Origin of the sequence: Polynucleobacter sp. UK-Gri1-W3 (assembly GCF_018881595.1) — a bacterium.
In the GTDB taxonomy this organism is placed as follows: domain Bacteria; phylum Pseudomonadota; class Gammaproteobacteria; order Burkholderiales; family Burkholderiaceae; genus Polynucleobacter.
In genome coordinates this window covers 176,301-287,540 of the sequence record NZ_JACVQA010000001.1, presented here as the reverse complement: position 1 = coordinate 287,540, position 111,240 = coordinate 176,301, and the positions used below count along the sequence as shown (strand labels likewise).

Below are 111,240 nucleotides of genomic sequence, written 5' to 3'. Positions count from 1 at the left end.
TTAAATAGAATTTCTACAGGTAATGTTTTGAATGGAACCTGTTTTTGTAGAGTCATTAACTCACGCAGGTTTTGATTTTCCACCATCAAAAATTCAGATTGATTTGCGAGTAAAGAAAGCTCTGCTTGCCGCACTTTCATCACTTGGTTTTCTTGGTCGAGAGTGGATCTCGTTGTGAAATATTCAGATGTTGCTTCGAATGCATTTCGTGGCGCCATCATCACATATTCCAATGGGCGCAAAATCCAATTGACGTTATTACGGATTGGATCTAGTGCTTTAAAACGAAAATCGATCAGCATCAGAGCGATGCTGATCGACAGACAGACAATCAGTTTAAGTAAGGCCGGAATGCCCTGTCTGAAAAGTGGTGGAGCGCTATGTTGCAATTCCCTATTCGACGTGTATGTCGCTTACTCGTGCGAAAACACTCCGCCTAACTTATCCATGCGCTCAAGTGCGATACCGCAACCGCGGGCCACGCAAGTCAATGGATCTTCTGCTACATGAATTGGTAAACCAGTTTCTTCAAGTAAAAGACGATCAAGGTCACGCAATAACGCGCCGCCGCCGGTGAGCATCATGCCGCGCTCAGCAATATCGGACGCCAACTCAGGTGGAATCTGCTCGAGAGCCGCTTTTACTGCAGTCACGATTTGATTCAGTGGATCAGTCAATGCTTCCAAAATCTCATTGCTCGTAACAGTGAAGCTACGTGGAATACCTTCAGAAAGATTGCGGCCCTTTACTTCCATCTCACGTACTTCAGCGCCAGGAAAAGCAGAGCCAATTGTTTTCTTGATCAACTCAGCAGTTTGTTCGCCAATCAACATGCCATAGTTACGACGAATGTAATTGGTAATGGCTTCATCAAACTTGTCGCCACCAACGCGAACAGATCCTTTGTAAACCATGCCACCTAATGACATCACGCCAACTTCAGTCGTGCCACCACCGATGTCGACAACCATTGATCCGGCGGCCTCTGAAACTGGTAAGCCAGAACCAATTGCAGCTGCCATCGGCTCTTCAATCAAAAATACTTGTGATGCACCAGCGCCTAATGCAGATTCGCGAATCGCGCGACGCTCAACTTGAGTGGATCCACAAGGAACGCAAATGATGATGCGTGGGCTAGGCTTTAATAATTTGCTTTCATGCACAAGCTTAATAAATTGCTTGAGCATTTGTTCTGTAATGGTGAAGTCGGCAATAACGCCGTCTTTCATTGGGCGAATAGCCTCAATATTCCCTGGAACACGACCCAGCATCGCTTTTGCCTCTTTGCCGACGGCCAAAATGGTCTTTTTGCCGTTTGGGCCACCTTCTTGGCGAATTGCCACAACAGAAGGTTCATCAAGGACAATGCCCCGCTCACGCATATAAATTAAGGTGTTGGCGGTTCCTAGGTCGATGGCTAGGTCATTGGAAAAGTAGCTGCGGAAAAAACCAAACATGATGTAGTGGGAAAATAGAAAGTGTTAATGAAAATATATAGGAATGATACTCTCGTCCCATGAAACTTGATGATGTCCAGCGCATTGCGCACCTATCTAGGCTTGAATTAAATCAGGCAGAAGCTGAGGCAGTTTTGCCTCAATTGCAGGCTATTTTTTCCTTGGTTGAGGAAATGCAGGCCGTTGATACAACTGGTCTTGAGCCTTTGGCACACCCAATCCTCTTTTTGCGTGATTTGGCACAACCCATGCGTGTTGACCAGGTAACTGAGTCAGACCACCGCTCTGAAAACATGCAATCAGCTCCTGCGCAGCATGAGGGCTACTTCTTAGTACCAAGGGTGATCGAATGAGTTGGCACAACACTCCTATCGCCTTAATGGCAAAAGCGCTTGCCGCTAAAGAGGTCTCCAGTACCGAATTAACCCAGTACTTTTTGGATCGTATTGAGGCAGGAAAACAGTGGAATGCCTACCTTGATGTGAATACTCACTTAAGCTTGGAGCAAGCAAATAAAGCAGATCAGCTCATTTCTTTAGGAAAAGCTGGCAAGCTAACTGGTATCCCTGTAGCCCATAAAGATGTCTTTGTGACGCGCGGCTGGAAGTCAACTGCAGCCTCTAAAATTTTGTCTGGCTACCAGAGTCCTTTTGATGCCACTGTGGTGGCTAATTTGGGGATTCCGGATGAAAACAATCCCCATGGCGCTGGCATGGTTTGTTTGGGTAAAACCAATATGGACGAGTTCGCGATGGGCTCCTCCAACGAAAATTCTGCCTTTGGACCAGTCTTAAATCCATGGAATGCTGCTCACGTAGCTGGCGGCTCCTCAGGAGGTTCGGCTGCAGCTGTTGCTGCAGGCTTGGCACCGATTGCGACCGGCACTGATACAGGTGGCTCGATTCGTCAGCCAGCAGCGTTTTGCGGCTTAACTGGAATTAAGCCTAGTTATGGGCGCGTGTCACGCTACGGCATGATTGCCTATGCTTCTTCACTGGATCAAGCAGGCCCTATGGGCAAGACTGCCGAAGACTGCGCCTTGTTGCTATCCGCTATGTCTTCACATGATTCGCGTGATTCCACCTCATTGGCCGATTCAGGCGAAGACTATGGTCGCTACCTCAATCAGAATTGGAAAGAAGGTAATGCAAACCCTGCAAAACCATTAGAAGGTTTACGCGTTGGCTTGCCAAAAGAATTTTTTGCTGAGGGTTTGGCGGTGGATGTTGCGAAGTCTGTGAATGAAGCAGCGAAGCTTTTAGAAAATCTAGGCGCAACTTTGGTTGAGGTGAGCTTGCCAAAAACCAAATTATCCATTCCGGTGTACTACGTTTTAGCTCCAGCAGAAGCATCGAGCAATTTGAGTCGCTTTGATGGTGTGCGTTATGGATATCGCGCTAATGAATATCGCGATCTTAATGATATGTATGCCAAGTCACGCACTGAAGGCTTTGGCTCAGAAGTGAAGCGTCGCATCATGATTGGTACTTATGTTCTGTGCCATGGTTACTACGACGCTTACTATCTTCAAGCACAAAAAATTCGTCGCATTATTGCAGCGGATTTTCAGGCGGCATTTAATCAATGTGATGTCATCCTAGGGCCTGTAGCCCCTGATGTGGCATGGCGCTTAGGCGAGAAGTCAAAAGATCCGGTGCAAATGTATTTAGAAGATATTTATACGCTTTCAACGAACTTGGCAGGCTTGCCAGCTATGAGTGTTCCGTGTGGCTTTAATACAAACAATTTACCTATTGGTATGCAATTGATTGGCAACTATTTTTCTGAGGCACGCTTGTTACAAGTGGCCCATCAATATCAGCAAGCCAGCGATTGGCATTTGCGTCCAGCAAGCGAGGTGGCATGATGCAATGGGAAGTCGTCATTGGTCTAGAGACTCACGCACAGTTGCAAACGCAATCCAAAATTTTTAGTGGCGCAAGCACTCGCTTTGGTGCGGCACCAAACACGCAAGCGTGCGCAGTGGATTTAGCATTGCCTGGTGTGTTGCCAGTGCTGAACCGTCAAGCTGTTGAGCATGCAATTCGTTTTGGATTGGCTGTCAATGCGAAGATTTCGCCAGCAAGTATCTTTGCGCGCAAGAACTATTTTTATCCTGACCTGCCTAAAGGCTACCAAATTAGCCAGATGGAGATTCCAGTCGTCGTTGGTGGGCATCTCGAGATCTTGGTAGGTGATGAAGTGAAGGTAGTTGAACTCACACGCGCCCATATGGAAGAAGATGCTGGTAAGTCAGTCCATGAAGAAGGCTTTACAGGCCCCCATGGCGAGCCTTCCAGTGGAATCGATTTAAACCGTGCAGGCACGCCACTCCTTGAGATCGTGACTGAGCCGGTAATGCGCAGTGCAGCTGAGGCCGTTGCCTATGCCAAGGCTTTACATGGCTTGGTGGTCTGGCTGGGAGTTTGTGACGGCAACATGCAAGAGGGATCTTTCCGTTGTGATGCAAACGTTTCGGTTCGTCCTAAGGGCCAGGCCGAATTTGGCACCCGTTGCGAAATCAAAAACTTGAACTCTTTCCGCTTTTTAGAAGAAGCCATTCAATATGAAGTGCGTCGTCAAATCGAGCTCATTGAAGATGGTGGCACTGTTGTTCAGGAGACGCGCTTATATGACCCTGATCGCGGCGAAACACGCAGCATGCGTAGCAAAGAAGATGCTAATGACTATCGCTACTTCCCGGACCCCGATTTATTGCCAGTAGTAATTGATGACGCATGGATTGCAGATGTACGTAGCAAGATGCCTACACTGCCGGCCCAGTTGCGCGAGCAGTGGCAGAGCGAATTTGGTTTAAGCGCATACGATACGCAGTTACTTACTCAAGACCGTGATACTGCAAAAGTATTTGAAGACTTATTGGCGATCGTAGGCAAGCCATTGGCTAAGGCCGCAGCCAACTTAATTGCGGGTGAATTTGCCTCCTCTATAAACCGTGCTGGCATTACTACAGCAGATGCGCCATTAAAGGCTGACCATTTGGCGCCGTTGCTGACGCGTGTAGCAGATGGCACCATCTCCAATAAGATCGCAAAAGATATTTTTGCGATTCTTTGGGAAGAGGCTATAGCAGGCAAGACTATCAGCACAGTTGATCAAGTCATTGACGCTAAAGGATTAAAGCAAATTAGTGATAGTGGAGCAATTGAGGCCATCATCGATCAAGTCCTAACGGCCAACCAGAAATCAGTCGAAGAATTCCGCTCAGGCAAAGAGAAGGCATTTAATGCGCTCGTTGGCCAGATCATGAAGGCCTCTCAAGGCAAAGCAAATCCTGGTCAGGTAAACGAGCTTTTGCGTAAAAAACTTAGCTAACTAAATTTATAAAATTAGTAAATAAAAAAAGTAATTAGAGAAAGAAATACATGAGTGCAATTGATCCAAAGCAAGCCGAGCAAGAAGAGTTGGTTGCAGAGTGGTTACGTGTAACCCCAGGCTTCTTTGAGCGCTACGCCGATCTTTTTAATGAGATTCGGATTAAGCATCCCCATGAAGACCGTGCGATTTCTTTGCAAGAACGTCAGATGACGGTATTGCGAACACAAAACCAAGAACTTAATCGTCGCTTAAGTGAGATGTTGCACTTTGGTAGTCGTAACGATAAAACTCAGCAAAGTTTAGTTGCTTGGTTATTGCGCTTAATGAAAGCCAACAATAAAGCTGACGTAGAAGCTGCAATTACAGCTGGCTTGGCCGAAGTGTTTGAGGTGGAGTCTGCGCAATTACTATCGCCTAACTCTGCATTTGGTTCTTGGGTGGATACACCTCTATGCGGCTCTGCTAAAGAGTTAGCTGCTGCCAGCGTAGATTTGCTAGCAAGCCAAACAGCTATTAATCCTGAGTGGCAAAGCATGGTGGCTATTGGCTTGCCCTTAGGTAAGGGCATTGGTGCTACTCAATCGCCAGCTGTATTGCTATTGGCCAGCAAGGATGAGTCACGCTTTACAGCCGATATGGGTGCTTTCTACTTGCGTCAGATTGCCGAATTAACTGCTGCAGCTTTGGATCGTATCCAGGCTTATGAAATTAAAGGCGACTGATCTCGATCCACTCATGCAAGAGTATTTGCATGAGTTACATGTATTGCGTCAACTCTCGCCGCATACGCTCAAAGCATATGCCATGGATTTGAGCGATCTCCAAAATTTTGCCCTTGAAGATTCAATTGAGCTATTAAAAGTTAGCAATGGTCATGTACGTCGTTGGGCTGGGCGTCTGCATTCCAAAGGCCAATCCTCAAGAAGTATTGCGAGAGCACTTTCTGCATGGCGTGGTTGGTATGACTGGCTTACTGAAAAAGATGCAAGGCGCGATGCGCGTGCTGGCAAAGTGACTAGTAACTTAGTGGCTAACCCAGTTGATGACGTTAAGGCACCAAAGCGTTTGAAGTCTTTGCCTAAAGCGCTGTCGGTTGAACAGGCTCTTGCCCTGGTAAATCAGGCCGTGAAAGAAGCGGAAGAAAAAAAGGATTTGGAATCGATCCGAGATGCAGCGATTATTGATTTGCTGTATTCCTCGGGTTTGCGCCTTTCAGAGCTCTTGGGGATCGATGTGATGCAAAGCAAAGATCGCCAGCATGAGTCTGCTGGCTGGTTAGATTGGGATGCTGCAGAAGTAACAGTTTTAGGTAAGGGCGGTAAACGCCGCTCTGTCCCAGTTGGCATACCGGCCATGAAATCACTGGCCGCATGGCGAGAGTTGCGTGATGCTGGAAGTTATGCGGAAGAATCCATGGCCTTATTTTTATCAGCAACAGGAAAGCGCTTATCGCCGCGCACCGTGCAAGCAAGATTGCGGACTTTAGCAATGCGCGCTTGTCTGCCCACCCATGTTCACCCTCATATGATGCGCCACAGCTTTGCGAGCCATGTGCTGCAATCTTCTCAAGATTTACGTGCCGTCCAGGAGATGTTGGGGCATGCCAGCATCGCTAGCACCCAGATTTACACCTCCTTGGATTTTCAACACCTAGCTCAGGCATACGATAAAGCGCATCCACGCGCAAAGGCTGGCAAAGGCTGAGGAACTCGGTAATATAGAAGGTTTCCCGCTTTGGGAATTGTTGGCTTTTAGATTTTGATTGGATCATCCATGGCATTAATTCCGGTAACGATTTTGACGGGCTTCTTAGGAAGCGGCAAAACCACTTTGCTTAAACACATTCTGACTGAGGAGCACGGTAAAAAAATTGCTGTGATCGAGAATGAATTCGGCGAAGAAAATATTGATAACGACATCTTGGTACAAGACAACCAAGAGAATATTGTGCAAATGAGTAATGGCTGCATTTGCTGCACCATTCGCGGCGACCTTGTAGATGCCTTAAATGAGCTCTGGGAGCAGCGTAAAGATAAAAAGATTAGCTTTGATCGCGTCGTCATTGAAACTACAGGCGTTGCCAATCCTGGGCCTGTTGCCCAGACATTCTTTATGGATGATGACGTTGCTGACCATTATGTTTTGGACGCAGTAGTTACTTTAGTCGATGCCAAGCATGGCCAGCACCAGCTTAATGAGCATGAAGAGGCTCAGCGCCAAGTTGGCTTTGCAGACCAAATTTTTATTACTAAGACTGATTTAGTGACGCCTGCTGAAGTAGATGCTTTGAGCAGTCGCCTCATGCATATGAACCCGAGAGCCCCAATTACAGGCATTTCTAAGGGCGTTGTGCCTTTGAATGCCGTTTTGGACCTCAAGGGCTTTAACCTCAATGCCAAGTTAGACATTGACCCTCACTTCTTGGAGCAGGATGACCACGATCATGCTGATTGCGGTCATGACCATAGCCATGATCATGATCACAGTGCCTGCGGGCACGACCACAGTCATGATCACGAACACCATCACCATGGTCATGCCGGCCATACAGACCGCATCCAATCCTTTGTTTTTCGTAGTGATAAACCCTTTGATCACAAAAAACTGGAAGACTTTCTGGGGGGCATTCTGGAGGTCTTTGGGGAGAAGATGCTGCGCTACAAAGGCGTACTCTATGTGAAGGGAAGCAACCGAAAAGTGGTGTTCCAGGGCGTTCATCAGATGATGGGCAGCGATTTGGCTGGTCCATGGGGTGCTGAGCACAAGCAAACCCGGATGGTCTTCATAGGTATCGATTTGCCCAAGGACACCCTATTGGCTGGGCTTGAGGGATGTTTGGCCTAGCTAGATTCGGGTACAATCCGCCGCCACGGCCCAGATTGATGAATATTAATAAAAGGGCCGCAAAAGTTTGGCAGAATGAGGCAATAATGCTTTAAACCAGGAAAGAATGAGATGACGGTAAAAACAGCAACAAAACCAGCAACCGCTGCAAAAGCTAGTAGTAAAGCTGCGAGCACTAAGGTTGCAAAAGGTGCTCCACTTACTGAAGCGGAATTACTCAAGATGTCCGACAAGGACTACATGAATGCTGCCCAGCTAGATTTTTTCCGTCAAAAATTACTCACTCTTAAAAATGACATTCTGAAGAATGCATCTGAGACGACAGAGCATCTGCGTGAAAATATTTTGGTACCCGATCCCGCTGATCGTGCAACGATTGAAGAAGAGCATGCATTGGAATTACGTACTCGTGATCGTGAGCGCAAGTTGCTCAAAAAAGTAGAGCAAGCATTGACTCGCATCGAATCTGGTGATTACGGTTGGTGTGAAGAAACTGGTGAGCCAATTGGCTTGAACCGTTTGATTGCAAGGCCTACAGCCAATTTATCTCTTGAGGCTCAAGAGCGTCGCGAACTCCGTCAAAAATTATTTGGCGAATAAATTTTAAGTAGCAATGACCAAGCATTTACCGACAATTAGTGATATCTCTCCTTTATTAAAGGCAGAGATTCTGGCTGAGGCTTTACCTTACATCCGTGCATATCACGGCAAAACAATCGTGATTAAGTACGGCGGAAACGCAATGGTTGAAGAGCGCTTGAAAGAGTCCTTTGCGCGCGATGTTATTTTGTTGAAGTTGGTTGGCATGAACCCAGTAGTAGTTCATGGCGGCGGTCCTCAGATTGACGAAGCCCTCAAGAAAATTGGTAAGACCGGCACCTTTATTCAAGGTATGCGCGTAACCGATGAAGAAACCATGGAAGTAGTCGAGTGGGTTCTGGGTGGTGAAGTTCAGCAAGATATTGTGATGTTGATCAACCACTTTGGTGGCCAAGCTGTTGGCTTGACTGGTAAAGACGGTGGGCTGATTCATGCCAAGAAAATGAAGATTCCTAGCGACACAGAGCCGGGCAAGATGGTTGATATCGGTTTTGTTGGTGAGATCGAGGCAATTAATCCTGCAGTGGTTAAAGCTTTGCAGGATGATGCCTTTATTCCGGTGATTTCTCCAATTGGCTTTAGTGAAGAAGGTCAGGCTTACAACATTAATGCGGACTTAGTAGCTGGCAAGATGGCTGAAATCCTCCACGCAGAGAAGTTAGTCATGATGACTAATATTCCGGGTGTGATGGATAAAGACGGCAAGTTGCTCACAGATTTAACTGCGCGAGAAATTGACGCGCTCTTTGCTGATGGCACTATTTCTGGTGGCATGTTGCCTAAGATTTCTTCAGCATTAGATGCGGCCAAGAGCGGCGTGAATTCAGTACACATCATTGACGGCCGTATTGAGCATTCTTTGTTGTTAGAAATTCTGACTGAGCAAGCGTTCGGTACGATGATCCGTTCTAGATAATTAAGTAAATAAATAAGCATGCGTGAATCCTTAGAGCCAGCAGACATCATTGACAGCAATGCTGATGCTGGCAAGGCTCGTAAGCGTCCACGCCCCGGTGAGCGTCGTTTGCAGATTCTGCAAGTGCTTGCCGAGATGCTGCAAAACCCTAAGGCTGAGCGCGTCACTACAGCGGCATTGGCTGCCAAGATTGAAGTTTCAGAGGCGGCGCTCTATCGTCATTTTGCTAGTAAAGCGCAGATGTTCGAAGGCCTCATTTCTTTTATTGAACAAACTGTTTTCGGATTGATTAACCAAATTAATCAAAAGGAAGAGTCTGGCCTAGCTCAAGCTCGTGGCATTTTGCAAATGCTTTTGTTCTTTGCTGAGAAGAATCCTGGCATGACTCGCGTTTTACTAGGCGACGCTTTATTGCAAGAAGATGATCGCTTGCAAGAGCGTATTACTCAAGTGCTAGATCGTGTTGAAGCATCTCTAAAGCAAGCTCTGCGTATTGCCCAAACTCAGGGTGGCAACTGGGGGCAGCTGGGTCAAGAAGAGGTCAGTATCCGTGCTGCCATGTTGATGAGTTTTGTTTTGGGTCGTTGGCATCGCTTTGCCCGTAGCGGCTTTAGGAAATTGCCAACCGAAGCCTCTGATGTTAGTTTGCGCCTTCTCTTGTCAGAATGAGCGAGCTACACCTCTCTAGAAACACCATCCATTTTGCCGAGCCCCTGCCTTTGCAGAGTGGTGCTATGTTGTCTGGCTATGATTTAGTGATTGAAACTTACGGCAAGCTTAATACCGATAAAAGTAATGCTGTGCTTGTTTGCCATGCTCTGAACGCATCTCATCACGTAGCAGGCCCAAGCCCAGACAATGCAGAAGATATCGGCTGGTGGGACAACATGATTGGCCCAGGCAAGCCGGTAGATACAAATCACTTTTTTGTCATTGGCGTAAATAATTTGGGCTCTTGTTTTGGTTCAACTGGGCCGATGAGTATTAATCCAGCAACCGGCAAGCCATATGGTGCGGACTTTCCTGTTATCACGGTCGAGGACTGGGTTAATACTCAAGCCCGTTTGGCCGATAAGTTAGGTATACGAAAGTTTGCTGCAGTTATGGGTGGTAGCCTAGGCGGAATGCAGGCCATGGCTTGGGCCATTCAGTTTCCAAAGCGCATTGATCATTGCGTTGTAGTGGCATCCACCCCAAGATTGAGTGCACAAAATATTGCTTTTAACGAAGTGGCGCGTAACGCTATTTTGTCTGATCCTGATTTTTATGGCGGCAACTACTACGAGCATGGTGTTGTACCAAAACGCGGTTTGCGTTTAGCTCGTATGGTTGGGCACATTACCTACCTGTCTGATGATGACATGGCAGAAAAATTTGGCCGTGAATTACAGCGTCCTAACGGTGAATCTAATGACTATCGTTTTAGTTTTGATGTCGAGTTTGAGGTTGAGAGTTATTTACGTCATCAAGGCGATAAATTTTCAACCTACTTTGACGCCAATACCTACCTACTCATTACACGTGCACTAGATTATTTTGATCCTGCGCGTCGTTACGATGGCAGCCTGAATCGTGCGCTAGCAGAGGTTCAGGCTAAGTTTTTAGTTGTGAGCTTTTCAACCGATTGGCGTTTTCCGCCTGACCGTAGTCGCGAAATTGTGCAGTCTTTGCTGAGCAATAAGAGTGAGGTGACGTATGCAGAGATTGATGCGCCACATGGGCATGATGCATTCTTGTTAGATGATGAGCGTTACCATAACCTCGTTAGAGCTTACTTTAAGCAAATGCGTGAGGCTCAAGCATGAGTAATTTCACTAAGCGCGCTGACTTTGCCTCCATAGCCAATTGGATTGCACCAAATACCCAGGTATTAGATTTGGGGTGTGGCGATGGTAGTTTTTTGGAGTTCTTGCAGAAATTAAAACCTGTTCATGCTTATGGCGTTGAGATTGATGATTCTCGCGTACTCTCTTGCGTACAAAAAGGCTTGAATGTCATTCAGCAAGATTTAGAGGGCGGCTTAGCGCTCTTTGAGGATAGTAGCTTTGATACGGTCGTGTTGTCACAAACTTTGCAAACTATTCATCAGACGGAAAAGATTTTGCGTGAAGTGGTTCGTGTGGGCAAGGAGTCAGTCATCTCCTTTCCAAACTTTGGACATTGGTCGCATCGCTTGGCTGTGGGTCTTGGACGCATGCCAGTATCTAAGAGCCTGCCTTACCAGTGGTACAACACGCCAAACGTACGCGTACTCACTGTCGCTGACTTTGAGAAGTTGGCATCAAGTCTTGGTCTGAAGGTAATCGATCAATGCATCTTGCATGAGGGTCGACAAGTAACTTTGATGCCAAATCTATTTGGCAGTCTCGCATTGTTCCGCATTCGTCGTGCCTAACAAACAACTCAATGTAGTGAAGTCCTGGCTTCAAGACTTTCGGGTTTATCTCGAATGGCCCTGCTTACGCATGCTGTTCTTGGGTTTCTCAGCAGGCCTTCCCTTATTGCTTATTCTTGGCACTCTCAGTTTTTGGTTGCGTGAGGCTGGCATTGATCGCAGCACCATTGGTTACTTAACTTGGGTAGGTCTGATATATGCCTTTAAGTGGGTTTGGGCTCCACTCGTAGATCGATTACAAATTCCTTTATTGACTAAGTTATTTGGCCGCCGTCGCAGCTGGTTACTTTTTGCCCAAGCCCTCATCATTCTAGGTCTTGTTGGCATGTCGACTTTAGACCCTAAGCTTGCACTTAATTCGATTGTTTGGTGTGCGCTGGTAGTGGCTTTTGGATCTGCGACTCAAGATATCGCCTTAGATGCTTTTCGTATTGAGTCGGCCAATAGCGACCATCAAGCAGCCCTGGCAGCCACTTATCAAACGGGATATCGATTGGCTTTGATATGGGCTGGTGCCGGAGTTCTCTGGCTTGCTGCTAGGGCAGAAACAGGCAGCGGCTACGACGCAAGTGCATGGCAATTTGCCTATCTGTGTATGGCAGCCTCTATTGGTGTGGGCGTCATTACCACTCTCTTGAGCAAGGAGCCGGCAAGATATGAATTAGCAAAAGTTCGCACTGCTAAAGCATGGCTTTACCAAACCCTAGTTGAGCCATTTGCTGAATTTATTACGCGCTATCGCTGGCACGCCGTATTGATTCTGTCTTTAATTGCCATCTACCGTATAAGCGATGTCGTGATGGGCATCATGGCTAACCCGTTTTATGTCGATATGGGTTACACCAAAGATGAAGTCGCAGCTGTAAGCAAAGTATTTGGTGTGGTGATGACTTTAGTGGGCGCCTTTGTAGGCGGTGTGCTCACACTGCGCTTTGGTGTTTTACGAATTCTATTTGTGGGCGCGGTTCTCTCAGCTGTTAGTAATGTATTGTTTGCATGGCTAGCAACCCAAGGCCATGATTTGCATGGTTTGGTTTGGGTGATATCTGCAGACAACTTAAGCTCGGGTATTGCCAGTGCAGCCTTTATTGCTTTCTTATCTTCATTAACCAATATCCGCTACTCCGCAACTCAGTACGCCTTATTTAGCTCTATGATGCTCCTCTTGCCTAAATGGCTAGCGGGCTTTTCCGGAGTATTTGTAGATAACTTTGGATACCAAGCATTCTTCTATGGCACGGCCATCATTGGCGCGCCAGTCCTACTGCTTATTTGGGCAACGATTCATTTTAAGATCGTCCAGATCAAAAAAGAAGGGGAATAATTCCCCCACCCTTTTTTACGGTGCGCTTAAAGTTTCCAGTCGTAATCCACTGTGAGTGGCGCATGGTCTGAGAATTTCTCCTCTTTGTATACGGCGGTTTTCTTGGCGGTGCCAGCAATGCCAGGCGTAGTGATGTGATAGTCAATGCGCCAGCCAACATTCTTTGCATACGCCTGGCCTCGATTACTCCACCAGGTGTAGCAAGTCTCAGTTGCTTCTGTTTCGAGCTGTCGATAGACGTCTACGTAACCCACTTTGCTAAAGAGATTAGTAAGCCATGCACGCTCTTCAGGTAAGAAGCCAGAATTTTTGAGATTGCCTTTCCAATTCTTCAGATCAATTTCCTGGTGAGCAATATTGACGTCACCACAAAGAACAATTTCACGACCAGACTTTTTTAAGGAAACGAGATGTGGCAGAAAACTATCGAGATAGCGGTATTTAGCCTCTTGACGCTCTGGTGAGCTTGAGCCCGAGGGCATATAGACAGAAATGACAGAAAGCCCTTTAAAGCGTGCCTCTACATAGCGCCCTTCTGCATCAAACTCTTCATTGCCATAGCCGTACAAGACCTGATCTGGCTTATGGGGCGTATAAATACCGCAACCGCTGTAACCCTTTTTTTCGGCATGATGGAAAAAGCCATGCATACCATCAGGATTGAGGATGGCATCCTCCAGATCATCGCGTTGAGCTTTGAGCTCTTGCATACAAATGAAGTCTGCTTTTTGCTTAACGGCCCATGGCAGAAAGCCCTTTTTGACTGCGGAACGGATACCGTTGAGGTTCGCGGAAATGATGCGTAACATATAGGCCTATGAGCTCAAATAATTCAAATCAAGATAACTTTATTCGTTTTGCCTTAGAGGCAAAGGTTTTGTCCTTCGGGGAGTTTAAAACCAAAGCAGGAAGACTCTCTCCTTATTTCTTTAATGCTGGCGAATTTAATGACGGCGCACGTTTGAGCGCATTAGGCCGTTACTATGCCAAAGCCTTGCAAGAGTCAGGTATTAATTTCGATATGCTTTATGGCCCAGCATACAAGGGCATTACATTGGCGGCTGCTACAGCTATTGCCTTGGCAGATAACGGTATCAATGTGCCTTATGCCTACAACCGAAAAGAAGCAAAAGACCATGGTGAAGGCGGCATGCTGGTTGGCGCACCCGTCAAAGGCCGAGTAGTCATCATTGATGATGTGATTTCAGCGGGTACTTCAGTAAGAGAATCAGTTGATCTGATTCGTGGTGCTGGCGCAGAGCCGGCAGCCGTCCTTATTGCTCTAGATCGTATGGAGCGCTCAGGTAATGCGATTGATATTGGAGATAAGTCTGCAGTGCAAGCTGTAGAGCAAGAGTTTGGTTTGCCAGTCATTGCGATTGCTAACTTAGCTGGTTTGATGTCATTTTTGATGGCGTCAAGCGATACCCAACTAACAAATTATTTACCCGCAGTAAAAGCCTATCGCGATACATACGGCATTTAAGAGCAACAGCTTTTAGATTGTTGTTTCGCCTTCGAAGACGGTAACTGCTGGGCCAGTCATGATGACGGGTTGAGCAATATCATTGATGAAGCCGCCCCACGCAATCTGAAGGTCACCACCTCGCGTATGTACTTTCACGGGGGAATCTAACAGGCCTCTGCGTATGCCGGAAACAACTGCTGCACAAGCGCCAGTACCGCAGGCTAAGGTTTCCCCAGCACCGCGTTCGAAGACGCGTAACTTGATTTCATGGCGATTGATCGCTTGCAGGTAACCCACGTTTACTTTTTTAGGAAACGCTTCAAACTTTTCAATCTCAGGTCCTTCTTCTAGAACGGGCGCACTATCGACATCTCCAACCACCTGCACAGCGTGTGGATTGCCCATGGAAAGAACACCAACCAAACTGTCATGGGTTGCTGGGTAATTGAGGGGAAGTTCGTACAGCGTTTCTTGAAACTCTTGTACGGTTGCCAAGCCATTGGCATTAAATGGAATATGACTGTGCTCAAAAATTGGTGCGCCCATATCCACCTCAACCTGGCCATCCGGATGGGACTTGAGAGTCAGAACGGTGTGTGCCACTTCCACGCGTAATGGATTCTTATTGGAAAGACCTTGATCTAATACAAAGCGTACAAAGCAGCGCGAGCCATTGCCGCATTGCTCTACCTCACCGCCGTCAGCATTAAAAATGCGGTATCTAAAATCAGCATCAGGACGCGTGGCTTTTTCAACCAGGAGAATTTGATCTGCACCAATTCCAAATTGACGATGGGCTAATGCTTGCCATTGCTCGCGGGTAATGTTGCTGAGATCTTGGTCGATGCCATTGAGCACAATAAAATCATTACCAGCACCATGCATTTTGGTGAAGCGAATTTTGCGTACGGGATTGCTGGTATTGATGCTCAAAATGATTCCGTTTAATCGTAAAGACTAGGTTCGCCTTCGGGTCTATGTTTAAAGCGCTTATGAACCCAATAGTACTCTGCTGGTCTTTCGCGAACAAGCTCCTCAATGTATTGATTTAAGCGAGCGGTATCTTTTTCAACATCATCACTAGGAAAGTTCGGCAATGGCTCGCTGATATGGCAGGTATAGCCTTTACGATCTTTATTTAAGGTAGTTGTCATAAGGCACACCTCAGCCCCGCTCAGCCTTGCTAGGCGGGAGACGGAAGTAATGGTATTGGTCTGTATGCCAAAGAAAGGCACAAAGACGGAGTCACGAGGGCCCAAGTCAATGTCGGGGGCAATAAAAATAAAGTTACCCGTTTGAATTTCTCGGATGAGATCACGTAAGCGACTTTGTCTCTCGATCGATTTGCCGCCAAAGCGATTTCTCCACTCAATCATTTTTTGATTGAAGAAAGGATTCTTCATGTTTTGGTACAGCCCTGCGCCGCTTGGCCAGTCGTGTTGGTTAGCCAATACTGAAAGTGCCATGAAGCCGCCTTCAAGCCCAACAAAGTGTGGGTTAATCAGCAGGCGTGGCTTGCGATCTCCCAGCGTAATTGCCGATTCGATTGTGACAATGTCGGTAATTTGTTTGCCACTACCAAGCCAAATGCGGCTTCTCTCTAGTACGCTACGACCGAATAATTTCCAGTGCTCTATTGCAAGATCGTCAATTTCTTTTTCGCTGAGATTGGGAAAGCACAAGCGCAAATTGGTTTTTACAACATGGGTACGACTATTTGGAGTATGGGCTGCAAGCCAGCCTAGGCCGTAGCCTACATGGACGGTAATGGTGTAAGGGAGGAAGGCAAAAAGGCGCAAGAGATTGAGCGCCAAGAAATTAAAGAGGTTTTGTAACCAGGTCATTTCAAAAAATGATAACGAATTGATTTAATTGCTTGGAGGTAATTCTGCGCCAGCAGGATGCTTGTAGCGGTTATATGACCAAATAAATTGTTCTGGTGCGATGAGAACGGCGTTTTCAATCGCCATATTGAGTTCTGCCGCAGCGATGTTGGCATCTTCAGACAAAGGAGTAAGGCGAGTTGCCTGCATAAGCCATCCCTGGCCAATGCCTTTGCGTTTGGCAGAAAACATGACTACCGGTGTGTTGTTGCGATTGGCAAGTCGAGCGGGTAATGGTGTTGTGTAGGCGGGGCGTCCAAAAAATGGTACCCAAACACCTTCGCCACCACTAGGCACTTGATCTGGAAGAATGCCAATTGCTTCACCTCGAGTGAGTGCTCTAGTCATTTGGCGCACACCATTGAGGTTGGTCGGCACGAAATGCATATTTGGGTAAGCGCGACCTTCTTCCACTACTTGATTGAGCCATTCTTGGCGCGATGGTCTATAGAGAATCGTTGCTGGAAAATGTTGGGCAAGTACGCGCGGGATGATTTCAAAGCCACCAAGGTGAGGTGTAAGCATGACCAAGCCATGGCCTTCACCGATCGCCGCTTCAACTACATCCCAGTTTTGCACTTCAACCAACTTCAGCGCTTTTGCGGGGTTACGCCAAATCCATAAGCTGTCTGAAAACAACATTCCGGAGGCTCTCACCGCTCCCCACAGCTTGAATGGCAAGCCATGCGTATTCACTACAGCTTCGTATTGGGGTCGAAAGAGTGAGCGGTATTGCTCGGAGCCAATATATGCCAGCATGCCTAAAAAGGCCCCTATGACCTGCACTAGCGCTAGGGGGAGCACGGCAATCGTATTCAGGCAGAGCTTTAGAAGGAGTTTTTGCACCCCCCAATGATATTCAATGCCGCTCTCGGTGTGTGGATTTCAGTTCGATTTGCTGAATTAAGTGCTTTTCAGATAAAATTGCTTCATCGCTGAGTTAAGGCAACTTGCAGGGCGATTCATAAATTCTGCTAAAGCGTCGCCGTTGTAGTTCCTGGCACGTCGAGTTGTCCCTATGATCGTGTTAATTATTAAAGGAATATGCAATGGCAAATGATTACTTCTTCACCTCAGAATCTGTTTCTGAAGGTCATCCCGATAAAGTAGCAGACCAAATCTCTGATTCGATCTTAGACGCCATCCTGGCTCAAGATCCTACTGCACGCGTTGCAGCAGAAACTTTGTGCAACACCGGCTTAGTAGTTTTAGCTGGTGAAATTACTACTAACGCTAACGTTGATTACATCCAAGTTGCGCGCAATACCTTGCGTGAAATCGGTTACGACAATACTGACTACGGTATCGACTACAAAGGTTGCGCAGTCTTAGTTGCTTATGACAAGCAAAGTCCTGACATTGCTCAAGGCGTTGATAAAGCCCATGATGACGGCTTAGATCAAGGTGCTGGCGACCAAGGCCTTATGTTTGGTTACGCTTGCGATGAAACTGCAGAGCTCATGCCTTTGCCAATTCACTTGTCACACCGTTTAGTTGAACGTCAATCCCAATTGCGTCGCGATGGCCGTTTGAACTGGTTGCGCCCTGATGCGAAGTCACAAGTGACCTTGCGTTATGTGGATGGCAAGCCTGACTCTATTGACACCGTTGTGTTGTCCACTCAGCATGATGAAAATATTTCTCTCGAAAAATTGCGCGAAGCGGTTATTGAAGAAATCATCAAACCAGTATTGCCTAAGCATTTGATCAAAGGTGCAATTAACTTCTTAGTTAACCCAACAGGTCGTTTCGTTATCGGCGGCCCACAAGGCGATTGCGGTCTAACTGGTCGCAAAATTATTGTGGATACCTACGGTGGTGCAGCCCCTCACGGTGGTGGCGCTTTCTCCGGTAAAGATCCCTCTAAGGTTGACCGCTCTGCTGCATACGCTGGACGTTATGTTGCGAAGAACGTAGTGGCTGCTGGTTTAGCTAGCAAGTGCTTGATTCAGATCTCTTATGCGATTGGTGTTGCTAAGCCAACTTCAGTAATGGTGAGCACATTTGGTACTGGCAAGATTTCTGATGAGAAGATTGCTCAATTGGTTTCTGAGCACTTTGATTTGCGTCCAAAAGGTATCGTGAAGATGCTTAATCTCTTGCGCCCAATTTATAAGAAGACTGCTGCTTATGGCCACTTTGGTCGCGAAGAGCCAGAATTTACTTGGGAGCAAACAGATAAAGCAGCTGTATTACGTGCGGCAGCAGGCCTATAAGCAGGAAATAAGCAGTTTGTAGTTGTATTAAGGCGAAATATGCCGTAATTGTTTACAATTGCGGCATACCTTCAAGGAGCGTTGCAAGGAATGCTGAGACCCAGCACTTCCCCAGGCTTGAAGGGAGTGGACTCTAAGGTAACCCCCGGAGTTTGCTAATTGCAACCGCGCTCGCTAACCCATGATTCAATGGCTAGCGAGTTTCTACTCCAGCGTTGGATCGTATTTAGCTGGAGCATTAATGAATACCGTTTCTGATTTAAATAACTTTGTTGCAACACGTTGCGCAATTGCTGACATCTCTTTGGCTGACTTTGGCCGTAAAGAAATCGCCATTGCTGAAACTGAGATGCCTGGCTTAGTTGCCATTCGTGATGAATTTGCTGCACAACAGCCATTGCGTGGCGCACGCATTACTGGTTCATTGCACATGACTATTCAAACGGCAGTCTTGATCGAGACACTTGAGGCGCTCGGCGCTGAAGTTCAGTGGGCCTCTTGCAATATTTTCTCTACACAAGACCATGCTGCTGCTGCAATTGCTGCAAATGGCACACCAGTGTTTGCCATCAAAGGCGAAACGCTTGAGCAGTACTGGGACTTTACCCACCGTATTTTTGAGTGGGCTGATGGCGGCTACACCAATATGATTTTGGATGATGGCGGCGATGCAACTTTGTTATTGCACCTTGGTGCACGTGCTGAAAAAGATCAAGCTTGTTTAAGCAATCCAACTAGTGAAGAAGAAACTATTTTGTTTGCAGCCATTAAGAAAAAATTGGTACAAGACCCAACTTGGTATTCAACGCGCTTAGAAAAAGTTAAAGGCGTTACAGAAGAGACTACTACTGGCGTACATCGCTTGTATCAAATGTTTGCTAAGGGCGAGTTGAAGTTCCCTGCAATTAACGTAAATGACTCTGTCACTAAGAGCAAGTTCGACAACCTTTACGGTTGCCGTGAGTCTTTAGTAGATGCGATCAAGCGTGCTACTGACGTTATGGTTGCCGGTAAGGTAGCAGTAGTTTGTGGCTACGGCGATGTGGGTAAAGGTTCAGCTCAAGCATTACGCGCTTTATCCGCTCAAGTCTGGGTTACTGAAGTAGATCCAATTTGTGCATTGCAAGCTGCAATGGAAGGCTATCGTGTTGTAACAATGGATTACGCTGCTGACAAGGCAGACATTTTTGTTTCTGCAACAGGTAACTACCACGTGATTACACATGACCACATGGCAAAGATGAAGAATCAGGCCATCGTTTGTAACATCGGCCACTTTGATAATGAGATCGATGTTGCTGGTATTGAGAAATACAAGTGGGAAGAAATCAAGCCACAAGTTGACCATGTCATTTTCCCCGCAGCCAATGGCAAGCCTGAAAAGCGCATCATCATTTTGGCTAAAGGTCGTTTGGTTAACCTAGGTTGCGGTACAGGACATCCTTCATACGTCATGAGCTCTTCATTTGCAAACCAAGTGATTGCTCAAATCGAATTGTGGAATGCAGTAGGTACAGATAAATACCCAGTCGGTGTTTACACCCTGCCTAAGCATTTGGATGAGAAAGTTGCTCGTTTACAGCTCAAGACTCTGAATGCAGAGTTAACTGTGTTGTCAGATCAGCAAGCTTCTTATATTGGTGTAACGAAGCAAGGCCCATACAAGGCTGACCACTACCGTTATTAATCCATTCATTCTTCAATAGATACCTAGGCCCAAAATCATGGAATTAAGCGTTGAATTCTTTCCTCCAAAAACACCTGAAGGTGAGAGTAAGTTGCATCTTGTACGTGAGCGTTTTTCTGAAACACTCAAGCCCGCTTTTTATTCCGTGACATTTGGTGCCGGTGGTTCTACTCAGTCCGGCACGTTAAAGGTAGTGGGCGACATTCATGCTGCTGGTGCAGCAGTTGCTCCCCACCTATCTTGTGTTGGTAGTTCACGTGAGAGCGTGCGCGAAATGCTCAAGCAATATCAAGCCTTAGGCGTGAAGCGTATTGTGGCTTTGCGCGGTGACTTGCCATCTGGCATGGGTCAGTATGGCGAGTTTCATCATGCCAATGAATTAGTAGAATTTATTCGTACAGAGACAGGCGATTGGTTTCATATCGATGTAGCCGCTTATCCAGAAACACATCCGCAGGCAAAGTCGCCTGCTAGCGATATCGATTTCTTTGTGCAAAAAATGAAGGCGGGTGCAAACTCTGCTGTTACTCAGTATTTTTATAATAGCGATGCTTATTTTCGCTTTGTTGATGAAGCATATGACTTAGGTGTTACACAGCCGATCATTGCTGGCATTATGCCGATCACAAACAGTAGTCAGTTATTGAGATTTTCTGATGCATGTGGTGCAGAGATTCCACGTTGGATTCGTTTGCGTCTCCAGTCTTATGGCGACGACATTGCTTCTATCCGTGCATTTGGTGAAGAAGTTGTCACAGACCTGTGTGACCAGCTACTAGCTGTTGGTGCACCAGGTATTCATTTCTACTCGCTAAATCAAGCTGATGCAGTTTTATCGATTGCCGATAACTTAGGATTAACAAAGAAAAACTAAGGCATTCATTTAGCGAAGTAAACCAGACTCCGTCAAGAGTAAATCTAAAGGCTCATCATGAGTTTGGGCCGCCCACTGAGAGTCATCTAATTTTTGCCAATTAAACCCAACCCCCATGCAAATGAGGTTTGGGTTATCTTTTCGTAGCTGTGCCAAAGTCCGGTCGAAATAGCCCCCGCCATAGCCCAAGCGCCAGTAGCGTGACTTGCCATTCAAAACCGAGCTAGACCAGCCAACGCAGGGAATAAGAATGCAGTCTGGAATCAGTTGTTGTCTATTCTCGTTTTCTGGGTCGGGCTCTGGAACGCCGTGTGCGCTTGGAATTAAGGCGTCTCCTTCTTGCCACTCGAAAAAATCAAGATGTTTATCGGGCCGCGCATAGGGTAGCGCAAGTCGATTCTGAGCACCATTCTTCATCCAACTTAATAAGGTTGGACGTAAATCAACTTCATTCTGAATTGGCCAATAAAGCGCTATAGAACGAATGAAATTGCCCTCATTTGCCAAAAAATGATTGATGCCCGCAATCAAGCCCGCCTCTGCAGCACCATAGCCATTCCCAGAAGCAAATTCTTTGCGTTGTTTTAATAAATCTTGGCGAAGAGATTTTGGTGAATTACCGTGCATATCAACCATTATCAGGCGAAAATTAAAGGATATAGTAATCAATAACTACAGGGCCTATGCCTTGTAAATAAAGATGGGGTTAGATCGCAATAATGAAGTCTGTAATAGTGAACGGCAAATACCTCCAATTGGCCAAAATCCTAGTTTTGGGCCTAGCTCTAAGCATGTCAAATTCTTTTGCAGAAAAGCTGAAAAAGCCAAGTCTGCCCAAGTCCTATGAGAGTAAGGCTGCGCCAGCTGAAATTACCGATACTGATCGGATGTTTGTTGATTTACGTGAAGCTGCTAAAAAGAATGATGTATTTCGTACTCAGCAGCTTTCATCTAATTTGGCTAACTACCCATTTGATGACTATGTAGCCTACTTCCGCATCAAACCACAATTATTTGATAGTGCTGGTGGCCCACGTAATGATTACGGTGCAGATGCTCAGGTAGTTGCATTCTTGAATCAATATCAAGGCACTGCATTGGCTGACCGTATGCGCAATGATTGGTTGTTAGTTTTGGGTAAGCGTAAAGACTGGGCGCGTTTTGATGTGGAGTATGCCAAGTTTGTATTGGATGACGATACGCAAGTGAAGTGCTACTCCCTGTTATCTAAATTGTCGCAAGGCGAGAACCCAACGAAGTTAGCTCTTGATTCACGAGCAATCTTGCTGGATCCAAGTTATTTTGGACAAGCATGCCAAGAATTAGTGCCTTCATTGGTTGCTGCTGGCGGCATGTCTCCGAGTGAAGCCAAGGCTCTTGGTCGTGCAGCAAGCGAGAAGGGCTTTGACACAATGGCACGCCGCCTTGGTGGCGAAGATCCAATTGGGGATATTGTGAAAGCCGCAAAGGCTGATCCATCTAAAGCCTATCGTGATTTTTCTCAAAACGCATCTCGTTACAGCAAAGAGAATCAAGCTGTTGCATGGGGTGTGATCGGGCAATTTTTAGCCAAGAAATTAGATCCTAACGCAGATGACGCATATCGTTTGCAGCAAGAGCTTGGCTACAACGAACTCCTTTCGGTTGAGTCGCAAGAGTGGAAGGTGCGTGCAGGCTTGCGTGCTAAAGATTGGACCCTAGTTAAAAATGCGATTGATGGCATGAACCCAGCAGTCCGAACCAAAGATCCTGCATGGGCTTATTGGTATGGTCGTGCACTCAAGGTTGAAGGTCAAGATGCAAAAGCTAAAGACAGCTTTGAAATGATTGCCGATCAATATAACTTTTATGGCCAGCTTGCACGCGAAGAGTTGGGTAAATCCAATAATGCACCTGCTAAAACTAAGGTTACTGAGCAAGAGATTGATGCCATGGCGAGCCGCAAGGGCTTTATTCGTGGCGAGCGCTTGTATGCCATGAATCTTCGCTTTGAAGGCAATCGCGAGTGGAATTGGGAATTGCGTAATATGACCGATAAGCAATTGTTGGCTGCCGCAGAGTATGCAAAGCGAATCAATTTATATGATCGTGTTGTCAATACTGCTGATCGGACTAAGCAAGAGCATGATTTTAGTTTACGCTACCCAACTCCGTACAAAGAAGAGTTATCTCCGATTGCAAGACAGATTGATTTAAATCTTGCTTGGGCGTATGGCTTGATTCGTCAAGAGTCGCGCTTCATTATGAGTGCCGCTTCTTCTGTGGGCGCATCTGGACTAATGCAGGTGATGCCGAACACAGCAAAGTACGTGGCTAAGAAAATTGGTATGACAAATTACACCAATGACAAGTTGAGCGATACCGGTACGAACCTGACATTGGGCAGTAATTATTTAAATATGGTCCTCGTCGATCTGGATGGTTCTTGGGTATTAGCTTCTGCGGCCTATAACGCAGGGCCTTCTCGCTCAAAGGCTTGGCGTGAAAAACTACCTGGTCCTACTGAGGGAGCCATTTTTGCTGAAACCATTCCATTTACTGAGACACGCGTCTATGTAAAAAATGTGCTCTCTAATGCTACTTACTATTCCTCGGTAATGAATGGTCAGACCCAATCTTTAAAGCAGCGCTTAGGCGTTATTACGCCCAAAGCCGCTACTCAATCCGAGCTTCCTTAAACTATTTATCGCTACATAAAGCAAAGAAAGTTTTCTATGAAATATGACACTCTTCTGATCGGCGGCAATGGATTTGTGGGACGAGGCATTGCTGCGCAACTTCAGCTAGCGGGTTATTCAGTATTGGTACCTACTGGTCATTTATTTGCTGCGCGTGAATTACGCATGTTGCCTAAAGTGCATGTAGAAGAAGCCGATATTCATGAGTTTGATGAACTTCAGAGTCTTTGTGGGCGCATTAAGCCAAACGGCGCTGTGATTAATTTGGTTGGTGTATTACACGATAAGCCGGCCATGCCTTATGGGAAGGTATTTAAAGCCGCCCACGTGGAGCTTCCTAAAAATATTATTACTGCGATGCAGTTGCATGGCCTAAAACGCTATTTACATATGAGCGCATTGGGTGCTGACTCTCATGGCCCGTCAATGTATCAGCGCAGCAAAGGTGATGGCGAAGCTGCAGTCAAAGCTAGTAATATAGCTTGGACTATCTTTAGGCCTTCAGTCATCTTTGGTGCCCAGGATCAGTTCATTAATTTGTTCTCTAAATTGACTAAGCTGCTTCCGGCAATGCCATTAGCAAATTATCAAGCGCAGTTCCAGCCCGTGAGCGTGGATGATGTTGCATCTGCATTTGTTAAGTCCTTATCGATGCCTCAAACGATTCATCAGTCTTATGATTTGGTGGGACCAACGGTTTACACCATGAAGGAAATTGTTGAGTTTGCTGCACGTAAGGCCAAAACCTCTTGCGTCATTATTCCTGTGCCGGCCTTTGTGGGCTATTTACAAGCATTGGCATTTGAATTTTTGCCAGGCCCAACATTGATGTCGCGTGACAATATTGCCTCAATGCAATTACCTAATACTTTGCCAGTAAACGGTATCGATGCATTGCCGGATGTATTCAAAATGAGTCGTCGCAGCCTCGAGGGCATGCAGTAATGAAAATCTACGCAGTAGGGGGAGCCATTAGGGATACCCTCATGGGTCTGCCTGTACACGATATTGATTATGTTGTGGTGGGGTCCAGCGCAGAAGAAATGGTAGCTAAAGGCTTTCGGCCTGTTGGTAAAGATTTCCCAGTGTTTTTGCATCCAGAGACGCAGGCGGAATATGCCCTTGCACGTACCGAGCGTAAGACTGGTCAGGGCTATAAAGGCTTTCATTTTTATGCCGATCCTTCCGTCACTCTAGAGCAAGACTTAGAACGCCGTGATTTAACAATCAATGCAATGGCGCAAGAAGTGGGCGCTGATGACAAACAATTTGGTCCCATTATTGATCCTTATAACGGCCAAGAAGATCTGGCTAGTAAAGTCTTTCGACATGTATCAGATGCATTTGCAGAAGACCCATTGCGCTTGCTGCGCATAGCTCGCTTTGCTGCGCGCTTCCCTGAATTTAGTGTTGCTGATGAAACACTTGTCGCCTTAAAAGCGATTGTTCAATCAGGCGAGTTAAATGCTTTATCAGCAGAACGTATTTGGCAGGAGTTGGCTAGAGGCTTAGTTGCCTCAAAGCCGATGCACCTGTTTCAAGTCCTTTTAAATACTGGCGCTGCGAAAACTATATTGCCACCTACATTGGCTGCCAGCCTATCTGAGGAGCCATTTAGGGAGGAGTTGATTTCACACTTTGCTTTGGCTGGAAATGGCATCGAAGAACGCTGCGCGATTGCTTTAATGGGCTTATCTGCAAGTGAAATTCGTTCATGGTCTGAATGCATTCGCATACCAATTGACGTGCGAGATTTCAGTGAGATATTTAGTGACCTTACCGCTTTAGTAAACAAGCATCTCAATAATTCTTATCAGCCAATAGATGTTCTGGCTTGGTTTAATCGAGCAGATGTTTGGCGTAAACCAGATCGAGCACAAGCAATTTTGAATTTAGCAGAAAAATTGCGCATGAATGTTTTTCCTTTGATTAATGCAATGCGCACCACGCAAGCCATTAACACCGCAGAAATTATCGCCGGTGTAGCTGCAGAAGACAGATCCAACGGTGAGCGCATTGGCATCGCATTTGAGGTTGCCAGGTTAGCTGCGATCACACAAGCCCTAGAAGCTTAAACAGCCAAGAGCTATAGCCTATTTCTACCGCGTAATCCAGGCAGATCTTCCAATACATGACCTGGTAGTAAGTCATCTAATTTTTTCGAGAATGCAAAAGCTTTAAAGAGCTCACCCATTTCCGCCTCAGACAATAACTTTTGTAAAGAATTGGAAATCGGTAGGAAGGTTTCTGGATTACTTGGGTCGCCAATTTCTAGCGCAATATCACCAATGCCTGCATCCAGCAAGTAAGCCGCTTGATTGGTGAGATAAGCATCATCTGCGTTTTGGGTTAATGCACTACGAGCAATTTGGGACCACTCAACATGAGTAGTTAAGTCGCAAAGACCGGGTAGATAAAATGGGTCTTGAATTGCGTGATGGCGATGATGGGCCATTAACGTACCTTCAAGTCTTTGCGGATGGTAGTACTCACTCTCAGGAAACCCATAGTCAAATGTGAGGAATAGCCCGACATCTAAATGCTTAGCAACTTGCTGCATCCATGCGTTTGCTGGCGTGTGCAGTTCGGTGACATAACCTTCTGACAAGTTGCCGTTGAGAAGGCTTTCGGGAAGTAATTGTTGTTCGACGGGTGCGCCGACTTTCCAGATTAGATTGTCGTTTTCAAAAGTAACGCCATACCAATACCAAAATCCATTTTGATAAGTAATCGCATCGCAAGGAATGGCATCAATCACTTCATTTGCCAAAATAACGCCTTTGAAATTTTCTGGCAATTGATTAAGCCAACTGCATTGCGTGTCAAGATTGAGTAGCTTGAGCGTGTCACCAATTCTTTCTTGCTGACGTTGGGCTAAGTCTGGAGAGATTTCAATAATGTCGTAACGGTCTACATGAAAGTCGAGATCATTGAGGCGGGTCAGAATGGAGGTGGCGAGTTTCCCAGTCCCCGCACCAAACTCTAAAATTTGAGTTGGTAGACCTTTTGCCTTTAGCCCCTTAAGTACTGGCAGAAGGGTAGAGCAAATAGCTGCGCCAAAAAGAGGGCTTAATTCTGGGGCAGTAGTGAAATCGCCGCCAGTACCAAGTTTGTGGGCACCAGCGCTGTAATAACCCATTCCAGGCTCATATAAGGCCATCTCCATATAGCGAGAAAATGGGAGCCAGCCGCCCTTTGAGCTGATTTGAGAGGCTATTTTGGCCTTTAAAAGAGCGCTATGCTCCGCTTCAAGGCTGGTCAAGGTAATATCCATAGCTCGCTAGTCTAAGAGAATTTAATTGAACCCTAGTTCAACATCCCCATCCCAGCAAGTGAAAGCCGTTTTAGTGACTGGCGCTGCAAAGCGTCTGGGTCGAGAAATTGCCTTGCAGTTTGCCCGTCAGGGCTGGGATGTTGCCGTTCATTATGGGCGATCGGACCAAGAGGCTGCGCAAACCGTTGAAGAAATTCAGGGCTTAGGGGTTAAGGCTCAGGCCTTTCAGGCGGATTTGGCTGTTGAAGGGGGAGCAAAAGCCCTTTTCTTAGCCGCAATCAAGAGCTTTCCTAATTTGGATTGCCTAGTAAATAGCGCATCGATATTTGAATATGACCGTGCCAATTCAAATACCCCATTGAGCGCGAAACTTTTGCAAGAGCATATGCAGGTCAATTTGACGGCGCCAATTTTGTTATCTCAACTGATGTTTGAGTATCAAAAAAATAAACCTAATAAATCCGATGTGATCCCTGCGGTGATTCAATTGCTGGACCAAAAATTAATTAACCCCAATCCAGATTACTTGTCTTACACATTATCTAAGGCAGCATTACTATCTTCGGTTGAATTGTTAGCTATGGATTTTGCGCCACATCTGCGAGTAGTCGGATTGGCACCAGGAATCTCTTTGCCATCAGGCGATCAAACGATTGATGGCTTTTCTAAAGCGCATCAAATGACGCCACTAGGAAGATCCTCAACGCCCCTAGACATTGCAAAAGCAGCAGTATTTTTAGCTGAGTCTGGCGCCATTACTGGAACCACTTTGTATGTAGATGGCGGACAACATTTATTGCCTTCATCACGTGATGTGATGTTTAAAACCAATTAAGTATTTTTAAAAAGTAAATATACATGCACGCCATTCTTTCTCATCCTGCTCTTCTTGACTGTCGCCGTTTATTTCTTCAGGACTATGAGATTTATATCAATATTGGTGTTCATGACTTTGAGAAAAAAGCAGAGCAACGCGTCATCCTCAATGTGGATTTGTATATTCCCTTGGGAGTGAATACCCCTACCAATGATCAATTAGATGAAGTGGTGGATTACGACTTTATGCGTGAAACCATTAAAGCAAGAGCCTCTAAGGGCCATATTCATTTGCAGGAGACCTTTTGTGATGACATTGTGACCGCAATGCTGCTTCACCCAAAGGTATTAGCAGCGCGTGTGAGCACAGCTAAGCCTGATGTGTATCCAGATTGTCACTCGGTTGGTGTTGAAGTATTTCGTATAAAGACTTCTTAAAAAAGAATTAGAAAAAACTCTTATGGGCGATATTCGTAAAGTTGTCTTCGAAGAAAACAAGCTAGAGAAAAAACTTTGTCGCTTGGTAGGTCAGGCTATTGGTGACTTTGGCATGATTGAAGATGGCGACAAGGTGATGGTGTGTGTATCGGGCGGAAAAGACAGTTATGCCATGCTCGATATTCTGATGAAGTTGCGTGAACGTGCACCGATTCATTTTGAAATCATTGCGGTGAACTTAGATCAGAAGCAGCCTAATTTTCCTGCTGAAATATTACCCAACTATTTGAAGGGCTTAGGTGTTCAGTATCATATCGAAGAGCAAGATACTTACAGCATTGTGAAGCGTGTGATTCCTGAGGGTAAAACTACCTGTGGATTGTGCTCACGTTTACGTCGCGGAATTTTGTATCGCGTAGCCGATGAATTAGGCGCTACTAAGATTGCCTTAGGTCATCATCGTGATGACATTCTAGAAACGCTGATGCTCAATATGTTTTATGCGGGAAAGCTCAAGGGTATGCCGCCAAAGTTACGCTCTGATGATGGCAAGCATATTGTGATTCGCCCCTTGGCTTATGTTCCCGAGAAATTACTTGAGCGTTATGCGACGGATATGAATTTCCCCATTATTCCGTGTGATTTATGTGGGAGTCAGCCTAATCTTCAGCGCCAGGTTATGAAAGAAATGTTGCGCGACTGGGAAAAGAAGCATCCAGGCAGGGTGGAGAACGTATTCCGCTCCATGCATCACATCGTGCCATCCCATTTAATGGATAGTGAAGCCTTTGATTTCAAAAATCTGGAGATTTCCACTGAGTTATCAGGTATTGCCGCTAGGTCTTCTGGAGATAAGGCAATTGATGAGGCTGAATTGGATGAATTAGCCTGCGGAACCATGATTCAGGGGATTTATAATCCCCCTTTATGAATATCGTCATTTTGGCTGCTGGGCAAGGAAAGCGGATGAAATCCGCCCTGCCCAAGGTCCTGCAAACCCTTGCAGGAAAACCTCTGCTTCAGCATGTTCTTGCTACTGCGCTCTCGCTGCAAGGTAAGCAGGCTAAAAGTGGGCCAGTTGTGGTAGTTGGCCATGGCGCGGCAGATGTAAAACTATTCTTAGCAAGCGCTAGCAAGGATCATCCAAGCTTTAGCAAGGTGACGACTGCGCTTCAGGCGGAACAAAAAGGAACGGGCCATGCGTTATTGCAAGCCCTGCCTAAATTAGATTTGCAAGAACCAACATTGGTTTTGTATGGTGATGTTCCCCTCACTACTAAAAAGACATTAGCTAAATTAGTTAAATTAGCTGATGGTGTCAGAGGACAAGATTCTGCTTTGGCTTTGTTGACACAGAACCTAAGCAACCCAACTGGTTACGGCCGTATCGTGCGTGATGCAGACGGCTCTGTAAAAGCAATTGTTGAAGAGAAAGACGCTACACCAGTACAAAAAGCCATTCAAGAAATTAACACCGGCATCATGGTGCTGCCAACAAATTCATTAAAGAAGTGGCTCAAAGCCTTACGTGCCAGCAATGCACAAGGCGAGTACTACTTAACTGATGTGATTGCTATGGCGGTCAAAGATGGCGTGCCTATTCGTACAACTCAAGCCGATGACGAGTTTGAGACTGTGGGCGTTAACAGCCGCGATCAATTGGCTGCTCTCGAGCGCGTATATCAACTTAATATTGCCAATCAACTAATGGATGCAGGAGCATCTCTTGCCGATCCAGCGCGCATAGATGTGCGGGGCACCCTAGATTGCGGTGCTGACGTGTCAATTGATGTTGGTTGCGTATTCGAAGGCCGTGTCACTTTGGACGCTGGTACGAAGATTGGTCCTTATTGCATTATTCGTAATAGCATGATCGGTAAAGGCGTAACTATTCATGCATACAGTCATGTAGATGGCGCGAAAGTGGGCAATCAATCGTTAATTGGCCCTTATGCTCGATTACGTCCTGGTGCAGACTTGGCAAATGATGTGCATATCGGTAATTTTGTAGAAGTAAAGAACAGCAAAATTGCAGCTAACAGTAAAGCCAATCATTTAGCTTATGTCGGGGACTCGATTGTTGGCGCAAGAGTCAATATTGGTGCTGGCACTATTACCTGTAACTACGACGGTGTTAATAAACACCAGACCATTATTGAAGATGATGTTTTCATTGGGTCTGATACGCAGCTAGTTGCTCCGGTGCGCGTTGGGCGTGGCGCTACATTAGGCGCTGGCACAACTTTGACTAAAGATGCACCACCTAATCAGCTCACAGTATCTAGAGCAAAGCAAATTTCATTGCAATGGCAGCGTCCTGTGAAGCAGGAAAAAAAGATTTCCGCTAAAAAAGTTACCACCAAAAAAGTGGCAACAAAGAAAACTGTGAAGAAAGTAGTCAAGAAAACTACAAGGGGTAAAAAATAATGTGCGGCATTGTTGGCGCTGCCTCCCATAAAAACATTGTTGATGTTCTGGTTGAGGGCTTACGCCGCCTAGAGTACCGCGGGTATGACTCTTGTGGTTTTGCGGTAATTAATGGTGATGACACAAATCATCCTATTGAAAGAGCGCGAACTACTGCACGTGTTTCTGAGTTGGGAGAACAAGGCAAAGATTTTTTTGGCACCTTGGGTATTGCTCATACACGTTGGGCCACTCATGGCAAACCAGATACGCAAAATGCACATCCCCATATCTCTGGGGGCTTAATTGCGGTTGTGCATAACGGCATTATCGAAAACTATGAAACCCTGCGTGCCGAATTAAAAACTGCTGGCTATGATTTCACTTCAGAAACAGATACTGAGGTGATTGCCCATTTAATACACCAGCAATATGTAGCTAGTGGTCAAAAAGATATTGCAACTTCGGTAAGGGCAGTACTTCCTAAGCTACATGGTGCATACGCTATTGGTGTAATCGCTCAAGACAATCCAGGCACCTTGGTTGGTGCGCGTGTTGGTTCTCCTCTGGTGGTTGCCATTGGTGATCATGAGCACTTCTTGGCTTCTGATGCCTTGGCATTGGCGGGGCGCGCTCATTCCATGATGTATTTGGAAGAGGGTGATGTCGCTGTACTTAAAGCAGATAGCGTTGCAGTAATTGATCAGGCTGGCAACCCTGCTCAAAGAGAGCTAAAGCCCATGCCAGCCCAAGCGGACTCGGTTGATCTTGGGCCATATCAGCATTACATGCAAAAAGAAATATTTGAGCAGCCTAGAGCAATTGGCGACACGCTTGCCAACATCACTAATTTTGGTCCAGAGTTATTTGAGGCCAATCCAGAAGGCTGGAAAGCATTTGATCAAATTTTAATATTAGCCTGTGGCACAAGTTATTACTCTGCATGTGTTGCCAAATATTGGTTGGAAGATATTGCGGGAATTCCCACTCAAGTGGAAATTGCAAGTGAGTATCGCTATCGCACTACTGTGCCTAACCCAAAAACCTTGATTGTTGTGGTTTCGCAATCCGGGGAGACGGCGGATACTCTCGCAGCATTGCGTCATGCCAAGAGCTTAGGTCATCAGTACACCTTAGCAATCTGTAATGTGGCAAGTAGTGCCATGGTTCGTGAAACTGATTGGCATTTCTTGACTAAGGCTGGCGCTGAAATTGGCGTTGCTTCAACCAAAGCATTTACTACACAACTTTTAGCGCTTTATCTTTTGGCGGTTTCTGTTGCAAAACGCAATGGCATAATTTCTGCTGAAAAAGAAAAAGAGCTGCTGCGTGAATTGCGTCACTTGCCAAAAGCACTTCATGCTGTCCTTGCCCTTGAGCCACAAATCATTGCTTGGAGCGATGCTTTTTCTAAATGTGAAAATGCATTATTCCTTGGTCGTGGAACGCACTACCCAATTGCGCTTGAAGGCGCATTGAAGTTAAAAGAGATTTCTTATATTCACGCCGAAGCTTATCCGGCTGGTGAGTTAAAGCATGGGCCGCTAGCTTTAGTGACAGATAAGATGCCCGTGGTTACCGTTGCGCCTAATGACGTTCTATTGGAGAAGCTAAAGTCCAATATGCAGGAGGTCAAAGCACGTGGCGGCAAACTTTATGTATTTGCCGATCAAGATAGTCATATCTCCAGTAGCGATGGCATCAATGTCATCAAGTTGCCTGAGCACTATGGCAGCCTCTCCCCAATATTGCACGTGGTTCCTCTGCAGCTATTGGCTTATCACACCGCTTGTGCGCGCGGCACTGATGTTGATAAGCCTAGAAACCTAGCAAAGAGCGTTACGGTCGAATAAATTTTTACCTGTTTGACATTCACATCAAGTTGTGGACAAAATTCAGTAGATAAATCAGGGCTTTACGAAGCCCTGATTGCATTTTTGTGTTCAAATAAGTCCTGTAAAGAAGGATATTTGTTGCAACCCATGTTTATGTCGACGCCCCCGCTTATCCGTTTGTATTTGCTTGTGCTAATTTGCGCAGGTGTACTTTCTGCGTGTGCAGTTGGACCAGACTTTAAGCAGCCGGAAGCGCCCAAGACTTCCTCTTATACGGAAACCACCTTATCTAAAAAGCTAGCTACTGCACCTGGTGTTCCTGGGGGTAGTGATCAAGAGTTTGTTGAAGGGGCTGATATTGAAGCCCAATGGTGGGAGCTCTATAAATCTCCTGAACTTGATGCGTTGATTAAAAGAGCCCTTGAGCAGAATCCAAATTTAGGTGCTGCTGATGCAGCATTGCGCGCTGCCCAAGAAAATGTCAACGCACAAGTTGGCAGCCAATACTTTCCGGCAATTGGTGTAGGTGCAAACGCAATTAGACAGAAACAGCCCTCAGCCGTTTACGGTTTGAACTATGGAACTGATACTTACAATCTATATAACGCTACAGTCAATGTAACGTATAAGATAGATGTCTTTGGTGGGGCTCGTAGAGCGGTTGAAGGGGCTCGCGCTCAAGCAGAAGTTGCGCAGTTTCAGCTGGAGGGCGCCTATCTTTCACTTACTGCCAACGTAGTGACGAGTGCCGTTAAAGAGGCTGCACTGCGAGCGCAGATGCAGGCCACAGAAGAAATTTTAAAAGCCCAAACTAATCTTGCTGAGGTAACCGAAAAGCAGTTAGTTATTGGTACAGTTTCTAAGGTTGATGTCACTTCACAGCGAACCTTAGTATCTAATTCTCAAGTAGATCTATTTAACTACGAGAGAAATCTCGCATTTGCGCGCAATCAGTTGGCGGTGCTGGTAGGCGAGATTCCAAGCAATGCCAATATCGCGAAATTTGATCTTGCAAATTTACAGTTGCCAGAAAAGCTACCCCTAACAGTTCCATCTAGCTTAGTGCGCCAACGTCCCGATGTACGCGCTGCCGAAGCTCAGTTAAAGGCGCAGAATGCTTTTGTGGGCGTTGCAACGGCGAACTTATTGCCGCAATTTAATATCACTGGATCCATTGGCGCAGCTGCATTAACTTCCGCTGGATTATTTGGGCCGAACTCTGCTTTATGGACTCTTGGTGGTGGAATCTTGCAGCCCCTGTTTCAGGGCGGAGCTTTGTTGGCGCAGCGTCGCGGTGCGATTGCCAACTATGAGTTGGCAGCATTTCAATATCAAGCAACAGTCTTAAATGCATTTCAAGAAGTAGCTAATGCATTACGTGCACTTGAGACTGGTGCCCAAGCACTCAAAGCGGCATCGGATGCGGAACGTTACGCTTACGAAACTTTAGATTTAGTACAGCAGCAATATAAGTTAGGTACAGCAAGTTATTTAGCAGTCCTCTATTACCAAAATCAGTATCAACAAGCAAAAGTGAAATCCGTTGCAGCACAAGCAACTCGCTTCTCGGATACGGCAGCTTTATTTGCAGCGCTCGGCGGTGGCTGGTGGAATCGTGAAGGCCCTGCATTTAAACCAAAAGACATAGCGAACAAAGATCAAAATGAAACTTCTGGAAAAAATTAAGAACAAGCTTATTGCTATGAATCTTGCCCTGTGGGCATGGATACAGCGCAAGGCGATTGAATGGAAATTACGCGAGAGAGCAATTGCTCTTTGGGGTAAGGTAAAAGCCTTTTGGGCACGCATGGGTCAAAAGTGGCGCAGTACTAAAGCGCATGAAAAGTTAATGGCGATGGAGCCACTGCAACGTCGTATGACCATCATGCTTTGCGGAGTATTTTTATTATTGGGTTTGATCTTCGCTTTCAATCAGCTCAAGACGTTCATGATTAAGCATTTCATTGCTGGCATGGGTTTGCCACCTGCGACAGTATCTACGCTGGTTATTGCTACTACTGAATGGCAGCCAAAGTTAACGAGTGTTGGTAATGTACGCGCATATAGAGGTGTTGAACTCAGCACCGAACTGGGTGGCTTAGTACAAGCAGTGCCCGTAAAGTCTGGACAAGATGTCAAAGAAGGCGAGCTCCTTATTAAGTTAAATGATGCGTCTGATGTTGCTCAGCTAAATTCTTTAAAAGCGCTGGCTGATTTAGCAAAGGTAATTAATGAGCGTGATAGACAGCAATTAGCAATTCAGGCAATCAGTAAAAATGTATTTGATACTAGCGCTGCAGATTCAAAATCCAAGCAAGCACAGGTTGAGCAGCAAACAGCATTAGTAGCGAAGAAAAATCTCAAAGCACCTTTTAGTGGGCGCGTCGGTATTGTGTCGATTAATCCAGGTCAGTATGTCAATCCTGGCGATAAGCTGCTCACACTGCAAACCCTCGATCCAATTTTTGTAGATTTCAACTTGCCACAAAATAATGCTGAGCAAATTCAGGTTGGTCAAGAGGTCATCGTGACAACGGATGCATTTAAGGATGCCAGCTTCACAGGCAAGATTACTGCCGTCAGTCCAAAGGTCGATACCAATACTCGCAATATTCAAGTTGAAGCGCAACTTGCCAATCCAGATAAGAAAATCCTGCCGGGCATGTTCGCTAATGTGAATATCAAGCTGGGCGATCAAGTGAAGTACCTAACCTTGCCGCAGACGGCAGTAACCTATAACCCCTATGGATCAACTGTCTTTATTGCTAAGCCTACTGGTAAGAAAGATAAACAAGGTAACCCTGCTCTTGAGGCGCAACAGGTATTTGTAACTACTGGATTAACTCGTGGTGATCAAGTAGCTATTTTGAAGGGTATCGATGAAGGCGCAACGGTTGTTACTAGTGGTCAGCTTAAGCTTAAAAATGGCACACCATTGATTATTAATAACAAGGTGCAGCCAGCAAACTCACCTGATCCAAAGCCGCAGGAATAATTAGCAGATGAATTGGACTGACATATTCATCCGTAGGCCAGTACTCTCCCTAGTGGTGAGTGCCCTTGTCTTAATATTTGGTTTGAAGGCAATTGGTTCTTTGCCGGTAAATCAATATCCGCAAACCCAAAATGCGATTGTGACAATTACTACGGCTTACTATGGCGCCGATCCTGAAACAATTGCAGGCTTTATTACTCAACCGCTGGAAGCTTCTATAGCTCAGGCACAAGGTATTGATTACCTATCCTCAGCTAGTGTTAGTGGTGTTTCAACTATTGTTGCTACGCTGAAGTTGAACTATGACTCTAATGCGGCGTTAACGCAGATACAGACTCAAATTAGTGCAGTAAAGAATCAGTTGCCACCTCAGGCACAGCAACCTATTTTGACGGTACAGGTTGGTCAATCTACTGCCGCAATGTATATGGGTTTCTATAGTGATGAAATCCCTAACAATGCCATTACTGATTATCTGTTGCGTGTTGTAAAGCCAAAGCTGGACTCAGTTGAGGGTGTTCAAAATGCTGAGATCACTGGTGGTCGAAAGTTTGCCTTACGTGCTTGGTTAGATCGCGAAAAGATGGCTGGCCTGGGCGTTGGTGCTGACGATGTCTATAGTGCCATGTCAGCTAATAATTACTTATCTGCTGTTGGGAGCACCAAAGGCGAGATGGTTTCAGTCGACTTAGTTGCTGGCACAGACCTACATACTCTCGAAGAGTTTCGGAAGTTAGTCATTAAAAAAGATGGTGTGAATATTGTTTACTTAGATCAAGTGGCTACAGTCACTTTAGGATCTGAGGACTACAACACGAACGTTGCCTTCAGCGGCAAAAAGTCAGTTTTTATTGCAATTAAGGTTGCACCCCAAGCCAACTTATTAGACGTAGCTCAGCGAGTACGGGATGTGGTTCCCGATATTCAGAAACAATTGCCTATTGGCATGACTGGCAAGATTGTTTACGACTCCACCAAATTTATTACCAGCTCTATTGATGAAGTAGTTTCTACTTTATTAGAGGCGCTGGTGATTGTGACTGTGGTGATCTACCTCTTCTTGGGAAGTGCTCGTGCCGTTGCTGTTCCAGTGATTGCTATGCCTTTGTCATTGATTGGCACCTTCTTCCTGATGCAAGTTCTAGGTTATTCGATTAACTTGCTGACCCTGCTCGCTTTGGTATTGGCAATTGGATTGGTAGTTGACGATGCCATCATTGTGGTGGAGAACGTTGACCGTCATATGAAAGAAGGCAAGTCCCCGCTAGAGGCCTCCTTAATTGCTGCCCGTGAATTAGGCGGTCCTATTTTGGCAATGACGGTAGTGCTGATTGCGGTGTATATCCCGATTGGCTTTCAGGGCGGACTAACAGGTGCTTTATTTACAGAATTTGCCTTTACTTTGGCTAGTGCGGTGGCCGTTTCGGGATTAATTGCCTTAACACTATCACCCATGATGTGTTCCCGCATTTTTACCGAAGAGCAAGAGGCTTCACCATTTGTGCAAAAGATTGATCGCATTTTCGATAAGGTACATCACAGTTATCAAAAGACTTTGCGTGATCTCTTAAGTACATGGCAGGTCATTATCGTGATGGGTGTCATTCTATTGGGCGGCGTTGCGTATTTATATTCAACTGCGTGGGGAGAACTTGCGCCAACAGAAGACCAAGGTATCGTTTTGATGCAAGCATCAGGGCCTCCCAATAGTACGGTGAATCAAATGCAGACTTATGCAGATCAGATCTACGCGATTGCTGCTGCAGAGCCAGAATACGAACAGGCCTTTCAGATTACGAGTCCAACATCTAGTTTTGGCGGTATCTTGCTGAAAGACTGGGGTGAACGCAATCGCAATGCAACCAAGTTCCAAGAAGATATGCAGCAGAAGTGGAACTCAATTGCAGGTGCACGTGTTGCAGCCTTTCAGTTCCCAGCATTACCGGGCGCACAAGGCTTGCCAGTACAAGTAGTCATCAATACAACCGAATCTTATGCGGCGTTAAACGAGGTTTCGCAAGCGGTCCTTGATAAAGCGCGCCGTAGCGGTAATTTCTTTTTCGTGGATTCCGATCTCAAGATCGATAAACCACAAGATGTATTAGAAATTGATCGAGAAAAAGTAGCGGCTTTAGGCATGACTCAGGAACAAGTTGGCGCAGCACTCTCTGCGGCATTGGGGGGCGGTTACGTTAATTACTTCTCAGTAGCAGGGCGCTCTTACCGCGTGATTCCACAAGTCAAACAAGTTGACCGTTTGAACCCTGATCAAATCTTGGACTACTACATTCGTACTCCAAGTGGCGCTATGGTTCAGGCACGCACTATTGCAACAATTAAGCAAAGAGTTGTACCTCAGTCGATTAATCACTTTCAGCAATTGAACTCTGCAACGATTTCGGGTGTGAGTACGCCATTTATTTCTCAGGCCGATTTGTTGGCCTTTATGCGCCAGACCTTAAAAGAAGTTGCGCCTAGTGGCTATAGCATGGACTACGCTGGCCCTTCACGCCAATTTATGGCTGAGTCTGGCGGCTTTTTAGTCACTATGTTCTTCGCGATTCTGATTGTGTTTTTAGTGCTTGCAGCGCAGTTTGAAAGCTTCCGTGACCCGATTGTGATTTTGGTTTCTGTACCGCTAGCTTTGTTTGGCGCCTTGATCTTTATTAACTTGGGATTCACGACCTTAAACGTGTACACCCAGGTAGGTCTAGTCACTCTCATGGGCTTGATTAGTAAGCACGGTATTTTGATTGTGGAGTTTGCTAATGAGCTTCAAGAAGCCGGCCGCAGTAAGTTAGACGCTATTGTTGAGGCAAGTAGTGTTCGTTTGCGCCCTATTTTGATGACTACTGCTGCGATGGTGTTAGGCGTATTACCTTTGGTGATCGCTTCAGGCGCTGGTGCTGCTGGGCGTAAATCAATGGGTATCGTGATCTTCACAGGCCTATCGATTGGTACATTATTTACACTCTTTGTGGTGCCAGCAATGTACTTATTTATCGGCGCTGATCACCACGCCAAGAAATTTAAACAGCAGTAACAAATAAAAGAAAAATTATTTAACGATATTGAGTTCTTTGTCAGCAAACTCACCAAACTGCGTTTCAGATCTCATTTGCTTTAACCAGCGCTCAACGTTTTTGAGTTCGCTGCGTGGGCCAGTTTTCTCTGGAAAGGTATCGTTTAATAAAATCCAGCGATGCACGCCTAAGGCCACCACAATATCGCCAATATTAAATTGATTGCCTGAGCAGTAGTCTTGCGTAGACAGGATCTGATCGAGCAAACCAAGGGTTTGATTCGTTGCTTGATAGCCTTTTTGGATGGCGCCGTAATCACGATCCTTCTCAGCAGTTCTAGTAAGGCCTAAGAAGGCAGTGCGCAATGGAGGCCAAAAGGTTGCTAATTGCCAATCCATCATTTTTTCAGAGCTATATTGAGCAGCCACATCTTTTGGAAAGCGTCCATTTTTGTCATACTGTGAAACTAAGTAACGCATGATGGTGTTAGATTCCCAAAGCACAATTTCACCGTCTTGTAGCGTCGGTACTAAGCCATTGGGATTGAGTTTTAAAAACTCTGGCGTGTTGTTGATTCCAAATTGAAGGCCAGCATCGATACGTTCAAAGTCTTTGCCTTCTTTTAGTCCAAGCTCAGCAAGGCACCACAATACTTTTTGAACGTTAATAGAACTTTTACGACCCCATAAACGCATCATGGCATTTCCTTATGAAATTAATTCGAATTAGCTGGCTTTAGCTTCAGTGAAATCAAGGCCAATAAATTGGCTGCGCGCAAAAATGAGCGGCTCTCGTTCAGGATGATTTTTTAAGTTAATCACTTTGGCAACAATGATGTTGTGATCACCACCAATGTGAACACAAACGGTTTCACATTCGTAATAAGCAACGCAATGATCAATCTGGGTAAGTCCACTAGCGGCTAGCTTGTGATCAATTCCTTTGAATTGGTCGGTCTTCACAGTAGCGAAATGCATTGCCAAATTTTCTTGGGAGCGCTCTAGAACATGAATGAGGTGTTTCTTCCCAAGTTCAACCCAAGGCATTAAGCGTGAATGCTTCTTAAGACTCCAGAGAATCAGTGGTGGCTCGAGTGAGACGGTATTGAAGGAGCTAATCGTAATGCCGTGAGAATTGTTTTCCTCATCGAGGCAAGTGATCACAGTGACCCCGGTGGCAAACGATGAAAATCCCTTGCGCAACTCTTGTGAGGTAAACGGGGTCATTAGTCTTTACTTACTTAGCGTCAGCTTGTGCTGTGGCTGAAATTGTTGTGCCAGGAATAGGAATCAAGATTTCGTTCTCTTCTGCTTTTACGCACTTGAAGCGATATTCTTTGTCTGCTTTTGATAGAAAGCTGGCGCCTTCATAAAAATCATCTTTACAGGTCTTGGTGGCGAAATCCATCACATCCTGTGGTGCAGCGCTGGAGGAAATAAGGCGCATATTGCCCATGGACATGTTAATTTGGGTGGAATAGCAGCCAGATAGCGCTAAGCCAGAAATCGTAGTTAATAGTAGAATTTTTTTCATGGAAACCTCCATAATCAGCAATGCTCGTTAGGATAAACCTATTAAGCAATTGCTGCGGGGAAATACCGCATTCTTAAAGGAAGAGAAATGTTTAAAGCAATTTTGGTAAACAAGGATGATCAAGGATATCGCGCAGAATTGGCCCAAGTAGATGAGGCCAGCCTCCCAGAGGGCGATGTTCGTGTAAAGGTGCTGTATTCCACTCTCAATTACAAGGATGGTCTGGCTATCACCGGCAAAGGACCAGTGGTTCGTAGCTTTCCAATGGTGCCAGGAATCGATTTTGCTGGTGAAGTGATGGAAAGCACCAGTCCCGACTTCAAGGCTGGCGATATGGTGCTTCTTAATGGCTGGGGAGTGGGCGAAGGGCATTGGGGTGGCTTGGGTCAGCAGGCTCGTGTAAAGGCCGATTGGTTGATTCCGCTGCCAAAGGGGTTTACTGCTAAACAGGCATTAGCAATTGGCACTGCAGGTTATACCGCCATGCTCTGCGTCATGGCACTACAAAAGCATGGACTCAAGCCAAGTGATGGCGAAGTTTTAGTAACCGGTGCCGCTGGTGGTGTTGGCAGCTTTGCAATTACGCTTTTGAGCAAACTTGGTTTTACAGTTGTTGCCAGCACGGGGCGCATGGTTGAGGGGGATTACTTAAAGAAATTGGGTGCGGCCGAAGTCATTGATCGCGCGACTTTATCTGCTCCTGGTAAGCCATTGGCAAAAGAGCGTTGGGCTGCGGTAGTTGATAGCGTAGGAAGTCATACATTAGCAAACGCTTGTGCACAGACGAAGAGCGATGGTGCAGTTGCTGCCTGTGGATTGGCTCAAGGTATGGATTTCCCATCAAGCGTTGCACCATTCATTTTGCGTGGCGTTACTTTGTATGGCATCAATAGTGTGACTGTGCCACGTGCAAAACGTATTGCTGCCTATGAGCAATTAAGTAAGTTGGTAGATCTAAAAACTTTAGATGAAATCTCTCATGAGATTAGGCTTGAGGAGTCGATCAAATATGCACAAGAATTAATGGCAGGCAATGTTCGTGGACGTTTGATTGTTGACGTGAATAAATAAAGCAATCGAGATTGAAAGATCAGTTTTACTGTGGCGCTTGGGGTTTTCGACTGGGTAGTTCTGCCAAAACCTCAAGCTTTTCAGGATTCGTTAGTTCTGACCAGTCAGCAATTTCATTCAAGGTACGATAGCAGCCACGACAGTAACCATTTTCAGGATTAATGTCACACCAATTAATGCAGGGCGATGGAGCTGTTGTCAAAGCTATCCTAGAAGTAAAAATAATTTAATAACACGAAGCCATGAACACTCAAAACCAAGCAAGTGCAAAAGCGACTGTCCATTATCCATTAGGTGACGCACTTCCGGAAGTGGGTAGCAGTATCGAGGTTGCGCCAGGTGTTCGCTGGATCAGAATGCGTCTGCCCTTCGCTTTAGATCATATAAATCTTTGGCTATTGCGCGATGAGATTGATGGTGCCTCGGGATGGACGATTGTTGACTGTGGCATCGCCAATGATGAGACAAGAGCTTCTTGGGAGCAAGTGTTTGCCACCCAGCTTGAAGGCATGCCAGTCTTGCGTGTCATCGTGACCCACATGCATCCTGATCATGTGGGTTTATCGCAATGGCTATGTGAGAAGTGGAATGTTCCTATGTGGATTTCCATGACAGATTACTTAACCGCTCAATGGTTAAGTTGCAAAGAGGGCGGTGCTGCAGTTGGATCACGTGCAGGTAGCGGTGGTTCTGCAGATCACTTTCAAAGACATGGTTTAACAACTCCTGAAGACTTGGAAAAAATTCGGGGACGTTCAAATTACTACAGCAATATGGTTCCTGGAGTCCCACGTCAATATCGTCGCATCATTGATGGTGAATTGATTTCGATTGGCGGCCGTGCTTGGCAAGTGATCATGGGTTATGGGCATGCGCCTGAGCATGCTTCTCTTTTTTGCAAAGAGCTAGAAGTACTGATCTCTGGAGACATGTTGTTGCCCCGCATCTCTACCAATGTGAGCGTCTATGATGCAGACCCAGATGCAGATCCTTTAGGCCTATATCTTGACTCTATTGAAAAATATTTAGCGTTGCCTGAGGATGCCTTAGTGCTTCCCTCTCATGGCAAACCATTTACTGGAATTAGGCCGCGTGTTGCGCAACTCAAAGCCCATCACGATGATCGCTTAGCTGATACCTTGGGCGCATGTGAAAAACCGGCAAATGCTCGAGAGATTGTGCCGGTCTTGTTTAAACGTGAATTAGATATTCATCAACTCACATTTGCGATGGGCGAGGCTATTGCTCATCTGAATTACCTACTTCGTCGAGGAAAGTTGCATCGCCAACTTTGCGAGGACGGCGTGTTGCGGTTTTCCGTGGTTTAGCGCTAGTCGTCTTAGTCTTAGATTCTTCTTTTGGGGCGCTTGTTGAGCTAGCTGCTGAGCTAGCTGCAGAAACAGCATCACCAAAGGATTTGAGGGCCATCATGGTGGCATGCTGGACTTCTAGCCCCTGAATAGTCGACTTGAGGATGTTGAGGTTTAGGTTGAGCCAGTTTTCAACGCTTTTAAGGTCTTTAATCCGCTTTTCAAGCTCATCCACATCTAGGCCAGGAAATGCCGAGGCGAAGCCACCAGCGGCCTTAGAGGCGTCTGTAGTGAAGGGGAACTGCCCTGCTTGACCTGCGGCACCTTGTCCCCACATGGTCTTAAACATATCTAGGCTTTGATTGAATTCTGGAATGGTTCCAAACATAAGGGCTCCGGGGTAAATGAAAAGTGGCTTTTCCAATAGAATAAGGGATTCTAGAGACTATTCCCGGTTTAACAATGCAATCTAATGGTTTGTCCCAGCCCTATACCCGCGGTCAAAAGCTTCCCGAGCTATTAAAGCAGCGCATCCTGATTTTGGATGGCGCCATGGGTACCATGATTCAGCAATACAAGTTAACGGAGGCCGACTATCGTGGTTTGCCGGGGAATACCCGTTTTGCTGATCATCCTGGAGATATCAAAGGCAACAATGAACTCTTGGTTTTGACCCAGCCACAAATCATTAGCAAGATTCATGAGCAGTATTTAGATGCTGGCGCAGACATTATTGAAACCAATACTTTTGGTGCAACTTCAGTAGCGCAAGAAGATTACAAAATGGCTGGCTTAGCCCGTGAGATGAATGAAGTCTCCGCAAAATTAGCTCGCGCTGCTTGTGAAAAATACAGCACTCCCGATAAACCTCGTTTTGCTGCAGGCGCAATTGGACCTACGCCAAAGACGGCGAGTATTTCACCGGATGTGAATGATCCAGGTGCACGTAATGTCACTTTTGATGCTTTGCGTGCTTCGTATCGTGAGCAGATCGAAGGATTGTTTGCTGGTGGCGTGGATTTATTTTTAGTCGAAACTATTTTTGACACACTTAATGCCAAAGCAGCATTGTTTGCGCTCGATGAATTTTTTGAAGAGACTGGCGAACGCTTGCCTGTCATGATTTCTGGAACGGTGACCGATGCATCTGGACGAATTCTTTCTGGCCAAACGGTTGAAGCATTTTGGAATAGCTTGCGCCATATTAAGCCGCTGACATTTGGTTTGAATTGCGCACTTGGTGCTGCATTGATGCGTCCTTACATTGCAGAGCTAGCAAGGATTTGCGATGCAGCAGTATCTTGCTACCCCAATGCTGGCTTACCTAATCCGATGAGTGATACTGGCTTTGATGAGACGCCTGAAATTACTTCTAGCTTGGTTGATGGTTTTGCCAAAGACGGTTTAGTCAATTTAGTTGGTGGTTGCTGCGGTACTACGCCTGATCATATTCGTGCAATTGCTAATGCGGTTGCCAAACGTAAGCCACGTGCTTTCTACCGTGAGAATGCAGAGGCTTTGTTATGAGTAAGATAGAGAAAAAAGTAATACCAGCAATGAAGCTTTCAGGGCTAGAGCCATTTAACGTGACTGCCAATGTTGGCTTCGTCAATATTGGCGAGCGAACTAACGTCACGGGCTCAAAAGCATTTTCTCGCATGATTTTGAATAATCAGTTTGACGAAGCGCTCGTAGTTGCCCGTCAGCAGGTTGAGAATGGTGCACAAGTCATCGATATCAATATGGATGAGGCGATGCTAGATTCTGAGGCGGCAATGACGCGCTTCTTGAACTTGATTGCTTCCGAGCCAGATATCGCTCGCGTTCCAATCATGATCGATTCCTCTAGATGGAGCGTCATTGAAGCGGGTTTGAAATGCATTCAAGGCAAGCCTATTGTTAACTCAATCTCCCTAAAAGAGGGCGAAGAGCCTTTTAGACATCAGGCGCGTTTAATTCGTCGTTATGGTGCCGCATCCGTAGTGATGGCATTTGATGAGGTAGGACAAGCGGATACATTTAAACGTAAGACAGAGATCTGTCAGCGTTGCTATGAGATCTTGGTAAATGAAATTGGCTTTCCTGCTGAAGACATCATTTTTGATCCGAATATTTTTGCAATCGCTACTGGTATTGAAGAGCACGATAACTATGCGGTCGACTTTATTAATGCCACTCGCTGGATTAAAGAAAATCTACCAGGCGCCAAAGTAAGTGGTGGCGTTTCCAATGTGAGCTTCTCATTCCGCGGTAATGATCGTGTTCGTGAAGCGATTCACACCGTGTTCCTGTATCACGCCATTCAGGCTGGTATGGACATGGGTATTGTGAATGCGGGTCAATTAGGTGTGTACGCTGATTTAGATCCAGAGTTGCGTGAGCGTGTTGAGGACGTTGTTCTCAATCGCTTTAAAGAAAAAGATGGCAAAACACCTACCGAGCGTTTGCTCGATATTGCTGACCAATTTAAGGGTGGTGGCGCTAAGCAGGTCGAGAACCTAGTGTGGCGTGAAGCGCCTGTACGTGAGCGTCTAACGCATGCCCTAGTGCATGGCATCACCACCTTTATCGAAGAAGACACCGAAGAGTTGCGCGCAGAAATTATGGGCGCTGGCGGCAGACCTATTGAGGTCATTGAAGGCCCTCTGATGGATGGTATGAATGTCGTGGGCGACTTGTTTGGTGCGGGCAAGATGTTCTTGCCTCAAGTAGTTAAGAGTGCCCGCGTGATGAAACAAGCAGTTGCAATCTTGATTCCTTACATTGAGGAAGAGAAGCGTCAACATATTGCAGCAGGTGGCGAAGCAAAAGCCAAGGGCAAGATTGTCATGGCCACCGTTAAAGGTGATGTACACGATATTGGTAAAAATATTGTGACAGTAGTTCTGCAATGTAATAACTTTGAAGTAGCCAATATGGGTGTAATGGTTCCTTGCGCAGAGATTTTGAAGCGCGCCAAGGAAGAGAATGCCGACATTGTTGGTTTGTCTGGTCTGATTACCCCATCACTTGAAGAGATGACGTATGTTGCACAAGAGATGCAACGGGATGATTGGTTCCGTGAGCGTCAAATTCCTTTGATGATTGGTGGCGCAACCACTTCGCGCGTACACACTGCCGTGAAGATTGCTCCGCACTACGATGGTCCGGTAGTGTATGTGCCTGACGCGTCCCGTTCAGTATCTGTGGCCTCTAGCTTGCTTTCAGATGAAAGCTCCAAGAAATTTATTCAAGATATGCGTGATGACTATGTCCGAATTCGCGAGCAACATGCGAACAAGAAGGCTGCACCAACCATTTCATTACAGGCGGCTCGCAAGAATCGCGAAATGATCGATTGGTCTGCTTATGTTCCTGAGAAGCCAAAGTTTATTGGCCGTCGCGTATTTAAAAACTTTGCACTGAGTGATATCAATAAATACATCGACTGGACGCCATTCTTTCAGACTTGGGATTTGGCAGGTAAGTTTCCAGCAATCTTAGACGATGAAGTTGTGGGCGTTGAGGCGCGCAAGGTATTTGCAGACGCCCAAGCATTACTCGATAAGCTGATTAAAGGCCAGTGGCTGCAAGCTGATGCCGTTGTTGCTTTCTATCCAGCCAATACAGTTGGTGATGACATTGTTTTATATAGCGACGAAGCCCGAGAGCATCCTTTGTTTGTATGGCATAACTTGCGTCAGCAGTCTGAGCGCCCGGTTGTGGATGGTGTTCGTAGACCTAATCGTTGCTTAGCCGATTACGTTGCACCAAAAGATTCTGGTGTGGCTGATTACCTTGGTTGCTTTGCTGTCACCACAGGTCATGGTGTTGAAAAGAAAGTGGCTGAGTTTCAGGCAAAGCATGATGACTACAGTGCCATTATGTTAAAGGCTTTAGCTGATCGTTTGGCAGAAGCTTTTGCTGAACTCATGCACCATCGTGTCCGTACTGATCTTTGGGGCTATGCTACTGATGAGATTTTGACTAATGATCAGATGATCAATGAGGAGTACCGCGGTATTCGTCCGGCACCTGGTTATCCTGCTTGCCCTGCGCATGAGGTTAAGCAAGATTTGTTGCGCGTAATTGGTTCTGAGGATATTGGCATGACTCTGACTGAGTCTATGGCTATGAATCCAGCTTCTAGCGTGAGCGGTTTCTATTTAGCTCACCCAGATGCCCGCTACTTCAATGTAGGTAAGCTTTCAGATGATCAAGTTGAAGATTTGGCTAAACGCCGCGGTCAAAGCGTTGAAGATACCCGTCGTCAGCTGGCAAGCCTACTGGACTAAACACCCCACATAACGGGTTCGTCTTTGGCTTTAGCCTGCTTCATAAGCTCCAGGAATGGGTAGGCTCGCTGCCCAAGACGATCGGCTAGTTTGGGCTTTTCAGTACCATTCTCGGCTTCGTCATTTGCCTTAGCTCTTTCCTCGAGATCTTTTAGGATGGCGGTTTCTAGCGCGGTAATGAGGGCTGGAAGTTGCTCCACGGTCAAGATGCCGCGAGGCTCTAAAGAGCGCCCTAAAATATCAAAAATTCGTTTAGTCAGATCCGCCAGCATGATGACATCTGGACCAGCCTTTGAGCGAAATTGATAGATCATTTCGATAGCTTACCACCTGATAAACTCACTTATCTATGTTGTCTACCAATAAAAATCGTTTAATTGAAATGCTGAGCGCTGCGCTTGCAGGCTTGGCACAGGAACGTGGCCTAGGAGAGGCGCCTACCCCACGCCTAGAGCGCCCCAAGGCTGTTGATCACGGGGATGTCGCCTGTAACATTGCGCTTCAGCTCTCTAAGGCTTGGAAGCTCAATCCACGCGAGCTGGCGCAAGCTCTAGTGGAGCGCTTGCAGCAGCAAGCAGGCTTTAGTCAGCTTATTGCATCCTGTGAAATTGCCGGTCCTGGCTTCATCAATTTTCGCCTCAGCAATACGGCTAAGACCGCTGTAGTAGAGGAGATACTTACTGCGGGCCCTCATTTTGGAGAGTCGGCCCCAAGTGATGGCTTATCCACAAGCGCGATGATTGAATTTGTATCAGCTAATCCAACCGGCCCATTACACGTTGGACATGGTAGACAGGCTGCGCTGGGCGACGCCTTAGCCAATTTACTGGCGACCCAGGGCATTCAGGTTCATCGTGAGTTTTATTACAACGATGCTGGCGTACAAATTGCTAATTTAGCTTTGTCCGTTCAAGCCCGCCTAGAGGGATTAAAACCTGGCGATGCCAAGTGGCCTGAGCAAGCTTATAACGGTGAATATATTGCGGAGATTGCTACAGCATTTAAAGCCTCTCCAGAATTTAAGGATGACATTGAAGCCATTCGTCAATTTGCGGTTGCGTATTTGCGCAATGAGCAAGACATTGATTTAAAAACCTTTGGCGTGAAATTCGATTGCTATTACTTAGAATCTTCTTTGTATACCGATGGCAGTGTTGCTCAAATCGTCGGTGATTTGCAAAGCATTGGTAAGACCTATGAATCCGAAGGTGCTCTATGGTTAAAAAGCACGGATGACGGTGACGACAAGGACCGCGTCATGCGTAAGTCGGACGGTAGCTTTACCTACTTCGTGCCTGATGTCGCCTATCACACCAGCAAGTGGAAACGTGGCTTTCAGAAAGTTATTAACGTACAAGGCAGTGATCACCATGGCACGATTGCCCGCGTTCGCTCAGGCTTACAGGGTGTAGCTCAGAAGCGTGGTTGGGATCTTCCTAAAACGTATCCAGAATATGTTTTGCATAAGATGGTTACTGTGATGCGCCATGGTGAAGAGGTGAAAATTTCTAAGCGTGCTGGTTCATATGTAACTGTGCGTGATTTGGTTGAGTGGTCGGGTGGCGTTACGCCGGAGATGACTGCCGAAGAAAGAGAATTTGCTTTGCAGCGCGGGCGTGATGCTGTGCGATTTTTCTTGATCTCACGAAAAGCAGATACTGAGTTTGTTTTTGATATTGACTTGGCTTTGCAGCAAAACGATGAGAACCCAGTGTTCTATGTTCAATATGCGCATGCGCGTATTAGCTCAATTCTGCAGCAGTGGGGCGGCCAAGCGTCGGAATTGGCTAAAGCAGATCTATCGCTTCTACAAAGTAAGGCATCTGATCATCTACTGCGTCGCTTAGCGGAATACCCTGAGGTGCTTGCGGCTGCTGCTGAAGAATTGGCGCCGCATGCATTGGCTTTTTATCTCCGTGATTTAGCGGGTGATTTCCATACCTTCTATAACGCAGATCGCGTATTAGTTGACGATCAACATTTAAAGCAAGCACGCCTTGCATTGCTTTTGGCAACACGCCAGGTTCTGCAAAATGGCTTAAAAGTACTCGGGGTATCAGCGCCTTTTAAGATGTAATGGCGAGGCATGAAGTGAAGATGTAAGATGAGGAAATGATGAAAACACCGAATCAGCAAAATTCCCAATACGGCGGTACTATCCTCGGCTTTATTTTGGGTTTAGGTGCAGGCCTTGGCATTGCCTTTGTTATCGCTTTTTATCTTTCCAAAAATACTCCCCAAGAAAGACCGGGGATGCGCGCCCCCAGTTTGCCGTTGATTATTAAGCCATCTGCTACGCCTGCTGAGGGTGAAGCAGCTACCCCAACTGAACCGGTCGATCTTAATAAACCGCTTCAGGGCAAATCACCTGCCCCTGCATCGGCAGATCCGATTGGTGATTTAGTCAATGGCAAGAAAACTGCTGATAAGCCAGCAGATGTGTCACCTGCGGCTAAATCAGACTCTATCTATTTCTTGCAGGTAGGTGCATTTACGAAGCGCGCTGATGCAGATGCACAAAAAGCCAATTTGGCCATTCAGGGTATACAAGCTCAGTTAAGTGAAGTGACTAGCGATGGCAATACCCTTTGGCGAGTTCGTGTAGGTCCATATAACAGTGTTGATGAGAGCAACTCAGTACGTGATAAATTGAGTGGCATAGGTATTAAACCAACTTTGATTAAATCTAGTAAATCATGATTTCATTAAGCAAAAGATTCATTACCTTATTTGCACTTCTTTCATTAAGTGGCTTTGCTGGTGCGCAAGGTCAAAAAATTGAAGAAGGTTTTGACTATCGTATTTTGCCCGTTGCGCAACCGGTAGAAACTAAGGGAAAAGTAGAGGTTATTGAATTCTTTTGGTACGGCTGCCCACATTGCTACGACTTTGAGCCTGAGCTGAGTAGCTGGGTGAAGCGCCAACCTAAAGATATTGTCTTCAAAAGAGTCCCAGTAGCCTTCCGTGACGACTTTTTGCCGCACAGTCAGATGTATTACGCGCTTGAGTCCATGGGTAAGGCCGACGCTCTGAATGAAAAAGTAATGTATGCAATGCATAAAGAAAATAAGCGTTTTCTAACAGAGTCAGAAATCGCTGATTGGGTTGCATCACAAGGCGTTGATCGCAACACTTTCTTGGCAAGCTATCGTTCTTTTGCAGTAGTTTCTAAAGCACGCGCTGCTAAGCAATTGACAGAGGCCTATCGCATTGATGGAGTGCCGACGATTGTGATGCAGGGCAAATACGTTACTTCACCATCTATTGCGGGATCTAAAGCTAAAGCAATCGCTGTAATGGATTACTTGGAAGAGAAGATCCGTAAAGATAAGTACAAGCAATAACTTTATCCGCAGCTATTGCTATAGCGCCGCTCAAATTTTGACGAAGCGGCGCACGATCCAAAAGTAAATTGGGTAAGGCAAGATTCTGAGGAACTTCAAGAATCTTGAGAATCTCTTGGGGAAGTGAATATCAAACTCTCCCTTTTGAATGCCCATTAATATCTCATCCGCTGCTTGTTCTGCGCTAATAAGAGCCGGCATTTCAAAATCATTTTGAGCAGTAGCTTCAGTAGCGACAAATCCTGGCGAGATCATATGTACGCTGACTCCAGTAGGGAGTAAGTCGTAATATAAATTCTCACAAAAATTGATGATGGCAGCTTTACTTGGGCCATATGCCAACGCTTTTGGAAGGCCGCTGTAACCTGCCACGCTGCCAACAATGGCGATGTGCCCTAAGTGAGCCTTCAACATCTCTGGCATCACCAATGCAACTGCTCTCATGGGTCCCAAAAGATTTGCATCAATTGTTTGTTCTGCAATCTTGATATCGAAATTATCTGCACGAAGAGGCACATACATTCCAGATACAAAAAGAAGGATATCGATTCCGCTCCAGGCGCTCAAAATGGTTTTGTAGCCAACTTGGAGTTGCTCGTCATTAGTGACGTCCAGTGGAATAACCAAAGTCTGCCCACTCTCTCCATTCAGAGCAATTTGATTTAATCGTTCAGCTCTTCGGCTGGAGATGGCTACTTTTGCGCCTTTGTTTAGGAGAGCCTTTGCACAAGCCTCGCCAATGCCGCTAGAGGCACCTATAACCCAGACCCTTTTTCCTGAAAAGTGATCAATACCGTGTTGTTTCATGCGTTAAGCGTTTCAGAATAGGCTTCTGGGGATTGATGGCTAAGGGTAAATTGCACTACATCGATATTGCGTTCGGTAAAGCCTGCGGCACAATACATCAGATAGAAGTTCCAAAGACGAATAAAGGCTTCATCAAACCCTAGTTGACGTACCTCTTGTAGTTTTTGATTAAAGCTATCCCTCCAGAGGCAAAGCGTTTTTGCATAGTCAGCACCAAAGGCAAACTCTTGTTCGATTCTCAAGCCGGCTTTGGCTGCACTTGCCTTAAAGCTTGTCTTAGAAGGCAGCATACCTCCCGGAAATACATACTGCTGAATGAAGTCGGTATTGCGACGATAGCGATCAAAAAGATCTTCTGCAATCACGATGGTTTGGATGCAAGCTTTACCCCCGGCTTTTAAACAATGGGCAACAGTTTCAAAATATTCTGGCCAATGTTTCTCACCCACTGCTTCAAACATTTCAACGGAAGCGATACCATCAAATTTTTCCTGACAATCACGGTAGTCCTGTAATCGCACCTCAAAAGAGGTTGGGTTAGCGGTCTGTGCTTGAATCGCTAACAAACGCTTTTCTGCAAATGCTTTTTGTTCTGTAGAGAGTGTGAGGCCAGTAATCGCCCTATCATTTCGCAGGGACTCTTCCATCACTCCACCCCAGCCACAGCCGATTTCTAAAACATGATCTCCCGGCTTGGTTTGAAGTGATTCGAGAATGCGTCTAATCTTTGCACGCTGCGCATCCATTAATGATTGCTTATCGCCCTCTGAAAACCAGGCGCTAGAGTAGCTCATAGTGGGATCAAGCCAGAGGGTATAGAACGCATTTCCCAGGTCGTAATGCGCATGAATGTTCTTGCGACTTCCCGCCTTACTGTTATCCCGTAGCCAATGCTTTAGGCGATAAAAGATGGATCCATACCAATTGCCATAGATGGCTTTTTCTAAAATAGTGCGATTGCGTATCGCCAGCTCAAGTAAGGCTTTGAGATCGGGAGTATTCCACTTTCCTTGGATATAACTTTCAGCAAAACCAATATCGCCATGCGACATGATCTCTTTAAATACTGACCACTCCAGCACATGGATCTCTGCATGTAAGGCATCGCTGTGATTGCCAAATTCTCGCTTTTCACCATTGGGCATAGTTAGCGTTAAGTGACCGCTACCCAGTTGGGTCAGCAATGTTAGAAGCGCCTTAGTGCTAATTTGATGTTGCGGTGAGGCACCAACTGACTCATGTGGGCGAGAAAAGTTCAGTCTAGAGAGAAGTGATTGTCCGGGGCGATTCATCTGCTAACTTCGAGTTCTGGTGGTTTGGGCTTAGAGTGAAAGGGTACACCTTTTACCCATAATTTCAATGCTTGCCAGTGTATGCGGAAAATCACTCCTAAGCTCATTAGAGGATAGCGAATGAGCGCCAGCATCACATTGGCTAGGTTTAGTGGGCGGCTAGTGCCGCCAATACTCGTATTGATAAGGGGAAGTCCATCTTCGTGTAACTCGATGCGACAGACGCTGTTATTGCCGCTACTGCTATCTTGCGGAAATAAGAAGCGGAAATGATAGTCACCGCGCACTTCACAAAATGGCGAAACATGAAATACCTTTTTACTGGTAAGTGTTTCACCAGAACGAAGCGCTTCGCCAGAATCTTTGTAAAGCAAATAACAATGGCGTTCACCAAAGGTATTGTTGACCTCGGCTAATACAGCCTGTACTTTGCCATTAGCCCGTGTACAGAGCCAGAAGCTCACTGGATTAAAAACGTAGCCCAACACCCTAGGAAAAGTTTGCAGCCAAATTTCGCCATCAACATGTTGCACATGATTTTCTGCAAGAATCTTTTCGATCCAGGCAAGGCTATTGGGCTCACCTAGACCATGATCCTTGTCAAAAAATGCGCAAAGACCCCATCGGTTATCGCTTAAGCCCAAGTGACTAAGTAAATTTGGATTGGCGCTACGAGTGCGCATAGGGATAGAGACAGTAAAGACTCCATAACCAAAAGCATTCTTAGCCGGCCGCAAGCGCTGGTGCTTTACAACTCCAAAGTTAATCTTTGCTTGCGCCATTAACTAGACATCTTGTTTGGTTTTAATGGGCTGACGAACGCTTTCAATTAAAGCTTCAGCGACTAATTCACCGGAACGTAAGCCATCCTCATGAAATCCAAAGCCAGTCCAGGCGCCGCAATACCAAATTGAAGATGATCCCTGAATTAAGGGGAGCTCTTTCTGAGCTTGTATTGCACTCATGTCAAAGACTGGATGGGAATAGTGAATTTCTTGGTGAACCAATTTTGGGTCTGGTTCTTCTGAGGGATTTAAGCTAACAATGATTTGTGTATCTTGTAGTTGGCTTGGCAGTGGCTGCAAGCGATTAATTAAGTAATTAACGCTGACATGTTGTTTTACATTGGGCAGATCACCAGATTTGGCGGTGTAGTTCCAGGCGGCCCAGCAGCGCTTTGCTTCTGGCAAGAAGCGGATATCAGTGTGCAAAATTGCACGATTTTTTTGATATGGGATGGCTGCCAAAATATTTCTGGCTTGCTGATTAATGCCGTGAACTAAATCTAGCGTTTGGTCACTGTGACAAGCCATGATGACTTCGTCAAAGAGGCTTGAGCCAGACTGGCTGATGACTTCAACTTGTTCGCCGTTGTGATTTGTATTTACGCGCAAGGCAGACTCACGCCTAATCACTATTTGATGTTTTGTTAAAGCTGCAACAATCCGTTTTACATACTCTCTAGATCCACCCTGAATAGTTAACCATTGCGGACGATTTTGGATTTGCAAAAGACCATGGTTATGGCAAAAACGCACCATGGTTTGAATAGGAAACTCTAGCATCTGCTCCACTGAGCAGGACCAGATAGCGCCAATCATCGGTAGAAAATAATTCTCTTTAAAGCTTTGGCTAAAGCGATGGCGCTTTAAAAAATCCGCAATTTTTTCATCAGGTTCTTTGTATAAATGACCGGCCTCAATTTGTTCATGCGCCAACTGAGTAGCCAGGCGATTAAAGCGCAAGATGTCGTAGGCCATTCTCCAGAAGGATGGAGATAAGAGATTAGATCTTTGCCCAAAAAAAGAATTCATGTCATTACCAGCCCATTCAATTTTTTTGTTGAATCCAGATTTTCCAGAGGTATCAATGGAGACAGAAAAAGACATTTCAGATGGAGCTATTGGCGCTTGAATTTCTTCAAATAGTCGAACGAGTCGTGGATAAGTCTTGCGGTTAAAGACCAAAAAGCCAGTATCGACACCATGTGCAAGTTCTTTGCCATCGACGTTGTAATTGAAATCTACAGTATTACTGTGACCGCCTATATGATTGCCTGCTTCATATAAAGTAATTTCAAATTCAGGATGTTGTCTTAAGGCATATGCGCAGCCTAATCCAGAGATGCCTGCACCAATAATGGCAATTCTTTTTTTACTCACTGCGCTTTTTCTCCTAAAAGCTTTTCAATTGGGCCGGTAATACTGCTGCTACTGGGTTTAGTCATACTGCCAAATGAATCAATCACATTGCCATTGCGATCAATTAGGTATTTATAAAAATTCCATTTTGGAGTTGTACCTGTTTTGGCAATCAACATCTTAAATAGGGGATTGGGGTTGTTACCTGAAACTACGCTTTTGGCAAACATCGGAAATTTCACGTCGTACGTATTTTTGCAGAATTCGGCAATTTCTTTATTGCTGCCAGGCTCCTGTTGTCCGAAGTCATTGGAGGGGAATCCTAAAACTACAAACCCCTGATCTTTGTATTTCGCATATAGCTTCTCAAGACCTTCATATTGACTGGTAAAGCCGCAGAAACTCGCTGTATTCACAACCAAAATGACTTTGCCTTGGTATTGACAAAGATTTTGTGGTGCCTCGTCCTGAAGACGGGGAAAGGTATGGGAGAGCAGAGGGCTGCAAGTGTTTGCAGCATGAGCAAGCTGAAGTCCCGATAGAAGGGTAAATAAGCCAAAGAGGAAATTCATCAGATAGCGGTGCATATTGCGCCTTTTATTTCACTAAGTAGAGGCCAAGTCTAAGACATTCTGGCCAATATCGCTCGCTGTGCAAGATTGCCATTAATATTGAGTCATGAGCCATTTGCCACCACCCTCCTTTGAAGCTAAGGTTTGTCCACCAGAGCAACTTGCTGATCGCTTGGCGGGCCTTCCAAGGCCCCTGGTATTTACTAATGGTGTCTTTGATATCTTGCACCGTGGTCATGCCAGTTATTTGGCTCAGGCACGTGCTTTGGGGGCTAGCTTGGTGGTCGGCGTTAATTCAGATGCTTCGGTCAAGATGTTGGGTAAAGGTGATGACAGACCCATTAATTCTGAGGCTGATCGCCAGGCTTTGTTAGCTGCGCTGGAAAGCGTGGATATGGCAGTGTTGTTTACCGAACAAACGCCAGTGAATTTAATTGAAAAAATCCGGCCTGATATTTACGTCAAAGGCGGCGATTACGAAATCGATACCTTGGCTGAAACCCATCTGGTAAAAAGTTGGGGTGGCAAGGCGGTTGCAATACCGTTCCTCTATGAGCGTTCAACTACAAGCCTATTAGGTAAGATTCGCTCCTAACGCTCCTAAGGATTTTGTAGTAACCACGCCCAAATACCACGAAGCACCAAGCCTTCAGTCGCCTCCAGCAACTGCTTAGCAGGTAAATTCGTTTGCAAAATTTCCTTTGCTAAGATTTTGGCATTCCCGCCGTCAATCCAAATTTTCTCAACCGGGATATTCATCTCTTTTGCATGCTGCATGCCATAAAGAATTGCACCAACTTGCGCTGCATCACAGCCTCCAATGATTGCATCATTAGTGCAGGTGCCAAAACCATGCTGTTCTGAACGTGTAGCCAAATCTAGCTGTGCAGTATTGTTTGCTAAGCTAGTTTGCATTAATTCAAGACCAGGCAAAATCCAGCCGCCGTAATGTACGCCATTAGAGCCAAGTAAATCGATTGTTGTAGCAGTTCCAGCATTCACAATTAAAGTGTTTTTATTTGACAAGGCACGTGCACCTATCAGCGCAGCCCAGCGATCAGCACCTAGCTTGCCCGGGTCTTGATAAAAGCTGCGCATTCCTGCGTAAGGGCTATCCCCTTTTAATTGCTTCCATTCAACATCGCTCCACTGCGGGAATAATGATTTGAGATTCTCGATCGCTTCTGGCCCGGCCACACAGCAAAACCCTATGGCTGCAGGCTTTGGTAATGTTTTAGCAATATAGTCAGCTAATTCGGCTCTATGTTCTGCAGACTGCAAAGACTTACTGCTGATGGAGCCAGAGTAAGCCCATAATTTTTTTTGTTGAGCGCTTGGATTCTGAGTAGATTCCACCGCAGCCCATTTGAGGCGTGTATTGCCAACATCAAAAAATAAATAGAGGCTCATGATTGAATCCGTAGTGAAACATCACCTGCATGAATGGCAATGGTTTTGTTATCTTGCTGTAATAGTAATGCTCCCGTTTCATCCACGCCATTTGCAATACCGTAAATGGGATCTCTACCAGCACCAGAAATACAAACTGCTTGGTTTCGATAGGCATCCCATTTCATCCAACGTTCTGTGCATGGTTTGAATCCATGAAGATCAAATTCGGCAAGCTCGTGTTCAAGTGAAGCCAGTAATTTAAGCCAGAGATATTCTGAATCAGGAGGTGATTTGATAAGTTGGGAAAGGGAGCCTACTTTGAGTCCCGTTTCCAGATTGGCTTCAATCATTTCTGTATTGCGCAAGTTAATGCCAACCCCAATAATCATCCAAGTAGGATCACCGATTTTTGTTTGGCCACCCTCAATCAAGATGCCGCCAAGTTTGTTTTGGTTCAGTAATAAATCGTTAGGCCATTTCAGTTGAAGACCTGCCGCTTGAAGTTCTGCTTCACTCATATCGCAAGCCTGGGCAATACCAGCAAGCACTGCTAAGCCAACCAATAGACTAAGTCCGCTGAGTTCAGCAACGGTGCTTTTAAAGGGAAATGCTAAGGAAAAGCAGAGAGAGTCCTCTGGATTGGCTAGCCATGATCGGCCTGCCCGGCCTTTACCTGCAGTTTGCTTATGGGCAATTCGAGCTACTGGATCAATGAGCTCTCCTGCGCGCCAGCGCGCCAAAAGATCATCATTGGTTGATTTGGTCTCAGCAACACGCTCTAGGATGCAATTTGCAGTCATTCCGCCATTGTAGAAAGGTCTGACCTAGAATTGTGGGATGGATCAAAAAGATCAAAGACCTCGAAAGTTGGCCTGGCCCCTGCAGGCGATGCCATTGGCTAGGGCCATGAGTTTAAGCTACGCACTGTTGATCCTGTATGTAAGCCTAAACCCCTTTGACTTTGATTTTCAAAATGGAATAGCTGCATGGGCTTGGTTAGATGCCCCTTTGCCGCGCTCCATTACGCTATTTGATGTATCGGTCAATATTTTGGCTTACATCCCATTTGGATTTTTGGTGGTGTTTGCTGCTTACCCAAGATGGCGTAACTATGTCGCACTTGGGCTAGCCCTGAGTTTGAGTGCTGCTCTGGCGCTAGGTGTGGAAACATTCCAATCTTGGCTACCTACTCGTATACCGAGTCAGATGGACTGGTGGGCCAATATCTTAGGGGGTTTATTGGGAGGCTTGTTGGCCATTCCTTTGGGTCCACAATGGCTGTCAGGAAGTGCTATTCGTCGGCGCTTTGATCAATGGTTTGGCTTGAACTGGGCAGCATGCGCCTTGTTTCTATTATTTCCGTGGTCACAGATTTACCCACAAAGTTCTTGGCTTGGCACGGGTGTCTGGGGGCATGCCATATTTGGCTCGGTTGACTGGGGAACTGTAGTCATTAACCAGCTTATTCAAGAGATGGCTATTACATCCTTGTGTTGGCTCGGCATTGCTTTACTGCTTTCGTTGGGTTTGCGCACTAAAGCGCCTCAGTGGCGCATTCTCAATGGACTTCTTGGTCTGACGGTATTGATCAAAACTTTATTTACCGCATTGCAATTTGGCGGTGAGTTTAGTTTGATTTGGTTGACCGCAGGCGCCCTCTGGGGAATGGTGCTGGGTAGTATCTTATTGAGGTGGGCCCTAAAGCTAAATCCAAGAGCCAAGTTTTGGCTAGCCTTGATTTGCTTAGTTGGCACCACAATCGCAGTCAATGTTTTGCCTGACAATCCTTACTTCATACTGACACTAAGACATTGGTACCAAGGGCGCTTATTACACTTTAATGAGCTAATGCAGTGGGTTTCAGTAGTATGGTTACCTCTGGCTCTTGTTTGGATGATTCGCAGTGCCATTGACCCTAAACCAAAACATTGATGAATATAATTTTTCTATGAGTTTTTCACACCACTTATTTTTTTGTTTAAACCAACGCAGTAATGGCGAGGAGTGTTGCGAGCAGCACAATGCTTTTGCTTTGTTTGATTACGCTAAGAAAAGAGTGAAAGAACTTGGTCTCTCGGGTCCCGGAAAGATTCGCGTAAATAAGGCTGGATGCCTGGATCGCTGCGCAGATGGACCTGTCATGGTGGTCTACCCTGAGGGTGTTTGGTATACCTTTGTCGATACAGATGATGTTGAAGAAATTATCCAATCGCATTTAATCGAGGGGCGGCCAGTAGAGCGCTTGCAGTTGACGTAGTCATTCCAAAGAATTGAAAGTTTTTTATGAATAGCCGTACCAAAGTAATTCAGATTCAAGGAATTGTTGGATCGATGGAAATGTCCATTGATCTTCCTGATGAATTAAAAAATGAGCCTGCATTTGCAGTACGTGGCATAGCGCTTGTCGCACATCCTCATCCTTTGATGGGTGGAACAATGGATAACAAGGTTGCGCAAACCATGGCACGTGCTTTTAATCAATTGGGTTATGTTAGTGTGCGCCCAAACTTTCGCGGTGTAGGTGGAACTGAAGGCGTTCATGACGATGGTATTGGTGAGTTAGAAGATTTACTGCATGCCACTGACTGGATGCGAACACCTTCAAGCTGGGGTCAGTTTGAAGCAACCGCAAATCAATCCTGGGTGGCAAATGCAAATACTTTACCTTTGGTAGTTTCAGGCTTTTCATTTGGAAGTTTTGTAGGTAGCCACTTAGTGCAAAGACTTGCAGAGCTTGGTCGTCCAGCTGAGCGCCTTGTCATGGTGGGCAGCGCTGCTGGTAAGTGGACTCTGGCCCCAGTGCCTGCCGATACAATTTTGATTCACGGCGAATTAGATGAAACCATTCCCTTGATCGATGTTTTGGATTGGGCGCGTCCACAAGAGCTTACTGTTCAAGTGGTGCCTGGTGCAGATCATTTTTTTCATCGTCGCTTGCATTGCATTCGCAACATCATTACTGGCGCTTGGTTAGGTATGCCAGATCATCGTAAATAATCAGAACTAGAGAGAATTAGAAAAAATATATGGCCGAAGAAAAATCACTAATCGAATACCCATCGCTATTTCCTATTAAGGTCATGGGTAAAACAAACCCAGAATATCTTCCTGCGATAGTGCATATTGCAAAACAATTCGATCCCACGTTTGACGAGAGCAAGGTTGAGCAGCGCCCGTCTAAAGATGGAAATTATCTAGGCATCACTTTGCCGATTACTGCCACTAGTCGTGAACAGCTAGACGAGTTATATAGAACGCTATCTACCCATCCATTGGTTAGCGTAGTTCTGTAATTTCATTCATGCAAGCTTTAGTAAAACATCTTGGATTGGCAGATTACGCATCAACGTATGAGGCAATGCAAATATTTACTAAAGAACGCACTGGCGAAACGCCTGATGAGATTTGGGTTTTAGAGCATCCCCCAGTGTTTACTTTAGGCCTTGCAGGGGACGCAACTAACTTACATTCGCCTAGCAATCAAATTCCCCTAGTTCAAGTCGATCGCGGCGGTGAAATTACGTATCACGGACCCGGTCAAATTGTGGTTTACCTATTATTGGATCTCAGGCGCTTGGGAATCTTTGTAAAAGAATTAGTCTCCCGAATAGAGCAAGCAGTCATCGATACGCTGGCAGATTTCGGCATTCAAGCCGAAAGACATTCTGGGGCCCCTGGAATTTACGTCTCTGAGCAGGCTGGAGTGCCCCCAGAGTGGGTTGGTGCTAAGGTGGCTGCCTTGGGCCTTAAGGTCTCTAAAAGCTGCTCCTATCATGGTCTTGCTTTGAATGTAGCCACCGATTTAGAGGCTTTCAAGCGCATCCACCCCTGTGGGTATGAGGGTTTAAAGACTGTCGACATGCAAACTCTTGGGATCAAGGACAATGTAGACACTATTAGCCAAAGGCTTTTGCAGCATTTACAAAAGCAACTGATGCCACATGACAACAAATAAGCCTGACACCAACCCAACTATTGAGGCGCGCCAAGACCTTAATTACGACGCATCACGTAAACAAAAGTCCAGTGAGAAGACTGCGCGCATTCCAATCAAAATCATTCCTCTACAAGAGGTCTTGAAAAAGCCCGATTGGATTCGGGTAAAGGCTGCATCAGGTAATTCTCGTTTTGCAGAAATTAAAAAGATTTTGCGCGAGAACGAATTGGTGACTGTTTGTGAAGAGGCTAGCTGCCCCAATATTGGTGAATGTTTTGGTAAGGGAACCGCCACTTTCATGATCATGGGCGACAAGTGCACACGTCGTTGCCCATTTTGCGATGTGGGCCACGGTAGGCCAGATCCATTGGATGTAAAAGAGCCCGCTAACCTAGCTCGCACAATTGCTGCGCTCAAGCTGAATTATGTTGTGATCACTAGCGTAGATCGTGATGATCTGCGTGATGGTGGCGCAATGCATTACGTCGATTGCATTTCTCAATCACGTGCTCTTTCACCTAATACTCGTATTGAGGTGTTGGTACCAGATTTCCGTGGTCGCCTTGATAAGGCACTAGATATTTTTGCTGAGCACTCACCAAATGGCTTGCCGGATGTGATGAATCACAATCTTGAAACTGTGCCACGTCTGTATAAGCAAGCTAGACCAGGCGCTGACTACCTTCATTCCCTAAAGCTCTTGAAAGACTTTAAAGAACGCTTTCCAAACATCCCTACCAAGAGTGGTTTGATGGTGGGTCTTGGTGAGACTGATGAAGAGATTTTGGAAGTTATGCGTGATATGCGTGAACACAATATTGACATGCTCACTATTGGTCAGTACCTAGCTCCATCAGGACATCATCTGCCTGTTACTCGCTATGTTCACCCCGACGTCTTTAAGATGTTTGAGGAAAAAGCCTATGAAATGGGCTTCTCCCATGCCGCTGTGGGCGCCATGGTGCGCTCAAGCTATCACGCAGATCAACAAGCACATGGAGCAGGGATTGTTTAGAAAGGTGTCAAAAGTCGCTACTGTATTGGCGACTTTATTTTTTCTATCAGCATGTAGTCCGAAACTGGATTGGCGTACCGTCCAATCTCCACAAGAAAGATACTCCGCTTTATTTCCTGGCAAGCCAGATAAATTAGAGCGTCACATTCCTTATCTTGATCAAGAGTTACTCCAAACCCTTGAGGCTGTGAAAATAGATGATGATATTTATTCAATTGGCACCATTCAGTTACCAGCCAATCAAAGCGCCTCACTTAGTAAGGTACTTTCACAATTGCAAGGTAATTTGCTCGACAGGGCAAAGGCATCGGGTGGAGATGTCATTATTGAGGATGCATCTTATAAAACAGCAGATCGACAACGTTTACCGACCAAAGATTTTTTTCTGGACTTGAAAGCTAACAGTAAAACGCAGCAACTCATGCGTGTTCGTTGGATCAATCGGGTTGCGCCGAATGGCGATAATTGGATCTATCAAATCTCAGTATTACATGCTGGTTCAGGCTCGGATAATGCAAAAACTTTTTTATCTCAAGAAGAGTATGAAAACTTCTTTAGTGATTTTTCTCCAGAGTAATTAAAAGAAAATAAACCTGAATTAATTATTGTTTTTCTAGGGCAGCTACTTTAGCTTCTAGCGCTTCTAATTTTTCACGCGTCTTAGCAAGTACTTTAGTTTGAAGGTCAAACTCTTCGCGTGTAACCAAGTCCATCTTCTGAAATCCCTGATTCATCATGGCGCGAACATTTTTTTCAATCTCTTGAGCTGGAGAATTACGGATTGCATCCCCAACCTTGTTTTGCATATCGTTTGCGATACGTTGGATTTGTTCAAGAATTTCGCCTGGTTTTTGCATGATGGGGAATCGCAGTTCTATTGAAAGTTGCAGAAAAGATACACATTCGTATTTTAAGTTGTATGGGAAAAATGCTCAAAAAGGGGTTAAAACCTGAAAAATGCCCTAAATTCACCCATTAGGTGCAATATTAAGCACCAATAAAGTGCATTTGCATTAATTGGGGGAATTGTGACAAAGCCAAGAACCCTCGGGCATTCAATATCACCCCATGCAATAAGCATTTAACCCATTTTTTATTACAACCAACAAGGAGTAGTTCATGAAAACTATACAAAAGACAGCGATATCTGCGGCGGCAGTTGCGTTGTTGACAGGATTGGCATGCTCTTCTGCTTTTGCAGAAGAGGCCGCAGCTGAGGCTCCAGAGCCAAGCCCAGTTACAGCGAACGTTACAGTAACTAATAACTACATCTATCGTGGTATTACACAGTCAAATTACAAGCCAGCCGTGCAAGGTGGTTTTGACTACGCGCATGAAAGCGGTTTCTACATCGGAAACTGGAACTCTTCTATTAGCTGGGTATCAGATGCAAAGATTGCAACCAGTGCACCGGTTGAGATGGATTTTTACGGCGGCTTTAAGAAAGATTTGATTGCTGAAGGCTTTGCTTCTGACTTCGGTATTTTGCAGTACTACTATCCAACAAGTGGAACTATTGCCGGCTCAATTAACCCAAATACAACTGAACTCTATGTTGCTCAAAATGCTACTTTTGGTCCAGTAACTGGTTTCTTGAAGTTCTCCTATGCATTGAGCAATACTTTTGCATTTGCTAACAGTACAGGATCAAGCTACCTTGATTTGACAGGAAACTACGACACTGGTTTTTGGGGAATTACTGCCAATGCTCACGTAGGTATGCAAAGAATTGCTGGCCAATACTACCAAGGTGGACAGGCATCAGCTAGCTATACCGATTGGAAGCTGGGCCTAACCAAGGACTTTGGAGGCGGCCTGTCTCTTGCAGCAGCTTATGTTGGTACTAACGTGAAACAAGGCAGCGGACTCTATGCCAACACATATGGCCAATCAACCGTAAACGGCCGAAATGCTGGTGGTCAAACCGGCCTTGTTTCCTTAACAAAAACTTTCTAATTTCCACTCTGAATGGAGAAACACATGAAATTAATTACCGCAATCATCAAGCCATTTAAGCTTGACGAAGTGCGCGAAGCTCTCTCGGAAGTGGGAGTTTCGGGCATTACAGTTACTGAAGTTAAAGGTTTCGGTCGTCAAAAAGGTCACACTGAGTTATATCGCGGTGCTGAGTATGTTGTCGACTTTTTACCTAAAGTAAAAATTGAAGCTGCTGTTGAAGACGGCATCTTGGAGCGTGCGATTGAAGCGATTGAAAAATCTGCACGTACAGGCAAGATTGGCGATGGCAAGATTTTTGTCTCACCAGTTGAGCACGTCATTCGTATTCGTACCGGTGAAACCGGCGCGTCAGCACTTTAAAGAGAGGTTCAAAATGTTAACTTGGATGAAACGACTCGTTGCTGGTGGTGCTATGGCTTTGGCCATTGGTGCTACTGGTGTAATGGTTACTTCGCCAGCTCATGCTGATGAAGTTAAGAAGCCTGCTGTAACAGCTCCTGCGGCAACTCCTGCTGCTGCTGAGCCTGCTCCAGTACTTTGCTCTGAGAAGTGCAATAAAGCAGACATCGCTTGGATGATGGTTTGTACAGCATTAGTGCTGTTGATGACTCTTCCTGGCTTGGCTTTGTTCTACGGCGGTTTAACTCGCAGCAAGAACATTCTATCTATCTGCATGCAATGTTTCATGGTCTTCTCTTTGATTACAGTGCTATGGGCTATTTATGGCTATAGCTTTGCATTCACGGAAGGCGGAGCATTTATTGGTGGACTAGATCGCCTGTTCTTGGGTGGTATGAATCCAGAATCAGTAGCCGCAACCTTTAGTAAAGGTGTTGTGATTCCTGAGTATGTATTTATGGCTTTCCAAGCAGTGTTCGCAACTATCACTTGCTGTTTGATCATTGGCTCTTTTGCTGAGCGCGCTAAGTTCTCTGCAATCTTGGTATTCATGGTGATTTGGTTCACTTTGAGCTACCTGCCAATCGCTCACATGGTTTGGTTCTGGCCTGGTCCAGATGACATCAAAGATGCTGCATCACTCGAAGCAATTACTGCTCGTGCTGGTTGGTTATGGCAAAAAGGTGTTCTCGACTTTGCTGGCGGTACTGTTGTACACATCAATGCTGCGATCGCTGGTTTGGTTGGTTCCTTTGTTATCGGCAAGCGTTTGGGTTACGGCAAAGAAGCAATGAAGCCACATAACTTAGTGTATGTAATGACTGGTGCTGCTCTGTTGTGGTTCGGTTGGTTTGGTTTCAATGCTGGCTCAGCACTTGAGGCAAACGGCACTGCTGGTTTGGCATTCGTGAACACATATTTGGCTACTGCTGCTGCTGTATTGGGTTGGTCAGTTGCTGAGTGGGTTCTCAAAGGTAAGCCATCTATGTTGGGCGCTGCATCTGGTTGCGTAGCAGGTTTGGTTGCAATTACTCCTGCAGCTGGTTTTGTTGGCCCAATGGGTTCAATCATTATCGGTTTAATCGCTGGCGTAATTTGCCTCTGGGGTGTAACTGGTCTCAAGAAGATTTTGGGCTCAGATGACAGCTTGGACGTATTTGGTGTTCACGGCGTAGGCGGTATTACTGGTGCATTGTTGACTGGTGTATTCGCTGATCCAGCTTTAGGTGGCTCTGGTATTTGGGATTATGTGGCTAACGCTGTTGCTCCTGATTACTCTATTGCTAGCCAATTGTGGATCCAAGCTCAAGGCGTGATTACCACTGTAATTTGGTCTGGCGTAGTTTCTTTCGTAGCCTTCAAATTGATCGATATTGTGATTGGTTTGCGCGTTAAGGAAGAAGAAGAGCGCGAAGGCTTGGATATCAGCTCACACGGTGAGACTGCATACGAGTCTTAATCAGTAGATTTACCCCTCACTGGGCGGCCCTGGATGGCTGCCTAGTTTTAAGCGCGGAATCCTCGGATTCCGCGTCTTTCTTTTAATAATCTTACAATGGTGAAATGGTTCCACATCTCATCACTGCACTTACCGGCCCCTTGCTCGAATTAGAGTCAAAGGTTCTAGAAGCGACCCCAACGATTGAACGTTGGTTTAGGTTGGAGTGGCAAGAGCACACCCCGCCTTTTTATTGTTCGGTCGATTTGCGTAATTCGGGCTTTAAGTTAGCTCCAGTAGACACCAATCTCTTTCCTGGAGGGTTTAATAACCTTTCGCCACAGATGCTACCGCTTGCCGTGCAAGCTGCTATGGCCGCAATCGAGAAGATTTGTCCTGAAGCTAAAAACTTACTGTTGATTCCAGAGCGCCACACTCGCAACACTTTCTATTTACAGAATGTTGCGCGCTTATCTTCAATTTTGCGACAAGCTGGTTTGAATGTTCGTTTAGGCACCTTCTCTGAGGAAATCAAGAAGCCAACCTGGATTGATTTGCCTGATGGCAATCGATTGCTAATGGAGCCGCTCTCTCGATTGGGTCTCAGGAAGCAACGCCTAGGCTTAAAAGATTTTGATCCTTGTTCGATTTTGTTGAACAACGACTTATCTGCGGGCATCCCTCCAATTTTGGAAAATATCTATGAGCAGTACTTGTTACCTGGCTTACACGCTGGTTGGCATGTGCGTCGCAAATCGAATCACTTTGCCGCCTATGAAGAAGTGGCAAAGAAATTTGCCAAAGTAGTTGATATCGACCCATGGATGATTAACCCTTATTTCTCAAGCTGCTCGAATATCAATTTCCATGAGCGCAAAGGCGAGGAAGAACTGCAGACTGCGGTAGAGCAGGTCTTGAAAAAGACTGCCAAGAAATATCGTGAATATGGAATTAAAGAGAAGCCATATGTAGTGGTGAAGGCAGATGCTGGCACCTATGGCATGGGCGTGATGGTGGTGAATGATCCCTCTCAGCTAAAAGGCTTGAACCGTAAAGATCGCAATAAGATGAGTGTGGTCAAAGAAGGTCTTGAAGTGAGCGACGTACTGATTCAGGAAGGCGTTTATACCTTTGAGAAGGTCAATGAAGCGGTTGCCGAACCAGTCGTGTACATGATTGATCGTTATGTCATTGGTGGCTTTTATCGTGTTCATACCGACCGTGGACCAGATGAGAACCTCAATGCGCCGGGTATGCATTTTGTGCCGCTAGCCTTTGAACAAAACTCTATGCCAGATCTAGGAGCTAAGCCAGGCAGTGCTGCGCCTAATCGCTTCTATCTATATGGCGTGGTTGCCCGCTTGGCTCTTCTTGCTGCATCATTGGAGTTAGAGCGTACCGACCCTAATGCTGAAGCTGCATAAATAAATTACTAATCTCTCAATAGAAAAAATGGACCTTCTTTTTATTGCAGATCCTCTCGAGTCCTTCAAGATTCAAAAAGACTCCACGTATGCAATGATGCGAGTTGCCCAGGATGCCGGACATCGTTTGTGGTTTTGCCAAAGCAAAAATGTTTTATGGAGAGATGATCTTGTAGTCGCTGATTGCCAGTCTTTGGTAATGAAAGCGAGCTCAACAAGTTGGTTTGAGTTGGGTGATGTTGAATCTCGACCGCTGAAGTCTTTTTCTGCGGTCTTGATGCGTACGGATCCCCCATTTGATATTGAGTATCTCAATACCACTTGGTTGCTATCTGCGGCAGTTCGTCAGGGTGCAAAAGTATTTAACGAGCCAAGTGCTGTTCGCGATCATTCAGAAAAACTATCTATTACCGAATTCCCAGAGCTTATTCCCCCAACCTTGGTCACACGTGAATTAGCCGCAGTAGAGCTTTTCCATCAAGCTCATCACGATATTGTGATCAAACCTCTTGATGGCATGGGCGGCATGGGGGTGTTTAGAGTTGGCGCTGACGGCCTTAATCTTGCGAGTATTGTGGAAACGCTTGGCGAGAACGGCGCAAGAACTCTTATGGTTCAACGTTTTCTTCCAGAAATCGCCCTAGGCGATAAGCGGGTGCTTTTAATTGGCGGAGAAGTGGTGCCATTTGCGCTGGCCCGCATTCCTCAGGGAAGTGAAATTCGGGGCAATTTAGCTGCAGGTGGCAAAGGGGTCGCCATGCCATTAACCGAGACTGAAAAAAAGGTTGCTGAACAATTAGCCCCCGTTTTAAATCAGCGTGGATTATTCTTGGTTGGATTAGATTTAATCGGCGGCTACCTTACGGAAATTAATGTAACGAGCCCAACTTGTTTTGTAGAAATCACTAATCAAACTGACTTTAATGTCCCGCAATTTTGGTTGGAAGCACTAGAGAAAGCATTAGCGTAAAAATGGTTGGAATTATCATCGTTGCACACACACCAGTTGCTAGCGCAATGCTAGGGTTTGCTGAGCATACATTTGGCGTATTGCCTGAGCGGGTCCGGGCAGTTGACATCCCCCCTCATGAAGATACCAAGGCAAGTTTTGATCGAGTGCTCAAGGCTGCTTATGGCGTGAATACTGGCAATGGGGTGCTTATTTTGACCGATGTGATGGGTGCAACCCCAGCCAATGTTGCTTCTAAGTTAGAAGCCCTCGGTCCTTTATCGGGATTAAATGCGCCTGTCATTGTGCTGGCGGGATTAAACATTCCAATGCTGATGCGCTGTATTTCTCATCGCGGAGAAGGTCTTGAGGAGTTGGCGCAAAAAGTGCTTGCCGGCGGACAGCATGGAATTTTGCGTTTAGGTAGCAAAGTAAATCAAGAATAAATAAGGGCCAACACACTATGCCTTCCGCAGAAATCGAAATCATTAATAAATTAGGTTTGCATGCTCGTGCATCAGCAAAGCTTTCTCAATTAGCCGCTCAATTTCCCTGTGAAATACTTTTGTCACGTAATGGGCGTCAAATTAATGCCAAGAGCATTATGGGTGTGATGATGTTAGCGGCGGGAATGGGCAGTACTGTAACGCTCGAAACGGTTGGTGAGAAGGCTGATGAAGCAATGCAGGCATTGACTGCATTAATTCATGACCGCTTTGGTGAAGGCGAGTAAATAGGGTGACTTTTGCATTGCACGGAATTCCGGTATCGAAAGGCATTGCCATTGGCAAGGCGGTACTGATTTCTCGCGCAGCATTAGAAGTGAGTCACCATCTGGTTGAGCCCGGAAAAGAAGAGGCTGAGGCCCAAAAGTTGCTGGATGCTTTTGATCAGGTTCGCATAGAGCTTGAGCAACTGCGCCAAGGGTTGCCTAAGGATGCTCCACAAGAGATGGCAGCTTTCTTGGACGTGCACGGCATGATATTGGCTGACCCTGCTTTGGCTGAAAAGCCTATTAAATTAATCCGTACACAACGATTAAATGCTGCTTGGGCATTAACAACTGAACTCAATGATCTTTTAGAGCAGTTTGCAGATATTGAGGATGCCTATTTAAAAGAGCGTGCCAATGATATTCGGCAGGTTGCTGAACGTGTCATTAAGGCATTAAATGCGCAGAAAAAAGATCCTTTAAACGATTCAGATTTTTTACCCGTGAGTGATGTCGGGGTTGAATCCATCATCGTCGCCCATGACATTGCACCGCATGACATGCTCCGTTTTAAAGAGCATGCCTTTACTGGTTTTGTAACTGACCTAGGGGGCAAGACCTCTCATACCGCCATTGTGGCTCGTAGTATGGAGATTCCTGCGGTAGTGGGTGTGCGACATGCTAGTGAAATGATTCGTCATGGAGACTGGCTAGTATTGGATGGCGAGCGAGGGGTTGTAGTCGTAGCTCCTGACGAGCAGTTGCTATCTGAATACCGAAAACTGCAAACTCAAGTCTTGAAAGAAGCGCGCAAACTTCAACAGTTAAAGCATGCAAAAACCGAAACAGCTGACCGCGTTGAAATTGAACTATTTGCCAACATTGAATTACCAGAAGATGCAATACAGGCAGTGAAGTTAGGGGCCGTAGGGGTTGGCTTATTCCGCTCCGAATTTTTATTCATGGATCGCAAGCAGGCTTTACCGGATGAAGAGCAGCAGTATCAAGAATATCGTCGTGTCGTCGATTTAATGCATGGCTTGCCGGTAAATATCAGAACAATTGATGTTGGCGCAGATAAGGCACTAGGTGGCGGCGGTGACATTTCGCAGACGGGTACGTCTCCCCTTGGTTTGCGGGCCATTCGCTGGTCGTTAACAGAGCCTGAAATCTTTTTGACTCAGCTAAGGGCAATATTGCGTGCATCAGCCCATGGTCAGGCGCGCATCATGATTCCAATGTTGGCGCATGCTAAAGAAATCGATGAAACTTTTAGGTTGATTGAAAAAGCAAAGCAACAACTACATCAGCGTGGCAAAGCATTTAATCCCAATATTCAAGTTGGTGCCATGATTGAAATTCCGGCCGCTGCTTTGGTATTGCCTTTATTTATCAATCGATTTGATTTTCTATCTATTGGCACGAATGACTTAATTCAGTACACACTGGCAATTGATCGAGCAGATCATGCAGTGGCGCACTTATATGATCCGCTACACCCAGCCATCTTGAACTTGCTGGCTAATATTATTGAGCAAGCTAAACGTGCAAATGTGCCTGTAGCTGTATGTGGCGAGATGGCAGGTGATCCTGCGTTAACAAAGTTATTGCTTGCCTTAGGTTTGACTGACTTCTCGATGCACTTTAGCCAACTATTGCTGGTAAAGCGCGAGATCTTAAGAGCAAATGTCGGGCTGCTTAAAGCAAGGGTTGCCAGAGTGCTTAGGGCTTATGAGCCTGAAGAGCAGGCAAAGGCTTTGGAACGATTACTGTCTTAAATACCCGGTGCATTGTCAGTGTGAGGATCCACACACTGAGCACTCAGGATTTCGGCTTATACGGATCTCATCAATTTGGGTGGTGCGACCATTCCAAAGTAACATGCGCCCGACGAGGGGTTCCCCAAAACCAATCAATACTTGTAGCGCTTGAGCCGCTTGCATGGCTCCAATGATGCCCACTAATGGTGAGAAGATGCCCATACTGGAGCAACTGACCTCTTCAAACTGCTCGTCTGGAGAAAAGATACAGGCATAGCATGGGGAGTTGGAATTACGGGGGTCGAAGACGCTGACTTGACCATCGAACTTGAGCGCCGATCCCGAAACCAATGGAGCCCTATGTTTCACGCAGGCGGCATTAATGAGGTGTCTGGTTGAGAAGTTATCCGTGCAATCTAAAACAACATCAACACTTGGAAGCAATTCATCTAGTAATGAATCAGTAGCTTTGGCTTGAATAGTTTCAATTTGAATAGTTGAATTGAGGTGTTGCAAAAACTCTTTTCCGGAGCTCACTTTACTTTTACCTATGCTGCTCTCGGTATGCATGATTTGGCGCTGCAAATTAGTAAGCTCAACTTCGTCATGATCGACTAAGGTAATGTGGCTCACACCTGCGGCAGCCAAATAGGGCGCGGCAGCACTGCCTAAGCCTCCTGCACCGATAACCAGTACATGAGAGTTAAGAAGCCTTTCTTGGCCAGCAACATCGATTTCTTCAAGCAACAAGTGCCTAGAGTATCGAAGTAACTGCTCATCATTCATTTGCCGGCCGTGAGGATATAAAGTTATTCGAGCTTAGATGCAGAGCGCTTTACGGGCTGTCCATTAATAAAGGCCACCGCTTGAGAAAGCATGAAGTCATCTGCACTACCCAGTTCAGTAGGCTTCTTATTTTTCTCTTTCTCTTTTTCCTCAGGAGTCTTCTTGGCATTTTTTTCTTCAATGCGCTGTAACTCTTCGATGCGACGTTGTTCCCGATCTTTAATCAACTTATCTTCGGCAGACTGCTTATTGCGGAGATGTTTTTCGCTATCAATCTCACGAGTGATTAATACATCATCTGGATCACCATCTCTGTTTTGATCTACTGGAATATCTGGTTTCACACCAAAAGCCTGAATCGACTTGCCACTTGGGGTGTAGTAATAGGCGGTAGTAATCTTCAGCGCTGAATCATTGGTCAGGGGGCGAACGGTTTGGACAGAGCCCTTACCAAAGGTCGTTTTTCCAATAATGGTTGCGCGTTTATAGTCCTGGAGTGCGCCAGCCACAATCTCGGAGGCTGAGGCGGAATAAGCGTTTACCAAGACCACCATAGGCAATTTCTTAAATATCGCTGGAACACCTGCCAAAGGGTCGCCAGACTCATTTAGGCGATACATCGCTGGCGTTGCATTAAATACCTGTTTTGAATCTGGGGACTGGCCTTTAGTAGAGACAATGACTGCGTCAGCAGGCAAGAATGCTGCAGCCACACCCACAGCTCCTTGTAATAGACCGCCGCCATTGTTGCGTAGATCAAGAATGATGCCTTTGAGTTTTGGATCTTGATTGGCAATATCAGTTAATTTCTTGGCAAGATCTGGAACGGTACGCTCTTGAAAGCTTGTGATGCGTACCCAAGCAATATCGTTATCCAAAATTTTTGTTTTGACTGACTGAACTTTAATCTCTGCGCGAGTGATTGTGACCGGAAAGCTACGCTCCTCACTCTTACGAAATACCGTCAAAGTAATTTTGGTTCCAGGTTCGCCGCGCATAGTCCGCACAGCTTTGTCTAGAGACATACCGCGTACAGGTTTATCATCAAGGCGTGTAATGAGGTCTCCAGCTTGAAGTCCTGCTCGTGCTGCTGGGCTATCTTCAATTGGATTTAAAACCTTAACTACCCCATCTTCAGAAGTAATTTCTATTCCGAGACCAGCAAACTTTCCAGAGGTCATCTCTTGCATTTCTGCAAAATCTTTTTTGTCTAAGAAAGTGGAATGAGGATCAAGACTACTGACCATTCCTTTAACAGCATCCGTTAATAGTTGCTTGTCTTCAATAGGCTCAACGTATTCGCGCTTAATTTGGGCAAAGACATTCGATAGCGTGCGAAGCTCATCTAGGGGTAGCTGAGTGCCTTGCTGGGCGGTCGCAGAGAGCTGAATCGTAGCTGCTACACCGGCGATAAGACCAACGGCTATCAGGGCAAAGTTCTTTAGAAATTGACGCATATCTTTTTTGCTTTAATCCAAATAAAAGTGTTGAATGGGTTTGAGGTTGTCATCTAGCTCATATACAAGAGGAATACCATTTGGGACGTTTACTTCCATGATGGCTTCATCAGACATTTGATCTAAATATTTAATTAAAGAGCGGATGCTGTTGCCATGCGCAACAAGCAAAACACGTTTGCCGGCTTTCAGGGCAGGAGCAATAGATTCATTCCACAAGGGCAACACACGCTCAACGTTGTCTTTAAGGCATTCGCCCAATGGAATATCAGAGGGGTTTAATTTTGAGTAGCGTGAATCATTCTTAGGATGACGTTCATCATCTTGCTCAAGTAGCGGAGGGCGCACATCATATGAACGACGCCAAATGTGAACTTGCTCGTCGCCATACTTTGTTGCTGTTTCTGCTTTGTTGAGGCCGGTAAGCGCTCCATAGTGACGCTCATTGAGGCGCCAACTGTGGACCACTGGAAGCCACATTAAATCCATAGCGTCTTGAACATGCCAGAGGGTGCGAATGGCGCGCCTCAAAACAGAGGTATAGGCGATATCGAATTCATATCCGGCTTTTTTGAGGTTTTCACCTGCGGCTAGGGCCTGTTCTACACCTTTGGGGGTTAAGTCAACGTCCGCCCAGCCGGTAAAGCGGTTTTCAAGGTTCCAGGCGGATTCGCCATGACGAATAAGGACAAGTTGTTTCATAGAGCCATTCTATAATCCGGTGATGAACTTTCTCACGCAAATTGATAATTTAGCGCTTATTGCCCTCCTACTGGTTTCAGGCATAGCGCTTTTCCTACCCACATTATCTACGCTTATTGGCGGAAAAGGCTTGTCGCCTACGGAAGCGACAATTTGGATTAATCGACGCAAAGCGCATGTGTTGGATTTGCGTTCGGAAGAGGCCTTTAAAGCAGGGCATCTGCCTGGTGCCAAGTTTACCAATGCTGCGGGCTTAACTGCAGCCATCGAAAAGCTGAAGATTGATCGCAAGCACCCTGTAGTACTGGTTTGTGAAACTGGCGCCCAATCACGCAAACTCCTAGCCGAAGTCCAAAAACTGGGTTTTGCTGAAGTAGGCGCCTTAGATGGCGGTGTTCAAGCCTGGAAAGCAGCAGCCCTTCCATTAGTGAAGTAAGGAAAAATTCATGCCTTCAGTAACAATGTATAGCACTCAGGTTTGCCCATATTGCGTTATGGCTGAAAAGCTATTAATCAAAAAAGGCGTTGCTAATTTAGAAAAGATTTTGATTGATCGTGATCCCTCCCAACGTGAAATCATGATGACACGCACTGGTCGCCGCACTGTTCCCCAGATTTATATTGGGGACACGCATGTTGGCGGCTATGACGACTTAGTAGCATTGGATCGCGCTGGACAGCTCGATCCTTTATTGGCTTAATAAAGAAAGAAAGTTAGCAATGACTGAACAATCCTCCGCACCCCAAGCAAGCACTGAACAATCTAAAGAACCTGGGTTTCGTATTCAGCGAATTTATCTTAAGGATTTGTCGCTTGAACAACCAAATGCACCACAGATTTTATTGGTAGCATCCGAGCCACAAGTACAAGTTGAGATCGATATTTCTGTCGCTCCTTTAAGTGAGGGAATCTTTGAAGTAGCTTTGAGCTCTACGGTGACTGCAAAGGTAGATGCAAAAGTATTGTTCTTGGTTGAAGCAAAACAAGCTGGTATTTTTGAGTTCAACAATATTCCAGCTGAGCAAATTGATCCAATGCTGGGTATTGCTTGCCCAACAATTTTGTATCCATATTTACGCTCAAATATTGCTGACGTTATTGGTCGTGCAGGCTTCCAGCCAATTCATTTGAACGAGATTAATTTCCACGGTATGTACGAACACCGTTTGATGCAAGCTCAACAAGAAGCTGCTGCTAAGGACGGCGCAGCATCAGAGAGTAAGCCTCACTAAGCTCAACTAGCGAGCCCACAGATCATGAAAGTGACACTGCTTGGTGCTGGTGCTTGGGGAACGGCGATGGCGGCACAAGCCGCTCGCTATCTCCAAGTGGGCGATGTTTGTTTATGGTCGCGTAGCAAGCAGCAGCTAGAAGATCTTCAGGAGAGCGGTGAAAACCGCGCTTATCTTTCTGGTATTCATTTGCCTGAAGGGCTCAAGTTTGAGGGTGATTTTTCTACTGTCATCAAACGACTTTCTAGTGATGACTTGTTGGTCATTGCTACGCCAATGTCAGGACTTTCAGAAACTATCGCCCAGGCCTTAAGGATTGCTGACCATCCACTCAATATTATTTGGCTATGTAAAGGCTTAGAGCCTAATACTGCTTTATTGCCACATCAGGTTGTAGAGCGCGAAAGCAAAATTCATTCCCACGGACTAACGCATTCCTATGGCGCTTTGTCTGGCCCAAGTTTTGCGCGCGAGGTTGGCATGGAAATGCCGTGTGCATTAACAGTAGCCAGCAAATCTGCAAAATTATGCGAGACAGTTCAGGCAGCTTTTCATCATGGCAATATGCGCATCTATTCAAGCGATGACCTCATTGGCGTTGAGTTGGGTGGAGCAATTAAAAATGTCTTGGCAATTGCTGCGGGTATTGGTGATGGTCTCGACTTGGGTCTTAATGCCCGCGCTGCAGTCCTCACCCGAGGCTTGGCAGAGATGATGCGCATTGTGAAAGCCGCAGGCGGTAAATCTGAAACTTGTATGGGCTTAACTGGTGTTGGGGATTTAATTTTGACTGCTACCGGTGACTTATCTCGCAATCGTCGAGTCGGGCTTGAGCTTGCTGCCGGTAAATCATTGCCAGAGGTTTTGGCAAGTCTCGGTCATGTTGCCGAGGGCGTACTTTGTGCAGAGGCAGTCGGTGACTTGGCAAAACGTCTTGAAGTTGAGATGCCTATTACTTCAATGATGGGTGAAGTGCTATCGGGAAAATTGAAGCCGCATGATGCTGTTAAAAAGCTAATGGGGCGAGATCCTAAAATCGAATCTTAAGCCCACTATCTAGGTCAGCTTGTTACTGCCCTCCTGCCAAGCCATTTTGGCGCCATGCTTCGTATACAACAATCGCTACAGTATTTGATAAATTCAAGCTACGACTACTATCTTGCATCGCTAAGCGCATGCGATTCTCAGCTGGAATGGAATCTCTGACTTCATCTGTAATACCTTTAGTTTCAGAGCCAAATACAAAGTAATCATCGGGCGAGTATTTGCCTTCATGAAACTTTCCTGAGCCCTTAGTGGTTAATGCAAAGAGATGTTGAGGATCAGGTTGCTCATCTTTTAAAAACTGCGCCCAATTTTTGTGAACTTTTACTTTTGCAAACTCGTGATAGTCCAAGCCCGCTCTACGCAACTTAGCGTTTTCCATGGGAAAGCCAAGCGGTTCAATTAAATGTAACTTAGCTCCAGTATTGGCACATAAGCGAATGATGTTGCCTGTATTGGGCGGAATTTCTGGTTCGAATAAAACAATATTAAACATGAGGAACTCTTTGAATTGGCCGCGCAGCTCTCAGTAAAACCCAATTGATTACGCGAGATACGCCATTGTCCTTCAGAACGCGTGCAATTTCATTAAGAGTTGCTCCGCTGGTCATTACATCATCAAACACTATGACAGTCTTATTTTGTAGTTTCTGAACGTCACTCGCTTCAACATAAAACATTCCCTGAATGGCTAGGTGACGATTAAACAGAGAGCTTCCGGCTTGGTGTTCTGAATAATGATGTCGGCGAAGTACATAAGGTGATTTTTGAATATGTTGTCCACAGCGAATATGTTTAGCAATCTCCCAGCTTTGATTAAAGCCGCGTTGTGCTAGCTTTTGGATGCTGAGTGGAACTGGTAGTAAATAATCTGCGGGAATATCTTCTAGCTCTTGGCCGATAAGCAAGTTCCATGTGTTGCTAAGCGCACCAGCAAATGCGATACGTTTCTGATACTTCAATTCATGTAGGGGGAGTTGTAATAATCCTTCATAGCGATCTAAGCAATAGGTTTCATCAAAGTAGGGTTCGATGTATTGGCACTCCACACATTTTTGTATAGGCACTTCTGAAGCTTGAAGTGCAATGCCACATTGGTAGCAACATTGATAGTTGCACAATGCATCATCTTTCAATGAGCCGAGGCACTTATTGCAAACTGAGAATTTTTGAAATGCCTGACAAATGATGCAAGCCGTTGGCAATAGATGCTCACAAATAGTTTGAAAAATGTTCTTTGGAATTCGCATGGGGCGCTGAGTATACTGAGCCAATGACCCAACCCATCAGATGGTTACAAGACGAAATTGCAGATCGCATGCTGCAGAAATTGGATATCGTTAAGCTCGATGCAAAAGATATCCTGATCGTGCCAGACTTTGCTGGAAAGCATTTAGAGATGCTCGCCAAACGCTTTCCAAAGGCACGTACTTTTAGCATTACTGAAACGGGTGTTTCCGGTTTTCAAATGTGGCGCGCTAAGGTGATGACCAATTGGCGATCTTTATTTGCCGGCAATACTAGCCCCTTGGCAAGCTATGCATCATCTGGAAGATTTGATATTCCTGATAATTCTGTCGATTTGGTTTTTAGTGATCTTTTATTGCAGGATTTGGCAGACCCAAAACATTTTCTACAAGAGTGTTGGCGCGTATTGCGTGAGGGGGGTTTGCTCACGTTTAGCTATTTGGGACCTGACACTGGAAAAGAGCTACGCTCACTAGAGTTGACAGGGTTAAAGCAGAAAAATCTATTGAGTCCTTGGGATATGCATGACATGGGAGATGTCTTGCTTGGCGAGCGTTTTTCTGACCCAGTTATGGATATGGAGTACTTGACATTGGACTATGAGAAGTCTGAGTTATTGCTTGCGGATATTGATGCTCTGAAATTGATGCATTCCGACCCTCTTACAGTCCCTCAAATGAGTGTTTTGCCACAAAAGCTGACCTTAGAAGTGGTTTATGGGCACGCATGGGCCCTCGGAAAACACCTCGCAAAGGCGAAAGACAACGTCGCTTACATTGATCCAAATCAAATTACGCGCAAGACTAGGTCAGATTCTGCGTAAGTGTAAGTGCTTACTATCATTTAAACCTTGACGAAGATTGGATCAAGCTAGGTTATTCAGGTTTGTTGTTGCGCCTAATTAACCCTATAATCACGGCAGGATGTATTGGCATAAGACCGTTTTTTTGGGCATTCTGTGGCACTTTTGCTGCTGTGCTCACGACAATAAACAGAGAATAAGATGAATTTATTTGGAAAAGTCACTAGGGCTTCGCTCTATTTCGCAGTAGCCTTTGGCACTGCATTTGCTCATGCAGCAGAGAATATGCCTGGTGGCCCAGCTGTCAATCAGCTGAATTTTGCGCCTGCTGCTACCAAAATCATGCAGGAGATCCATTGGTTGCACTGGATGATGTTGGCAATTTGCGCACTCATTTTTGTGGGCGTTTTTGGAGTGATGTTTTATTCCATCTTGAAACACCGCAAATCATTAGGTCACAAATCAGCCTCATTTCATGAGAGCACGACTGTTGAAATTATTTGGACAGTAATTCCATTGCTCATCGTTATCGGCATGGCATTGCCAGCAACCAAAACTGTTGTGGCGATGAAAGATACTACCAATTCTGACATCACTATTAAGACCACTGGCTATCAGTGGAAATGGGGTTACGACTACATCAAAGGTGAAGGTGAAGGCATTAGCTTTTTGTCTACCTTGGCGACATCACGTGAAGCAATCAATAACTTAGCACCCAAGTCAGATACCTATTTGATGGAAGTGGATAACGAATTAGTTGTGCCGGTTGGCAAGAAAATTCGTTTGATCACTACTGCTAATGATGTTATTCATGCTTGGACTATCCCAGCATTTGGCGTAAAGCAAGATGCGATTCCTGGTTTTGTGCGTGACACTTGGTTTAGAGCCGATAGGACTGGTACATTCCGCGGTCAGTGCTCTGAGCTTTGCGGTGCAGAGCATGCCTTTATGCCTATCGTTGTCCGTGTAGTTTCACAAGAGGACTACACCAAATGGGTGGCTGAGAAGAAACAAGCAATGGGCGCTGGTGGCGATGACCCTTCTAAGGTTTACACCTTGGATGAGCAAAAAGAACGCGGTGCCAAAGTCTACGCAGCAAACTGTGCAGCTTGCCACCAGCCAAATGGCAAAGGTGCTGGCGCATTCCCCGCATTGGATGGCAGCAAAGTAGTGAATGGTCCTAAAGAGGGTCAGTTCAATATCTTGCTCAATGGTAAAAATGCAATGCCGAAGTGGGCAGGCGTACTTTCTGACGGAGACATTGCGGCCGTTATTACTTATACCCGTAATTCATGGGGTAATAAGACTGGCGAAGTGATTCAGACTCAAGAAATTATGACCGCGCATGGCGGTAAGTAATCAATATTAACTAATACAGATAAAAACGAAACCGGAGTAATCCATGAGTACAGTCTCTACTACCCACGATCACGCACACGACCACGCGCATGATGATCACATGCCACACGGATGGCGTCGTTGGTTGTTTGCAACCAACCACAAAGATATTGGCACGATGTATTTGCTCTTCTCATTCATCAGCCTTTTAGCTGGTGGCACGATGGCTTTGGGTATTCGCCTAGAATTATTCCAGCCTGGTTTGCAATTCTTCCGTCCCGAGTTCTTTAATCAGCTAACAACCATGCATGGCTTGGTAATGGTGTTCGGTGCAATCATGCCGGCATTCGTTGGTTTCGCTAACTGGATGGTGCCTTTGCAAATTGGTGCATCTGACATGGCGTTTGCTCGTATGAACAACTTTAGCTTCTGGATTCTGCCAGTGGCTGCAACCTTGTTATTGAGCTCATTCCTTGTCCCTGGTGGCGCTCCAGCAGGTGGTTGGACTATGTATGCTCCGTTGACCTCACAAATGGGTCCTGGCATGGATATGGCTATTTTTGCCCTTCATTTATTGGGTGCCTCTTCCATCATGGGTTCGATCAATATCATCGTGACCATCTTGAATATGCGCGCTCCGGGCATGACTCTGATGAAGATGCCAATGTTCTGCTGGACTTGGTTGATCACTGCTTATTTGTTGATTGCTGTGATGCCTGTATTAGCTGGTGCGATCACGATGACCTTGACTGACCGTCACTTTGGCACCTCATTCTTCTCCGCAGTTGGCGGTGGCGACCCAATCATGTTCCAGCATATTTTCTGGTTCTTCGGTCACCCAGAGGTTTATATCATGATTCTTCCAGCATTTGGAATCGTGAGTGAAATTATTCCTGCTTTCTCCAGAAAAACATTATTTGGTTACAGTTCAATGGTTTATGCAACAGCATCTATTGCGATCTTGTCGTTCATCGTTTGGGCTCACCACATGTTTGCAACTGGTATGCCGGTAACTGGTCAATTGTTTTTTATGTACGCAACGATGTTGATCGCTGTTCCAACTGGCGTGAAGATTTTTAATTGGGTGGCAACGATGTGGAAAGGTTCGATGACTTTCGAAACTCCAATGTTGTGGGCCATTGGTTTTATCTTCGTATTTACGATGGGTGGCTTTACTGGTTTGATCTTAGCAATGGCGCCAATTGATATCGGTTTGCAAGATACCTACTATGTTGTGGCTCACTTCCACTATGTACTGGTAGCAGGTTCATTATTTGCCATGTTCGCCGGTTTCTACTACTGGTGCCCCAAGTGGACAGGTCGCATGGCTAGTGAAACTCGCGGCAAGATCCACTTCTGGACTTCCATGATTTTCTTTAACATCACATTCTTCCCGATGCATTTCTTGGGTTTAGCTGGTATGCCGCGTCGCTATGCTGACTATCCAACCCAGTTTGCTGATTTCAATTTAATCGCTTCGATCGGCGCATTGGGCTTTGGCTTATCGCAGGTCTATTTCTTGATCTTTGTTGTGCTTCCTGCATACCGCGGCCAAGGTGAAAAAGCACCAATGAAGCCATGGGATGGAGCTAAAGGCTTGGAGTGGATTATTCCTTCTCCAGCACCTCATCATACTTTTGAAACTCCACCTAGTGCTGAGCAAATGCATGAAGCCGGAATTTAATTCATCAGAGAAACAAGCCCTTGCTGCGAAAAATCGCAGGATGGGCTTCATTCTTTTGAGTGTTGTGTTGATATTTTTTATTGGTATTGTGATTAAACGGGGTATGTTGGGTTAATCCCGCGATGATGATGGTTTCAACTCAATCACTGAACCGCCAGATTTTATTAAAGCTCTTAATTGCAGCGGTAATGATGTTTGGTTTTGGTTACGCACTAGTCCCAATGTATAGAGCCTTGTGTGAGGTGACCGGGATTAATGTTGTAACGAGCAAAAATGACTATGGTGTCAGAGCGTTTAGCCCTAACAAGGTTGGTAATACCCAGGTTAACTATGCACGAACGGTAACAATTGAGTTTGACTCTAATAGCCGTGGCCCTCTTACTTTCAAACCAGTAAAGAATTTTTTAGAAGTACATCCTGGTGAAATGACTGAGATTGTTTATGAGGTCACCAATAATCAGGATCGCCAAGTGCGAGCACAGGCAATACCGAGTTATGCGCCTAAAAGCGCAACAGAATTTTTTACTAAGTTAGAGTGTTTTTGTTTTCAGGAGCAAACGCTCGCAGCTAAGGAAACAAGAAAGATGCCAGTTGTCTTTGTCATCGATGCAGGCTTGCCTGACGATGTGAAAACAATTACTTTGTCGTATACCTTCTTTGAATTGGGTATTGGTGGTACACCACCTGCCCCCAAATCAAGGGTTGCTTCTTGAAAAAGAAAAGTAGTTTTATGCAATCTATGAAAGCCGTGATGTGGGGTTTTCTGGGGGTGCGTAAGAAGTCAGGTTTACAGGAAGATGTTGCTTCATTGAGTTTTGTACACATTATCATTGCAGGTGTTGTTGGCGCCTTGATTTTTATGGGCGTTCTCCTGTTGATAGTGAAAGCAGTTGTGTCCCATTGATTTTTTTTTGATTGAATAGAGAGAATAAGATGTCATCCAATTCAACCCCATACTATTTCGTCCCTGGACTATCTAGACATCCAGCAATGGCCGCCTTTGGCTTAATTGCTTTTGCCTTTGGTATTTCAGGGTGGGTAAATCATACTTCTTGGGGCGCCCCTCTTACTCTTGCGGGCGTGGCATTTGTTATATACGTTTTGTATAACTGGTTCGGTGACACAATTGCTGAATCTAATGCTGGTAAGAATGGTATCAACGTTGACATTTCTTATCGCTGGTCAATGGCTTGGTTCATCTTCTCCGAAATCATGTTCTTCGGCGCATTCTTTGCGGCCCTCTTTTATGCCCGCAATATTGCGATGCCTTGGATGGGTGATGTTGAGAGCAAATTAATTTGGCCCAATTTCCAGGCTGTATGGCCAAATGATGGCCCTGCAGGATTAGTTGAGAAATTTACAACGATGGGCCCTTGGCCTATTCCAACTATCAACACACTGCTGTTGTTGAGCTCTGGTGTGACCATTACTATTGCGCACCATGCATTAGTACAGAATCACATGAAGAAGGCCATTATTGGCTTAGCTGCTACTGTTGGCCTGGGCTTCATCTTCTTGTGCTTCCAAGTCTTCGAGTACTACCATGCTTACCATGAGCTCAATTTGAAGCTTACATCAGGTATCTACGGCTCTACATTCTTCATGTTGACTGGATTCCATGGTTTCCACGTGTTCCTTGGCGGCACTATGCTGGCGATCGTTTTACGCCGGATGATTCGCGGCGACTTCACGGCTAAGCATCACTTTGCATTTGAAGGGGCTGCTTGGTATTGGCACTTTGTTGACGTAGTCTGGCTTGGTCTATACATCGCTGTTTACTGGATGTAAGTTGAATAAAAATCGGGGCTCTAAGCCCCGATTTGTTTTAGCGCTTTTGTTTTGTGCAATAACGATTAATTTGTCCCAACTCTGATACCAGTAGCCTCAATTAGGCCAAAGTAATGGGCTAGCAGAATGCCTAAAAATAGCACGACGGACAATCCGATGCGCAGCATCAGTGAATGAACCATGCGGGAGCTATTCCCCCTATCTTTCATCATGTAATACAAGGCTGATCCTAAGCTAAAAACAATCATTAGTAGGACAATAGGAATAATCCACTTCATTTCAGATCCCTCAATTGAATAAGCTGTTTTTTAACCTTGTTACCAAGCGCATAGTTGCTACTTTATCAGCCTTGCTGGTGATTGCGATCGGCTGTGGTGCTGGAGTTTGGCAATTAAGTAGGGCTAATACCAAAATTGCCTTAGCAGCGAACTTACAGGCTCGTCAACAAATGCCTATCTTAAGTGCCAATGCAGGACCATGGACTTTGGAAGAGGTGAGTGAGCGCCGTATGATTGCTCGTGGACAATATATTCCCGAGGCAGCAGTTTGGCTTGATAATAGGCCAAGACCTATCCCTCCTGCTGGGAGCGCGATTGCACAGTCCGGCTTTTACCTGATGATGCCTTTGAGGCTTGAGGGGAAAGACGAGGTTCTTTGGGTGAATCGGGGTTGGGCGCCGCGCAATAACGAAAATCGTGAGACGCTTCCGCCAGTGCACACTCTAAACAAGGTGGTCAATGTTGAAGGGATCGTATTTGCGCATCCCGGCAAAGTCTTTGAGCTTGGGAGTGGCAAGATTACTGCCGATATCAACAAGCCAAGAATTGAGCAAAATTTTGATTTAGTGGCGGAAGGGAAGGCTCATAGTTGGGCGCAAAGCCCTTTTATCTTGCGTGAGCTTGAGGTTGGCACAGAGGATGGCTTGCTACGTGATTGGGCGCCCCTGACAAGCGGAGTAGATCGCCATTATGCTTATGCATTCCAGTGGTTTGCTTTGGCTTTTGCTGGATTTTTATTTTGGTTACTAAGTGGCCTGCGGCAATATAAACGACAGGAATTAACGAATGGGGATTAAGAGTGAGTGATAAAGAATTATTAATTCCGGCTTCACAGGTGGATACATCTGCGATTAATGCACGTACGCGTCGTGGCCGCATTCAGATGTTGTTGTTATTGCTTGCTTGCGCTTCCCCAGTTCTCGCTTCTTACTTTGCTTATTATGTGATTAAACCTGAGGGTGGAAAAACCAATTTCGGAACACTTGTATATCCAGCGCAAGAGTTCAATGCGGCATGGCTTGATGCCCCCCTCCAGGGTAAATGGACTCTCTTGGTTGCTCGTCCATCTGGCGAATGCCACATCAAAGATGAGAAATGTATTGAGGCGTTATTTCTGATGCGCCAAACCAAAGTTGCCATGGGTAGAGAAAGCGAACGCTTGCAATTAATCTGGGTTAACACAGATGGTAAGCCTGTTGACCCTGAGGTCCTTAAGATTTATGACGAAAAGACGGCGGGGCTTAAGGTGCTTACATTGCCCTCCGACCCAAAGCAAAGAACTGACTTTGAGGCTTGGCTAAATAAAGAAGGCATAGGACAGGAAATTCAGTTGATTGATCCAAGTCCGGCAAAGATGATGTATTTCCCAGTGACCAATTCGCCTAAAGAATTTTCTAGTATGAAGAAGGACTTGGAAAAGCTTCTGAAGTTAAATCACAAGGGCGAGAATTTGTAATGCTCAGTTTCATTTTATTTCTGGAGCTGGCAGCCATCGCTATTATTTTTGCTGGTCTACCGCTCTTGTTCATTTGGAAAAAGCCTGGCTATAGCTTGTTGCAAAAACTCAATTGGGTCTTGGTCTTCATGACCTTTGATCTAATTGTATTTGGCGCATTTACACGCCTCACTGACTCTGGGCTGGGCTGCCCTGATTGGCCTGGATGCTATGGCACTTCTAATCCTTTTCATGCGCTAACGGATATACAGCAAGCTGAGAGCGCTTGGCCTACCGGGCCGGTCACAATTATAAAAGCCTGGATCGAGATGATTCATCGCTACTTAGCCATGACAGTAGGCACATTGATCTTAGTACAAGTGGCTATTGCATTTTCTAAACTGAAGTCCTTGGGAAAAAATCCTTTGCTCGGTAGCTCAGGCTTGCTTTTATTGGTCTGCATTCAAGGCGTCTTTGGTGCTTGGACTGTCACCCTGAAATTGCAGCCAATCATTGTTACAACACACCTGATGTTGGCCTTAGTCTTGTTGGCTTGCTTAACTGCGTATGCGCAGCAGTCATGGGAGGGTAGGTCCTCTACAATTCGCACTATTCGGGTGCGGCCGCTTTCTGCGCAACTCCTCACCGTTTCTTTTATGGTTTTATTCATCCAAATTTTTCTAGGTGCGTGGGTAAGTACTAATTACGCGGTGTTAGCGTGCCCTGATTTCCCAACCTGTTTGGGAAGCGCTTGGCCTGAGACTAATTGGAGTGAGGGTTTTACTCTTTGGCGTCAATTAGGGCTTAATGCGCAAGGGGAATTTATCTCACCTGCGGCCTTGCAAACAATCCACTGGGCGCATCGCCTTTTTGCCATGCTGGTATTGGTCGTGCTTGGTGCTCTGGGTTGGAGTGCTCTTACGCTAGCAACCCCAGTTCTATCAGGCCTTAGTCAAGTGGCTAAGCTATTGCTAGGAGTGCTTTTATTGCAAGTCATCACTGGTATTTCTAATGTGGTGTTTCAGTGGCCGTTATTTGCTGCTTTATTGCACACTGCCGGCTCTGCGGCTTTGGTATTCTGTTTGGTCAGAATGAGTTATTGGGCTTCTTGGAAGCCTTTCATTCAGAAGAAGATGGCGTAAATATGAGCGACTCTAAACCAAACGCACCAGTGGCTATGCCACGTTGGCGTCAATATTGGGTTTTAACTAAGCCTAGAGTGACTCAGCTTGCTGTATTTTGTGCGGTGATCGGCATGTTCTTGGCAACACCTGGGATGGTCCCTTACCCTGTGCTCTTTGGCGGTATTGTAGGTATCTGGCTTTTGGCTGGCGCAGCGTTTGCCGTGAACTGTTTGATTGAGCAAGCTGTTGATGCCAAGATGAAGCGAACAGCTTGGCGTCCATCTGCCACAGGTGAGGTTACACCTTTTCACATTATTGTTTTCTCAATTGTTCTGGGTTCACTTGGAATGATCATTTTGTGGAACTTCTGTAACCCTTTGACGATGTGGCTAACACTTGCCACCTTTGTTGGGTATGCAGTGATCTATACCTGGTTACTGAAGCCTGCTACACCCCAAAACATTGTGATTGGCGGCTTGTCGGGTGCTATGCCGCCAGCGCTGGGTTGGGCAGCAGTAACGAATACACTCTCAGCAGAAGCTTGGCTCTTGGTTCTGATTATTTTTGTATGGACCCCCCCACATTTTTGGGCGCTCGCTTTGTATCGTCGTGATGACTATGCTCAATCGGGATTACCGATGCTACCTGCAACACACGGGGAGCGTTTTACATTGCTCAATATGGTGCTTTATACCTTGATATTAATTGCGGCTACTATGCTGCCTTATATCTACGGAATGAGCGGTATTATTTATTTGGTCTCGGCCATTATTCTGGGCTTAATGTTCTTGGCTTATGTAGTTGCGCTATTCATTTCATACAGCGATGCCTTAGCCAAAAAGACCTTCCGCTTTTCTATTACCTATCTTTCGCTACTCTTCGCAGTGCTCCTGATAGACCACTATTTCATCTGAGAGCCATATGAATTTTTTGCGTATTTGCATGTTAGCAATTCTTTGTTTTGTATTAACTGCTTGTAGTCCAAAGCCAGAGTTTAAAAATATTGATATCACCGGTAGCTCAGCTTTTGGTAAAGACTTTAGTTTGCTAGATCCTGACGGCAAGGTAAGAACCCTCGCAGACTTTAGGGGCAAAGTAGTGGTAATGTTCTTTGGATATACCCAGTGCCCTGACATCTGCCCAACAACATTGACTGAAATGCAGCAAGTGATGACCCTCTTGGGACCTCAGTCAGACAAGGTGCAGGTGCTTTTTGTCACGGTAGATCCAGAGCGTGATACTGCAGAGATTCTGAAGCAGTACGTGCCTGCGTTTGATCCCCGTTTCTTAGGCTTACGCCCTGCGGATGAGGCTGCCTTAGAGAAGGTGACTAAGGACTTTAAGATCTATTACAAGAAGGTGCCGGGAACTAAGCCGGGCTCATACACCATGGATCACACAGCAGGTAGCTATGCATTTGATCCTGAGGGTCACCTACGTTTGTATATCAAACATGCTCAAGGCCCAGAGACCTTGGCGCATGATTTGAAAGAGCTACTGAAGTAAAAGAGGGGTTTGTTGCGTTTGTTACGTTTATTGCTTAATTTACTTATGCTGCTTGTAGCAAGCCACGCATCTTTTTAAGAGCAGCAGTTTCAATTTGGCGAACGCGTTCTGCAGAGATGCCATATTCACTAGCTAGGTCATGCAGAGTCTTTGTGCCATTGCCTTCAGCATCCATTGCTAACCAGCGAGATTGCACAATATTGCGACTACGCTCATCTAAGGCCATCAGTGCTTGATCTAATTTGGGACCTTGTAAGGCATCAGCCTCAGCGCTAGCAATGCGAGCAGTAGGCTCTTGAGAGTTATCTGCGAGCCACTGAATCGGTGCGTAAGCAGAGTCATCGTCGCTGTCATCGCCTTCGAGTGCAACGTCGCCACCAGCAAGGCGCATTTCCATCTCTTTAACGTCGGAGCCTTTAACATCCAGGGCTTTAGCCAAAGCCTCTACTTCACTTGGGGTAAGTGCACTCAATGTAGGCTTATTGCTGCGCAAGTTAAAGAACAGCTTACGTTGGGCTTTAGTCGTTGCAGTTTTGACTAAACGCCAATTCTTGAGAATGTACTCATGAATCTCTGCCTTGATCCAATGGATTGCATAAGACACTAAACGCGCACCATTATTTGGGTCATAGCGTTTAACGGCCTTCATCAAACCAATATTGCCTTCTTGAATTAAGTCAGCATGTGGAATGCCATAACCAAGGTATTGACGAGCAACAGATACGACTAGACGTAAATGCGAGAGAACTAAAGTTTTAGCAGCATCCACATTTTCTGTGCGATGAAACTCCTGCGCAAGATGTAACTCTTCAGCAGCACTAAGCATTGGTACGCGATTAACGTACGCAATGTATGAATCGAGGGTACCAACTCCAAGTGTTGGCAGCATTGGAAATGCAGACGCCGCCGCAGTCTGCGCGACTGGCAGTGTTTGCAAATTCGGTTTGTCAGATTTCTTTTGAACCATTTTTTTATAAATATGAGGTGTTAATAGATTTCTATTTTAGCACTCTTGTCAAGAGAGTGCTAATGGTAATTATGCCACTTAGATGCTATATAAACTATTGATTTAATTGAATAATTCAGATGAATATTGCCCTGCTGTGAAGGGGGCTAAATCATCGATCCCCTCTCCCTTACCTAGAGCCAAAACAGCGGGTTTTGGGCCATCTTGTAGGGTGTGGGCTAGTGCGCAGATCACCCCGCCCTTGGCGGTGCCATCCAGCTTGGTGACGATGATGCCAGTCAGACCAAGAGCGGCATGAAAGGCCTTTACTTGGCTTAAGCCGTTCTGCCCAGTATTGCCATCCAAAACAAGGAGGGTGTGGTGAGGCGCCCCGGGAAGCGCTTTTCCAATGACACGCTTTACTTTCTTGAGCTCTTCCATGAGGTTATCTTGGGTAGCAAGACGACCTGCAGTGTCGATGATGAGAATATCGTTCTTGCGTGAGATGGCGGCGTGAATGGCATCGTGAGCAACTGCAGCGGCATCGCCACCTTCTTGAGTGATCACGTCAACCTGATTACGTCCACCCCATTCCTGGAGTTGATTACGTGCGGCAGCTCTAAAGGTATCTCCTGCAGCTAGGAGTACCGATTTACCTTGAGACTGAAAGAGTCGACAGAGTTTGCCAATGGTCGTAGTTTTACCGGCACCATTTACCCCTACAACTAACCACACCTCTGGAGTGTTAGGCTTATCACTTGTAAACAGGGGGTTTGGTGAAGGTTCAATAGCAGTTAATAGTGCGCTCACTTCTTGAATAAGAAGTGCTTGCAACTCTTCTGGGCTAGAAGCTTTTTCGGATTTTGCTGCTTTACGTAGTTTGTTGATGAGTTGTTCGGTCGTAGGGAGACCCACATCGCTTTGAATGAGTGATTCTCCTAAAGTTTCAAACCAAGATTCATCAACCTTGCTTGATTTGAAAAGAGATCCGAGTGTTTTACGTAAGCCGAACATAATCGATACAATTTAAACCTTGCATCTTATCAATTTAATTCTAAGGATATGGTGATTTAGCAGATGCTTTCCAATTTACTCCGAATTTCCTTTCTATTCATCGTATTTGCTCAATCGGCTCAGGCTGCTGGCCCTGATTTGGGTGATACGCATCAATTTCAATTAGGCAATGGTCTTAAATTGATTGTTAGAGAAGATCATCGCGCACCAACAGTGGCTCACATGGTTTGGTATCGAGCTGGCTCCATGGATGAAGTCAATGGTAAGACTGGGGTGGCCCACGTACTTGAGCACATGATGTTTAAAGGCACCGACAAAGTCAAAGCAGGTGAATTCTCTCGTTTAGTAGCTGCTGTCGGTGGGCGCGAAAATGCTTTTACATCACGCGATTACACCGCTTACTTTCAGCAAGTTGAGCAATCAAAGCTGGAGGATGTCATCAAGCTTGAAGCAGACCGAATGTCTAATCTGAATTTTGATGATGCAGAGTTCTTAAAAGAAATCCAGGTAATAATGGAAGAGCGCCGTTTACGCACCGAAGATAATCCAAGTAGTTTGCTGAATGAATCATTGATGGCAACTGCTTATATGAGTTCACCATACCGTCATCCGGTGATTGGTTGGATGAATGATTTGCAAAATATGAAGGCATCTGATGCGCGAGATTGGTATCGCAGTTGGTACGCACCAAACAACGCAACAGTAGTTATCACCGGCGATATAGATTCAAAAAAAGTTTTAGGCTTGGTAGAAAAATATTATGGTGTAGCCAGTGCCCACGAATTACCGGTTCGTAAGCCACAAATTGAGCCGCCGCAAAAAGGTATTAAGCAGACCCAGGTTAAGGCCCCGGCTGATAGCGCCCAATTGTCTATGGCTTGGAAAGCTCCTCGTCTTGAGCCTGGTAAGTTAGATGACCCTGAGCCCTATGCTTTAGAGCTCCTGACAGCAGTGCTTGATGGGTATGACAATGCACGCTTAAATCGCACCCTTGTTAAGCAAGAAAAGGTAGTCAATGACGTTGGCGTGGGTTATGACATGATCTCGCGTGGGCCAGAACTATTTTTAATTGGCGCAACGATGGCCAAAGGTAAAACAGTTGATCAAGCGCAAGTAAGCATTCGGAAGGCGCTTGAAGAGATAAAGCAAAAAGGAATATTAGAGTCTGAGCTCAAGAGAATTAAAGTACGTATTTTGTCTGAGCAAATTTATAAGCGTGATTCTATCTTTGGCCAGGCAATGGAAATCGGCAGTTCAGAGATGGCAGGATTTTCTTGGAAAGACATTGATTACATGTTGGAGAAAATGCAGACCATTACCCCTGAACAAGTTCAAGCGGTTGCCAAAAAATATCTGGTTGACGATGGTTTGACAATCGCCGTTCTAGATCCCCAAGCTCGTAAATCCGTAGGCAAGGAGAGTAAATAATGAATCCTTTCGTAAAGAGTCTCGCCGCTTGCCTATTTACTTTTGGTTTTCTCGGTAATGTACATGCCATCTTGCCTATCGAAAAGTTAGATTCCTATAAAGGCGCTAAAGCTTATCTAGTTCAAACTAAAGCCCTGCCTATGGTAGATATCGAGGTCAGTATTGATGCGGGCGACCGCTATGATCCGGCAGGGAAGAGTGGGCTTGCGGATATGACTGCAGCCCTAATGAATTATGGTGCCCGTGGTGATAAGGGCTTATTGAATGAGGCCCAAATTGCCGATGAAATCGCTGACCTAGGTGCAAATATTGGCTTATCAGTGGGTGGTGAGCGCGCCATCCTGCGTATCCGTAGTCTCAGTAGAAAAGACTTGCGCGATAGAGCGGTGCAACTAGCTTCCGCCATGTTAAGTGCACCGACTTATGATTCAAAAATCGTTGAGCGTGAGAAGCAAAGAACGATTACAGGCTTGTTGGAGGCCGAAACGAAACCCGAGTTTGTCCTCGAGCGTCGCTTTAAAAAATCAGTTTACGGTAACTACCCATTGGCTGATTCTCCAACTGTAAAATCTGTTAGCACTATCAATACAAATAACTTGAAGGAGTTTCACAAACAGTTTTACCGTGGTGATCGCATGATTGTGAGTATTGTTGGTGATGTTGATCGTCCTCAGGCAAACGAAATCGTTCAGGCTTTGTTAAAACAAATTCCTCAATCAGGCCAAGCTATTACGAAATTACCGGAGTTACAACGCTCCCCTGTAGAGCCCTTGTCACAAAGAGAAATTGAAATTCCTTTTGATGCGCAACAGGCTCACATTGCGATGGGGATGACGGCGGTAGCTCGCAACAACCCCGACTACTTCCCTTTACTTGTGGGTAACTACATTCTAGGTGGCGGCGGGTTTGTGTCTCGCCTGATGTCTGAAGTGCGAGAGAAGCGCGGTCTTGCTTACAGTGTGTTTAGTTATTTCGCCCCCGGAAAAGATAATGGCATTTTCCAAGCAGGCCTACAAACCAAGAATGATCAAGCTTCAGTGGCTTTAGAAGTCATGAGCTCAACAATAGGTCAATTTATTGCTGATGGACCTACTCCGTCTGAGCTCATTGCTGCGAAAGCAAATCTAGTAAACGGCTATCCGCTGCGTATTGATAACAATCGTAAGTTATTGGATAACGTATCTTCAATCGTATGGAATGATTTACCACTTGATACGATGGATATATGGACTAAGCAAGTTGAGGCGGTTACCTTGGATCAGGTAAATGCGGCATTCAAAAAATATCTTGCAATGGATCGCATGAAGATTGTTGTGCTGGGAGCAAAAAATAAATAAGCCCACCAAGAATCTAAAAGCAGAGCCACCAAAGAGGGTTCGGATCATTGGTGGTAACTGGAGAAGTCGGTTATTAACCGTTCTGGATCTTCCGGGTTTGCGTCCTACAACTGACCGTATTCGCGAAACGTTATTTAATTGGCTGGGGCAAGACTTAACAGGCTTACGCTGCTTAGATCTCTTTGCAGGGACTGGTGCTTTAGGTTTTGAGGCTGCCTCACGAGGGGCTGAATTTGTAGTGCTGCTTGAGATGGATAAAAAGGCTTGTGCACATTTAAGCGCTAATTTTGCTCTATTGCAGTCTTCGCCAGCCGCTGGGATTGTAGAAATTCTACAACGCGATAGCCTTGAATTTCTGAAACAGCAGCCAGATCGTTCCAGCAATCTGATTTTTATTGATCCGCCATTTCAGGATTCGAGTCTATTGAGTCGCGCGGTTATTGAAGCTCGCAGGGTGTGCGATGACTCAGCAGGTGGTGGTATTTATGTGGAATTTCCCTCTAGCCGTCCACGCGAGGAGGTAGAAGCCCTGCTCCCCGACTGGCATTGTGGAAAATACTTAGAGGCTGGACAGGTAAAAGCTTGTCTATTTCGGAGTGGAAGGGGCTAAACTCTTGCCTGTAGCCGATAAAGCCTTAGGAACGTTATGACAGTTGCCGTATACCCTGGAACATTTGATCCATTTACTCGTGGTCACGAGGACTTGGTACGCCGTGCGTCAAGCATTTTCAAAGAGTTGATTGTGGGTGTTGCTGATAGTCGTAGCAAGCGGCCATTTTTTACATTACAAGAGCGCATTGATATTGCGAAGGAAGTGCTTGGCCACTACCCCAATGTCAAAGTCGTTGGCTTTACTGGTTTGCTGAAAGATTTTGCTCGCGAGCATCATGCACGTGTGATTGTGCGTGGTTTACGTGCGGTATCCGACTTTGAGTATGAGTTCCAAATGGCCGGTATGAATCGTTATTTGTTACCCGATGTTGAAACTTTGTTCTTAACTCCATCTGATCAATATCAATTTATCTCTGGTACCTTTGTGCGCGAGATTGCTTCAATGGGTGGCGATGTGAGTAAATTTGTTTTCCCATCAGTGGAAAAATGGCTAGTCCAAAAAATTGCAGCAGGCACTCAGAATAAAGAGTAAAAAGAGTGACATTGGCGAGTAAACCATGGCTTTAATGATCACAGACGAATGCATCAACTGCGATGTATGCGAGCCAGAATGTCCAAATGATGCGATATATATGGGCCTGGAGATTTACGAAATCAATCCTGATAAATGTACTGAATGCGTAGGTCACTATGATGCGCCTCAGTGTCGCCAGGTCTGCCCAGTTGACTGCATTCCATTTAATCCTGAGCACACAGAAACTCAAGACCAATTGATGGTGAAGTTCAAGCTTTTAACTGCCGCCAAAAAGACTAATGCTGCTTAACTGAGCAGCTTAACTAAGCGGCTTAACTAGGTTAGCCCTTAGAGTGCAGCTCCATCATGGCTGTTTGGGTATCGCCCTTTAAAAAGAGTGGCAATATTTGCAAGCCATTCTCAATGCTGGCATCGATCAGTTTTTGCTCGGCTAATTGTGGTCTACGCAATACATAATCAGCAACATCCAGAGGGCGCCCATCACCCGCTAAATCTCTTGGGTGGCCAATTCCTAGACGTAAACGCCAATAATCAGGAGTGCTTAAATGGGCTTGGATATCTTTTAGACCATTATGGCCGCCAGTTCCTCCGCCTAGCTTTAGGCGCGCAGTACCCGGCTTGAGATCAAGCTCATCTTGCACCACCAAAATATCTGCTGGAGTGATTTTGTGAAAGCGGCAAAGCGCCCCAACTGACTGACCACTAAGATTCATGTAAGTGCTGGGCTTGAGTAAGTAAAGATCTTCACCTTCCCATTTCGCCTTTGCCACTTTTCCATGAAAGCGCTTTTCTGATTCAAAGCGAGTGCTTAGTTGTTTTGCCAAGGCGTCAATAAACCAGAAGCCAGCATTGTGCCGGTCTACTGCGTGTTCGTCTCCAGGGTTGCCTAAGCCAACAATTAATTTAGTCATGCTGAGAGTTTAAAGATATAAAAGTATTTCGCCAAAAAAGAATGAAAATTTAAAGCAATAAAAAAGGCCCGCTTGCGCAGGCCTTCTAGTACAAGCGATTTAGCTAATAAATTAAGCTTTATCCTTTGCAGCATCGGCCGCAGGAGCTGCTGCAGCTGGTGCCGCAGGAGCTGCTTCTGTATCAGCAGATTTAACCGCTGGAATACGTGCGTTTGCAAGTACTGGGTTCTCTTGTTCAACATGTAATACCAAAGTAACGCCTTTTGGCAATGCAAGATCTTTAGCGTGAACACCATGACCAACTTCAATCTTCGCCAAGTCCACTTCGATGAACTCTGGCAAGTCTGCTGGTAAGCAAGAAACTTCAAGTTCAGTAAGGATGTGGCTAATAACAGCGCCTTGCAATTTAACGGCAGCTGAGGAATCAGCATTGGTGAAGTGCAATGGAACGCGCATATGAACTTTCTCAGTCGCGGATACGCGCTGGAAGTCAATGTGCAATACCAATGGCTTAAATGGATGCATTTGGTAATCGCGCAACAACACTTTTTGTGTCTTGCCATCAATTTCCAAATCCAGAATGGATGAGTGGAATGCTTCCTTGCGGAGAGCATGGAACAACGCGTTATGGTCTAACTCGATGACCGAAACTGGATCTTTACTACCGTAAACGATTCCCGGAGTTTTTCCGGAATTGCGCAGACGGCGGCTCGCACCCGTTCCCTGTACGCTTCTTTCAAAGGCAACTACTTTCATGATGAATTTCCTAATTAAGGTTAATTTCCGTTCGCGACCAAACGGAAAAGCCTTCGATTATATCGTGGGAAAGGAAGTTTTTGCCTACAAAAGGCTTAAAACTACCAAAAACTGGGGTAAAACGGTGATTTTTGGCTTATTCAGCAAACATCGACATCACTGAATCACCTTTGCTAATGCGGGAAAGGGTTTCAGCAAGAATCGGAGCGACGCTCAATTGACGAATTTTGGACACTTTCATCGCCTCTGGCGTCAGAGGAATGGTGTCGGTGACTACTAGCTCATCTAATTCAGAAGCAGCAATACGGGCTACAGCACCGCCTGATAGCACGGCGTGAGTACAGTAGGCGGTAACACCCTTGGCACCACGCTCTTTAAGCGCTTCAGCGGCCTTACAGAGTGTTCCACCGGTATCGATGATGTCATCCATGATGACGCAGTGACGGCCTTCTACTTCGCCAATCAGGTGCATTACTTCAGATACGTTCGCTTTAGGGCGACGTTTATCAATAATGGCTAAATCAGTGCCTAATTGCTTGGCCATTGCGCGGGCGCGTACTACACCGCCAATATCTGGAGATACGATGATCAGATCTTTTTTGGTCTTCTGTGCTTCTAGGTCAGCTAAAAGGACTGGGGAAGCATAGATGTTGTCTACCGGAATATCAAAGAAGCCTTGAATTTGATCTGCATGAAGATCCATTGTCAAAACGCGTTCGATGCCAGCAACTGACTGAAGCATGTTAGCCACAATACGAGCAGAGATTGCAACGCGTGCAGAACGAGGGCGGCGGTCTTGACGGGCATAACCGAAGTAAGGAATCACTGCGGTTATGCAGCTTGCAGATGCTCGTTTCAGGGCATCAATCATGATCATGAGTTCCATCAAGCTGTCATTTGTAGGTGCGCAGGTTGATTGGATGACCACGACATTCTTGCCGCGAACGTTCTCTTGAATTTCTACTTGGATCTCACCATCGGAGAATCGGCCAACAAAGGCTTTTCCCATTGGGAGATTGAGTTCTTTGGCTACAGCCTCAGCCAAAACGGGATTTGCGTTGCCTGTGAAAAGAGTCAATAAATCTGCGTTTGTGGAGGACATAGTCTTAAGGGTTTTATGGGGTCAAAAGGTTATCTTTATCGTTTCTACAGTATTTGGCAGGGGAAGAAGGATTCGAACCTTCGCATGCTGGAATCAAAATCCAGTGCCTTAACCAGCTTGGCGATTCCCCTACAGCTTAATCTGAAGAAACCAAATTGTAAGCGGGATTTTTATTTAGCCCCCGAACAATCCGGCCTACCCACCCTTTAGGAAGATTTTGTAAAAGATTTTCTAGTTTTGCGGTGTCAGTCTTAGGATCTAAGACTGCAAAAACGCTACTTCCAGAGCCAGACATTCGGGGCTGTGAGCCCGGTATTGCCTGGTTAATCCAATTCAAAGCTTGCTTCACTTCTGGGCAAATCCGCATCGCTACCGCCTGACAATCATTGGACTGAAATGACATTGGCGATGCAAGAAAGCCATCAATTGTAATCTGAGCGTGATCTCGGGTCAATTCCGGGTCTTGAAAAATGCTAACGGTTGCTATGCCTTTATTGGGAAAGAGCACCAAAAAATCAGGGCTTTGAAGGGAAATTGCATGAATTTTCTCCCCAATGCCTTCAACAAAGGCATTTTGACCAAAAATGAAAAATGGGACATCAGCCCCAAGCTTTAATCCCAGGGTGCAAAGCGTTTCTTTGGATAGATTGAGATTCCAAAGGGCATTCAGGCCAATTAGGGTAGTAGCTGCATCAGAGGATCCACCCCCCATACCGGCACCCATCGGAATTTCTTTTTGAAGATCGATTTCAACACCAGCTTCAATCTTGCAAAAATCTTTGAGTAAGTTTGCCGCGCGTACGACTAAATCTTGTTCGGGCGGAACGCCAGGGATTGCATTAATGCGGCGCACTTCGTTTTCAGAAATGCTTTTTAAGTGAATGGTATCGCACCAATCAATCAGCTGAAAAACAGATTGAAGTAGATGATATCCATCATCTCTGCGCCCAATGATATGAAGAAAAAGATTGAGCTTGGCTGGCGACCGAAGTGTTAACTGATCAGAGTTCGCCATAATGGTTTTGCTTAATCATTCGGGCGATCAAATACGAGGCGAATATCAATCGAGCCGATATTAGAGCTGCGTGTCATGATCAGTTTTTCAAGCCGATTGGTATTACTCCATGTGTATACCAAGTCCCAACCGTCTTGACTAATTTTGCTCACTTGACCCTTGGGGTTTCTCTCGATACTTGCTTCGCTTCCGGGGCGCACTTCGCCTCTTAACCAATTGGATAGTCCACGCGCTGGTAGCGGAAGGCCTAAAGTATTTTGTACCAATGTATCTGCATCCAATGCAGTAACAACTTTGCCATCACTTTCGAGCGTAGCTTCACCAGGTGTAATAGTGATTTTCGCAATTGATCCGCCCATAGGGCTACGGATTTCTAAAACATCTTTTAATGCGTCTTGGGTCAAAGTAAAGCCACCAGAGCCACCTTGGTTTTGCGACTCAGTTAAACCAATCACTTTGACTGAAAAGCGCCCATCCCACGAGCCCTTGGAAATCTGGTCATCCTTTGCCCAGTCAGGCTTTAGACGTTGTAAGGTTTCTTTGAGGGTTGGATTATTGGCATCTAACTTTTGTCCTTGACGCCACATTTCTTCTGCTTCAGGACGGCGATTCATTGCCCATAACACTTCACCAGTATGGGCTGCAATATCTGCTTCTGGTTTCATGGCAAATGCTTGCTGCAACTGTTCTAAGGCAAGTGTATTTTTGCCAAGACGGAAGTTTACCCAACCTAGGCTATCCAAAATAAAACTATCTTTTGGTGAGAGTTGATGTGCTTTGCTAATGAGTGTAAGTGCTTCAGGTAGCTTTATATTGCGATCAGCTAAGGAGTAACCAAGAGCATTTAACGAATTCACATCATTTGGGTTCTTGCGCAAAATATCGCGCAAAGTTTTTTCCATTACATCAATGTGACCTGCTTTTTCAGCAGACATGGCGTACGTATAAAGTAAGCCAGGATCCTTGGGAGGAATCTTGACAGAAGATGCAATGTCATAAAAAGCGCGTAAGGCCTCAGACTCATCTTTCGCTTTAGCTAGTAATGCTTGTAACTGTAAGAGGGTATTTTCTTGTTCCGCAGGTGTTTGTTGGCGTAGTAAAGCAATGGCTGGCTTTACTGCATCATTCCAGCGGTTGCTTAATACCAAGAGGGTCACCAATACTTCTTTGGGTTTTGTATCCGAGTTTGGAGATAGTTCATCCCATGTTTTGGCTGCTTGCATGGCTAAATCAGGAGATCCACCTGCAATCGCAATTTCCATAGCTCTTTGGGCGAGCCTAGGATCTTTATATTGACGAGCCATTTCCAGGTAGGTGTTATATGCCAACCCAGCCTCACCCCGCTGAATGGCAATTTCTGAGGCGAGCACTTCAAATACTGCTTCACCGGTTTGCAATCCATCTTGCTGGGTCTGGGCATGCGCTGATGAAATTGCTCCACCAGTCAGGGCTGCCAGGAATAAACCCTGTAAGAGAGGTTTTAGTCTGAATTTATTCATAAGCACATTCTAATCCGCGAATCTACAATCCATTTATGCCAGAACTTCCAGAAGTAGAAGTCACCCGATTAGGAATCGCCCCCCATCTCGAGGGGCGGAAGGTCAGTGCCGTCAAGATTATTGACGGACGCTTGCGCTGGCCTGTGCCGGCTAGCCTTCCTAAAACCTTGCCCGGTCAAACAGTGCACGCTATTGAAAGGCGCGGGAAGTATCTTTTATTGGAAATGGATACAGGTTATTTGCTGATTCATCTGGGAATGACAGGGACTCTGCGCGTCCTTCCAAGTTCCGACCCCCTGAAGACCCATGATCGGGTCACGTTGGAATTTGCAAAGTTCAGCTTGCGCTTACATGACCCACGAAAGTTTGGCGCAGTCTTGTGGCATCCCAAGTCAAAAGGCCCTATTGAAAAATTTACGCTTTTACAAAAGCTGGGCGTGGAACCATTTTCGCCGGAGTTTTCTGGTGAGCTGGGCGCAGACATTTTGTACCGAACTTCCCGTAAGCGCAGCGTGGCTGTGAAGCAATTTCTGTTGGCCGGCCAAGCAGTTGTTGGTGTTGGTAATATTTATTGCTCAGAAAGTTTATTTGAGGCAGGCATTCATCCTGCAAAGGCGGCCGGCAAGCTCACTCGCCCACAATGCTCTCGTCTTGCTAAAGCGGTGAGATCCATATTGAAAAAAGCAATCGATGCGGGTGGCAGCTCATTAAAAGATTTTGTGAATAGCGACGGTGATCCCGGCCACTTTATGGTTCAAACCAAAGTCTATGATCGCAAAGGCTTGCCATGCAAGGTATGTAAAATACCGATTAATCAGATAGTACAAGGTCAACGCTCTACTTATTTCTGTCCCCAATGTCAAAAACGTTGATCAACACATTTGCTTCAAAGTTGGTGGCTTGGCATGCGATCAGTGGGCGTTCGGGCTTACCGTGGCAAGGTAATCGAGACCCTTATGCAGTATGGGTTTCAGAAATCATGTTGCAGCAAACTCAAGTGGCTACTGTCCTTGAGCGTTATCCACGCTTTATGAAGCGCTTTCCAACAGTTAAAAAATTAGCCGTTGCTGTTATTGATGAGGTGCTCGCCGAGTGGGCTGGTTTAGGTTATTACTCGCGCGCCAGAAATTTACATGCTTGTGCAAAGCAGGTCATGGCAGAGTTCAAGGGCCAGTTTCCCAGTGACCCAGCTTTACTTGAGCAATTGAAAGGTATCGGTCGCTCTACTGCAGGTGCTATCGCAGCTTTCGCGTTTCATGAGCGCGCGCCTATTCTGGATGCCAATGTGAAGCGTATTCTTGCGCGTCTATTTGCAATCGAGGGTCCGATACAAGATAAGGTAGTAAACGATCGCCTATGGACTTTAGCAACCGACTTATTGCCAAGTAAGCCGGCAGACATGCCAGTGTATACGCAGGCGTTGATGGACTTTGGCGCTACTTGGTGTACGTCACGTAAACCTGTTTGTTTAGGTTCGGAAAAGAAATGCCCATTTGCGAAAAATTGCCAAGCTAATTTAAGCGATCAAGTTCTTTTACTTCCGCAAAAAACGAAGAAGACAAAATCTCCAGAATTTGATTGCAATATGTTGCTGATGCGCTGGGGTAATTCTGTCCTATTGCAAAAACGCCCAAGTAAAGCTATTTGGGGTGGCCTTTGGTCTTTGCCGGAGGGGCCGTGGACGCCAAGGGTATCTGGTGCAAAGAGCGCAGATACCGGTGCAGAAACATTATTTGCCCTTGCATTACCTGATGAAAAGTTAGCTACGCTGATGAAAGTATGTAAGTCAGTAAAGCACAGCGAAGAAATTAAGCATGTCTTTACGCATCGTCGTTTGTGGATGCAGATTTGGCGGGCAAGTAGCTCAAAAGAGTTGGTCTTCTCAAATCCGGATCTAAAGTGGGTGCCTTTAAATCAGTTGGGGCGCTATGGCCTACCGCAGCCGATTAAGACTTTGCTGCAAGGCTTGAGTCTAGTTCGCGATGACGATCTAAAAAATTAAGCTGTAAATCTATAAGGTCTTTTTGGGCGCGGAAGTGTTCGCTTAAGCGGTTGACCAAATAAACGGAGCGATGTTGACCGCCAGTGCAACCAACAGCTACCGTTAAATAACTGCGACCATCAGCAATGTAGTGGGGCAACCACTTATTAATGAATTGCGTGATGTCTGATTCCATACTCAATACCTCTGGAATTTTTTCCAGAAATTCTTTTACGGGTTTGTCATTGCCAGTGAGAGGCCTCAATACTTTGTCGTAATGAGGATTTGGTAGGCAGCGTACATCAAACACCAGATCCGCTTCGCTGGGAACACCTTTTTTAAAGCCAAAAGATTCAAAAATGACCGTGAGACCTACAGGTTTGTCTTTGAGGAGATCCTGAATCCAGGAGCGTAGTGCATGTGCAGGTAGATTGCTGGTATCGATGCTGTGAGCCTGGGTGCGTAAGGGCTCCAACAGATTACGTTCTTTATCAATTGCTTCAATTAATGTCGCAGATTGAGACTGCTTGGGATTCGTGGATAGGGGGTGGCGTCGACGTGTCTCAGAAAAGCGCTGAATGAGGGTATTTGTATCAGCATTTAAGAAAACAATTCTGACTTGGTGACTTTTGCGTAAGTTTTCAAGAATCGAGGGTAAATTTTCAATTGATTGCCCACGACGAGCATCGATAGCGACGGCGACTTGCTCACACTTTTCTTTTTCAAGGGTGGAGATAAGGCTTTCTAGAAGAGGAACAGGAAGATTGTCTACACAGTCATAGCCCGCATCTTCAAAAGCTCTCAGGGCTACTGATTTACCTGAGCCTGAGATTCCGGTAATCAGATTTATCTGCATAACTTAGAGCAGGCGACCTTGTGACTTGGTTGCATCAGCTTCAGCATTCATTTGAATGCGCTGACGTTCGATAAATTCTTTTAAGGTATCAATGCCACGCAGTTGCAAAATAGTATTGCGAACAGCGGCTTCAACTAATACCGCTAAGTTACGACCTGCAGCCACCTGAATTTTCACTGTTCGAATTGGAATACCCAATACATCGATATGTTGGGTCTCAAGGGGCAGGCGCTCAAATTCACCATCGGTTCTTCGAACAAGTTGAACATTCAGGCGGAGTTTTAATTTGCGACGTACAGCAGTTTCACCAAAGATCGTGCGAATATCTAGTAAGCCTAATCCACGCACCTCAAGTAAGTTGCGTAAGATCACTGGGCAGCGACCCTCAATGTAATCAGGTCCAAGGCGTGCAAAGTCAACGGCATCGTCAGCAACTAGACCATGCCCGCGAGATATGAGCTCAAGACCTAATTCACTTTTACCTAGACCAGATTCACCAGTGAGGAGTACCCCTAAACCGAGGATGTCCATAAAGACACCATGCATCGTGATTTGAGGTGCGCCAATTTTGGTTAAGTAGGTGCGTAAATGATCAATGACTTCTGCCGCAGAAATCGCAGTAGTGAACAAAGGGGTTGAAGAGCGCTGACAGAACAACTGTAAGTCAGGATCTGCGCTCTTGCCATCGGCTACGATGACGCAAGGCGGAGTCTTGGATATCAAGTTAGCAATTTGTTCTTGTCTTTGTTTTGGCTCTAAGGCTGCGTGATAGTCAACCTCTTGCTCACCAAAAATCTGAATACGACTTGGGTGGATGAGGTTTAAGTGACCTACTAAGTCTGAGCTAGCAGCGGCTGCCTTTACGGCCTCAGACGGAAATGTGCGATCCGCGCCTTCAAGGCCACCGATCCAAGAAAGCTTTAAGTCAGAAACATTATCATCAAAAATCTGCTGGGCAGTTACTCCCTCTAGGAGTAATAGCTGGGTCATTTTGCTGTGCCCCAGTGCTGTAGGAGTTCGCAAACTTTTAAAGGATCCGCTGCAGACGATAGAGTCTGGCGAGCATCAGCATCTGATAGTAGCTGAGCAATCGAAGACAAAATTTCTAAATGTTGTTGCGTAGCTTTTTCGGGCACCAATAGGAAAATCATGATGGATACCGCTTCGCCATCCGGAGCTGCAAATTCAATTGGATTTTGCAGTCTCATAAAGGTCGCACTAGGCTGCTTTAAGCCTTTAACGCGACCATGGGGTATTGCCACTCCAGCGCCAAGAGCGGTGGAGCCTAAATCTTCGCGAGCATTGAGGAACTCTACTACTGAGTTAGCTGCGATACCGGTTTGTTTGGAGAATAGTTCTCCAGCGGCTGCAAATGCATCAGCCCTGCTTTTGGCAGGGATGTCTAATGCAATGCAGTCGGGAGTAAAAAGATTAATCAGGGCATTCATGTGAATTGATTATAGGTGTCCTGACGCAATTAATCACTCAAAATGCTTTTCGTGATGATGATCCTGAATCTTTTCTTTATGTTTTACGACTTGACGCTCTAGTTTATCAACCACGGCATCCATGGCGTGATAGAGATCTGCGTTATGTGCTTCAGCGAACAAGTCCTTGCCCTTAAGGTGAATAGTGATTTCAGCGCTTTGACGTAGATCCTTTTCTTTGGCTTTATCTACCACCAAAAAGGCAGACGCATCAATGACGTGGTCGAAGTGCTTACGAATTTTGGCTAGTCCCGCCTCCAAGTGAGAGCGCATGGCAGGGGTAACTTCCACATGACGGCTATTAATTTTCAAATTCATTAGCGACTCCTTTTATAGATGCTATAGATGCATGCGCATAGTCATACCTGGGGTGCGCAGCAAGCCCCTGAAATTTTTCGTGCTGTTTTTTTTGGAAAATAAACCATGAGCCTCCAGCGTATCAGCGAATTTGCTGAAAACCAAGAGGGAAGTGCAATTTTTATTACTTTAAAAGCAAAGAGCCTTATCTGGCTTACATCCGGAAGTTTTCGCCCAGATAGACTCTTCTAACGGCATCATTTTGAATAATCTGCTCAGGCTTGCCTTCGGCCAATACGCTGCCTTCACTAATGATGTAGGCGTGATCACAGATGCCTAGAGTTTCACGAACATTATGGTCGGTAATGAGCACCCCAATTTGGCGATCTCGTAGGAAGCGCACAATTCTTTGAATTTCCCCAACGGCAATAGGGTCAACACCAGCAAATGGTTCATCTAACAAGATAAATTTTGGCTGAGAAGCGAGAGCTCTAGCAATCTCCACGCGCCTACGTTCACCACCCGAAAGCGATAGGGCTGGGTTATTACGAAGATGGCTGATTTGGAGTTCACCTAAGAGCTCATCCAGGCGGTTGGCAATTTCAGCCTTACTAAGGGGTTTACCGCCTTGAACCTGGAGCTCTAGTACAGCTTGAATATTTTCCGCTACGTTCAACTTTCTGAACACGGAGGCTTCTTGCGGCAAATAGGAGAGACCCATGCGAGCACGTTGATGAATAGGTAAATGTGTAATATCTGCGCCGTCTAAAACGATGTTACCCCCATCGAGTGGGACAAGGCCAACAATCATATAGAAGGAAGTTGTTTTGCCAGCTCCATTTGGCCCCAGTAATCCAACGACTTCACCGCACCGCACTTGGACTGATACGTCCCGAACTACGGTTCTTGAGCCATAACGCTTTTGTAGATTATGGGCGCTTAGTGTTGGCGCGTCATTGATTTGGGCTAAATCCGCTGTCATTTCTCTAGGGTTGCTTTTCGTCTTGGTGAAAGGATGGCTCTTGCTGTAGGCAGGTCATCCGGCTTTGCATCTTTGGGAGGTACAACTCGATAGTACTGCTTTACATCATCGTACTCAATTTTCGAGCCTTTGAGCTGATCAAGCATTTGCATATTAAGTAAGCGCTTGAGGCTAGCATCGCCGGTAAGCGTCAGGAATTCAGTCTTTGCGTCATATGTCACTTGGGCGCCGCGGCCTTGCATGAATTCATCCGCAAGCCCTTCACGACGTTGTCTAAAGCTTGCTACTGCATCGGGCGTGCCAATAACATCGACAAATTCATAACCTTGAGGATCTACTGCAATATGTCCATCTTCGCCGGTAACAACGATGCTGCCCTTAATCAGTAAGACTTGACCATTAAGGTCATAAACTTGTTTGACATCGTCTACGGAAACTTTTTCTGCCTCGAGGATGACGGGTTTATCTTGATCTGCTTTTTCAGCCCGCGCTGAAAAAGGAGCAGTCAACGCAAGCGCGAGACAGCTGAGTAACGCTAAACGTGTGAGCAAGTATTTCATCGGAACCATTTTATGGTTTGTCCCTCGGCGCGCGTTCAATGCGCCCTTTGACTTGACCGGTGAGAACCATGCTTTGCTCAACGTTATTAAAAATACCACCGTCGGTAGAGTTCATGATCGACATCCCTTGCTCAAGGGTAATCGGCCGATCCGTTTCGATAATGTCATCGTTGATAAGTACTTTGAAATAGCTTGAGCTAGCCAACATTCTTAAAGTAGCTGGCTGTGATGCTGTCGCCTCTTGAGCGGGACGAAAGATGCTGGCGTTATCGTGCAAATCCAAAATAGTGAGGTCACCATCAACATGTCCTGTATCTGACTTTACCGTTACAGGCGCTTTCTCTGCCTGAAACAAACGCATGCGAGGTGTGAGGATATCGATTGAGGCATCGTCATCGTAGTGGGTAACTTTGACTCCCAAAATTCGATATTTGGTATTGCCTAATTCATTTAAGGCAGACAGTGCACCATCTTTAATGGTGTAGTCAGGCTCGTGGAGTCGCACACGTTCTAAAGGAGATTTTTGTGGCGGGGTATTTTTTTGCACAAGCCAAAAGGTTACTAGTGTTAGTGCACCCATCAAAATCAAGGGCATCAGGCGCAAAAGGATGCGACCAATGCCGACTTTAATTTGTTGAGGCTTCAACTGCATTGCTTAGCTACGGGCCTTATTTAGCAATTCTTCATAACGATTCTGTGCTTTCAGAATCAGATCGCATACTTCGCGAACGGCACTGTTACCGCCGCTACGAGTCGTCACTAGGTGAGCAAATTCTTTAACAGCCTCATGACCTTGCGCCGGACAAATCCGTAGGCCTGCATTTTTCATCATTGGTAGATCTGGCCAATCATCACCCATAACAGCACAATCAGCTGTAGTCAGCCCAAGAGATTTAACGACTTCTCCCAATGCGATAGCTTTATTTTCAACACCCATGTGCACATGTTTAATTCCAAGCTCTTCACAGCGCGCTAAAACCATTTTGGAATTTCTACCAGTAATGATGGCGGTAGCAATGCCGCATTGCTCTAATAATTTGATACCTAATCCATCTTGAATATCAAAAGCTTTCGCAGATTCTTTGCCATCTGCGCCAATCCAAACCTGTCCATTAGTCAGAACACCATCAACATCCAAAACAAGGAGTTTTACTTGGCTAGCGCGCTCCCAAGCTTGCGGGTATTGTGTTAAAGGATTGGTATTGTGGGGAGTAAAGGCACTAGGCATAAAAAAGTTCGATTACTAATTAAATTAAATGACTTTGGCAGCAAATAAATCATGCAGATTTAATGCGCCCATTAAATGGCCTTTGTCGTCAGTAACCACCAGATGATTGATGCGATGTTTTTCCATCATCTCAATTGCTTCTTCGGCAAGTAGCTCCGCAGTGATGGTGCGCGGGCCCGGAGTGGTTGCGCTCTCTAGTTTGATGCCACCAAGGTTAGTGGTTTTTTCCAGGAGGCGACGTAAGTCCCCATCGGTCAATATGCCAAATACTTTTTGGTTGGCATCTAGTATTACCACCATACCCATACGCTTTGATGTCATCTCAAGCAAGGCATCTTGCAGTGAGGCGTCGATAGATATCTTTGGGGTATCTGCAAGACTACGCATCACTTCACTGACATGCATCAATTGCTTGCGACCTAGTCTGCCGCCAGGATGCGAACGAATAAAGTCCTCAGCCTCAAAACCTCGAGCATCTAATAAGGCAACCGCTAGCGCATCACCCATTGCTAGCGCTGCAGTAGTACTAGTAGTGGGCGCGAGATTTAAAGGGCAAGCTTCTTTTTCAACACTAGTATCTAAGTGTGCGTCTGCTAATTTTGCAAGAGAAGAATTTGGAGCACCAGTAAGGGCAATGAGTTTTGCGCCGGTGCGTTTTACGATTGGAACGATGGTGAGAAGTTCATCGGTCTCACCAGAATTAGAAAGGGCGACGAAAACATCATCTCTGGTCACCATACCTAGATCACCGTGGCTGGCTTCTGCAGGATGAACAAAAAATGCTGGGGATCCGGTGGAGGCAAAGGTGGCAGCAATTTTTCGGGCAATATGCCCCGATTTGCCGATTCCGGACACCACGATTCTGCCTTTGCAGCCATGTAAAAGCTCAACTGCCAGCACAAGGGCGTCAGCGTTAGCGCCTTCAAGGCGATCACGCATGGTTTGCAGTGCAGCAGCCTCAATAGTGAGGGTGTCGCGCGCAAGCTTTAGGGTACGTTCACGAGTCTTAGCTATCATCGAGTAAGTATATGCCGTCAGTCCTTCAATTAACCCTCATTCTCCTGGCCTCGGGTGTGGCCGGAGTGGTTATTTTCCGCTATTTTGGCTTGCCGCCTATTTTGGGCTATTTGGCCATTGGCGTGCTGATTGGTCCCCATGCCCTTGGTCTGGCAAATGATACGGCTACGGTGAAGTATTTGGCTGAATTTGGCGTGGTTTTCCTGATGTTCTCAATCGGCCTGGAATTTAATCTTCACAAGCTAAGAGCCATGCGGTCTATCGTATTTGGACTGGGGGGCAGTCAGGTCATCTTGACTATGTTGCTGGCGGTCCCGGCGAGTCTTTTGATCAATTGGATTTATCCGATTTCATGGCATGCTGCGATCGCCTTAGGCGGCGCTTTAGCAATGTCATCTACTGCCATTGTGACCAAACTGATCTCTGACCGTGCTGAGTTGGAGACGGAGCATGGCCGTAATGTCGTAGGCATTTTGTTATTCCAGGATTTAGCCGTGGTCTTCCTGCTGATCTTGTTGCCATCACTTGGAAAAAATCCATCGGATTTATTTGTTGCGCTTACTGCAGCCTCAATCAAAATCACAATTGCCTTGGTATTGATTTTCTTCATCGGCCAAAGTTTGATGAGCCATTGGTTTAAATTAGTTGCTAAGCTGCGCTCACAAGAATTGTTCATGCTTAACCTCTTGTTGATTGTTTTGGGCATGGCAGGATTAACCGAACACTTTGGCTTATCACTAGCGCTTGGTGCGTTCTTGGCAGGCATGTTGATTTCCGAAACCCCTTACCGTCACCAGGTCGAAGAGGATGTCAAACCGTTCCGCGATGTCTTGCTCGGGCTCTTCTTTATTACGATTGGCATGCTGCTCGATTTCAATGTCATACGTGAGCAGTGGTTACTGGTTTTGGTGCTCTTGGTTGGCCCCCTGATCTTTAAGTTTGGTCTTATCGCCTTGTTATCACGCGGGTTTGGGTCAAGTCCTGGTATCTCGATTAGAACGGGCTTGTGCCTAGCTCAGGCGGGCGAATTCGGCTTTGTGTTGCTCAATCAAATTGATGGATTAGATTTGATTGACCCTACTTTAAGTCAAGCAGTATTGGCAGCCATGTTGATCTCGATGTTCTGCGCACCATTTCTGATTGAGTACAGTGATCGCATAGCAATGCGTTTCTCTAGCAATGAATGGTTGCTGCAATCACTTGCGCTCACTCGGGTTGCTTCTAAAAGTGTGCGCAATGAAAACCATGTAGTTATTTGTGGTTTTGGTCGTTCTGGCCAAAGTTTAGCGCGTATGCTCGATCAAGAAAAAATTCCTTACATTGCTTTGGATTTAGATCCTGATCGCGTTAAAGAGGCTGCTGCTGCTGGGGATAATGTAGTTTATGGAGATGCGAGTCGTGAAAATTATTTAGTCGCTGCAGGCCTCTCAAGAGCAAAAGCAGTTGTCATTACCTATGCTGATACTGCAGCAAGCATGCGAGTTCTGCGTCAAGTTGAGCATTTGCGTCCAGGTATGACCGTATTGGTGCGCACTAGAGATGATGCAGATATTGCTAAGCTTCAGGCGGCCGGCGCAACCGAAGTTGTACCAGAGCTCATTGAAGGCAGTTTGATGATCGCTTCCCATGTTCTGCTGATCATGGGTGTGCCAATGCGTAAGGTAGTGCGACGCATAACTACAGCAAGAGAAGAGCGGTACAGCTTGCTCAGGGGCTATTTCCGAGGATCTGCAGACGATGACTTTGGTTCGAATGAATCTTGGCGCTTACACGCAATTACCTTGCTAACCCATTCACAAGCAATTGGCAAAACGCTCGGCGAACTTCATCTGGAGACAGAGGGTGTCAATGTTCAGACAGTGCGCCGCAAGCGTCGAAACGCAGATTACGTGAAGTTAGACCCCGTTCCAGAACTTATGCTTGAGGCTAATGATATTTTGGTGATCTCAGGCAATTCAGAGGCGACTGATTTAGCTGAAGCTAAATTACTCTGAGATCAATCCAGGCACTGCAAGCTTTTGTTGCTTTACTTCGCTTTCTTTTTGCTTGCTACAGGAGTGGGTGTTTTACGAGTCAGCAGTGGTGCTAGGTAGTGGCCTGTAAAACTTAATTCATTTTTAGCCACATCTTCAGGTGTGCCGGTAGCAATGATCTGTCCACCGCCAGCGCCACCCTTAGGCCCTAAGTCAATAATCCAATCAGCCGTCTTAATCACATCTAAGTTGTGCTCAATGATGACAATCGTATTGCCTTGCTTCTTGAGTGTTTGAATCACTGTTAATAGCAATTGGATATCGTGGAAATGCAAACCAGTAGTTGGTTCATCGAGAATATATAAGGTTCTACCGGTATCACGCTTAGAGAGCTCAAGAGAAAGTTTCACGCGTTGCGCTTCACCGCCGGATAGGGTGGTGGCGCTTTGCCCGAGCTTCACATAGCCAAGACCTACATCTAGCAATGTTTTGAGTTTGCGCTTAACAACTGGAACGGCTTCAAAGAATTCATGGGCTTGTTCGATTGTCATCGATAGCACTTCATGAATATTCTTGCCCTTGTAGCGAATATCTAAGGTCTCGCGGTTGTAGCGCTTACCGTGACATACATCGCACGGAACATACACGTCTGGCAAGAAGTGCATTTCTACTTTGAGTACGCCATCACCTTCACAGGAGTCGCAGCGACCACCCTTAACGTTGAAAGAGAAGCGACCAGCTTCATAGCCACGCTCGCGTGATGCGGGTACGCCAGCGAAGAGTTCTCTAATCGGAGTAAATAAGCCGGTATAAGTGGCTGGGTTAGAGCGCGGTGTCCTACCAATCGGGGATTGGTCAACACTAATGACTTTATCGAAATGCTCTAGACCCTTGATTGCATCATGTGCTGCAGGCTCTGCATTTGAGCCGTACAGATGCTGAGCGACCGCATGATGCAAGGTGTCATTAATTAAGGTGGATTTACCCGAACCGGATACACCCGTAACGCAGGTTAATAATCCAACGGGAATTTTGGCGTGAACCGATTGCAAGTTATTGCCACGTGCGCCAATGATTTCTAAAAAACGATCATTTACAGGAATACGATTTTCTGGAACCGCAATGGCTTCTCTGCCAGCAAGATAAGCGCCCGTTAAAGAATTTGGGTTTGCTTCTACTTCTGCCGGTGTACCTTGAGCAACTACTTCGCCGCCATGAACCCCGGCACCAGGACCAATATCAATCACCCAGTCAGAGGCGCGAATCATGTCTTCATCATGCTCAACGACTAAAACGCTATTGCCCAAATCACGCAGGTGCTTGAGGGTGCCGATCAAGCGATCGTTATCGCGCTGATGCAGACCAATTGACGGTTCATCCAATACATACATCACACCCGTTAAACCTGAGCCAATCTGGCTAGCCAAGCGAATGCGTTGAGCTTCACCACCAGAAAGGGTGTCAGCACTACGCTCGAGAGAAAGGTAATCTAGGCCTACGTCATTTAAGAAGCGCAGACGTGCCCCAATCTCTTTGACAATCTTGTCAGCGATTTCTCGTTTAGCACCTTTGAGCTCAAGCGTTTCGAAATATTCTTTGGCTTCTTTCAGTGGTAAGGCGCTGATCTCATAAATTGCGCGAGATTGTTTCTTTTCGCCTACTTTGACGAAGCGCGCTTCTTTACGTAAACGGCTGCCATTACATTCTGGGCAGGTTTGGACATTTTGATAGCGTGAGAGTTCTTCACGAACTGTCATGGAGTCAGTTTCGCGATAGCGTCTTTCAAAGTTGGCAACAATACCCTCAAAGGCATGTTCACGAATACTGTTTTTGCCACGCTCATTAATGTATTCAAAAGGAATAGTCACATCACCAGAGCCTAATAAAACCAGATCTTGTTGCTTCTTGTTCAGAGTCTCAAATGGTTTCTCCACATCAAATCCGCCATGTTTGGCAAGGGTCTGAAGGAGCTTGAAGTAGAACTGATTGCGACGATCCCAGCCTTTAATGGCGCCAGAAGCGAGTGATAAGTCAGGGTGCGCAACGATGCGCTTAGGATCAAAGAAGGACTGGTGACCTAAGCCATCACAAGATGGGCAGGCGCCCATTGGGTTATTAAAAGAGAAGAGGCGAGGCTCTAATTCTTGTAATGAGTATGAGCAAACTGGGCAAGCAAACTTGCTAGAGAAGATCATCTCTTTACCAGTATCCATATCCACAATCATGGCTTTACCATCGGCTAAACGTAAGGCCGTCTCAAAAGACTCCGCCAAACGTTGCTGAATATCAGGACGCACTTTGATGCGATCCACTACCACTTCAATAGAGTGCTTGTCGTTCTTCTTGAGTGTTGGTAGTTGATCAACTTCAAAAATTTCTGCTTTAGCAACGTTAGCCGTACCTCCACCAGAGCGTACGCGAAATCGCACAAACCCTTGTGCCTGCAGGTCTTGGAAGAGATCGACAAACTCACCTTTGCGCTCACTCACAACAGGCGCCAGAATCATTAACTTTGTATCTTCAGGCATCGACAACACGGTATCGACCATTTGGGAAACACTTTGCGCTTCCAATGGAAGATCATGATCTGGGCAATGGGGTGTGCCTGCTCGTGCAAATAACAAGCGCAAATAATCGTGAATTTCAGTAACAGTACCTACGGTTGATCGCGGGTTATGACTCGTTGCTTTCTGCTCAATCGAAATTGCTGGTGAAAGGCCCTCAATCGTGTCGACATCTGGCTTTTCCATGAGCTGCAAAAACTGACGGGCATAAGCTGAGAGAGATTCAACATAGCGACGTTGACCTTCCGCATACAGGGTGTCAAACGCCAGCGAGCTTTTGCCTGAGCCTGATAAGCCAGTAAGGACAACAAGTTTCTCTCTAGGGATGTCTAGATTGATGTTTTTGAGGTTGTGGGTGCGGGCACCGCGGATCTTGATTTCGTTATTCATGATTATTTAGCGTAACTTGTTAATATAGCTCTTTCCCATGAATTCTTCTGAACTTCGCTCCACTCTGGCCTTAGCAGGCATATTTGGCCTCCGTATGCTGGGCCTTTTCTTGCTATTGCCCATCTTTAGCATTCATGCGCGTGGCTTACCAGGTGGTGAGCATGCCCTCTGGGTAGGCTTGACCCTCGGGATCTTCAATATTGTGCAGGCCTGCTTTTATATCCCTTTAGGTCGCCTTTCAGACCGAATTGGCCGTAAACCGATTGTTTTGTGGGGTTTATCCCTTTTTGTAGCTGGCGCCTTAATTTGCGCAGCCAAAGATGATTTGCTCTGGATTGCTATTGGCCGCGGAATTATGGGTGCCGGGGCTGTCTCAGCAGCTATTTCTGCCTGGGTAGCGGATTTGACTCGTGAGCAGGTTCGCACTCGAGCTATGGCATTAGTCGGTGGCAGTATTGCCCTCTCATTTGCCTTGTCCTTGGTCATTGCTGCTCCAATTTATCGTGCGATTAGTCTGAGTGGAATTTT

General features: G+C 45.8%; 120 protein-coding genes, 1 tRNA gene and 1 riboswitch (2 of these 122 running past the window's edge). Of the genes, 75 read left to right on the top strand and 46 right to left on the bottom strand.

Annotation, left to right across the window (positions count from 1 at the left end):
- Together mreC and ICN36_RS01455 are read right to left on the bottom strand one after the other, a co-directional pair.
- Positions 1-389 carry the start of a rod shape-determining protein MreC gene (gene mreC, locus ICN36_RS01460; protein ID WP_216226685.1) on the bottom strand. Its footprint begins 547 nt before the window's first position, so 389 of the gene's 936 nt are visible here — the first part of the coding sequence; the start codon lies at positions 387-389; its stop codon lies beyond the left edge, outside the window.
- A gap of 24 nt (positions 390-413) precedes the next feature.
- A complete protein-coding gene (locus ICN36_RS01455; protein ID WP_068319852.1) occupies positions 414-1,457 on the bottom strand; it encodes a rod shape-determining protein in 1,044 nt (347 codons plus the stop codon).
- A gap of 59 nt (positions 1,458-1,516) precedes the next feature.
- Here ICN36_RS01455 and gatC point away from each other — a divergent pair, with 59 nt between their 5' ends.
- From gatC to ICN36_RS01395, 12 genes are all read left to right on the top strand, one after another.
- Entirely contained in the window at positions 1,517-1,810 is a 294-nt protein-coding gene (gatC, locus tag ICN36_RS01450; RefSeq protein WP_216152607.1) for an Asp-tRNA(Asn)/Glu-tRNA(Gln) amidotransferase subunit GatC, read from the top strand.
- Positions 1,807-3,324: an Asp-tRNA(Asn)/Glu-tRNA(Gln) amidotransferase subunit GatA gene (gene gatA, locus ICN36_RS01445; RefSeq protein ID WP_216226684.1), complete on the top strand. Its 1,518-nt coding sequence runs from the start codon at positions 1,807-1,809 to the stop codon at positions 3,322-3,324. The genes gatC and gatA overlap by 4 nt, the downstream gene beginning before the upstream one ends.
- Positions 3,324-4,793: an Asp-tRNA(Asn)/Glu-tRNA(Gln) amidotransferase subunit GatB gene (gatB, locus tag ICN36_RS01440; RefSeq protein WP_216226855.1), complete on the top strand. Its 1,470-nt coding sequence runs from the start codon at positions 3,324-3,326 to the stop codon at positions 4,791-4,793. The genes gatA and gatB overlap by 1 nt, the downstream gene beginning before the upstream one ends.
- Positions 4,794-4,843: 50 nt before the next feature.
- A complete protein-coding gene (locus ICN36_RS01435; RefSeq protein ID WP_216226683.1) occupies positions 4,844-5,518 on the top strand; it encodes a DUF484 family protein in 675 nt (224 codons plus the stop codon).
- Complete coding sequence (locus ICN36_RS01430; RefSeq protein ID WP_216226682.1) at positions 5,499-6,500, top strand: tyrosine recombinase XerC; 1,002 nt, start codon at positions 5,499-5,501, stop codon at positions 6,498-6,500. The genes ICN36_RS01435 and ICN36_RS01430 overlap by 20 nt, the downstream gene beginning before the upstream one ends.
- 69 nt (positions 6,501-6,569) lie before the next feature.
- A complete protein-coding gene (locus ICN36_RS01425; protein WP_216226681.1) occupies positions 6,570-7,640 on the top strand; it encodes a GTP-binding protein in 1,071 nt (356 codons plus the stop codon).
- Between the two features lie 222 nt (positions 7,641-7,862).
- The gene (gene dksA / locus ICN36_RS01420) at positions 7,863-8,240 is read left to right on the top strand and encodes an RNA polymerase-binding protein DksA (protein WP_216226854.1); all 378 of its coding nucleotides are present in this window, start codon (positions 7,863-7,865) and stop codon (positions 8,238-8,240) included.
- Positions 8,241-8,253: 13 nt separating this feature from the next.
- Positions 8,254-9,156 (top strand): acetylglutamate kinase, encoded by a 903-nt coding sequence (argB, locus tag ICN36_RS01415; protein WP_216226680.1) that lies wholly within the window; start codon positions 8,254-8,256, stop codon positions 9,154-9,156.
- 18 nt (positions 9,157-9,174) lie between these two features.
- Positions 9,175-9,825 (top strand): nucleoid occlusion factor SlmA, encoded by a 651-nt coding sequence (gene slmA, locus ICN36_RS01410; protein WP_216226679.1) that lies wholly within the window; start codon positions 9,175-9,177, stop codon positions 9,823-9,825.
- Positions 9,822-10,961, top strand: a complete 1,140-nt coding sequence (locus tag ICN36_RS01405; RefSeq protein WP_216226678.1) for a homoserine O-acetyltransferase — start codon at positions 9,822-9,824, stop codon at positions 10,959-10,961. Before slmA ends, ICN36_RS01405 begins: the two co-directional genes overlap by 4 nt.
- Positions 10,958-11,551 carry a methionine biosynthesis protein MetW gene (metW, locus tag ICN36_RS01400; RefSeq protein WP_216226677.1) on the top strand — a complete coding sequence of 198 codons (594 nt, stop codon included), beginning with the start codon at positions 10,958-10,960 and terminating at the stop codon, positions 11,549-11,551. The genes ICN36_RS01405 and metW overlap by 4 nt, the downstream gene beginning before the upstream one ends.
- Complete coding sequence (locus ICN36_RS01395) at positions 11,544-12,875, top strand: MFS transporter (protein ID WP_216226676.1); 1,332 nt, start codon at positions 11,544-11,546, stop codon at positions 12,873-12,875. Before metW ends, ICN36_RS01395 begins: the two co-directional genes overlap by 8 nt.
- Positions 12,876-12,901: 26 nt before the next feature.
- On the opposite strand, the gene ICN36_RS01390 is transcribed toward ICN36_RS01395, so the two are convergent.
- A complete protein-coding gene (locus ICN36_RS01390; protein WP_216226675.1) occupies positions 12,902-13,684 on the bottom strand; it encodes an exodeoxyribonuclease III in 783 nt (260 codons plus the stop codon).
- Positions 13,685-13,692: 8 nt separating this feature from the next.
- On the opposite strand from ICN36_RS01390, the gene pyrE reads away from it, so the two are divergent.
- Complete coding sequence (gene pyrE, locus ICN36_RS01385; protein WP_216226674.1) at positions 13,693-14,361, top strand: orotate phosphoribosyltransferase; 669 nt, start codon at positions 13,693-13,695, stop codon at positions 14,359-14,361.
- Positions 14,362-14,373: 12 nt separating this feature from the next.
- Here pyrE and dapF read toward each other — a convergent pair whose 3' ends face one another.
- From dapF to ICN36_RS01370, 3 genes are read right to left on the bottom strand one after another with little or no spacing between them, the layout of a single operon-like run.
- The gene (gene dapF / locus ICN36_RS01380; protein ID WP_370623390.1) at positions 14,374-15,270 is read right to left on the bottom strand and encodes a diaminopimelate epimerase; all 897 of its coding nucleotides are present in this window, start codon (positions 15,268-15,270) and stop codon (positions 14,374-14,376) included.
- 17 nt (positions 15,271-15,287) lie between these two features.
- The gene (locus tag ICN36_RS01375) at positions 15,288-16,187 is read right to left on the bottom strand and encodes a lipid A biosynthesis acyltransferase (protein WP_216226673.1); all 900 of its coding nucleotides are present in this window, start codon (positions 16,185-16,187) and stop codon (positions 15,288-15,290) included.
- Positions 16,188-16,211: 24 nt separating this feature from the next.
- Entirely contained in the window at positions 16,212-17,072 is an 861-nt protein-coding gene (locus ICN36_RS01370) for a lysophospholipid acyltransferase family protein (RefSeq protein WP_370623367.1), read from the bottom strand.
- 203 nt (positions 17,073-17,275) lie between these two features.
- Between ICN36_RS01370 and metK the strand changes: the two genes are divergently transcribed.
- The 3 genes from metK to metF all read left to right on the top strand — a co-directional run bounded on the left by metK (position 17,276) and on the right by metF (position 21,003).
- Positions 17,276-18,442: a methionine adenosyltransferase gene (gene metK, locus ICN36_RS01365; RefSeq protein ID WP_216226672.1), complete on the top strand. Its 1,167-nt coding sequence runs from the start codon at positions 17,276-17,278 to the stop codon at positions 18,440-18,442.
- Between the two features lie 67 nt (positions 18,443-18,509).
- A riboswitch (S-adenosyl-L-homocysteine riboswitch) is annotated at positions 18,510-18,622 on the top strand.
- Between the two features lie 61 nt (positions 18,623-18,683).
- A complete protein-coding gene (gene ahcY / locus ICN36_RS01360; RefSeq protein WP_216226852.1) occupies positions 18,684-20,129 on the top strand; it encodes an adenosylhomocysteinase in 1,446 nt (481 codons plus the stop codon).
- A gap of 37 nt (positions 20,130-20,166) precedes the next feature.
- Positions 20,167-21,003 (top strand): methylenetetrahydrofolate reductase [NAD(P)H], encoded by an 837-nt coding sequence (gene metF / locus ICN36_RS01355; RefSeq protein ID WP_216226671.1) that lies wholly within the window; start codon positions 20,167-20,169, stop codon positions 21,001-21,003.
- A gap of 9 nt (positions 21,004-21,012) precedes the next feature.
- Here metF and ICN36_RS01350 read toward each other — a convergent pair whose 3' ends face one another.
- The gene (locus tag ICN36_RS01350) at positions 21,013-21,639 is read right to left on the bottom strand and encodes a 5-formyltetrahydrofolate cyclo-ligase (protein ID WP_216226670.1); all 627 of its coding nucleotides are present in this window, start codon (positions 21,637-21,639) and stop codon (positions 21,013-21,015) included.
- Positions 21,640-21,722: 83 nt separating this feature from the next.
- Here ICN36_RS01350 and ICN36_RS01345 point away from each other — a divergent pair, with 83 nt between their 5' ends.
- The 3 genes from ICN36_RS01345 to ICN36_RS01335 are packed head-to-tail and all read left to right on the top strand — an operon-like array spanning position 21,723 to position 25,756.
- Positions 21,723-23,681 carry a lytic transglycosylase domain-containing protein gene (locus ICN36_RS01345; RefSeq protein ID WP_255531187.1) on the top strand — a complete coding sequence of 653 codons (1,959 nt, stop codon included), beginning with the start codon at positions 21,723-21,725 and terminating at the stop codon, positions 23,679-23,681.
- Positions 23,682-23,717: 36 nt separating this feature from the next.
- Positions 23,718-24,626, top strand: coding sequence for a complex I NDUFA9 subunit family protein (locus tag ICN36_RS01340; protein WP_216226669.1), 909 nt, complete (start codon positions 23,718-23,720; stop codon positions 24,624-24,626).
- Positions 24,626-25,756 (top strand): polynucleotide adenylyltransferase, encoded by a 1,131-nt coding sequence (locus ICN36_RS01335; protein ID WP_216226668.1) that lies wholly within the window; start codon positions 24,626-24,628, stop codon positions 25,754-25,756. The genes ICN36_RS01340 and ICN36_RS01335 overlap by 1 nt, the downstream gene beginning before the upstream one ends.
- Positions 25,757-25,767: 11 nt before the next feature.
- Here ICN36_RS01335 and ICN36_RS01330 read toward each other — a convergent pair whose 3' ends face one another.
- Positions 25,768-26,955, bottom strand: a complete 1,188-nt coding sequence (locus ICN36_RS01330; RefSeq protein WP_216226667.1) for a class I SAM-dependent methyltransferase — start codon at positions 26,953-26,955, stop codon at positions 25,768-25,770.
- A 25-nt stretch (positions 26,956-26,980) separates the two neighbouring features.
- Between ICN36_RS01330 and ICN36_RS01325 the strand changes: the two genes are divergently transcribed.
- From ICN36_RS01325 to ICN36_RS01290, 8 genes are all read left to right on the top strand, one after another.
- Complete coding sequence (locus ICN36_RS01325) at positions 26,981-27,790, top strand: SDR family oxidoreductase (RefSeq protein WP_216226666.1); 810 nt, start codon at positions 26,981-26,983, stop codon at positions 27,788-27,790.
- Between the two features lie 23 nt (positions 27,791-27,813).
- The gene (locus ICN36_RS01320) at positions 27,814-28,209 is read left to right on the top strand and encodes a dihydroneopterin aldolase (protein WP_216226665.1); all 396 of its coding nucleotides are present in this window, start codon (positions 27,814-27,816) and stop codon (positions 28,207-28,209) included.
- Between the two features lie 22 nt (positions 28,210-28,231).
- On the top strand, positions 28,232-29,140 hold the full coding sequence (gene ttcA, locus ICN36_RS01315; protein ID WP_216226664.1) for a tRNA 2-thiocytidine(32) synthetase TtcA: 909 nt from the start codon (positions 28,232-28,234) through the stop codon (positions 29,138-29,140).
- A complete protein-coding gene (gene glmU, locus ICN36_RS01310) occupies positions 29,137-30,636 on the top strand; it encodes a bifunctional UDP-N-acetylglucosamine diphosphorylase/glucosamine-1-phosphate N-acetyltransferase GlmU (RefSeq protein ID WP_216226663.1) in 1,500 nt (499 codons plus the stop codon). The genes ttcA and glmU overlap by 4 nt, the downstream gene beginning before the upstream one ends.
- A complete protein-coding gene (gene glmS, locus ICN36_RS01305; protein ID WP_216226662.1) occupies positions 30,636-32,468 on the top strand; it encodes a glutamine--fructose-6-phosphate transaminase (isomerizing) in 1,833 nt (610 codons plus the stop codon). The genes glmU and glmS overlap by 1 nt, the downstream gene beginning before the upstream one ends.
- A gap of 135 nt (positions 32,469-32,603) precedes the next feature.
- Positions 32,604-34,136 (top strand): efflux transporter outer membrane subunit, encoded by a 1,533-nt coding sequence (locus ICN36_RS01300; protein WP_255531186.1) that lies wholly within the window; start codon positions 32,604-32,606, stop codon positions 34,134-34,136.
- A gap of 169 nt (positions 34,137-34,305) precedes the next feature.
- Positions 34,306-35,445, top strand: a complete 1,140-nt coding sequence (locus ICN36_RS01295) for an efflux RND transporter periplasmic adaptor subunit (RefSeq protein ID WP_216226849.1) — start codon at positions 34,306-34,308, stop codon at positions 35,443-35,445.
- Positions 35,446-35,452: 7 nt separating this feature from the next.
- On the top strand, positions 35,453-38,488 hold the full coding sequence (locus tag ICN36_RS01290; protein ID WP_216226661.1) for an efflux RND transporter permease subunit: 3,036 nt from the start codon (positions 35,453-35,455) through the stop codon (positions 38,486-38,488).
- Positions 38,489-38,503: 15 nt separating this feature from the next.
- Here the strand turns inward: ICN36_RS01290 and ICN36_RS01285 are convergent, their stop codons facing one another.
- From ICN36_RS01285 to ICN36_RS01275, 3 genes are read right to left on the bottom strand one after another with little or no spacing between them, the layout of a single operon-like run.
- Entirely contained in the window at positions 38,504-39,166 is a 663-nt protein-coding gene (locus ICN36_RS01285) for a glutathione S-transferase family protein (protein ID WP_216226660.1), read from the bottom strand.
- Between the two features lie 27 nt (positions 39,167-39,193).
- Positions 39,194-39,694 (bottom strand): flavin reductase family protein, encoded by a 501-nt coding sequence (locus ICN36_RS01280; RefSeq protein ID WP_216226659.1) that lies wholly within the window; start codon positions 39,692-39,694, stop codon positions 39,194-39,196.
- A 10-nt stretch (positions 39,695-39,704) separates the two neighbouring features.
- Entirely contained in the window at positions 39,705-40,001 is a 297-nt protein-coding gene (locus ICN36_RS01275; RefSeq protein ID WP_216226658.1) for a hypothetical protein, read from the bottom strand.
- An 87-nt stretch (positions 40,002-40,088) separates the two neighbouring features.
- Between ICN36_RS01275 and ICN36_RS01270 the strand changes: the two genes are divergently transcribed.
- The gene (locus tag ICN36_RS01270; protein ID WP_216226657.1) at positions 40,089-41,072 is read left to right on the top strand and encodes an MDR family oxidoreductase; all 984 of its coding nucleotides are present in this window, start codon (positions 40,089-40,091) and stop codon (positions 41,070-41,072) included.
- Positions 41,073-41,097: 25 nt separating this feature from the next.
- On the opposite strand, the gene ICN36_RS01265 is transcribed toward ICN36_RS01270, so the two are convergent.
- Positions 41,098-41,274: a DUF1289 domain-containing protein gene (locus ICN36_RS01265; protein WP_216226656.1), complete on the bottom strand. Its 177-nt coding sequence runs from the start codon at positions 41,272-41,274 to the stop codon at positions 41,098-41,100.
- 40 nt (positions 41,275-41,314) lie between these two features.
- Here ICN36_RS01265 and ICN36_RS01260 point away from each other — a divergent pair, with 40 nt between their 5' ends.
- On the top strand, positions 41,315-42,400 hold the full coding sequence (locus ICN36_RS01260; RefSeq protein ID WP_216226655.1) for an MBL fold metallo-hydrolase: 1,086 nt from the start codon (positions 41,315-41,317) through the stop codon (positions 42,398-42,400).
- On the opposite strand, the gene ICN36_RS01255 is transcribed toward ICN36_RS01260, so the two are convergent.
- Entirely contained in the window at positions 42,312-42,770 is a 459-nt protein-coding gene (locus ICN36_RS01255; protein ID WP_216226654.1) for a PhaM family polyhydroxyalkanoate granule multifunctional regulatory protein, read from the bottom strand. The two genes, ICN36_RS01260 and ICN36_RS01255, sit on opposite strands and share 89 nt — an antisense overlap.
- Before the next feature lie 74 nt (positions 42,771-42,844).
- Here ICN36_RS01255 and ICN36_RS01250 point away from each other — a divergent pair, with 74 nt between their 5' ends.
- Entirely contained in the window at positions 42,845-43,909 is a 1,065-nt protein-coding gene (locus ICN36_RS01250; RefSeq protein WP_216226653.1) for a homocysteine S-methyltransferase family protein, read from the top strand.
- Positions 43,906-46,656, top strand: a complete 2,751-nt coding sequence (gene metH, locus ICN36_RS01245; RefSeq protein WP_216226652.1) for a methionine synthase — start codon at positions 43,906-43,908, stop codon at positions 46,654-46,656. Before ICN36_RS01250 ends, metH begins: the two co-directional genes overlap by 4 nt.
- On the opposite strand, the gene ICN36_RS01240 is transcribed toward metH, so the two are convergent.
- The gene (locus ICN36_RS01240) at positions 46,653-46,970 is read right to left on the bottom strand and encodes a DUF1840 domain-containing protein (RefSeq protein ID WP_216226651.1); all 318 of its coding nucleotides are present in this window, start codon (positions 46,968-46,970) and stop codon (positions 46,653-46,655) included. The two genes, metH and ICN36_RS01240, sit on opposite strands and share 4 nt — an antisense overlap.
- Positions 46,971-47,005: 35 nt before the next feature.
- Here ICN36_RS01240 and argS point away from each other — a divergent pair, with 35 nt between their 5' ends.
- The 3 genes from argS to ICN36_RS01225 are packed head-to-tail and all read left to right on the top strand — an operon-like array spanning position 47,006 to position 50,000.
- Complete coding sequence (argS, locus tag ICN36_RS01235) at positions 47,006-48,733, top strand: arginine--tRNA ligase (RefSeq protein WP_216226650.1); 1,728 nt, start codon at positions 47,006-47,008, stop codon at positions 48,731-48,733.
- A gap of 35 nt (positions 48,734-48,768) precedes the next feature.
- The gene (locus tag ICN36_RS01230; protein ID WP_216226649.1) at positions 48,769-49,356 is read left to right on the top strand and encodes an SPOR domain-containing protein; all 588 of its coding nucleotides are present in this window, start codon (positions 48,769-48,771) and stop codon (positions 49,354-49,356) included.
- Positions 49,353-50,000 (top strand): thiol:disulfide interchange protein DsbA/DsbL, encoded by a 648-nt coding sequence (locus ICN36_RS01225; RefSeq protein ID WP_216226648.1) that lies wholly within the window; start codon positions 49,353-49,355, stop codon positions 49,998-50,000. Before ICN36_RS01230 ends, ICN36_RS01225 begins: the two co-directional genes overlap by 4 nt.
- A gap of 30 nt (positions 50,001-50,030) precedes the next feature.
- On the opposite strand, the gene ICN36_RS01220 is transcribed toward ICN36_RS01225, so the two are convergent.
- Genes ICN36_RS01220 through ICN36_RS01200 form a run of 5 tightly spaced genes read right to left on the bottom strand, consistent with a single transcriptional unit; the run spans position 50,031 to position 54,812 of the window.
- The gene (locus ICN36_RS01220) at positions 50,031-50,807 is read right to left on the bottom strand and encodes an SDR family oxidoreductase (RefSeq protein WP_216226647.1); all 777 of its coding nucleotides are present in this window, start codon (positions 50,805-50,807) and stop codon (positions 50,031-50,033) included.
- On the bottom strand, positions 50,804-52,099 hold the full coding sequence (locus tag ICN36_RS01215) for a cyclopropane-fatty-acyl-phospholipid synthase family protein (protein WP_216226646.1): 1,296 nt from the start codon (positions 52,097-52,099) through the stop codon (positions 50,804-50,806). Before ICN36_RS01215 ends, ICN36_RS01220 begins: the two co-directional genes overlap by 4 nt.
- A complete protein-coding gene (locus ICN36_RS01210) occupies positions 52,096-52,881 on the bottom strand; it encodes a DUF1365 domain-containing protein (protein WP_216226645.1) in 786 nt (261 codons plus the stop codon). The genes ICN36_RS01215 and ICN36_RS01210 overlap by 4 nt, the downstream gene beginning before the upstream one ends.
- 3 nt (positions 52,882-52,884) lie before the next feature.
- Positions 52,885-54,261, bottom strand: coding sequence for an FAD-dependent oxidoreductase (locus ICN36_RS01205; protein ID WP_216226644.1), 1,377 nt, complete (start codon positions 54,259-54,261; stop codon positions 52,885-52,887).
- A complete protein-coding gene (locus ICN36_RS01200) occupies positions 54,258-54,812 on the bottom strand; it encodes a glutathione peroxidase (RefSeq protein ID WP_370623388.1) in 555 nt (184 codons plus the stop codon). Before ICN36_RS01200 ends, ICN36_RS01205 begins: the two co-directional genes overlap by 4 nt.
- A gap of 106 nt (positions 54,813-54,918) precedes the next feature.
- Between ICN36_RS01200 and rfaE2 the strand changes: the two genes are divergently transcribed.
- On the top strand, positions 54,919-55,407 hold the full coding sequence (gene rfaE2 / locus ICN36_RS01195; protein WP_216226642.1) for a D-glycero-beta-D-manno-heptose 1-phosphate adenylyltransferase: 489 nt from the start codon (positions 54,919-54,921) through the stop codon (positions 55,405-55,407).
- 5 nt (positions 55,408-55,412) lie between these two features.
- Here the strand turns inward: rfaE2 and ICN36_RS01190 are convergent, their stop codons facing one another.
- Both ICN36_RS01190 and ICN36_RS01185 read right to left on the bottom strand, forming a co-directional pair.
- Complete coding sequence (locus tag ICN36_RS01190) at positions 55,413-56,222, bottom strand: type III pantothenate kinase (RefSeq protein WP_216226641.1); 810 nt, start codon at positions 56,220-56,222, stop codon at positions 55,413-55,415.
- The gene (locus ICN36_RS01185) at positions 56,219-57,004 is read right to left on the bottom strand and encodes a biotin--[acetyl-CoA-carboxylase] ligase (RefSeq protein WP_216226640.1); all 786 of its coding nucleotides are present in this window, start codon (positions 57,002-57,004) and stop codon (positions 56,219-56,221) included. The genes ICN36_RS01190 and ICN36_RS01185 overlap by 4 nt, the downstream gene beginning before the upstream one ends.
- Before the next feature lie 37 nt (positions 57,005-57,041).
- Here ICN36_RS01185 and ICN36_RS01180 point away from each other — a divergent pair, with 37 nt between their 5' ends.
- Genes ICN36_RS01180 through ICN36_RS01150 form a run of 7 tightly spaced genes read left to right on the top strand, consistent with a single transcriptional unit; the run spans position 57,042 to position 61,733 of the window.
- Entirely contained in the window at positions 57,042-58,136 is a 1,095-nt protein-coding gene (locus ICN36_RS01180; RefSeq protein WP_216226639.1) for a VanZ family protein, read from the top strand.
- Between the two features lie 16 nt (positions 58,137-58,152).
- Entirely contained in the window at positions 58,153-58,461 is a 309-nt protein-coding gene (locus tag ICN36_RS01175) for a ferredoxin (protein WP_216226638.1), read from the top strand.
- Positions 58,462-58,487: 26 nt separating this feature from the next.
- Entirely contained in the window at positions 58,488-59,201 is a 714-nt protein-coding gene (locus ICN36_RS01170; RefSeq protein WP_216226637.1) for an alpha/beta hydrolase, read from the top strand.
- 29 nt (positions 59,202-59,230) lie between these two features.
- Positions 59,231-59,497: a YbeD family protein gene (locus ICN36_RS01165; RefSeq protein WP_216226636.1), complete on the top strand. Its 267-nt coding sequence runs from the start codon at positions 59,231-59,233 to the stop codon at positions 59,495-59,497.
- An 8-nt stretch (positions 59,498-59,505) separates the two neighbouring features.
- Complete coding sequence (gene lipB, locus ICN36_RS01160; RefSeq protein WP_216226635.1) at positions 59,506-60,159, top strand: lipoyl(octanoyl) transferase LipB; 654 nt, start codon at positions 59,506-59,508, stop codon at positions 60,157-60,159.
- Positions 60,146-61,156, top strand: a complete 1,011-nt coding sequence (lipA, locus tag ICN36_RS01155) for a lipoyl synthase (RefSeq protein ID WP_216226634.1) — start codon at positions 60,146-60,148, stop codon at positions 61,154-61,156. Before lipB ends, lipA begins: the two co-directional genes overlap by 14 nt.
- A complete protein-coding gene (locus ICN36_RS01150; protein ID WP_255531185.1) occupies positions 61,065-61,733 on the top strand; it encodes a hypothetical protein in 669 nt (222 codons plus the stop codon). Before lipA ends, ICN36_RS01150 begins: the two co-directional genes overlap by 92 nt.
- A gap of 25 nt (positions 61,734-61,758) precedes the next feature.
- Here ICN36_RS01150 and ICN36_RS01145 read toward each other — a convergent pair whose 3' ends face one another.
- A complete protein-coding gene (locus tag ICN36_RS01145; RefSeq protein ID WP_216226633.1) occupies positions 61,759-62,013 on the bottom strand; it encodes an accessory factor UbiK family protein in 255 nt (84 codons plus the stop codon).
- A gap of 262 nt (positions 62,014-62,275) precedes the next feature.
- Here ICN36_RS01145 and ICN36_RS01140 point away from each other — a divergent pair, with 262 nt between their 5' ends.
- The 8 genes from ICN36_RS01140 to ptsP all read left to right on the top strand — a co-directional run bounded on the left by ICN36_RS01140 (position 62,276) and on the right by ptsP (position 69,815).
- The gene (locus ICN36_RS01140) at positions 62,276-63,112 is read left to right on the top strand and encodes a TorF family putative porin (protein WP_216226632.1); all 837 of its coding nucleotides are present in this window, start codon (positions 62,276-62,278) and stop codon (positions 63,110-63,112) included.
- Between the two features lie 24 nt (positions 63,113-63,136).
- On the top strand, positions 63,137-63,475 hold the full coding sequence (locus ICN36_RS01135) for a P-II family nitrogen regulator (RefSeq protein ID WP_011903792.1): 339 nt from the start codon (positions 63,137-63,139) through the stop codon (positions 63,473-63,475).
- Positions 63,476-63,488: 13 nt separating this feature from the next.
- On the top strand, positions 63,489-64,973 hold the full coding sequence (locus tag ICN36_RS01130) for an ammonium transporter (protein ID WP_216226631.1): 1,485 nt from the start codon (positions 63,489-63,491) through the stop codon (positions 64,971-64,973).
- Positions 64,974-65,077: 104 nt separating this feature from the next.
- Positions 65,078-66,376 carry a glutamate--cysteine ligase gene (gene gshA / locus ICN36_RS01125; RefSeq protein WP_216226630.1) on the top strand — a complete coding sequence of 433 codons (1,299 nt, stop codon included), beginning with the start codon at positions 65,078-65,080 and terminating at the stop codon, positions 66,374-66,376.
- Between the two features lie 28 nt (positions 66,377-66,404).
- On the top strand, positions 66,405-67,346 hold the full coding sequence (gene gshB / locus ICN36_RS01120) for a glutathione synthase (RefSeq protein ID WP_216226629.1): 942 nt from the start codon (positions 66,405-66,407) through the stop codon (positions 67,344-67,346).
- A 2-nt stretch (positions 67,347-67,348) separates the two neighbouring features.
- Complete coding sequence (locus ICN36_RS01115; RefSeq protein WP_216226628.1) at positions 67,349-67,771, top strand: PTS sugar transporter subunit IIA; 423 nt, start codon at positions 67,349-67,351, stop codon at positions 67,769-67,771.
- 17 nt (positions 67,772-67,788) lie between these two features.
- A complete protein-coding gene (locus ICN36_RS01110) occupies positions 67,789-68,058 on the top strand; it encodes an HPr family phosphocarrier protein (RefSeq protein WP_216226627.1) in 270 nt (89 codons plus the stop codon).
- Between the two features lie 5 nt (positions 68,059-68,063).
- Positions 68,064-69,815, top strand: coding sequence for a phosphoenolpyruvate--protein phosphotransferase (gene ptsP, locus ICN36_RS01105; RefSeq protein ID WP_216226626.1), 1,752 nt, complete (start codon positions 68,064-68,066; stop codon positions 69,813-69,815).
- A 15-nt stretch (positions 69,816-69,830) separates the two neighbouring features.
- On the opposite strand, the gene ICN36_RS01100 is transcribed toward ptsP, so the two are convergent.
- The 3 genes from ICN36_RS01100 to gpmA are packed head-to-tail and all read right to left on the bottom strand — an operon-like array spanning position 69,831 to position 72,742.
- Complete coding sequence (locus ICN36_RS01100; protein ID WP_216226625.1) at positions 69,831-70,583, bottom strand: HesA/MoeB/ThiF family protein; 753 nt, start codon at positions 70,581-70,583, stop codon at positions 69,831-69,833.
- 23 nt (positions 70,584-70,606) lie between these two features.
- Positions 70,607-72,040, bottom strand: a complete 1,434-nt coding sequence (locus tag ICN36_RS01095) for a S41 family peptidase (RefSeq protein WP_216226624.1) — start codon at positions 72,038-72,040, stop codon at positions 70,607-70,609.
- A gap of 12 nt (positions 72,041-72,052) precedes the next feature.
- The gene (gene gpmA, locus ICN36_RS01090; RefSeq protein WP_216226623.1) at positions 72,053-72,742 is read right to left on the bottom strand and encodes a 2,3-diphosphoglycerate-dependent phosphoglycerate mutase; all 690 of its coding nucleotides are present in this window, start codon (positions 72,740-72,742) and stop codon (positions 72,053-72,055) included.
- 22 nt (positions 72,743-72,764) lie between these two features.
- Between gpmA and ICN36_RS01085 the strand changes: the two genes are divergently transcribed.
- From ICN36_RS01085 to ICN36_RS01070, 4 genes are read left to right on the top strand one after another with little or no spacing between them, the layout of a single operon-like run.
- The gene (locus ICN36_RS01085; protein ID WP_216226622.1) at positions 72,765-73,178 is read left to right on the top strand and encodes a rhodanese-like domain-containing protein; all 414 of its coding nucleotides are present in this window, start codon (positions 72,765-72,767) and stop codon (positions 73,176-73,178) included.
- Positions 73,179-73,188: 10 nt separating this feature from the next.
- Positions 73,189-73,443, top strand: a complete 255-nt coding sequence (grxC, locus tag ICN36_RS01080) for a glutaredoxin 3 (RefSeq protein WP_216226621.1) — start codon at positions 73,189-73,191, stop codon at positions 73,441-73,443.
- 19 nt (positions 73,444-73,462) lie between these two features.
- Entirely contained in the window at positions 73,463-73,975 is a 513-nt protein-coding gene (gene secB / locus ICN36_RS01075; protein ID WP_216226620.1) for a protein-export chaperone SecB, read from the top strand.
- 24 nt (positions 73,976-73,999) lie between these two features.
- The gene (locus ICN36_RS01070; protein ID WP_216226619.1) at positions 74,000-75,022 is read left to right on the top strand and encodes an NAD(P)H-dependent glycerol-3-phosphate dehydrogenase; all 1,023 of its coding nucleotides are present in this window, start codon (positions 74,000-74,002) and stop codon (positions 75,020-75,022) included.
- 22 nt (positions 75,023-75,044) lie between these two features.
- Here ICN36_RS01070 and trmL read toward each other — a convergent pair whose 3' ends face one another.
- Together trmL and ICN36_RS01060 are read right to left on the bottom strand one after the other, a co-directional pair.
- Positions 75,045-75,515, bottom strand: a complete 471-nt coding sequence (gene trmL, locus ICN36_RS01065; protein WP_216226618.1) for a tRNA (uridine(34)/cytosine(34)/5-carboxymethylaminomethyluridine(34)-2'-O)-methyltransferase TrmL — start codon at positions 75,513-75,515, stop codon at positions 75,045-75,047.
- Complete coding sequence (locus tag ICN36_RS01060; protein WP_370623365.1) at positions 75,508-76,086, bottom strand: ComF family protein; 579 nt, start codon at positions 76,084-76,086, stop codon at positions 75,508-75,510. Before ICN36_RS01060 ends, trmL begins: the two co-directional genes overlap by 8 nt.
- Positions 76,087-76,292: 206 nt before the next feature.
- On the opposite strand from ICN36_RS01060, the gene ICN36_RS01055 reads away from it, so the two are divergent.
- The 7 genes from ICN36_RS01055 to ICN36_RS01025 all read left to right on the top strand — a co-directional run bounded on the left by ICN36_RS01055 (position 76,293) and on the right by ICN36_RS01025 (position 81,879).
- Positions 76,293-77,090, top strand: a complete 798-nt coding sequence (locus tag ICN36_RS01055; RefSeq protein ID WP_216226616.1) for a class I SAM-dependent methyltransferase — start codon at positions 76,293-76,295, stop codon at positions 77,088-77,090.
- A 180-nt stretch (positions 77,091-77,270) separates the two neighbouring features.
- Positions 77,271-78,428, top strand: a complete 1,158-nt coding sequence (coxB, locus tag ICN36_RS01050; protein WP_216226615.1) for a cytochrome c oxidase subunit II — start codon at positions 77,271-77,273, stop codon at positions 78,426-78,428.
- 43 nt (positions 78,429-78,471) lie between these two features.
- A complete protein-coding gene (gene ctaD, locus ICN36_RS01045) occupies positions 78,472-80,091 on the top strand; it encodes a cytochrome c oxidase subunit I (RefSeq protein WP_072582675.1) in 1,620 nt (539 codons plus the stop codon).
- A complete protein-coding gene (locus ICN36_RS01040) occupies positions 80,075-80,206 on the top strand; it encodes a cytochrome oxidase small assembly protein (RefSeq protein WP_216226614.1) in 132 nt (43 codons plus the stop codon). The genes ctaD and ICN36_RS01040 overlap by 17 nt, the downstream gene beginning before the upstream one ends.
- Before the next feature lie 13 nt (positions 80,207-80,219).
- On the top strand, positions 80,220-80,804 hold the full coding sequence (locus ICN36_RS01035) for a cytochrome c oxidase assembly protein (protein WP_216226847.1): 585 nt from the start codon (positions 80,220-80,222) through the stop codon (positions 80,802-80,804).
- A 17-nt stretch (positions 80,805-80,821) separates the two neighbouring features.
- Positions 80,822-80,995 (top strand): DUF2970 domain-containing protein, encoded by a 174-nt coding sequence (locus ICN36_RS01030; RefSeq protein ID WP_216226613.1) that lies wholly within the window; start codon positions 80,822-80,824, stop codon positions 80,993-80,995.
- A 29-nt stretch (positions 80,996-81,024) separates the two neighbouring features.
- Positions 81,025-81,879, top strand: coding sequence for a cytochrome c oxidase subunit 3 (locus ICN36_RS01025; RefSeq protein ID WP_216226612.1), 855 nt, complete (start codon positions 81,025-81,027; stop codon positions 81,877-81,879).
- A 65-nt stretch (positions 81,880-81,944) separates the two neighbouring features.
- Here ICN36_RS01025 and ICN36_RS01020 read toward each other — a convergent pair whose 3' ends face one another.
- Positions 81,945-82,157: a twin transmembrane helix small protein gene (locus ICN36_RS01020; RefSeq protein ID WP_216226611.1), complete on the bottom strand. Its 213-nt coding sequence runs from the start codon at positions 82,155-82,157 to the stop codon at positions 81,945-81,947.
- A 14-nt stretch (positions 82,158-82,171) separates the two neighbouring features.
- Here ICN36_RS01020 and ICN36_RS01015 point away from each other — a divergent pair, with 14 nt between their 5' ends.
- Genes ICN36_RS01015 through ICN36_RS00995 form a run of 5 tightly spaced genes read left to right on the top strand, consistent with a single transcriptional unit; the run spans position 82,172 to position 86,222 of the window.
- Complete coding sequence (locus tag ICN36_RS01015; RefSeq protein ID WP_255531184.1) at positions 82,172-82,954, top strand: SURF1 family protein; 783 nt, start codon at positions 82,172-82,174, stop codon at positions 82,952-82,954.
- Between the two features lie 2 nt (positions 82,955-82,956).
- Complete coding sequence (locus ICN36_RS01010) at positions 82,957-83,613, top strand: hypothetical protein (RefSeq protein ID WP_216226610.1); 657 nt, start codon at positions 82,957-82,959, stop codon at positions 83,611-83,613.
- On the top strand, positions 83,613-84,734 hold the full coding sequence (locus ICN36_RS01005; RefSeq protein WP_216226609.1) for a heme A synthase: 1,122 nt from the start codon (positions 83,613-83,615) through the stop codon (positions 84,732-84,734). The genes ICN36_RS01010 and ICN36_RS01005 overlap by 1 nt, the downstream gene beginning before the upstream one ends.
- A gap of 2 nt (positions 84,735-84,736) precedes the next feature.
- Entirely contained in the window at positions 84,737-85,630 is an 894-nt protein-coding gene (cyoE, locus tag ICN36_RS01000; protein WP_216226608.1) for a heme o synthase, read from the top strand.
- Between the two features lie 7 nt (positions 85,631-85,637).
- Entirely contained in the window at positions 85,638-86,222 is a 585-nt protein-coding gene (locus ICN36_RS00995) for an SCO family protein (protein ID WP_216226607.1), read from the top strand.
- Between the two features lie 43 nt (positions 86,223-86,265).
- Here ICN36_RS00995 and rpoH read toward each other — a convergent pair whose 3' ends face one another.
- Together rpoH and ftsY are read right to left on the bottom strand one after the other, a co-directional pair.
- Positions 86,266-87,189: an RNA polymerase sigma factor RpoH gene (rpoH, locus tag ICN36_RS00990; protein WP_216226606.1), complete on the bottom strand. Its 924-nt coding sequence runs from the start codon at positions 87,187-87,189 to the stop codon at positions 86,266-86,268.
- A 102-nt stretch (positions 87,190-87,291) separates the two neighbouring features.
- Positions 87,292-88,182 (bottom strand): signal recognition particle-docking protein FtsY, encoded by an 891-nt coding sequence (gene ftsY, locus ICN36_RS00985; protein ID WP_216226605.1) that lies wholly within the window; start codon positions 88,180-88,182, stop codon positions 87,292-87,294.
- 63 nt (positions 88,183-88,245) lie between these two features.
- Here ftsY and ICN36_RS00980 point away from each other — a divergent pair, with 63 nt between their 5' ends.
- Genes ICN36_RS00980 through ICN36_RS00960 form a run of 5 tightly spaced genes read left to right on the top strand, consistent with a single transcriptional unit; the run spans position 88,246 to position 92,383 of the window.
- Positions 88,246-89,610 (top strand): pitrilysin family protein, encoded by a 1,365-nt coding sequence (locus tag ICN36_RS00980; RefSeq protein WP_216226604.1) that lies wholly within the window; start codon positions 88,246-88,248, stop codon positions 89,608-89,610.
- Positions 89,610-90,947, top strand: coding sequence for a pitrilysin family protein (locus ICN36_RS00975; RefSeq protein WP_216226603.1), 1,338 nt, complete (start codon positions 89,610-89,612; stop codon positions 90,945-90,947). Before ICN36_RS00980 ends, ICN36_RS00975 begins: the two co-directional genes overlap by 1 nt.
- Positions 90,919-91,557 carry a 16S rRNA (guanine(966)-N(2))-methyltransferase RsmD gene (gene rsmD / locus ICN36_RS00970; RefSeq protein ID WP_370623364.1) on the top strand — a complete coding sequence of 213 codons (639 nt, stop codon included), beginning with the start codon at positions 90,919-90,921 and terminating at the stop codon, positions 91,555-91,557. The genes ICN36_RS00975 and rsmD overlap by 29 nt, the downstream gene beginning before the upstream one ends.
- Positions 91,558-91,593: 36 nt before the next feature.
- Positions 91,594-92,091 carry a pantetheine-phosphate adenylyltransferase gene (coaD, locus tag ICN36_RS00965; RefSeq protein WP_215391691.1) on the top strand — a complete coding sequence of 166 codons (498 nt, stop codon included), beginning with the start codon at positions 91,594-91,596 and terminating at the stop codon, positions 92,089-92,091.
- A 25-nt stretch (positions 92,092-92,116) separates the two neighbouring features.
- The gene (locus tag ICN36_RS00960; protein ID WP_216226602.1) at positions 92,117-92,383 is read left to right on the top strand and encodes a YfhL family 4Fe-4S dicluster ferredoxin; all 267 of its coding nucleotides are present in this window, start codon (positions 92,117-92,119) and stop codon (positions 92,381-92,383) included.
- Between the two features lie 31 nt (positions 92,384-92,414).
- Here ICN36_RS00960 and pth read toward each other — a convergent pair whose 3' ends face one another.
- The 6 genes from pth to ICN36_RS00930 form a co-directional block, all read right to left on the bottom strand.
- Positions 92,415-93,005, bottom strand: coding sequence for an aminoacyl-tRNA hydrolase (pth, locus tag ICN36_RS00955; protein WP_216226601.1), 591 nt, complete (start codon positions 93,003-93,005; stop codon positions 92,415-92,417).
- 111 nt (positions 93,006-93,116) lie between these two features.
- Positions 93,117-93,761, bottom strand: a complete 645-nt coding sequence (locus ICN36_RS00950; RefSeq protein WP_216226600.1) for a 50S ribosomal protein L25/general stress protein Ctc — start codon at positions 93,759-93,761, stop codon at positions 93,117-93,119.
- A gap of 136 nt (positions 93,762-93,897) precedes the next feature.
- The gene (locus tag ICN36_RS00945) at positions 93,898-94,863 is read right to left on the bottom strand and encodes a ribose-phosphate pyrophosphokinase (protein WP_216226599.1); all 966 of its coding nucleotides are present in this window, start codon (positions 94,861-94,863) and stop codon (positions 93,898-93,900) included.
- Positions 94,864-94,917: 54 nt separating this feature from the next.
- Positions 94,918-94,994, bottom strand: a tRNA-Gln gene (locus ICN36_RS00940).
- A 5-nt stretch (positions 94,995-94,999) separates the two neighbouring features.
- The gene (gene ispE / locus ICN36_RS00935) at positions 95,000-95,878 is read right to left on the bottom strand and encodes a 4-(cytidine 5'-diphospho)-2-C-methyl-D-erythritol kinase (protein ID WP_216226598.1); all 879 of its coding nucleotides are present in this window, start codon (positions 95,876-95,878) and stop codon (positions 95,000-95,002) included.
- 11 nt (positions 95,879-95,889) lie between these two features.
- Positions 95,890-97,377 carry a lipoprotein insertase outer membrane protein LolB gene (locus ICN36_RS00930; protein WP_216226597.1) on the bottom strand — a complete coding sequence of 496 codons (1,488 nt, stop codon included), beginning with the start codon at positions 97,375-97,377 and terminating at the stop codon, positions 95,890-95,892.
- Between the two features lie 35 nt (positions 97,378-97,412).
- Here ICN36_RS00930 and mutM point away from each other — a divergent pair, with 35 nt between their 5' ends.
- Both mutM and mutY read left to right on the top strand, forming a co-directional pair.
- Positions 97,413-98,249, top strand: coding sequence for a bifunctional DNA-formamidopyrimidine glycosylase/DNA-(apurinic or apyrimidinic site) lyase (gene mutM, locus ICN36_RS00925; protein WP_216226596.1), 837 nt, complete (start codon positions 97,413-97,415; stop codon positions 98,247-98,249).
- Complete coding sequence (gene mutY, locus ICN36_RS00920) at positions 98,234-99,379, top strand: A/G-specific adenine glycosylase (protein WP_216226595.1); 1,146 nt, start codon at positions 98,234-98,236, stop codon at positions 99,377-99,379. The genes mutM and mutY overlap by 16 nt, the downstream gene beginning before the upstream one ends.
- Here the strand turns inward: mutY and rapZ are convergent.
- From rapZ to ICN36_RS00875, 9 genes are all read right to left on the bottom strand, one after another.
- Positions 99,324-100,214: an RNase adapter RapZ gene (rapZ, locus tag ICN36_RS00915; RefSeq protein WP_216226594.1), complete on the bottom strand. Its 891-nt coding sequence runs from the start codon at positions 100,212-100,214 to the stop codon at positions 99,324-99,326. The genes mutY and rapZ overlap by 56 nt on opposite strands.
- 3 nt (positions 100,215-100,217) lie before the next feature.
- Positions 100,218-101,204, bottom strand: a complete 987-nt coding sequence (gene hprK / locus ICN36_RS00910; protein WP_216226593.1) for an HPr(Ser) kinase/phosphatase — start codon at positions 101,202-101,204, stop codon at positions 100,218-100,220.
- A complete protein-coding gene (locus tag ICN36_RS00905) occupies positions 101,201-101,662 on the bottom strand; it encodes a PTS sugar transporter subunit IIA (protein ID WP_216226592.1) in 462 nt (153 codons plus the stop codon). The genes hprK and ICN36_RS00905 overlap by 4 nt, the downstream gene beginning before the upstream one ends.
- A 33-nt stretch (positions 101,663-101,695) precedes the next feature.
- The gene (gene hpf, locus ICN36_RS00900; protein ID WP_012358449.1) at positions 101,696-102,019 is read right to left on the bottom strand and encodes a ribosome hibernation-promoting factor, HPF/YfiA family; all 324 of its coding nucleotides are present in this window, start codon (positions 102,017-102,019) and stop codon (positions 101,696-101,698) included.
- Positions 102,020-102,212: 193 nt separating this feature from the next.
- The gene (gene lptB, locus ICN36_RS00895; RefSeq protein ID WP_216226591.1) at positions 102,213-102,980 is read right to left on the bottom strand and encodes an LPS export ABC transporter ATP-binding protein; all 768 of its coding nucleotides are present in this window, start codon (positions 102,978-102,980) and stop codon (positions 102,213-102,215) included.
- Positions 102,977-103,540 carry a lipopolysaccharide transport periplasmic protein LptA gene (gene lptA, locus ICN36_RS00890; protein ID WP_216226590.1) on the bottom strand — a complete coding sequence of 188 codons (564 nt, stop codon included), beginning with the start codon at positions 103,538-103,540 and terminating at the stop codon, positions 102,977-102,979. Before lptA ends, lptB begins: the two co-directional genes overlap by 4 nt.
- Positions 103,541-103,550: 10 nt before the next feature.
- Positions 103,551-104,192 carry an LPS export ABC transporter periplasmic protein LptC gene (lptC, locus tag ICN36_RS00885; protein WP_216226589.1) on the bottom strand — a complete coding sequence of 214 codons (642 nt, stop codon included), beginning with the start codon at positions 104,190-104,192 and terminating at the stop codon, positions 103,551-103,553.
- Positions 104,193-104,195: 3 nt separating this feature from the next.
- Positions 104,196-104,768 carry an HAD family hydrolase gene (locus ICN36_RS00880; protein WP_216226588.1) on the bottom strand — a complete coding sequence of 191 codons (573 nt, stop codon included), beginning with the start codon at positions 104,766-104,768 and terminating at the stop codon, positions 104,196-104,198.
- A 24-nt stretch (positions 104,769-104,792) separates the two neighbouring features.
- Positions 104,793-105,785, bottom strand: coding sequence for an SIS domain-containing protein (locus ICN36_RS00875; protein WP_216226587.1), 993 nt, complete (start codon positions 105,783-105,785; stop codon positions 104,793-104,795).
- 11 nt (positions 105,786-105,796) lie between these two features.
- Between ICN36_RS00875 and ICN36_RS00870 the strand changes: the two genes are divergently transcribed.
- Entirely contained in the window at positions 105,797-107,779 is a 1,983-nt protein-coding gene (locus ICN36_RS00870) for a monovalent cation:proton antiporter family protein (protein ID WP_216226586.1), read from the top strand.
- A gap of 32 nt (positions 107,780-107,811) precedes the next feature.
- Here ICN36_RS00870 and uvrA read toward each other — a convergent pair whose 3' ends face one another.
- Positions 107,812-110,712, bottom strand: coding sequence for an excinuclease ABC subunit UvrA (gene uvrA, locus ICN36_RS00865; RefSeq protein WP_216226585.1), 2,901 nt, complete (start codon positions 110,710-110,712; stop codon positions 107,812-107,814).
- A gap of 37 nt (positions 110,713-110,749) precedes the next feature.
- Between uvrA and ICN36_RS00860 the strand changes: the two genes are divergently transcribed.
- Positions 110,750-111,240, top strand: partial view of an MFS transporter gene (locus tag ICN36_RS00860; RefSeq protein ID WP_216226583.1) — the start only. The gene runs 694 nt beyond the window's last position; only the first 491 of its 1,185 coding nucleotides appear in the window; it begins with the start codon at positions 110,750-110,752; the stop codon falls past the right edge of the window.

What these genes read in the sequence shown, in the direction of transcription:
- ICN36_RS01350 (WP_216226670.1), bottom strand. Translation starts at nt 21,639, where the DNA reads ATGGTTGATATGCACGGTAATTCACCAAAATCTCTTCGCCAAGATTTA.
- ICN36_RS01260 (WP_216226655.1), top strand. Translation starts at nt 41,315, where the DNA reads ATGAACACTCAAAACCAAGCAAGTGCAAAAGCGACTGTCCATTATCCA.
- ICN36_RS01220 (WP_216226647.1), bottom strand. Translation starts at nt 50,807, where the DNA reads ATGAAACAACACGGTATTGATCACTTTTCAGGAAAAAGGGTCTGGGTT.
- ICN36_RS01215 (WP_216226646.1), bottom strand. Translation starts at nt 52,099, where the DNA reads ATGAATCGCCCCGGACAATCACTTCTCTCTAGACTGAACTTTTCTCGC.
- gatB (WP_216226855.1), top strand. Translation starts at nt 3,324, where the DNA reads ATGCAATGGGAAGTCGTCATTGGTCTAGAGACTCACGCACAGTTGCAA.
- ctaD (WP_072582675.1), top strand. Translation starts at nt 78,472, where the DNA reads ATGAGTACAGTCTCTACTACCCACGATCACGCACACGACCACGCGCAT.
- cyoE (WP_216226608.1), top strand. Translation starts at nt 84,737, where the DNA reads ATGAGCGACTCTAAACCAAACGCACCAGTGGCTATGCCACGTTGGCGT.
- trmL (WP_216226618.1), bottom strand. Translation starts at nt 75,515, where the DNA reads ATGTTTAATATTGTTTTATTCGAACCAGAAATTCCGCCCAATACAGGC.
- ICN36_RS01295 (WP_216226849.1), top strand. Translation starts at nt 34,306, where the DNA reads ATGGAGCCACTGCAACGTCGTATGACCATCATGCTTTGCGGAGTATTT.
- ICN36_RS01230 (WP_216226649.1), top strand. Translation starts at nt 48,769, where the DNA reads ATGATGAAAACACCGAATCAGCAAAATTCCCAATACGGCGGTACTATC.
- glmS (WP_216226662.1), top strand. Translation starts at nt 30,636, where the DNA reads ATGTGCGGCATTGTTGGCGCTGCCTCCCATAAAAACATTGTTGATGTT.
- ICN36_RS01030 (WP_216226613.1), top strand. Translation starts at nt 80,822, where the DNA reads ATGCAATCTATGAAAGCCGTGATGTGGGGTTTTCTGGGGGTGCGTAAG.
- metH (WP_216226652.1), top strand. Translation starts at nt 43,906, where the DNA reads ATGAGTAAGATAGAGAAAAAAGTAATACCAGCAATGAAGCTTTCAGGG.
- ICN36_RS01435 (WP_216226683.1), top strand. Translation starts at nt 4,844, where the DNA reads ATGAGTGCAATTGATCCAAAGCAAGCCGAGCAAGAAGAGTTGGTTGCA.
- lipA (WP_216226634.1), top strand. Translation starts at nt 60,146, where the DNA reads ATGACAACAAATAAGCCTGACACCAACCCAACTATTGAGGCGCGCCAA.
- ICN36_RS01275 (WP_216226658.1), bottom strand. Translation starts at nt 40,001, where the DNA reads ATGAAAAAAATTCTACTATTAACTACGATTTCTGGCTTAGCGCTATCT.
- mutM (WP_216226596.1), top strand. Translation starts at nt 97,413, where the DNA reads ATGCCAGAACTTCCAGAAGTAGAAGTCACCCGATTAGGAATCGCCCCC.
- ICN36_RS00880 (WP_216226588.1), bottom strand. Translation starts at nt 104,768, where the DNA reads ATGCCTAGTGCCTTTACTCCCCACAATACCAATCCTTTAACACAATAC.
- ICN36_RS00875 (WP_216226587.1), bottom strand. Translation starts at nt 105,785, where the DNA reads ATGATAGCTAAGACTCGTGAACGTACCCTAAAGCTTGCGCGCGACACC.
- gshB (WP_216226629.1), top strand. Translation starts at nt 66,405, where the DNA reads ATGGACCTTCTTTTTATTGCAGATCCTCTCGAGTCCTTCAAGATTCAA.
- ICN36_RS00995 (WP_216226607.1), top strand. Translation starts at nt 85,638, where the DNA reads ATGAATTTTTTGCGTATTTGCATGTTAGCAATTCTTTGTTTTGTATTA.
- ftsY (WP_216226605.1), bottom strand. Translation starts at nt 88,182, where the DNA reads ATGTTCGGCTTACGTAAAACACTCGGATCTCTTTTCAAATCAAGCAAG.
- ICN36_RS01255 (WP_216226654.1), bottom strand. Translation starts at nt 42,770, where the DNA reads ATGTTTGGAACCATTCCAGAATTCAATCAAAGCCTAGATATGTTTAAG.
- ICN36_RS01340 (WP_216226669.1), top strand. Translation starts at nt 23,718, where the DNA reads ATGAAATATGACACTCTTCTGATCGGCGGCAATGGATTTGTGGGACGA.
- ICN36_RS00950 (WP_216226600.1), bottom strand. Translation starts at nt 93,761, where the DNA reads ATGAAAGTAGTTGCCTTTGAAAGAAGCGTACAGGGAACGGGTGCGAGC.
- ispE (WP_216226598.1), bottom strand. Translation starts at nt 95,878, where the DNA reads ATGGCGAACTCTGATCAGTTAACACTTCGGTCGCCAGCCAAGCTCAAT.
- gatC (WP_216152607.1), top strand. Translation starts at nt 1,517, where the DNA reads ATGAAACTTGATGATGTCCAGCGCATTGCGCACCTATCTAGGCTTGAA.
- metW (WP_216226677.1), top strand. Translation starts at nt 10,958, where the DNA reads ATGAGTAATTTCACTAAGCGCGCTGACTTTGCCTCCATAGCCAATTGG.
- ICN36_RS01335 (WP_216226668.1), top strand. Translation starts at nt 24,626, where the DNA reads ATGAAAATCTACGCAGTAGGGGGAGCCATTAGGGATACCCTCATGGGT.
- ICN36_RS01270 (WP_216226657.1), top strand. Translation starts at nt 40,089, where the DNA reads ATGTTTAAAGCAATTTTGGTAAACAAGGATGATCAAGGATATCGCGCA.
- gshA (WP_216226630.1), top strand. Translation starts at nt 65,078, where the DNA reads ATGGTTCCACATCTCATCACTGCACTTACCGGCCCCTTGCTCGAATTA.
- ICN36_RS00975 (WP_216226603.1), top strand. Translation starts at nt 89,610, where the DNA reads ATGAATCCTTTCGTAAAGAGTCTCGCCGCTTGCCTATTTACTTTTGGT.
- ICN36_RS01285 (WP_216226660.1), bottom strand. Translation starts at nt 39,166, where the DNA reads ATGATGCGTTTATGGGGTCGTAAAAGTTCTATTAACGTTCAAAAAGTA.
- rapZ (WP_216226594.1), bottom strand. Translation starts at nt 100,214, where the DNA reads ATGCAGATAAATCTGATTACCGGAATCTCAGGCTCAGGTAAATCAGTA.
- lipB (WP_216226635.1), top strand. Translation starts at nt 59,506, where the DNA reads ATGCAAGCTTTAGTAAAACATCTTGGATTGGCAGATTACGCATCAACG.
- secB (WP_216226620.1), top strand. Translation starts at nt 73,463, where the DNA reads ATGACTGAACAATCCTCCGCACCCCAAGCAAGCACTGAACAATCTAAA.
- pyrE (WP_216226674.1), top strand. Translation starts at nt 13,693, where the DNA reads ATGAGCTCAAATAATTCAAATCAAGATAACTTTATTCGTTTTGCCTTA.
- gatA (WP_216226684.1), top strand. Translation starts at nt 1,807, where the DNA reads ATGAGTTGGCACAACACTCCTATCGCCTTAATGGCAAAAGCGCTTGCC.
- ICN36_RS01130 (WP_216226631.1), top strand. Translation starts at nt 63,489, where the DNA reads ATGTTAACTTGGATGAAACGACTCGTTGCTGGTGGTGCTATGGCTTTG.
- ICN36_RS01055 (WP_216226616.1), top strand. Translation starts at nt 76,293, where the DNA reads ATGACCCAACCCATCAGATGGTTACAAGACGAAATTGCAGATCGCATG.
- ICN36_RS01150 (WP_255531185.1), top strand. Translation starts at nt 61,065, where the DNA reads ATGAAATGGGCTTCTCCCATGCCGCTGTGGGCGCCATGGTGCGCTCAA.
- ICN36_RS01330 (WP_216226667.1), bottom strand. Translation starts at nt 26,955, where the DNA reads ATGGATATTACCTTGACCAGCCTTGAAGCGGAGCATAGCGCTCTTTTA.
- ICN36_RS01240 (WP_216226651.1), bottom strand. Translation starts at nt 46,970, where the DNA reads ATGATCTATCAATTTCGCTCAAAGGCTGGTCCAGATGTCATCATGCTG.
- ttcA (WP_216226664.1), top strand. Translation starts at nt 28,232, where the DNA reads ATGGGCGATATTCGTAAAGTTGTCTTCGAAGAAAACAAGCTAGAGAAA.
- pth (WP_216226601.1), bottom strand. Translation starts at nt 93,005, where the DNA reads ATGACTAAATTAATTGTTGGCTTAGGCAACCCTGGAGACGAACACGCA.
- ahcY (WP_216226852.1), top strand. Translation starts at nt 18,684, where the DNA reads ATGAATACCGTTTCTGATTTAAATAACTTTGTTGCAACACGTTGCGCA.
- ICN36_RS01040 (WP_216226614.1), top strand. Translation starts at nt 80,075, where the DNA reads ATGAAGCCGGAATTTAATTCATCAGAGAAACAAGCCCTTGCTGCGAAA.
- ICN36_RS01135 (WP_011903792.1), top strand. Translation starts at nt 63,137, where the DNA reads ATGAAATTAATTACCGCAATCATCAAGCCATTTAAGCTTGACGAAGTG.
- ICN36_RS01095 (WP_216226624.1), bottom strand. Translation starts at nt 72,040, where the DNA reads ATGCGTCAATTTCTAAAGAACTTTGCCCTGATAGCCGTTGGTCTTATC.
- ICN36_RS01300 (WP_255531186.1), top strand. Translation starts at nt 32,604, where the DNA reads ATGTCGACGCCCCCGCTTATCCGTTTGTATTTGCTTGTGCTAATTTGC.
- rfaE2 (WP_216226642.1), top strand. Translation starts at nt 54,919, where the DNA reads ATGAGCCATTTGCCACCACCCTCCTTTGAAGCTAAGGTTTGTCCACCA.
- dksA (WP_216226854.1), top strand. Translation starts at nt 7,863, where the DNA reads ATGTCCGACAAGGACTACATGAATGCTGCCCAGCTAGATTTTTTCCGT.
- ICN36_RS01020 (WP_216226611.1), bottom strand. Translation starts at nt 82,157, where the DNA reads ATGAAGTGGATTATTCCTATTGTCCTACTAATGATTGTTTTTAGCTTA.
- uvrA (WP_216226585.1), bottom strand. Translation starts at nt 110,712, where the DNA reads ATGAATAACGAAATCAAGATCCGCGGTGCCCGCACCCACAACCTCAAA.
- ICN36_RS00945 (WP_216226599.1), bottom strand. Translation starts at nt 94,863, where the DNA reads ATGTCCTCCACAAACGCAGATTTATTGACTCTTTTCACAGGCAACGCA.
- ICN36_RS01165 (WP_216226636.1), top strand. Translation starts at nt 59,231, where the DNA reads ATGGCCGAAGAAAAATCACTAATCGAATACCCATCGCTATTTCCTATT.
- gpmA (WP_216226623.1), bottom strand. Translation starts at nt 72,742, where the DNA reads ATGAAACAACTTGTCCTTATTCGTCATGGCGAATCCGCCTGGAACCTT.
- mutY (WP_216226595.1), top strand. Translation starts at nt 98,234, where the DNA reads ATGTCAAAAACGTTGATCAACACATTTGCTTCAAAGTTGGTGGCTTGG.
- ICN36_RS01035 (WP_216226847.1), top strand. Translation starts at nt 80,220, where the DNA reads ATGGTTTCAACTCAATCACTGAACCGCCAGATTTTATTAAAGCTCTTA.
- ICN36_RS01210 (WP_216226645.1), bottom strand. Translation starts at nt 52,881, where the DNA reads ATGGCGCAAGCAAAGATTAACTTTGGAGTTGTAAAGCACCAGCGCTTG.
- ICN36_RS01115 (WP_216226628.1), top strand. Translation starts at nt 67,349, where the DNA reads ATGGTTGGAATTATCATCGTTGCACACACACCAGTTGCTAGCGCAATG.
- lptB (WP_216226591.1), bottom strand. Translation starts at nt 102,980, where the DNA reads ATGACAGCGGATTTAGCCCAAATCAATGACGCGCCAACACTAAGCGCC.
- ICN36_RS01345 (WP_255531187.1), top strand. Translation starts at nt 21,723, where the DNA reads ATGAAGTCTGTAATAGTGAACGGCAAATACCTCCAATTGGCCAAAATC.
- lptA (WP_216226590.1), bottom strand. Translation starts at nt 103,540, where the DNA reads ATGAAATACTTGCTCACACGTTTAGCGTTACTCAGCTGTCTCGCGCTT.
- slmA (WP_216226679.1), top strand. Translation starts at nt 9,175, where the DNA reads ATGCGTGAATCCTTAGAGCCAGCAGACATCATTGACAGCAATGCTGAT.
- ICN36_RS01250 (WP_216226653.1), top strand. Translation starts at nt 42,845, where the DNA reads ATGCAATCTAATGGTTTGTCCCAGCCCTATACCCGCGGTCAAAAGCTT.
- ICN36_RS01085 (WP_216226622.1), top strand. Translation starts at nt 72,765, where the DNA reads ATGAACTTTCTCACGCAAATTGATAATTTAGCGCTTATTGCCCTCCTA.
- argS (WP_216226650.1), top strand. Translation starts at nt 47,006, where the DNA reads ATGTTGTCTACCAATAAAAATCGTTTAATTGAAATGCTGAGCGCTGCG.
- ICN36_RS01405 (WP_216226678.1), top strand. Translation starts at nt 9,822, where the DNA reads ATGAGCGAGCTACACCTCTCTAGAAACACCATCCATTTTGCCGAGCCC.
- ICN36_RS01375 (WP_216226673.1), bottom strand. Translation starts at nt 16,187, where the DNA reads ATGACCTGGTTACAAAACCTCTTTAATTTCTTGGCGCTCAATCTCTTG.
- coaD (WP_215391691.1), top strand. Translation starts at nt 91,594, where the DNA reads ATGACAGTTGCCGTATACCCTGGAACATTTGATCCATTTACTCGTGGT.
- coxB (WP_216226615.1), top strand. Translation starts at nt 77,271, where the DNA reads ATGAATTTATTTGGAAAAGTCACTAGGGCTTCGCTCTATTTCGCAGTA.
- ICN36_RS01425 (WP_216226681.1), top strand. Translation starts at nt 6,570, where the DNA reads ATGGCATTAATTCCGGTAACGATTTTGACGGGCTTCTTAGGAAGCGGC.
- ICN36_RS01110 (WP_216226627.1), top strand. Translation starts at nt 67,789, where the DNA reads ATGCCTTCCGCAGAAATCGAAATCATTAATAAATTAGGTTTGCATGCT.
- hpf (WP_012358449.1), bottom strand. Translation starts at nt 102,019, where the DNA reads ATGAATTTGAAAATTAATAGCCGTCATGTGGAAGTTACCCCTGCCATG.
- ICN36_RS00930 (WP_216226597.1), bottom strand. Translation starts at nt 97,377, where the DNA reads ATGAATAAATTCAGACTAAAACCTCTCTTACAGGGTTTATTCCTGGCA.
- ICN36_RS01025 (WP_216226612.1), top strand. Translation starts at nt 81,025, where the DNA reads ATGTCATCCAATTCAACCCCATACTATTTCGTCCCTGGACTATCTAGA.
- ICN36_RS01200 (WP_370623388.1), bottom strand. Translation starts at nt 54,812, where the DNA reads ATGAATTTCCTCTTTGGCTTATTTACCCTTCTATCGGGACTTCAGCTT.
- ICN36_RS01225 (WP_216226648.1), top strand. Translation starts at nt 49,353, where the DNA reads ATGATTTCATTAAGCAAAAGATTCATTACCTTATTTGCACTTCTTTCA.
- glmU (WP_216226663.1), top strand. Translation starts at nt 29,137, where the DNA reads ATGAATATCGTCATTTTGGCTGCTGGGCAAGGAAAGCGGATGAAATCC.
- hprK (WP_216226593.1), bottom strand. Translation starts at nt 101,204, where the DNA reads ATGACCCAGCTATTACTCCTAGAGGGAGTAACTGCCCAGCAGATTTTT.
- ICN36_RS01175 (WP_216226638.1), top strand. Translation starts at nt 58,153, where the DNA reads ATGAGTTTTTCACACCACTTATTTTTTTGTTTAAACCAACGCAGTAAT.
- ICN36_RS01185 (WP_216226640.1), bottom strand. Translation starts at nt 57,004, where the DNA reads ATGACTGCAAATTGCATCCTAGAGCGTGTTGCTGAGACCAAATCAACC.
- ICN36_RS01390 (WP_216226675.1), bottom strand. Translation starts at nt 13,684, where the DNA reads ATGTTACGCATCATTTCCGCGAACCTCAACGGTATCCGTTCCGCAGTC.
- grxC (WP_216226621.1), top strand. Translation starts at nt 73,189, where the DNA reads ATGCCTTCAGTAACAATGTATAGCACTCAGGTTTGCCCATATTGCGTT.
- ICN36_RS01145 (WP_216226633.1), bottom strand. Translation starts at nt 62,013, where the DNA reads ATGCAAAAACCAGGCGAAATTCTTGAACAAATCCAACGTATCGCAAAC.
- ICN36_RS01320 (WP_216226665.1), top strand. Translation starts at nt 27,814, where the DNA reads ATGCACGCCATTCTTTCTCATCCTGCTCTTCTTGACTGTCGCCGTTTA.
- ICN36_RS01005 (WP_216226609.1), top strand. Translation starts at nt 83,613, where the DNA reads ATGCTCAGTTTCATTTTATTTCTGGAGCTGGCAGCCATCGCTATTATT.
- ICN36_RS01290 (WP_216226661.1), top strand. Translation starts at nt 35,453, where the DNA reads ATGAATTGGACTGACATATTCATCCGTAGGCCAGTACTCTCCCTAGTG.
- rpoH (WP_216226606.1), bottom strand. Translation starts at nt 87,189, where the DNA reads ATGGTTCAAAAGAAATCTGACAAACCGAATTTGCAAACACTGCCAGTC.
- argB (WP_216226680.1), top strand. Translation starts at nt 8,254, where the DNA reads ATGACCAAGCATTTACCGACAATTAGTGATATCTCTCCTTTATTAAAG.
- ICN36_RS00980 (WP_216226604.1), top strand. Translation starts at nt 88,246, where the DNA reads ATGCTTTCCAATTTACTCCGAATTTCCTTTCTATTCATCGTATTTGCT.
- ICN36_RS01190 (WP_216226641.1), bottom strand. Translation starts at nt 56,222, where the DNA reads ATGAGCCTCTATTTATTTTTTGATGTTGGCAATACACGCCTCAAATGG.
- ICN36_RS00870 (WP_216226586.1), top strand. Translation starts at nt 105,797, where the DNA reads ATGCCGTCAGTCCTTCAATTAACCCTCATTCTCCTGGCCTCGGGTGTG.
- ICN36_RS01430 (WP_216226682.1), top strand. Translation starts at nt 5,499, where the DNA reads ATGAAATTAAAGGCGACTGATCTCGATCCACTCATGCAAGAGTATTTG.
- metF (WP_216226671.1), top strand. Translation starts at nt 20,167, where the DNA reads ATGGAATTAAGCGTTGAATTCTTTCCTCCAAAAACACCTGAAGGTGAG.
- ICN36_RS01455 (WP_068319852.1), bottom strand. Translation starts at nt 1,457, where the DNA reads ATGTTTGGTTTTTTCCGCAGCTACTTTTCCAATGACCTAGCCATCGAC.
- ICN36_RS01070 (WP_216226619.1), top strand. Translation starts at nt 74,000, where the DNA reads ATGAAAGTGACACTGCTTGGTGCTGGTGCTTGGGGAACGGCGATGGCG.
- ICN36_RS01170 (WP_216226637.1), top strand. Translation starts at nt 58,488, where the DNA reads ATGAATAGCCGTACCAAAGTAATTCAGATTCAAGGAATTGTTGGATCG.
- ICN36_RS01280 (WP_216226659.1), bottom strand. Translation starts at nt 39,694, where the DNA reads ATGACCCCGTTTACCTCACAAGAGTTGCGCAAGGGATTTTCATCGTTT.
- ICN36_RS01140 (WP_216226632.1), top strand. Translation starts at nt 62,276, where the DNA reads ATGAAAACTATACAAAAGACAGCGATATCTGCGGCGGCAGTTGCGTTG.
- metK (WP_216226672.1), top strand. Translation starts at nt 17,276, where the DNA reads ATGGCAAATGATTACTTCTTCACCTCAGAATCTGTTTCTGAAGGTCAT.
- lptC (WP_216226589.1), bottom strand. Translation starts at nt 104,192, where the DNA reads ATGCAGTTGAAGCCTCAACAAATTAAAGTCGGCATTGGTCGCATCCTT.
- ICN36_RS01100 (WP_216226625.1), bottom strand. Translation starts at nt 70,583, where the DNA reads ATGAATGATGAGCAGTTACTTCGATACTCTAGGCACTTGTTGCTTGAA.
- ICN36_RS00905 (WP_216226592.1), bottom strand. Translation starts at nt 101,662, where the DNA reads ATGAATGCCCTGATTAATCTTTTTACTCCCGACTGCATTGCATTAGAC.
- ICN36_RS01180 (WP_216226639.1), top strand. Translation starts at nt 57,042, where the DNA reads ATGGATCAAAAAGATCAAAGACCTCGAAAGTTGGCCTGGCCCCTGCAG.
- ICN36_RS00960 (WP_216226602.1), top strand. Translation starts at nt 92,117, where the DNA reads ATGGCTTTAATGATCACAGACGAATGCATCAACTGCGATGTATGCGAG.